Source organism: Kitasatospora sp. NPDC001175, assembly GCF_053598215.1.
Map to the genome: position 1 here is coordinate 28,114 of NZ_JBSFJU010000006.1, position 113,685 is coordinate 141,798.

Below are 113,685 nucleotides of genomic sequence, written 5' to 3' on the forward strand. Positions count from 1 at the left end.
TGGGATTGAACCAGTGACCCCCACCGTGTCAAGGTGGTGCTCTCCCGCTGAGCTAATCGCGCCTGGTGAGGCGGTACTGCGTCAGACCCCGAGGGATCCGAGTGCGCGATACTGGGATTGAACCAGTGACCCCCACCGTGTCAAGGTGGTGCTCTCCCGCTGAGCTAATCGCGCCCGGTAAGGCGATGCTACGCCAGGCCCCAAAAAGGGAAGCCGAAGGTGCGCGATACTGGGATTGAACCAGTGACCCCCACCGTGTCAAGGTGGTGCTCTCCCGCTGAGCTAATCGCGCGGGGAGGTCCCCTGGCGAACCAGGGGGACCTCTTGGAGGTGGAGACGGGATTTGAACCCGTGTACACGGCTTTGCAGGCCGTTGCCTCGCCTCTCGGCCACTCCACCAGGCAACTGAGGAGAACGATCCTACCTGTTCTCCATCGAGCGGACGACGAGATTCGAACTCGCGACCCTCACCTTGGCAAGGTGATGCTCTACCAACTGAGCCACGTCCGCCTGTCTCCCGGGCCCTTCACCGCTTTCCTGCGGCTCCGTGTCCCGGCGACGTGTTGAACTTTAGCGGAAACCTCGGCCAGCTCAAATTCCGCCTCCGGAAGCGTGCCGTCGGGGCGGAGGCAGATGGTGTTCCGTCAGCCCGGCGAGGCCCCGCCAGGGCGGAGCGTGCCGCGCTCGCCGACCACCTCCGGGATGACCTGCGGCGGAACGGAGGCCGGCGGTCGGCCGGACCTCCCGCGGACCGCGCCGACCGCCCCCGCCGACCTACACTTCAGCCACCGACCCAAAACCCGCCCCCGTGCCCGCACCCGGGCAGCACAGCATCCGATCCGCGCAGGAGAACCGTGTCCGGCCGCACCAGCTCCCTCGATCCCGCCGCCCCGATGGCCCGCTTCGGCGGCCGCCTGGCGACGGGACTGCGCGAGGTCACCTCGGACCCGGCCGCGCTCGACTCCAGCGGGTTCTGGGCCGTCGCGTACGACTTCGAGGGCCGGCTGACCTGCGCCCGCTTCGACGACGTCCGCCCCGACCCGGCTCCACCGCGCACCGAGGGCTGGCTCGGCCCGGGGGCCGACGGCTGGCACAGCTCCCTCGATCGGGACGCCTACACGGCCGGGGTGCGCCGCATCCGCGAACACATCGCGGCGGGCGAGGTGTACCAGGCCAACCTCTGCCGCGTGCTGTCCGCGCCGCTGCCCGACCCGGCCCGCAGCGACATCGACGCCCTCACCGGCCTGCTCGCCCACGGCAACCCCGCCCCGTACGCGGGGACGATCCGGCTCCCCGAACACGGCGTCGAGATCGCCACCGCCTCGCCGGAGCTCTATCTGCGCCGCACCGGCCACACGGTCTCCTCCGGGCCGATCAAGGGCACCGGCCGCACCGAGCACGATCTGCTGGAAAAGGACCACGCCGAGAACGTGATGATCGTGGACCTGGTCCGCAACGACCTCGGCCGGGTCTGCGCCACCGGCACCGTCACCGTCCCCGACCTCTGCGTGGTCGAGAAGCACCCGGGGCTGGTGCACCTGGTCTCCACCGTGGAAGGCACCCTCCGCGAGGACGCCGGCTGGCCCGAGCTGTTCGCCGCCACCTTCCCGCCCGGCTCGGTCACCGGCGCCCCCAAGTCCAGCGCACTGCGGATCATCGACGCCCTGGAGACCGCCGCCCGCGGCCCGTACTGCGGTGCGGTCGGCTGGGTCGACGCGGACCGGGACGAAGCCGAACTCGCCGTCGGCATCCGGACGTTCTGGCTCGACCGGAGCAGCGGCCACCCCGTCCTCAGGTTCGGTACCGGCGCCGGGATCACCTGGGGCTCCGACCCCGAGCGTGAATGGGACGAGACCGAACTCAAGGCGGCCCGCCTGGTCGGGATAGCGTCGGGCACCGGTACCTGCTGACCCCGCCGGCCCCGAGGAGCTGCCGTCATGCCGAGTCCGACCAGAATCTGGGTGAACGGCTCCCTGACCGAGAGCGGCGATGCCGTGATCTCCGTCCTGGACCACGGACTCACCGTCGGCGACGGCGTGTTCGAGACCGTCAAGGCGGTGGACGGCAGCCCCTTCGCACTCACCCGCCACCTGGAACGGCTCACCCGTTCCGCCCGCGGCCTCGGCCTGCCCGACCCCGATCATGACCAGGTCCGCGAGGCCGTGGCACAGGTCCTGCACGCCGACCCCGTGCCGTTCGCCCGGATCCGGATCACCTACACCGGCGGGATCTCCCCGCTCGGCTCCGAACGCGGCACCGGCCCCACCAGCCTGGTCGTCGCCCTCGGCGGCGCCACCCGGCGGCCCGACACCACGGCGGTCCGGACCGTGCCGTGGCGCCGCAACGAACACAGCGCCGTCGCAGGCCTGAAGACCACCTCCTACGCCGAGAACGTGGTCGCCCTCGCCGCCGCACACCGGGACGACGCCTCCGAGGCGGTCTTCGCCAACACCGCCGGAAACCTCTGCGAGGGGCTCCAACATCTTCGTCGTCCTGGACGGCCGGCTGCTCACCCCCGCGCTGAGCTCCGGCTGCCTCGCCGGGATCACCCGCCGACTGGTCATCGACTGGACCGGCGCCCAAGAGGCCGACCTCCCCTTCGACGTCCTCCGGCAGGCCGAGGAGGTCTTCCTCACCTCGACCACCCGCGACGTCCAGGCCGTCACCCGCGTCGACGACCGCCACCTCGCCCCCACCCCGGGCCCGATCACCCTCAAGGCCATGACGCAGTTCGCCGAACGCAGCGCCGACGACCTCGACCCGTGACCGGGCAGCGCCCCCGCCCCCGGTCAACGACGACACGGCAGGACCGTCGGCACCGCAGAACCCGGCGAGCGACCGCGCACTCCACACCGGGCCCGCCACGCAGCTCCACACGCCCCTCGGCGATTCCACCGCACACCCGGGGCAGGCCGGGCCGGCAGACGCCCGGGTAGAGAGCCACGGCAACGGGGAAGGGAGCCCCCATGACCACCACGCTGCGCCCCGAGCGCCCCGAGGAGCCCGTACCGGGCGGCGGCCGCAGCCGCCGCTGGCAGATCTGCGTCAACGGCCGCCCCGTCGGAGGCCTTCGCACCACCGCCCTGCCCTGGGGCACCCAGTGGTGGGGCGAGATCTCCGAGCTCGAGGTGACCGACGGCCGCGGGCGCGGGCGGGGTACCGTCGGCGCGCTCGCCGCCGAGGAGGTGCTGCGCGGCTGGGACTGCAGCAGGGTGGACGTGCGGATCCCCACCGAGGCGACCGCCGCGATCCGCCTCGCCCAAGCCCTCGGCTACACCGAGCGGATGCGCAACATGGCCAAACACCTCGACCGGGCCCCGGACCTGCCGGCCGCCGGCCTGACCACCCGGCCCATCGGCGAGGCCGAGTTCGACGACTGGCTCGCCCGGGCCAAGGCCGGCTATCTGCACGACCTCGGCGCCTCGGGCCTCACCGAGCAACAGGCGCGGGCCAAGTCGGACACCGACCACCAGCACCTGCTGCCGCAGGGACCGGCCACCCCGGACGTCGCCCTGCGCCGCCTGTACGACCCGGAGGGCACCCCGCTCGGAAGCCTCTGGGTGGCCCTGCGCCAGAGCGTCCTTGCGAACGGCGCCCCGCTGGCCTGGGTGATGACCGTCGAGGTGGACAGGGAGCAGCGCGGCCGGGGTTACGGCCGGGCCCTGATGCTGCTGGCCGAGCGCGAGTGCCTCGCCGCCGGAGTCCGCGATCTGGGCCTCAACGTTTTCAGCAGCAACACCGTCGCGACCGGTCTGTACGATTCGCTCGGTTACCGGGTGACCCACCGCGTCCTCGGCAAGTCACTGCTCTGACGGCCGGAGGGCCGCGAAAGGCGGCGGGCCCGGTCACCGAAGACGTGACCGGGCCCGGGGCGACGACGAAGCGGCGGGACTCAGGCCCGGCCGCGCTGCTCCTCGATGATGGCGACGATCCGCTCGAGCAGCCCGTCCTGGCTCTTCCCGCCGTCCAGACGCTGTCCGGCGATCACGTACGTCGGCGTGCCGGTGACGCCGATCGCCTTCCCCTCCGCCTGGTCGGCGTCCACGATCAAGGTGTGCCGGCCGTCGACCAGGGCGGTGTCGACCTCCTCGGCATCCAGCCCGACCTCGGCGGCGACCTGCACCAGCAGCTTCTCCCCGCCCTTGTCCAGCTCCTCGACCCGGGCCAGCAGCGCCGTCACGTACTGCCACCCATTGCCCTGGGCGAACGCCTCCTCGGCCGCCTGGGCCGCCGCGTACGCGTGCTTGTGCTTCTCCAGCGGGAAGTGCCGCAGCTCGATGGGCAGCGCGTCGCCGTACCGGTCACGCAGTGCCCGTACGTCGTCCAGGGCGGCGCGGCAGTCCGGGCACTGGAGCTCGCACCAGAACTCGAGGCGGGGGAGAGAACCTTCGATCATGGGCCCAGTCTGTCATCCGGCCCACCGTCCGCCCGATCCCCGGCAGGCGCCGCCCGACGGTGCTCAGCCGGTCGGTACGGTCTCCGCCGACCGCTGCCGCGCGCGGTACGCCGCCACGTGCAGCCGGTTGCCGCAAGTACGGCTGTCGCAGTAGCGGCGGGAGCGGTTGCGCGAGAGGTCCACGAAGACCCGGGCGCAGTCGGGGGCCTCGCAGCGGCGCAGCCGCTCGCGCTCCCCGGCCATCACGATGAAGGCCAGCGCCATGCCGAGTTCGGCCGCCAGGTGGTCACCGATCGCCGCGTGCGGGGCGAAGTAGTGGATGTGCCAGTCGTGCTGGTCGTGGTTGGTGAGCCGGGGCGTGGTCCCGGCGGCGGCCACCACCGCGTTCACCAGCTCGGCCGCCTCCTCGGTGGAACCGGCGGAGAACACCTCGCGCAGCCGCGACCGCAGGCGGTGCACGGCAGCCAGGTCGGCGGGCGAGAGCGAGTCGACCTCGCTGATGTCCTGGCGCACCACGAAGGCGCTGAGCGCGGCGACATCCGGGAGCTGCTCGCTGCCACACGCCTCGTGGGAGGTGTTGAGCAGCTCCACCAGAACGCTCAGCGAGCACTCGGTGTCATGGGTGATCAGCACGTGAGGACTCCTCGCGCGGCGGGCGGCCCCGGCCTCCCGCGTCGGTCATCACCCGTGACTCTACCGGGCGGGGCTGTCCGAACGGCGTAGGTCCGCGGCTGCCGGGGCGCCGCGGCCGGGTGCGGCGCGCCGCCCGCGAGGCTGCCGGATCGGATAGGGGCGGTGCCGTACGGACGGACCGGGACGGATGGTGTACGGACCGCGCTGGGTCGTGACGAAAGCGCCCGGCCTGGTGAGCGGTCATCCGCGCATGGATGACCGGCACCGGTGGCCGGGCGCCTCCGTCGTCGCCGATACAGGTCGGGCCGGCCGCTCCGTGGAGTGACCGGGACGAGCCCCGAGGCCGCTTGGTGGGCGGCGAACAGTGCGACCGTGCCCCCGAGTAGGACGGACGCTGTCGGGTAACGGCCCCACCGCCGAGGCGGTCAGCTCTCGGCGAGGATGTGGGACAGCTCTCGATCGAGATCGAAATGGCGGTGTTCGGTGCCGGGCGGCACGGCGGCGTCGGTCCGCTTGAGGAAGGACTCAAGCGCCCGGGCCGGGGCCTCCAGCAGGGCCTCTCCCTCCGGAGAACTCAGGGCGATGCAGACCACACCCTGTCCATGGCTGCGCGAGGGCCACACCCGGACGTCGCCGGTCCCGGTGGGTCGATGGAGCCCCTCCGCAAGAAGATCACGGGCGAACACCCACTCCACGGTCTCGTCGGCACCGGTGTGGAAGGTCGCATGCACGGCATAGGGGTCGGCAGTGTCGTAGCGCAGGCCCGCGGGGACGGGCAGTGACGACTCGCTCGACACGATGAGGCGCAGGTGCAGCTCACAGCTGACCGTGGTGTTCATAAGCGCCAGGGCCTTTCGCTCAGTGTGCGCTCGGGGAATCGCACGTCGGCGAACGGACCATCCCACCTGAAAGCCCGGTGTAAACCCGTCTGTCCCGATTCAGCTGCGAGTCGTACCCCTTCCGGCGCATTGCGGAAACGTGGTGGCTCTCCCGGCGGGCCCGGGCGCTTGGCAACGCCTGGTGGTTTTCGCCGGATGGCCGCCGCATGGTTGTGCGAAGCGACAATCCGGTCCGGCCGACGGCTCGGCCCGGCGGGCGGGACGGGGCTGAGTGCGGGGGCGGATCCGGAGGGTCGGGGGAGGGGGCAGAGGGGGCGCCCGGTCGGCTTGCCGCGGTGACCTGCTGATGACCGGGCCCCGGGGGTGACCCGGGCCGGGGCCGCCTCGGTCGGCCGGTCCGGCAGGGGCGGTGCGAGGGGGGTGGTTCGGAGCACCCGTCCGGATGCGGTAATGTTCTTTCTGTGCCCGGGCGATTAGCTCAGCGGGAGAGCACTTCGTTCACACCGAAGGGGTCACTGGTTCGATCCCAGTATCGCCCACCGGAATGCACCACAGATGTCGGGCCCCGACCAGGAAATGGTCGGGGCCCGACATCTTTTTGCATTCCCGCTGGCCTGCTTCTTGTTGAAGGGTGAGCTGATTCACTATCAGCATCCTTGTGGCCGGAGGGAACTGGGGGGCTGTCGGCGCGGGCCGTACGGAGCCGGATTGTGCAGCCGAAGCCAAGTGGTGCTAGAGTTCTTCTCGTTGCCACGGGCGATTAGCTCAGCGGGAGAGCACTTCGTTCACACCGAAGGGGTCACTGGTTCGATCCCAGTATCGCCCACCGTCAACACTCAGGCCCTGACCGGGAGTCCGGTCGGGGCCTGAGTCGTCTCCGGCGAATTCAGGCCGCGGCCTCGCAACGGTGGTTCGACGAGAGGCGGCGGCCGCAGCCGCAGCGGGCCGGGCGCAGCGGCCAGTGGAAGTCCACGCGTTCGGTGCTGCCCGAGCGGTCGAACCAGTTCTGCAGTCCCCGGGCCTGGGCCGCGTACCAGCTCCGTTGGCGCAGATGCAGTTCGGCGGCGGAGAGCGTGCCCAGCGGGCTGGCGTAGCGGGAGCCGAGGGCGCGGACGAGGTCGAGGGCGGCGGCCGCGTCGGCGGCGGCGTCGTGGGCGCCGGTCAGGGTGACGCCGTAGTGGGCGCAGAGATCGCTGAGGGTGCGGCGGCCCTTGCGGTAGCGGTCCACGTAGCGGTCCAGCACCCGGGGGTCGAGCACCAGCAGCTCGGCGTCGCCCAGGGAGTCGGCCAGTGAGATCTCGCGGTGGCGGCGCAGTTCGCGGTCGAGCAGCGTCAGGTCGTACGGGGCGTTCATCACCACCAGGGGGACGCCGGCCCTGGCCTGTTCGCCGAGCGCGCGGGCGATCTCGGCGACGACCGTGCGCGGAGGCCGGCCGTGGGCGCGGACCTGCGCGTCGGTTATCCCGTGTACCGCGCGGGCGCCGTCGGGGATCGGTATGCCCGGATCGGCGAGCCAGGACACCGTCCGGGCGGCTGTGCCGGGGGAGGACTGGAGCACCAGGGCGGCCGAGACGATGCGGTCGGTCTCGACGTCCACGCCGGTGGTCTCGGTGTCGAAAGAGCCCAGCGGCCCCTCGTACCAGCGCTGAGAATGCTGCATGACTGCCCCTCAGGTGCCACTGGGCGTGGCCCGGCGCGCCACCGAGGACCGGTGGCGCGCCGGGCGCGGCGGCGTTTCTGTCCTGGTGATACCGCAGTTGACGCACCCTCAACCGCCCGGCGGCAAGCCCGCGGGAAGGTTTCTCGGGATCCGTGGCCGAACGGACACGGAACGTGGTCGACCATCGGCGGGTGGACGGGTACGCGGTCGGGTGGCCGGGCTCGGTACCATCGACACGCGCAGCAGAGTGCTGCGGCACAGGGATGTCAGGAGAGACCGGTGACGGAAGTCCGGGTAATCATCAACCGCGAACCCGATCGGGAAGAGCGCGTGGTGACCACGGGCACTACGGCCGCCGATCTGTTCGCCGACGACCGCTCGATCATCGCCGCCCGGGTCGCGGGCCAGCTCAAGGACCTCGCGTACGTCGTCCAGGACGGCGAGGAGGTCGAGCCGGTCGCGATCTCCAGCAAGGACGGCCTCGACATCCTGCGGCACTCCACCGCACACGTGATGGCGCAGGCCGTGCAGGAGATCTTCCCCGAGGCCAAGCTGGGCATCGGCCCGCCGATCAAGGACGGCTTCTACTACGACTTCGACGTCGAGAAGCCCTTCCACCCCGATGACCTCAAGGTCATCGAGAAGAAGATGCAGGAGATCATCAAGCGCGGGCAGAGGTTCTCCCGCCGTGTGGTCACCGACGAGGCCGCCCGCGAGGAGCTGGCCGGTGAGCCGTACAAGCTGGAGCTGATCGGCCTCAAGGGCTCCGCCGCCACCGCCGGCGAGGGTGCCAGCGTCGAGGTCGGCGCCGGCGAGCTGAGCATCTACGACAACCTGGACGCCAAGACCGGAGATCGGTGCTGGGGCGACCTCTGCCGTGGCCCGCACCTGCCCACCACCCGGAACATCCCGGCGTTCAAGCTGATGCGCTCGGCCGCCGCGTACTGGCGCGGCAGCGAGAAGAACAACCAGTTGCAGCGCATCTACGGCACCGCGTGGCCGACGAAGGACGAGCTGAAGGCGCACCTCGACTTCCTCGAGGAGGCCGCCAAGCGCGACCACCGCAAGCTCGGCACCGAGCTCGATCTCTTCTCCATCCCGGAGGAGATCGGTTCGGGCCTGGCCGTCTTCCACCCCAAGGGCGGCATCATGCGCCGGGTCATGGAGGACTACTCGCGCAAGCGGCACGAGGAGGCGGGCTACGAGTTCGTCTACACCCCGCACGCCACCAAGGGCACCCTGTTCGAGCTCTCCGGCCACCTGGACTGGTACGCCGACGGCATGTACCCGCCCATGCAGCTCGACGGCGAGCACGACTACTACCTCAAGCCGATGAACTGCCCGATGCACAACCTGATCTACCGCTCGCGCGGTCGGTCGTACCGCGAACTGCCGCTGCGGCTCTTCGAGTTCGGTACGGTCTACCGGTACGAGAAGTCGGGTGTGGTGCACGGTCTGACCCGCGCCCGGGGCTTCACCCAGGACGACGCGCACATCTACTGCACCCACGAGCAGATGCACGACGAGCTGGACTCGCTGCTCACCTTCGTGCTGGACCTGCTGCGCGACTACGGTCTGACCGACTTCTACCTGGAGCTGTCGACTCGCGACCCGGAGAAGTACATCGGCGCCCTCGAGGACTGGGAGATCGCCACCGAGACCCTGCGGGCCGCGGCCGAGAAGCAGGGCCTCGAGCTGGTGCTCGACCCGGCCGGTGCGGCCTTCTACGGACCGAAGATCTCGGTCCAGGCCCGCGACGCCATCGGCCGCACCTGGCAGATGTCGACCATCCAGGTCGACTTCCAGCTGCCGAACCGCTTCGACCTCGAGTTCCAGGGCGCGGACGGCAACCGCCAGCGTCCGGTCATGATCCACCGTGCGCTGTTCGGCTCGATCGAGCGGTTCTTCGCGGTGTTGCTGGAGCACTACGCGGGTGCCATGCCGCCGTGGCTGGCCCCGGTCACCGTGGTCGGCATCCCGATCACCGACGAGCACGTGCCGTACCTGCGGGAGGTCGCGGCCGAGCTGAAGAAGCACGGCATCCGGGTCGAGGTGGACGCCTCGGACGACCGCATGCAGAAGAAGATCCGCAACGCTCAGAAGGCCAAGATCCCGTTCATGCTGATCGCGGGCAACGACGACGTCGAGGCCGGTGCCGTCTCCTTCCGCTACCGCAACGGTGAGCAGAAGAACGGGGTGCCGGTTGCCGAGGCCGTCGCCGAGATCGTCGACGCGGTGGAGCGCCGTATCCAGGTGTGACGTGGTCCCCGCGTGAGCGGGGGTTAGTACGGGGCAGGCTCTGATGAGTCTGCCCCGTACGGCTTTGCGGGGTTGCCCGGGAGAATATGCTGATCAGCATGACGAGTGAGCCGGAACTGCAGCAGGGCGTGGGTGAGCCGGACGGCTTCCGGCGCCTTTGGACCCCCCATCGGATGGCGTACATCCAGGGTGAGAACAAGCCCACCGGACCGGCTCCCGATGACGGTTGCCCGTTCTGCTCGATCCCGTCGCTGAGCGACGAGGACGGGCTGATCATCGCCCGGGGCAGCGCCGTGTTCGCGGTGCTCAACCTCTACCCGTACAACGGCGGGCACTTGATGGTCGTCCCGTACCGGCACGTGGCCGACTACACGGACCTGGACGAGGCGGAGACGGTCGAGCTCGCCGAGTTCACCAAGCGGGCGATGACGGCGCTGCGCGCGGCCTCCGGGGCGCACGGCTTCAACATCGGGATGAACCAGGGCGCCGCTGCCGGTGCCGGGATCGCCGCGCACCTGCACCAGCACGTGGTGCCGCGCTGGGGCGGGGACACCAACTTCATGCCCGTGGTGGGGCACACCAAGGTGCTGCCGCAGCTGCTGGCGGACACCCGCAAGATGCTCGCCGAGGTCTGGCCGCAGGGCTGAGCGGACCTGACGGGGCAAGGCCGAAGGGCTCGTACCGGGAGGTTCCGGTACGAGCCCTTCGGCGTGCGGCCGTGGTCAGCCGGCGTCGTAGACGTCGGCCTTGAAGGGGCGCACGCCCTGCATCTCGGACTTGAGGATGCCCGTCCGGTTGGTGAAGCGGGCGACGTTGACGTCGTGCTCCTCCAGGAAGTCGACGGTGGCGGCGAGTACCGCGTTGACCACCGGGGTGGCACTGTAGATCACGTCGTCGGACTTGAAGCGGCTGGTCCAGGTGCGGTCGGCCCAGGCGGCCCGGAGCGAGAACGGCTCCGGCAGGGCGATCTTGCCACCCAGCCAGGTGAGCAGGGTGGGCAGCTTCATGAACGGCGCCCGGACGGCCTGCCGGACCACCTCGTCGTTGTCCACCAGGGGCAGGACGACCGTCTTCTCCTCCCAGAACTTGCCGGTCTTGGCGACCGAGATCTCCTTGGGCTTGGGCTTGGCGCCGAAGAGCCCGTTGAGCGGGCCGAGGGCGTAGCCGGCCACCGAGACCCGCAGGGTGTTGCTGAGCACGGTGACGCCGATCACCGTGGTGGTCACCAACTGGCCGTTGTGCAGCACGAGCTGGGTGGCCAGCCGGTGCCGGGTGTCGGTGCCGAGGGTCTGCCGGTTGGCGATGGACTGGATGCCGAAGTCGCGCATCCGGTAGCCGTCCATCTCGGGGCCGCCCGGGCGGCCGATCTCGTCGGCGCCCTCCGGAATGTCCACCACGACCCACTGCTGGATGGCGACGTGCCTCATCCCGCCGTCGGAGATCTCGCTGCGGCCGAGGCCGCCGAGGCGGTCGGCGATGCGGCGGGTGAGATCCCACGGGTGGAAGGTCCGGAAGTCGACCTGGCCCTCGGCCGGACGCAGGTCCTCGACCATCTCCCAGACGCCCCAGCGCATTCCGGCGCCGAGGATGCCCCTGGAGCCGGCGTAGTGCTGGATGTTGGTGTCCTGCTCGGCGGTCAGCCGCTCCAGCTGGGCGCGGAGCGTGCTGGCCTTCTTGTCCAGGTCGTCGCGCGGGACGGCCTTGGGGACGGTCGCGGCTATCGCGCTGCCCTCGACCAGGGCTCCCCAGCGGGAGCGCAGGTCCTCGGTGCTGCGCAGGACGATCCGCTTGGCGACGAACCAGCCGACGACGGGCGCCACCATCATGAGCCGGAAGTACTGGGCGAGCAGCCCGCTCATCGGCGGCCGCAGCACGAAGAGCAGGGCCAGTCCACCGGCGACCAGCAGCGCGACGGTGCCGTAGAAGCCCTCACGGGCCGGGTTCTGCTTCTTCAGCCAGGCCCGGCTCTGGAAGGCGAGCAGCCAGATCAGCGCGCCCGGCAGGAAGAGCAGTCCGCTGACCAGGGTGACCAGGGTGAGCTTGCGGTCCCTGGCGCCTCGGAGATCCTCGGCGGCGAGGCAGTGCTCGACCACCATCCGGGTGTCGGTACCGAAGGACGGGACCAGCGGGTTGCGCTTGGCGGCCAGGGTCCGGTCGATCAGGGCGCGGCTGTAGGCCTCGCCGAGACTTGGCCGGAAAAGGGCGAACTTGCCCTCCTTGATCTTGGCGCCGAGCTTCTCCCCTAGGTCGCGGAAGTCGCTGTCGCGGTAGGCCGCCGAGGAGAGCAGCTGGGTGACTGCGGTCTGTGGTCCGACGTCCGTGCGGGGTATCTGCGCGCCCGGTGTCATGTCCAGCTTGGTCACGGTGGTGCCCCCTCCTCCCCTTGTCAGCCGCAGGGTACCGTGCCGCCGCCGTGCTGCGCGGATCATCGTCTGAACCGCTGTCACATCTCGCCAGGCGTGGCTCCTCTCGCTATGGTGCCCACTTCAGGCCCGCTTTGACCCCGCGGGTCCCGCTGGTCCCGGTGGTGGGAGGATCGGGGCATGGCCGATGCTGAGGTGGTTGCGGTGGATCCGGTGCTCGTCTTCGACGGGGACTGCGCGTTCTGCACGACCTGCAAGAACGCCGCCGAGCGTTATCTGCGGGCGAGCCTGGCGGCCGGGGGGTGGGAGGCGGTGCCGTTCCAGTTCGCGGATCTGGCGGCGTTGGACGAGCGGGCCGGTGGGCGGGGGCTGGTGACCTGGGAGCGGGCCGAGCGGGAGATCCTCTGGGTGACGCCCGGCGGGGAGGTCTACGGCGGGGCCCAGGCGGCCGCGCGGCTGCTGATGCGGTCGGGCGGGGTGTGGGCGTACCTGGGCGGGGCGCTGGCTCTGCCGCCGGTCCGTCCGCTGGCGGGGGTGGTCTATCGGCTGGTCGCGCGGAACCGGCACCGGATGCCCGGTGGGACGCCGGCCTGCGCGCTTCCGCAGCGCGGGTGAGCCTTTCGGGGCGGGAGGTTGACGGATGGGGGCGCGAGGGCGGAAGCGGATGCCGTTCGGCGGGGCCTGCTGCGCCCCGGTGCTTCTGCGGATCAGTGGGGTGCTGTGCCATCCGGTCCGCACGCCGTTGTGCGCCCCCGTCCGTTGATCCCCGCCGCCCCTTTACGCTGACCGCCGCCGGGTTTCACGAGCCGTTCTCGTACCGGGCGGCAAGGGCGGCGGGCATCGGGGCGTGCCGGACGTAGCTGCGCGAGAACTGGCCGGTGCCGTGCGAGATGGACCTCAACTCGACTGGATAGCGGGCGAGTTCGAGTTCGGGGACTTCGGCGCGGACCAGGCTGAGGCCGGGGCCGCCGGGTTCGGTGCCGAGCACGTGGCCGCGGCGGGCGGAGAGGTCGGTGAGGACGGCGCCCTGGTACTCGTCGGGCAGCAGGACCTGGATCTCGTCCACGGGTTCCAGCAGTCGGACGGTGGCGTGGGCGGCGGCCTCGCGCAGTGCGAGGGCGCCGGCGGTCTGGAAGGCGGCGTCAGAGGAGTCGACCGAGTGCGCCTTGCCGTCGGTGAGGGTCACCCGGACGTCGACCATGGGGTAGCCGGCCTTGACGCCGTGGGCGAGTTGGGCGCGTACGCCCTTCTCCACCGAGGGGATGAAGTTGCGCGGCACGGCGCCGCCGACGACCTTGTCGACGAACTCGAAGCCGCTGCCGGGCGCCAGGGGTTCGACGGTGAGGTCGCAGATGGCGAACTGGCCGTGGCCGCCGGACTGTTTGACGTGCCGTCCGTGGCCGCTGGCGGTGGTGGCGAAGGTCTCGCGCAGGGCGACCTGGTACCCGACGGTGTCGAGGTTGACGCCGTAGCGGGTGCGCAGGCGGTCCAGGACGACGGCCTGGTGGGCCTCGCCGGTGCACCAGAGCACGAGTTGGTGGGTTTCGGCGTTCTGCTCCACCCGCAGGGCCGGGTCCTGGGCGGTGAGCCGGGCGAGGCTCTGGGCGAGCCGGTCCTCGTCGCCCTTGCTGTGGGCCCGGATCGCGACAGGGAGCAGCGGTTCGGGCAACGGCCAGCGCTCGAGGACGAGTTGGCCGGCGGAGAGGGTGTCCCCGGTGCGCGCGGTGGCGAGTTTGGCGAGGCAGACCAGGTCGCCGGGGAGGGCGTAGGGGACCGGTCGCTGCTGCTTGCCGAAGGGGGAGGTGAGGGCGGTGACGCGTTCGTCGGGGTGGTCGGCCAGGTGCAGGGTGGTGTCGGGGCGCAGGGTGCCGGAGTAGACCCGGACCAGGCTGAGGCGGCCGACGTACGGGTCCTCGCCGGTGTGGACGACCTGGACGGTGACGGGGGCGTCGGGATCGGAGGACGGCAGGTCGTCCCGGCGTTCCTCGGGGGTGGGGAGGATCTCGGTGATCAGGTCGAGGAGTTCGGCGGCGCCGACGGCGGGGCCGGCCGGGTCGAGCGGGGGTGCGGCGGCGAGTACGGGGTGCACGGTGCCCTGGAGGACTTCGCGGCGCAGCGCCTCGGTGAGCGAGGCGGGGTCGAGGTCCTCGCCGGCCACGTAGCGCTCCAGCAGGGTGTCGTCCTCGCCGGCGATGGCCTCGACCAGGCGGCCGCGGGCCTCGTCGGCGCCGGGTACCTCGCCGCTCTCGCCGTAGCGGCGCCCGGTGAGGAGTTCGAGTGAGCCGTACGGGTGGCCGTCGCGCAGGATCGGCAGGTGGATGGGCAGGACGGTGTCGGGGTGGCCCTCGCCGAAGGCCTCCTGGCAGGCGACCAGGGCCTCCTCGAAGCTGCCCCGGCCCGCGGTGAGGTGGGTGAGGACGATCACGGTGGGCAGCCCGGTGGCGCGGCACTCGCGCCAGAGGGTGAGGGCGGGCAGCGGGATCGGGTCGGCGGCGGAGAGGACCAGGACGGCGGACTCGGCGGCGCGCAGTCCGGCCCGCAGGTCGCCGGCGAAGTCGGCGTAGCCGGGGGTGTCCAGCAGGTTGATCTTGGTGTCGCGCCAGCTGAGCGGGAGCAGCGCGAGCTGGACCGAGCGCTGCTGCTGGTGCTCGATCTCCTCGTAGTCGGCGGCGGTGGTGCCGTCGGGGACGGTGCCCGCCCGGGTGAGGGCGCCCGCGGTGAGGGCGAGGGATTCGGCGAGGGTGGTCTTCCCTGCGCCGCTGGGGCCGATCAGGGCCACGTTGCGCAGTTGCGCGGGCCGCTCGACGGTGGGTGCGGGCGCGTGAGGGGTTCCTCGGTCGGCCATGGCGTGCCTCCTTCGCGGGGGCGGCAGTTACGTCCCGTATGCGGGGAAGTGCCCTGAGTGGCGGCCGGTTTGGGCCGGGACCGGCTCGCGGGGTATGGGGCGGCCAAGCGGTACGAGCGGCCTGGATACCATTGTCGGGCCGGGTGGGTCGTTCCGCTCGGCCGCCGGTCGACCACTGGGGCCGAGGGCGGATAGGTGAGACCAGGGCGGTTTGGAAGGCCATGCTCAACAAGTACGCACGTGCCTTCTTCACACGTGTCCTGACGCCGTTCGCGGCGCTGCTGCTGCGCTGGGGGGTGAGCCCGGACGCGGTGACGCTGATCGGTACGGCCGGCTCGGTCGCCGGTGCGCTGGTGTTCTTCCCCCGGGGCGAGTTCTTCTGGGGCACCATCACGATCACGCTCTTCATCTTCTCCGACCTGGTGGACGGCAACATGGCCCGCCAGGCGGGCAGGTCGAGCAAGTGGGGCGCGTTCCTGGACTCGACGCTGGACCGGGTCGCCGATGCGGCGATCTTCGGCGGGCTGGCGCTCTGGTACGCGGGCAAGGGAGACAACGACCTGCTCTGCGCGATCTCGGTGCTCTGCCTGGCGAGCGGCCAGGTGGTCTCGTACACCAAGGCCCGGGCGGAGAGCCTGGGGCTGCCGTGCAACGTGTCGGGGCTGGTCGAGCGGGCCGAGCGGTTGGTGATAAGCCTGGTCGCGGCGGGTGTGGCCGGCCTGCACACCTTCGGGGTGCCGTATGTGGAGCCGCTGCTGCCGCTGGCGCTGTGGCTGGTCGCGCTGGGCAGCCTGGTGACGGTGCTGCAGCGGATGCTGACCGTGCGCCGGGAGGCGCTGGAGGCCGTCGAGTCGCGGGAGGTGCTGTGAGCGCCCCGGTGCCGAGCGCTCCGGCGCTCAGGGAACGGCTGGTGGACGGTGCCTACGCGCTGGGCTGGTCGGTGCTGAAGCACCTGCCGGAGCCGGTCGCGCGCGGCCTGTTCGACCAGCTGGCGGACTTCACCTGGCGCAAGCGCGGCAAGGGCGTGCGCCAGCTGGAACGCAACCTCTCCCGGGTGCACCCGGGGGCGGGCGAGGAGCGGCTGCGCGAGCTGTCCCGGGCGGGGATGCGCTCCTATCTGCGGTACTGGCTGGAGGCATTCCGGCTGCCCACCTGGAGCCGGGCGCGGATCTCGGAAGTCGTGCAGGCCAAGGGGCTGGAGAACCTGACCGGTCCGATGGAGGCCGGGCGCGGTGTGGTGGCGGCGCTGCCGCACATGGCCAACTGGGACCTGGCCGGGGCGTGGATCGTCGGCCAGGGGCACCCGTTCACCACGGTCGCCGAGCGGCTCAAGCCGGAGTCGCTGTTCGACCGCTTCGTCGCGTACCGCGAGAGCCTGGGCATGGAGGTGCTGCCGCTGACCGGCGGCGGGGGTTCGGTGATCGGCACGCTGGCCCGCCGGCTGCGGGCGGGAAGGCTGGTCTGCCTGGTCGGCGACCGCGACCTGTCGGACGCCGGCATCCCGGTGGAGTTCTTCGGCGAGCAGACCAAGGTCCCGGCGGGCCCGGCCGCGCTGGCCGTGCGGACGGGGGCGGCGCTGGTCCCGGCCACGCTCTGGTACGACGGTCCGGTGATGCGGGTCGAGATCCACCCCGAGCTGCCGGTGCCCGAGGAGGGCGACCAGCAGTCCAAGGTCCTGGCGATGACCCAGGCACTCGCCGACGTGTGGGCGGACGGGATCCGCGAGCACTCGGAGGACTGGCACATGCTGCAGAAGTTCTGGCTGGCCGACCTGGGCCCACGCCGTACCGCCTGAGGGGGCCGCGATGAAGATCGGAATCGTCTGCCCGTACGACTGGGACGTCCCCGGCGGGGTGCAGTTCCACATCCGCGACCTCGCGGAGCACCTGATCGGCCTCGGCCACCAGGTCTCCGTACTCGCGCCGGCCGAGGACGAGTCGGCGCTGCCGCCGTACGTGGTCTCGGCCGGTCGGGCCGTCGCGGTGCCCTACAACGGCTCGGTGGCCCGGCTCAGCTTCGGCATCCTCTCCGCCGCCCGGGTGAGGCGCTGGCTGAACGAGGGCCGGTTCGACATCCTGCACGTCCACGAGCCCTCCTCTCCCAGCCTGTCGATGCTGGCAGCCTGGTCCGCCTCGGGGCCGATGGTGGGCACCTTCCACACCTCCAACCCGCGGTCCCGCGCGATGATCGCGGCCTCGCCGATCCTCCAGCCGGGCCTGGAGAAGATGAGCGCCCGGATCGCGGTCAGCGAGTACGCCCGGCGCACTCTGGTGGAACACCTCGGTGGCGACGCGGTGGTGATCCCCAACGGCGTGGACGTGCGGTTCTTCGCCGAGGCCGAGCCCGACCCGCGTTGGCAGGGCGGGGCGGCCGACGGCAAGCCCGGCACGATCGGCTTCATCGGCCGGATCAACGAGCCCCGCAAGGGCCTGCCGAGCCTGCTCGCCGCACTGCCCAAGATCCTCGCCGAGCGCCCGGGCGTCCGGCTGCTGGTGGCCGGCAAGGGCGACGAGGAGGAGGCGGTGGCTGGCCTGGCGCCTGAGGTGCGGCGGCAGGTGGAGTTCCTCGGCATGGTCAGCGACCGGGAGAAGGCCCGGTTGCTGCGCAGCGTCGACCTGTACGTGGCGCCGAACACCGGCGGCGAGAGCTTCGGCATCATTCTGGTCGAGGCGATGTCGGCGGGCGCCCCGGTGCTGGCCAGCGACCTGGACGCGTTCCGGCAGGTGCTGGACGGCGGTGACGCCGGCGAGCTGTTCCCGGTCGAGGACCCGGCGGCCCTCGCCGACGCCGCGCTGCGGCTGCTGGGCGACCCGGACCGGCTGGCCGGACTGCGCCGGGCGGCCTCCCGACATGTGCGGCGGTTCGACTGGTCGACCGTCGGCGCGGAGATCCTCTCGGTGTACGAGACGGTCACCGACGGCATGCCGCCGGTGGCCGAGGACGAGCGGACCGGGTGGCGCGGCCGGCTGAAGCTGACCAGGGACTGACCGGCCGGCCGGGGGAACCTGGATCGACGGGCCAACTAGGGTTGGCCTGACGGTGCGTCGACCAACCCCGGGGGCCCGAGATGCCGCAGATATCCATCGACTACTCCGAGGGCGTCGCCTTCGACCGGCCGGCGTTCGTCCGCGATCTGCACTCGCGGGTCGCCGCGCTGATCTCCTCGCCCGTGGACGACTGCAAGACGGTCTTCCGCAAGGCCGAGGACTTCCACGTCGGCCACGGCGGGCTGCCGCGGGCCGCGACGGTGTACCTGGAGATCAAGCTCCTCTCGGGTCGCAGTCGTGAGCTGAGGACCGAGTTGGCCGAGGAACTGCTGAGCCTGCTGGAGCGTTCGGTGCGGCCGGCCTCCGGGGTGCGGGCGCACCTCGCGGTGAACGTGCTGGAGATGGACCGGGACTTCTACCGGAAGAGTGCCCTGTAGCGTTCTGCTCCGTGACTACGTGGATCTGGGCCGCCGCGGCTCTCGTGCTGTTCGCCGTCTACCTGAGCTGGACGGCGGGCCGGCTCGACCGCCTCCACGCCCGGATCGACGCGGCCCGGGCCTCGCTGGACGCGCAGCTCGTCCGGCGGGCCTCCGTCGCGCTTGAGCTGGCCACCTCCTCGCTGCTCGACCCGGCCGCCTCGATCCTGCTGTACGAGGCCTCGCACGCCGCCCGGCAGGCCGAGGACGAGCACCGGGAGGTGGCGGAGAGCGAGCTGAGCCTGGCGCTGCGCGCGGTGTTCGCCGACCCGGAACAGGTGGCGGCGCTGCTGGCGGTTCCGGGTGGTGAAGAAGTTGTGAGGGACCTCACAGCGGCGGTGCGCCGGGTGCCGATGGCGCGGCGGTTCCACAACGACGCGGTCCGGGCTGCGCGGGCGGTGCGCGAGCACCGTCTGGTGCGCTATTTCCGGCTGGCCGGTCGGGCGCCCTTCCCGCTCGCCTTCGAGATGGACGACGAACCCCCCGCGGCGCTCACGCCCCAGGGTGCTCCCGCGTGAGCGCGTTACAGCCTGTTTGTCGTATCCCGACTTGCAGGCTTGGACTAGGTGGCGCATGGGCAAGCGGTGGTTCGGGCCTACGATAGGGCGATAGCACTGGTTCATCTTCGAGTGAGGTCTCACGTGTCCACCACCCCCATCACCGCAGACCAGCCGCAGATCGGCACCGCCCGCGTGAAGCGCGGCATGGCCGAGCAGCTCAAGGGCGGTGTGATCATGGATGTGGTCAACGCCGAGCAGGCGAAGATCGCCGAGGACGCCGGTGCGGTCGCCGTCATGGCGCTGGAGCGCGTTCCCGCCGACATCCGCAAGGACGGCGGCGTGGCCCGGATGTCCGACCCGAACATGATCGAGGAGATCATCAACGCGGTCTCCATCCCGGTCATGGCCAAGTCCCGGATCGGCCACTTCGTCGAGGCCCAGGTCCTGCAGTCGCTCGGTGTCGACTACATCGACGAGTCCGAGGTGCTGACCCCGGCCGACGAGGTCAACCACTCCGACAAGTGGGCCTTCACCACCCCCTTCGTCTGCGGCGCCACCAACCTGGGCGAGGCTCTGCGCCGCATCGCCGAGGGTGCGGCCATGATCCGCTCCAAGGGTGAGGCCGGCACCGGCAACGTGGTCGAGGCCGTCCGCCACCTGCGCCAGATCAAGAACGAGATCGGCCACCTGCGTGCCCTGGACCACAACGAGCTGTACGCCGCCGCCAAGGAGCTGCGCGCCCCGTACGAGCTGGTCAAGGAGGTCGCCGAGCTCGGCAAGCTCCCGGTCGTGCTGTTCTCCGCCGGCGGCGTGGCCACCCCGGCCGACGCCGCGCTGATGCGCCAGCTGGGCGCCGAGGGCGTCTTCGTCGGCTCGGGCATCTTCAAGTCGGGTGACCCGGCCAAGCGTGCCGCCGCCATCGTCAAGGCCACCACCTTCTTCGACGACCCGAAGATCATCGCCGACGCCTCCCGCAACCTGGGCGAGGCCATGGTCGGCATCAACTGCGACACCCTGCCGGAGACCGAGCGCTACGCCAACCGCGGCTGGTGATTCGGTAGCGCTTCCGGGCCCGCCGCGCAGCAGTGGGGCGCGGCGGGCCGCCGAGCGCGCCCGCAGCACAGACTCCAGCGAACACGATCCAAGAGGTAGCAACCGTGTCCAGCACTCCCGTCATCGGCGTTCTCGCGCTGCAGGGCGACGTCCGTGAGCACCTGGTGGCACTGGCCGCCGCCGACGCGATAGCCCGCCCGGTGCGGCGCGCCGAGGAACTGGCCGAGGTGGACGCGCTGGTGATCCCCGGCGGCGAGTCCACCACCATGTCCAAGCTGGCCCTGCAGTTCGACGTGATGGGCCCGCTGCGCGAGCGGGTGGCCGCCGGGATGCCGGTCTACGGCACCTGCGCGGGCATGATCATGCTCGCCGACAAGATCCTCGACGGCCGGGAGGACCAGGAGACCGTCGGCGGCATCGACATGACCGTCCGCCGCAACGCCTTCGGCCGGCAGAACGAGTCCTTCGAGTCCGGGATCGACTTCAAGGGGCTGGACGGCGGACCGGTGCACGGCGTGTTCATCCGCGCCCCCTGGGTCGAGGCGGTCGGCACGGCCGTCGAGGTGCTGGCGGAGCTGCCGGCTGCCGACGGTCCCGAGAGCCGCATCGTGGCGGTCCGCCAGGGCAACCTGCTCGCCACCTCGTTCCACCCCGAGCTGACCGGCGACCACCGGGTGCACGAGTACTTCGTACGCATGGTCGAGGCCGTCTGAGCGGGCCGCGGCGTAATTCGTCGCTTGATTCCTCGCTCGCCTCCGGGCGCTCTGGTCCGGTGTCGACACTCCTCCCTCCGGCGCTCCTCCGTCGCTTGTCGCTCGTCGCTTTCGACACCGGCGCGCCCTTTGGCTCGCGCGGTGTGCTCCTCGCTCGCCTCCGGGCGCTCTGGTCCGGTGTCGACACTCCTCCCTCCGGCGCTCGTCCGTCGCTTGTCGCCCGTCGCTCCCGATACGGGCGCGCACTTCGGCTCGCGAGGGAGACTGATGCGATGCCAGGTGTCGGTTCGGACACCGGTAAGATCTCCTGTGTTCATTTCCCTTTGGCGACGTAAAGGAGCTGGCGATGTCCGGCCACTCTAAGTGGGCTACCACCAAGCACAAGAAGGCCGTGATCGACGCCAAGCGCGGCAAGCTCTTCGCCAAGATGATCAAGAACATCGAGGTGGCGGCGCGCACCGGCGGTTCCGACCTGGGCGGTAACCCGACGCTGTACGACGCCGTGCAGAAGGCCAAGAAGGCGTCGGTCCCGAACGACAACATCGACCGCGCGATCAAGCGCGGTGGCGGTCTGGAGGCCGGCGGCGCCGACTACCAGACGATCATGTACGAGGGCTACGGCCCGAACGGTGTCGCGGTGCTCATCGAGTGCCTCACCGACAACCGCAACCGCGCCGCCTCGGACGTGCGCGTGGCCATGACGCGCAACGGCGGCTCGATGGCCGACCCGGGCTCGGTCTCGTACATGTTCTCCCGCAAGGGCGTCGTGATCGTCCCCAAGGCCGACGGCGTGGACGAGGACAAGCTCTTCGAGGTCGTCCTCGACCAGGACCCGGAAGAGATCAACGACCTCGGTGAGTCCTTCGAGATCATCTCCGAGGCCTCCAACATGGTTGCCGTCCGCACCGCGCTGGTCGACGCGGGCATCGACTACGACTCGGCCGAGGCCAACTTCGTCCCCAGCGTGCAGGTCCAGCTGGACGCCGACGGCGCCCGCAAGATCTTCAAGCTGATCGACGCCCTCGAGGACAGCGACGACGTGCAGAACGTCTTCGCCAACTTCGACGTCTCCGACGAGGTCATGGCCGAGGTCGACGCCTGATCCCGGATCCGTCCGCTCCGCCCGGCAGCCCGCACGGCTGCCGGGCGGAGGTGTGTTCGGGGCCGGGGTTGTCACAGCCGACCGGTAGCCTTCGCAGGTCGGAACGGAAGGCGGGGCTCGGCGGTGAAGGTACTGGGTGTGGACCCTGGGCTGACCAGGTGCGGTGTCGGCGTGGTCGACGGCGCGCCCGGTCGCCCGCTGCGGATGCTCGGGGTCGGCGTGGTGCGGACCCCGGCCGAGGCGGAGATCGGGCAGCGGCTGCTGCTGATAGAGCAGGGCCTGGAGCGGTGGCTGGACGAGCACCGCCCCGACCTGGTCGCCGTCGAGCGGGTCTTCGCCCAGCACAACGTCCGCACCGTGATGGGCACCGCCCAGGCCAGCGCCGTCGCGATGCTCTGCGCCACCCGGCGCGGCATACCCGTCACCCTCCACACCCCCAGCGAGGTCAAGGCCGCCGTCACCGGCTCGGGCCGGGCCGACAAGGCCCAGGTCACCACCATGGTCACCCGCCTGCTTCGGCTCGACGCCCCGCCCAAGCCCGCCGACGCCGCCGACGCGCTGGCCCTCGCCATCTGCCACATCTGGCGCGGCGGCGCCACCGACCGGATCGCCGCCGCCCTCGCCAAAGCACCGACCGCCCGTAGGGAGCACCTCCGATGATCGCCTTCGTCCAGGGTCCGGTCGCCGCCATCGCGGCCGGCACCGCCGTTGTCGAAGTGGGCGGCGTCGGCATGGCCGTCCAGTGCACCCCCGGCACCCTGGCCGGCCTGCGGCCGGGGGAGCACACCAGGCTCGCCACCTCGCTGGTCGTCCGGGAGGACTCGCTCACCCTCTACGGCTTCGCGGACGACGACGAGCGCGCCACCTTCGAGATCCTGCAGGCCGCCCCGGGCGTCGGGCCGCGCCTGGCCCAGGCCATGCTCGGGGTGCACACCCCCGACGCGCTTCGCCTGGCGGTCGCGAACGGCGACGAGAAGGCCCTGATCGCCGTCCCCGGTATCGGCAAGGCCAAGGCCGCCAAGCTGCTGCTTGAGTACAAGGACAAGCTGGGTGCCCCGCACGGCAGCGTCCCGGCGCAGAAGCCGATCGCCGCCGGTCCCGCTCCGTGGGGCGAGCAGCTGCACGCCGCCCTGGTCGGCCTCGGCTACGCCCCGCGCGAGGCGGACGACGCGGTCGCGGCCGTCACCCCCGAGGCCGAGGCGCAGGCCACCACCGATGTGGGCGCCCTGCTCAAGGCCGCCCTGCGCACCCTCAACCGCGCCCGATGAACGACCGCCCGACCAACCGTCACCAGGCGAACCACCACCCGACGAGCCGGCAGGAGCCCGCCGCGATGAGTCCGTACGACTTCGACCACGCCGACCGCATCGTCACAGCGGCCGCCGACGGCGAGGACCAGGCGGTCGAGGCGGCGCTGCGCCCCAAACTGCTGGACGAGTTCATCGGACAGGAGCGGGTGCGCGAGCAGCTCTCGCTGGTGCTGCAGGCCGCCCGCAAGCGCGGCAGCGCGCCGGACCACGTGCTGCTGAGCGGCCCGCCCGGGCTGGGCAAGACCACCCTGTCCATGATCATCGCGGCCGAGCTGAACGCCCCGATCCGGATCACCTCGGGCCCGGCCATCCAGCACGCCGGCGACCTGGCCGCCATCCTCTCCTCGCTCACCGAGGGCGAGGTGCTCTTCCTCGACGAGATCCACCGGATGTCCCGGCCCGCCGAGGAGATGCTCTACATGGCGATGGAGGACTTCCGGGTCGACGTCATCGTCGGCAAGGGCCCCGGCGCCACCGCCATCCCGCTGGAGCTGCCCCCCTTCACCCTGGTCGGCGCCACCACCCGGGCCGGACTGCTGCCGCCGCCGCTGCGCGACCGCTTCGGCTTCACCGGCCACATGGAGTTCTACGCCCCCGCCGAACTGCAGCGCGTGGTGCACCGCTCCGCGACCCTGCTCGACGTGGAGATAGACCCGGCCGGTGCGGCCGAGATCGCCGGCCGTTCCCGGGGCACCCCGCGCATCGCCAACCGGCTGCTGCGCCGGGTCCGCGACTACGCCCAGGTCAGGCATGACGGCGTGATCACCCAGGAGATCGCCGCGCAGGCCCTCCAGGTGTACGAGGTCGACGCCCGTGGTCTGGACCGGCTCGACCGCGCGGTGCTGGACGCCCTGCTGCGCCTGTTCGGCGGCGGCCCGGTCGGCCTGTCCACCCTGGCGGTCGCGGTGGGGGAGGAGGCCGAGACGGTCGAGGAGGTCGCCGAGCCGTTCCTGGTCCGCGAGGGCCTGCTGGCCCGTACCCCGCGCGGCCGGATCGCCACCGCCGCCGCCTGGACCCACCTCGGGCTCACCCCGCCGCAGACGCAGCCGCGCGGCCCGGTGCCCGCGCAGGGCGAGCTGTTCGACGGGGCGAGGGACGCGGGGTGAGTGACGGCCGCGAGGGGTGCCGACGGTGACAGGGGCCGGGTACCGCTCAGGCAACGGGCCCGGTGGCCGCCCGGCGCGGTGCCCGCGCGAGGCGAACCGTTCGGGGACACGAACGACGCGTGATGAGAACGGCCGGTCGGAGGGTCGCCACTTTCGGCGGCACTCTGCGATGCTTGGCGTTGTCCGATCAGTGCGGGTCGCCTAGACTCCGCCGGACCGCCCCTCTCACCTGACGGGCCGACGACCACCACTGGCCGCCCAGGCGGGCGGCCCGTAAGGATTCTGGCTGCTGTGTCTACACTCCTTCTTCCCCTCGTCATGATCGCCGTGCTGTTCATGCTCTTCCGCTCGAACAAGAAGCGGCAGGAGCAGGCCACGCAGATGCGTTCGGCGATGGAGCCCGGCTCGGGAGTCCGCACCATCGGTGGCATGTACGCCCTGGTGAAGTCGGTCAACGAGGAGACCGTCGAGCTGGAGATCGCGCCCGGTGTGGTGACCCACTTCATCAAGAGCGCCATCGCCGCCGTCCTCGATCCGCAGGAGTACGACGCGATCATCAACGGTCGCCCCGCCGAGGACGAGCCGGCCGACGAGGTGGCCGACGAGGAGGAGGCCGCCGACGCGAAGCCGCTCAGCCTCGAGAAGGACGCGCCCGAGGACGTCAAGGACAAGGGCAGCGCCGACGGCGAGGCTCCCGCAGCCAAGTAACACGACCGGGCGACACCCCCGGCCGTAGCGGCACGAGCCGCGAGCCCACACCAGGACCTCAGGGCCGCCGCCTCCCCGTCCCGGTCCCGCCGCAATCCGGACCGGGCCGGTGGGGGCGGCGGCATGGACAGGGAGAAACGAGCAAGGTGGCAACACCAAAGTCGCGCCCGCGCGACGGCTATCCGGGACGGGCGCTGGCCCTGATCCTGGCGATTGCCGTCGGACTGGTCGCCGTCATGTTCTGGAAGGGTCACACGACCCCGCGACTGGGGATCGACCTCGCCGGTGGCACGAGCATCACGCTGACCGCCAAGTCCGACGACAAGGCCGCGATCAACAAGGCCAACATGGACACCGCGGTCACGATCATCAACAAGCGTGTCAACGGGATGGGCGTCTCCGAGACGGAGGTGCAGACCCAGGGCAATGACACGATCATCGTCAACATCCCCAACGGCGGTGACCGGCAGGCCGCGATCGACCAGGTCGGCACCACGGCCAAGCTCTACTTCCGCCCGGTGCTGGCCTACGCCCCCACCGGTGTGAAGGCCCCGGCCCCCTCGTCCACCCCGAGCGCGAGCGGCAGCCCGTCGCCGTCCGCCAAGCCGTCCGCCGGCGCCTCGGCCGGCACCGGTTCCGCCTCGCCGTCAGCGAGTGCCAGCAAGGCCGGCCGGGCCCTCACCGACGCCCTGAAGGCCGACCCGTCGGCCTCGGCGGGCGCCACCCCGTCGGGTTCCGCGAGCGCCGGTGCGACGGCGAGCCAGAGTGCCGCGCCGTCCGCCGCCCCGAACCCCCCGTCCCCGGCGGACATGACCGCGGCCCTCACCCAGGGCACCGTGCCGCCCGAGCTGCAGCAGCAGTTCACCGCGCTGGACTGCTCGGACCCGACCCAGCAGAAGGACTACCAGACCGACCCGACCAAGTCCGCGGTCGCCTGCAGCTTCGACAAGGAGCAGGGCGTCTGGAACAAGTTCGCGCTCGGCCCGGTGGCGGTGAACGGCCAGGACGTCTCCAAGGCGCAGGCCACCTTCGACACCCAGCAGGGTGCCGGCTGGCAGGTCCAGCTCTCCTTCAACGACAAGGGCTCCAGCGCCTTCGCCGGCACCACCGGCAAGCTGGCCACCCAGCCCTCCCCGGCCAACCAGTTCGCCATCGTGCTGGACGGCAAGGTCGTCTCCCACCCGTACGTCAGCCAGTCGATCACCGGCGGCAACGCGGTGATCTCCGGCAGCTTCACCCAGGACCAGGCCAAGAGCCTGGCCAACGTGCTGAGCTACGGCGCGCTGCCGCTCACCTTCGACAAGAGCGACGTCACCACCGTCTCGCCGCAGCTCGGCGGTGACCAGCTGCAGGCCGGTCTGATCGCCGGTGCGATCGGTATGGCACTGGTGGTCCTCTACTCGCTGGTCTACTACCGGGGCCTGGGCCTGGTCTCGATCGCCGGTCTGGTGGTCTCGGCGGCGCTCACCTACTCGATCATGTCGCTGCTCGGCGCCGGCATCGGCTTCGCGCTGAACCTGCCCGCCGTCTGCGGTGCCATCGTCGCGATCGGTATCACCGCGGACTCGTTCATCGTGTACTTCGAGCGCATCCGCGACGAGGTCCGCGAGGGCGCCCTGCTGCGTCCGGCCGTCCAGCGCGCCTGGCCGCGCGCCCGCCGCACCATCCTGGTCTCGGACTTCGTGTCCTTCCTGTGTGCCGCGGTGCTGTACATCGTCTCGGTCGGCAAGGTGCGGGGCTTCGCCTTCACCCTCGGTCTGACCACCCTGCTCGACGTCGTGGTGATCTTCCTCTTCACCAAGCCGCTGATCACCATCCTGGCCCGCCGCAAGTTCTTCGCGGACGGCCACCCGTGGTCCGGTCTGGACCCGAAGCGCCTGGGTGCCCGCTCGCCGATCCGGGGCAGCCGCCGCCGCTCCGCCGCCACCGCTGCCGTGAAGGAGGCCTGACGCGATGCCACGCTTCGGCAATCTCGGCCACCGTCTCTACCAGGGCGAGGTCAGCTTCGACTTCGTCGGCCGGCGCAAGCTCTGGTACAGCCTCTCCGGCGTGATCGTGGTGCTCGCGGCGATCGGCCTGGCGATGGGTCTGCACCTGGGTATCGAGTTCAAGGGCGGGTCCGTCTACACGGTCACCAAGCCGGGACTGACGGTCGCTCAGGCGCAGGACGCCGCCAACGGGATCACCCATGACTCGACCGCGGTGGTTCAGCACACCGGCACCGGTGAGGTCAGGATCCAGGTGAGCTCCGCGGAGAAGGTGCCCGCGAGTACCTTCATCGAGGGCCTCTCCAAGGACCTGAACGTCCAGACCAAGGACATCAACGCCCAGGTGATCGGCCCGAGTTGGGGCCATGAGATCTCCCAGAAGGCCCTGCTGGGCCTGGTGATCTTCATGGTGCTGGTGACGGTCTACCTGGCCGTCGCCTTCGAGTGGCGGATGGCCGTGGCCGCGCTGGTCGCGCTGATCCACGACCTCCTGATCACCATCGGTGTCTACGCCCTGGTGGGCTTCGAGGTCACCCCGGGCACCGTGATCGGCTTCCTGACCATCCTCGGTTACTCGCTCTACGACACGGTCGTCGTCTTCGACACCGTGAAGGAGAACACCCGGGGCATCACCAAGCAGAACAAGCAGACCTTCAGCGAGGCCGCCAACCACGGCCTCAACCAGACCCTGGTGCGCTCCATCAACACCACCGTGGTCGCCCTGCTGCCGGTCTCCGCACTGCTGTTCATCGGTGGCGGCCTGCTCGGTGCCGGCACCCTGAACGACATCTCGCTCGCCCTGTTCATCGGTCTCGCGGCCGGTGCCTACTCCTCCATCTGCGTGGCCACCCCGCTGTACGCGCAGCTCAAGGAGCAGACCCCCCAGATGCGGGCGCTGGCCAAGAAGGTACTCGGTCGCCGCGCCGCCGACGCCAAGCTGGCCGCCGAGGCCCCCGTGGACGCTGCGGGGGAGGCTGTCGAGGACGAGATCCCGGCAGGTATGGTCGGACAGCGCAGCGAGCCGGTGAGCCGGTCCCGAAGCAAGGGCCGTCCGTCCGGCAACCGCTGAATCCACGCCGTACCCGCAGTAGAGGAACCCCCGTGACCGTTTCCGATCCCGCCCTCGCCGAGCTGTTGAACAGCAGGATCCGGGACGTCCCCGACTACCCGAAGCCGGGTGTGCTGTTCAAGGACATCGCTCCGCTGCTCGCCGACGCGGAGGCCTTCGCGGCCCTCGTCGACGCGCTGGCGAGCCGGGCGAAGGCACACGGCGCCACCAAGGTGGTCGGTCTGGAGGCACGGGGGTTCGTCCTGGCGGCCCCGGCGGCGTACGCGGCCGGGCTCGGCTTCGTGCCGATCCGCAAGAAGGGCAAGCTGCCCGGCGAGGTGTACGGCCGCTCCTACGAGCTGGAGTACGGCTCGGCGACCCTGGAGGTCCAGTGCGACGCCTTCGAGCCGGGCGAGAAGGTGCTGGTGGTGGACGACGTGCTGGCCACCGGCGGCACGCTGAGCGCCTCGCTGGACCTGGTCCGGCAGGCCGGTGCCGAGCCGGCCGGTGTGGTCGTGCTGATGGAGCTGGGCTTCCTGCCCGGCCGTGACCGGCTCACCGAGCACCTGGGCGGCGCTCCGCTGGAGACGCTGGTCCTGGTCTGAGCAAGACCGCGCGGGGCGGCGACCACACCGTGGTCGCCGCCCCGCGCGTGTTCGCTCGGGCCGCTCGCACGCCGGGCGGTCGAACGCCGCAGTTCCGGGCTGGGTACCATGAAGATTCACCCCTTCCCGGTCGCGCGAAGGGGAAGGCAACGCGCCCCGAGGAGTGCCCTTGCCCGACGAGGCCCAGCCCACGGCCGAGGCCGCCGCCCCCGAGAACCGGCCCGCGCCTTCGGGGGCCACCCCGGTGCGTCCGGCGCCGCCCGCCATCTCGCGGCTCTCGTCCTCCGGTGGCATGCGAGCGCGCCTGGCCCGCCTCGGCGGCCAGCGCGGCACGATGCTGAACCCGGTGCTGGAGCCGCTGTTCCGCACCATCAGGGACAACGACCCGAAGGCCGACCCGGCCCTGCTGCGCGACATCGAGCGCGCCTACGTGGTCGCGGAGAAGTGGCACCGCGGACAGAAGCGCAAGAGCGGCGACCCGTACATCACCCACCCGCTCGCCGTCGCCACCATCCTGGCCGAGCTGGGCATGGACGCCCCCACCCTGATGGCCGGGCTGCTGCACGACACCGTCGAGGACACCGACTACGGCCTGGAGACGCTGCGCCGCGACTTCGGCGACTCGGTCGCACTGCTGGTGGACGGCGTCACCAAGCTGGACCGGGTCAAGTTCGGCGAGGCCGCGCAGGCCGAGACCGTGCGCAAGATGGTCGTGGCGATGGCCAAGGACCCGCGGGTCCTGGTGATCAAGCTGGCCGACCGCCTGCACAACATGCGCACCATGCGCTACCTCAAGCGGGAGAAGCAGGAGAAGAAGGCCCGCGAGACCCTGGAGATCTACGCCCCGCTGGCGCACCGGCTGGGCATGAACACCATCAAGTGGGAGCTGGAGGACCTCGCCTTCGCGATCCTCTACCCCAAGATGTACGACGAGATCGTGCGTCTGGTGGCCGAGCGCGCGCCCAAGCGGGACGAGTACCTGGCCACCGTGATCGACCAGGTCCAGGGCGACCTGAAGGGCGCCCGGATCACCGCTCAGGTGACCGGCCGGCCGAAGCACTACTACTCGGTCTACCAGAAGATGATCGTGCGGGGCCGCGACTTCGCCGAGATCTACGACCTGGTGGGCATCCGGGTCCTGGTCGACACCGTCCGCGACTGCTACGCGGCGCTGGGCACCATCCACGCGCGGTGGAACCCGGTGCCGGGGCGGTTCAAGGACTACATCGCCATGCCGAAGTTCAACATGTACCAGTCGCTGCACACCACGGTGATCGGTCCCGGCGGCAAGCCGGTCGAGCTTCAGATCCGCACCTTCGACATGCACCGCCGCGCCGAGTACGGCATCGCCGCGCACTGGAAGTACAAGCAGCGCGCGGTGGCCGGCGCCTCCAAGATCCGTACCGACACGCCGACCCAGGTCCGCAAGGAGGACAAGGCCGGGGCGGTCAACGAGATGGCCTGGCTGCGGCAGCTGCTGGACTGGCAGAAGGAGACGGAGGACCCGGGCGAGTTCCTGGAGTCGCTGCGCTTCGACCTCTCCAACAACGAGGTCTTCGTCTTCACCCCGAAGGGCGACGTCATAGCGCTGCCCGCGGGCGCCACCCCGGTGGACTTCGCCTTCGCGGTGCACACCGAGGTCGGCTGCCGCTGCATAGGGGCGAGGGTCAACGGCCGGCTGGTGCCGCTCGAGTCGACACTGGAGAACGGCGACACCGTCGAGGTGTTCACCTCCAAGGCGGAGAACGCGGGCCCGTCCCGGGACTGGCTGAGCTTCGTCAAGTCCCCGCGCGCCCGGAACAAGATCAAGGCGTGGTTCTCAAAGGAACGCCGCGAGGAGGCGATCGAGCAGGGCAAGGACGCCATCGCCCGGGCGATGCGCAAGCAGGGCCTGCCGATCCAGCGCATCCTCACCGGCGACTCGCTGGTCACCCTGGCACACGAGATGCGCTACCCCGACATCTCCTCGCTCTACGCGGCGATCGGCGAGGGCCATGTCGCGGCGCAGAACATCGTGCAGAAGCTGGTGCAGGCGCTCGGCGGCGAGGAGGAAGCCACCGACGACCTGGCCGAGACCGCCACCCCGACCCGTCAGGGCCGTGCGGCGCGGCGCCGGGCCAAGGGCGACCCGGGCGTGATCGTCAAGGGTGTCGACGACGTCTGGGTCAAGCTCTCCCGCTGCTGCACCCCGGTGCCGGGCGACCCGATCGTCGGCTTCGTCACCCGCGGCAACGGCGTCTCGGTGCACCGCTCGGACTGCGTCAACGTGGAGTCGCTGGCCCAGCAGCCGGAGCGGATGATCGAGGTCGAGTGGGCCGCCACCCAGTCCTCGGTGTTCCTGGTGGCGATCCAGGTCGAGGCGCTGGACCGCTCCCGGCTGCTCTCGGACGTCACCCGGGTCCTCTCGGACCAGCACGTCAACATCCTCTCGGCGGCGGTGCAGACCTCCCGGGACCGGGTGGCGATGAGCCGCTTCACCTTCGAGATGGGCGACCCCAAGCACCTCGGGCACGTGCTCAAGGCGGTCCGCGGGGTCGAGGGCGTGTACGACGTGTACCGGGTCACCTCCGGACGGAAGTGATCCGGCCGCCGAAGCCGCTCTGATGTGCGCGGGGCCTCCTGCCGGTACAGGCTGGGAAGAGTCAACCCAGTGGTGGGAGGCCCCATGAACCTCAAGCTGACGACTGTGACCGCACTTGCCTGTGCGGCGTTGACGGCAGGCGCGCTGGGAGGCGGTGGCACGGCCCTGGCGGCCGACTCGCCCTCGCCCTCACCGTCCGCCGCCTTAGCGTCCAACGGTGTCGCGAAGCTGTCCGGGCCGAACGTCGTGCTGTCGGCGATCAAGGCGCTCAAGGACGGCCACTCGTCCCACGTCAACGGCCGGATCGACGACGGCGTCAACCTGGTCACCTTCGACCTGTCGATGGACGTCGGCGGCAACTGCAACGGTTCCGTGAGCGAGAGCTTCCTCGGCAACTTCCAGGTCACCAGGGTGGGCAACGACCTCTGGGTCAAGCCCGACCAGGCGTTCTGGCAGAACCACGGCGGACAGGCGGTGGCCAAGCTGGTGGGCGACCGCTACCTGAAGACCACCGCCGACAACGTGCAGTTCCTGGAACTCGCCTCGATCTGCGACCTGTCCCAGCTGGCCGACTCGCTGTCGCCCACCGGGGTCGACCTGACCACGGGCCCCCAGGGCTCCAGCAACGGCGTCCCGGCGGTGTCCGTACTGGGCACCAAGGGCGAGGAGCACGGCACCCTCTGGGTGGCCACCCAGGGCCGGCCCTACCCGCTCCACTTCCAGCGGACCGGCGGCATCGGCAGCGAGATGCTCAACTTCAAGGAGTTCTCCGTGCCGGTGAAGAAGACCACCCCGGCGCCTTCGCAGAGCATCGACCTCAACCGGCTCACCCAGATCTTCGGGTCGACTCCCTCCGGCACGGCGACCACTTGATCCGGCCGGCGCCTACCCGGCCCGGCCCATCTCCCTGAGCAGCCCGACCTGCCTGGCGGCGAGTTCGGTGGTGCGGCGCATGTGACGGGCGAGGAAGGCGAGTTCGGCGTCGCTGTACCCGACCAGCAGCGTCTGCCAACCCTCGCCCAGGCGGGCCCAGAGCTCGCCGAGCCGCCGGGTCGCCTCGGGCACCGGCTCGACCAGTACCCGCCGCCGGTCGGAGCTGTCGCGGCGGCGGGTCACGTACCCCGCCTTCTCCAGGCGGTCGACCAGACGGGTCGCCGAGCCACTGGTGAGTCCGGTGAGCTCGGCGATCCGCCCGGTGGTGAGCGGACCGCTCTCCAGGGTCAGCAGATTGAGGCACTGCACATCGGTGGGGTACAGGCCGAGATGGTCCGCGATCGCCTGGTTGAACAGGGCGTACGCGGCCATGTAGCGGCGGGACTCCTGCTCCAGTTCGGTCGGCCGCACCGGTCACCTCCGAAAAAATATCTGCGCGACGCAGAGATTGCGTCATACAGTTCCTGCATGACGAATGAATCCTATGTCGCCGTCGCGGGTGCGACCGGCGCCCAGGGCGGAGCGGCCGCCCTCGCCCTGCTGGAACGGGGCTTTCGCGTGCGGGCGTTCACCCGTCTGCCGCAGTCGTCCGTCGCCGCGCGGCTGCGTGCCGCCGGGGCGGAGGTGGTGTTCGCCGACTTCGACCGGCGGGAGTCGCTGGACGCGGCGCTGAGCGGGGTGGACGCGCTCTTCGCGATGTCCACGCCCTTCGGCACCGACACCGGGACGGAGGTGCGGCAGGGAACGGCACTGCTGGACGCCGCCGCGGCGGCGGGGGTCGGCCGGATCGTGTTCAGCTCGGCCGCCCACGCGGACCGGGGGACCGGCATCCCGCACTTCGACAGCAAGTACCGGATCGAGCGGCACCTGGCCGGGCTCGGCGTGCCATGGACGGTGCTCGGGCCGGCGGCCTTCATGGAGAACTACACCGGGGAGTGGACGCTGAGCGGCCTGCGGGAGGGGAGGTTCGTGCTGCCGCTGCCCGCGGACCGTCCGCTGGCGCTGATCTCCGCGCGGGACATCGGGGTCTTCGCGGCCGAGGTCCTCGCCAGGCCCGAGGAGTTCGCCGGGCGGCGGGTCGACATCGCCTCCGACCGGCTCACCTGTCCCGGGATCGCAGAGGTGCTCAGCGGGGTGTGCGGGCGGCCGATCGGCTTCGAGACCAAGCCGCTCGCCGAGATCGAGGCGTACTCGGCCGATCTGGCCGCGATGTTCCGCTACTTCACCGAGGTCGGCCTGGACGTCGACGTGGAAGGGCTGCGCCGGGACCATCCCGAGGTGGGCTGGCAGCGCTTCGCGGACTGGGCCGCCGAACAGCAGTGGCGCCTGTAGGCGGGGCGGGGACAGGGGCGCCGGGGGCCGCGTGGACGGCCGCGCGCGGGCTGCCGGACGAGGACCGGCGCCCCTGTCGCAGCGGTACTCAGCCGCTGAACTCCTGCAGGCTCTTCTGGGCCTGGTCCAGCAGGGCCCGACGGCCGGCCAGCTCGGACTCCAGCTTGGCGACCTTGCTCGCGTTGCCGGCGGCACGGGCCTTGTCCAGGTCGGCCTGGAGCTTGTCCACGGCGGCCTGGAGGAGACCGGTCATACCGGCGGCGCGGGCCTTGGCCTCCGGGTTGGAGCGCTTCCACTCGGCGTCCTCGGCCTCGCGGATGGCCCGCTCGACCGCGTTCAGGCGGCCGTCCAGCTTCGGCCGGGCGTCGCGCGGCACGTGGCCGATAGCCTCCCAGCGCTCGCTGATGTCGCGCAGCGCGGCCTTGGCGGCCTTGAGGTCGGTGACCGGCAGGATCGCCTCGGCCTCGACCAGCAGGGCCTCCTTCAACTTCTGGTTCTCGCCCTGCTCGGCGTCCCGCTCACTGAAGGCGGCGGCACGGGCCTGGAAGAAGACGTCCTGCGCGCCCCGGAACCGGGCCCACAGCTCTTCCTCGGCGTCCCGCTGGGCCCGCCCGGCGGCCTTCCAGCGCGCCATCAGGTCGCGGTAGGCGGCGGCCGTGTCGCCCCAGTCGGTGGAGTCGGACAGCGCCTCGGCCTCGGCGACCAGCCGCTCCTTGGCCGCGCGGGCGCTCTCGCGCTCCGCGTCCAGGGTCGCGAAGTGTGCCTTGCGGTGCTTGGAGAACACCGAGCGGGCGTGCGAGAAGCGGTGCCACAGCTCGTCGTCGCTCTTGCGGTCCAGACGGGGCAGGCTCTTCCAGGTGTCCACCAGGGCGCGCAGCCGGTCGCCGGCCTCCCGCCACTGGGTGGACTCGGCGAGCCGCTCGGCCTCGGCGACCAGGTTCTCCTTGGCCGTACGGGCGTCCTCCTGGGCCTTGGTGCGAGCCGCCTTGCGCTCCGCCTGCCGGGACTCGATCTCGCCGCTGAGCGTGTCGAGCCGCTGGGCGAGCGAGGCCAGGTCGCCGACCGCGTGCGCCTCGACGACCTGCTGGCGCAGGTGCTCCAGCGCGGTCTGGGCGTCCTTGGCGGCCAGGTCGGTCTTGCGGACGCGGTGCTCCAGCAGGCCGATCTCGGCTTCCAGGCCCTGGTACTTGCGCTCGAAGTAGGCGAGGGCCTCCTCGGGGGAGCCCGCCTGCCAGGAGCCGACGAGGTGTTCACCCTCGGCCGTCCTGACGTAGACGTTCCCCTGCTCGTCGACACGGCCCCACGGGTCGCTGCTCACAGCGCCTCCTCCACATGACGTCGCGCCCACCCGAGTGTGGTGCGCGTACGTCGTCCACAGTTGATGTGCGGCGGACCGATGGAGTCCGCCGTCCGAGCCGTCGAGTTGTTCGCGCCGAGGGTGACGGCTGACGGTCAGGGCACCCTATACAACAGCAACATAGGCGACCAGCGCCGGTGCTGTCCGCATCCGGGCCGGGCGATTTCTGGCGGCGCTGCCTCCCGAGCCGCCCGCGCGGGAGCGGGAGGCAGCGCCGCAGAGTATCAACTCTTGGTGGCGGTAACCGAGTTCAGCACCACGTTGGCGTTCGGGGCGCCGTCGCCAGGGCCGTTGGCGTCGTTCTCGCCGCCGCCGGCGATGTTGTTCAGTACGTCCAGGCCGCCGGTGATCTTGCCGAACGGGGTGTAGTTGGGCGGCAGCTGGGTGTCCTTGTAGACCAGGAAGAACTGGCTGCCGTTGGTGCCCGGTCCGGCGTTGGCCATCGCCACGGTGCCCGCCGGGTAGGTCGCGCCGGTCAGGTTCTCGTCCGCGAACTGGTAGCCGGGGCCGCCGGATCCGGTGCCCGTCGGGTCGCCGCACTGCAGCACGTAGATGCCCGAGGTGGTGAGCCGGTGGCACTTGGTGTGGTCGAAGTACTGCTCGCCGGCGAGGAAGACGAAGGAGTTGACCGTGTGCGGCGCCTTCGCGGCGTCCAGCTCCAAGGTCACCTTGCCGCAGCTGGTGTCCAGCGTGGCGGTGTACTTGGCGCCGGAGTCGACGGACATGGCCGGCTCGGCCTTCCACTGCTTGCCGTTCGGCTTGCCGGGCGCCGGGGCGGTGCAGCCCTTGACCGGGGTGGGGGCCGCGGTCGGGGTCGGTGCGGCCTGCGGTGCGGCGTTCTTGGACGCGCTCTTGTCGAACATGCCGCCCGCCCAGGCGCCGGCGCCGGCGATCACCACGACGGCCGCGACGGCTGCGCTCACGACGGCGTTGCGGCGCTTGGCCTTGCGCCGGGCCTCGACCCGGCGCTCCATCTGCCGCTCGTACTTCTCGCGGGCGAGCTGCCGCCGCCGCTGTTCGCTGCTGACCACCGGCCGTGTCTCCTGATGTCGTGCCTGCTTGTTGTGCGGGATCATCCCACCCGCTGGCGGCCAAGTGTAAAGACCTCGTGCGTAAGTGCGGGATCAACCGGAGGTTCCGGCGGCCGCGAGTCAGCGGGGCCCGGGGCGGACTCACCGCCATCTGGTTCGCAACCGGTGCCGTACCGCCGGTAGGCTGCGGTGAGACCAGCGGTGACGAATCAGGGAAGGCACCGCCACCCGAGAGCATGAGGACGTCACGTGTTCGTCGCCGGATTTCCAGCCGGAGCCTGGGGTACCAACTGCTACCTGGTCGCCCCGGCCGCCGGTGAGGAGTGCGTGATCGTCGATCCCGGCCACGAGGCGGCCCGGGGCGTCGAGGACCTGATCCGCGAGCACCGGCTGAAGCCGGTGGCCGTGCTGCTCACCCACGGGCACATCGACCACATCGCGTCGGTGGTGCCGGTCTGCGGTGCCCGGAACGTGCCGGCCTGGATCCACCCCGAGGACCGCTACATGATGGCCGACCCGGAACGGGCGCTCGGCCGCTCGCTCGGGCAGCAGCTGATGGGCTCGATCACGGTCGGCGAGCCGGACGACGTACGGGAGTTGAAGGACGGCAGTGTCCTGGAACTGGCGGGCCTGGAGCTCACCGTCGACCACGCGCCCGGCCATACCGGGGGGTCGGTGACCTTCAGGACGCCCGCGGCCGGAGAGGTTCCTCCGGTGCTGTTCTCGGGCGATCTGCTCTTCGCCGGCTCCATCGGGCGCACGGACCTCCCGGGTGGTGACAGCAAGGCGATCATGGAATCGCTGGCCCGGGTGTGCCTGCCCCTCGACGACGCCACCGTGGTCCTCTCCGGCCACGGCTCCCAGACGACCATCGGCCGTGAGCGCGCCACCAACCCCTACCTCAGGCAGGTAGCCGGAGCGGCGGACGCTCCAGCTTTCCCGCGACGAGGAATGTGACGGAAGAGAAGTTGAGTACCTTCACCGCCCCCAAGGGCACCTACGACCTGCTGCCGCCCAGCTCCGCGACCTTCCTGGCGATCCGCGAGCGCCTCTCCGCGCCGCTGCGCCGGGCCGGGTACGGCTACATCGAGACGCCGGTCTTCGAGGACGTCAAGCTCTTCTCGCGCGGTGTCGGCGAGTCCACCGACATCGTCACCAAGGAGATGTTCTCCCTCACCAAGCGCGGCAGCGAGGACCTCGCGCTGCGCCCCGAGGGCACCGCCTCCGTGCTGCGCGCCGCGCTCCAGGCCAACCTGCACAAGCTCGGCAACCTGCCGGTGAAGCTCTGGTACTCGGGCTCGTTCTACCGCTACGAGCGCCCGCAGAAGGGCCGCTACCGCCAGTTCGCCCAGGTCGGCGCAGAGGCGCTCGGGGCCGAGGACCCGGCGCTGGACGCCGAGCTGATCATCCTGGCCGACGACGCCTTCCGCTCGCTGGGCCTGCGCAACTACAAGCTGCTGATCAACAGCCTGGGCGACAAGCAGTGCCGCCCGGTCTACCGCGCCGCGCTGCAGGAGTTCCTGCGCACCCTCGTCCTGGACGAGGAGACCCGCCGCCGCTGCGAGATCAACCCGCTGCGCGTGCTGGACGACAAGCGCGAGAACATCCAGGTGCAGCTGGCCGACGCCCCGCGCCTGCGCGACTACCTGTGCGAGGACTGCAAGGCGTACGACGAGAAGGTCCGCGAGTTGCTGACCGCCGCGGGTGTCGCCTTCGAGGACGCCCCGAGGCTGGTCCGCGGCCTGGACTACTACACCCGGACCACCTTCGAGTTCGTGCACAACGGTCTCGGCGCCCAGTCCGCGATCGGCGGCGGCGGCCGCTACGACGGCCTGTCCGAGATGCTCGGCGGCCCCGCGCTGCCGTCGGTCGGCTGGGGCCTCGGGGTGGACCGCACCTACCTCGCGTTGGAGGCCGAGGGCATCACCCTCGACCTGCCCGGCGCCACCTCGGTCTACGCCGTGGCGCTCGGCGAGGAGGCCAAGAACGTGCTCTTCGCCAAGGTGATCGAGCTGCGCCGGGCCGGCGTCGCCACCGACCTCGCCTTCGGCGTCAAGGGGATCAAGAACGCCATGAAGTCCGCCGACCGTTCCGGCGCCCGCTTCGCCCTGGTCGCCGGGGACCGAGATCTCGCCGAAGGGGTCGTCCAGCTCAAGGACATGACCACCGGCGAGCAGACCCCCGTCGCCCTCGAAGCACTCGTATCCACCCTGAAGGAGAAGCAGCTGTGATCCGCACGCACGACGCGGGCACGCTCCGCGCGGAGCACGCCGGAGAGTCCGTCACCCTGGCCGGCTGGGTCGCCCGCCGCCGGGACCACGGCGGTGTCGCGTTCATCGACCTGCGCGACGCCTCCGGCACCGTGCAGATCGTGGTCCGCGACCTGGAGTCGGTGCACGGCCTGCGCGCCGAGTACTGCGTCAAGGTGGTCGGCGAGGTGCGCGTCCGCCCGGAGGGCAACGAGAACCCGGAGATCCCGACCGGCAAGGTCGAGGTCGTGGTCAGCGAGATCGAGGTGCTCTCCGAGGCGGCCCCGCTGCCGTTCCCGGTCGCCGAGTACGAGCCGGGCACGGTCAACGAGGAGGTCCGGCTGCGCTACCGCTACCTGGACCTGCGCCGGGAGGGTCCGGCCAAGGGCCTGCGACTGCGCTCCAAGGTCAACAACATCATCCGCCGGGTGATGGAGGAGAACGACTTCCTCGACATCGAGACGCCGTACCTCACCCGCTCCACCCCCGAGGGCGCCCGCGACTTCCTGGTCCCGGTCCGCCTGCAGCCCGGTTCCTGGTACGCGCTGCCGCAGTCGCCCCAGCTGTTCAAGCAGCTGCTGATGGTGGCCGGCATGGAGCGCTACTACCAGATCGCCCGCTGCTTCCGCGACGAGGACTTCCGCGCCGACCGGCAGCCGGAGTTCACCCAGCTGGACATCGAGGCCTCCTTCGTCGACCAGGAGGACATCCTGGCCCTCGGCGAGAAGATCATCGGTGCCATCTGGCGCGAGGTGCACGGCTACGAGATCCCGAACCCGCTGCCCCGGATGAGCTACGCGGACGCCATGTCCCGCTACGGCTCCGACAAGCCGGACGTCCGCTTCGGCCAGGAACTCACCGACCTCACCGAGTACTTCAAGGGCACCGGGTTCCGGGTGTTCCAGGCGCCCTACGTCGGTGCGGTGGTCATGCCCGGCGGTGCCTCGCAGCCGCGCAAGCAGCTGGACGCCTGGCAGGACTGGGCCAAGGCGCGCGGCGCCCGGGGCCTGGCGTACGTCCTGGTCGACGCCGAGACCGGTGAGCTGCGCGGCCCGGTCGCCAAGAACCTCTCCGAGGAGCACCTGGCAGGCCTCGCCGCCGCCGCGGGTGCCAAGCCGGGCGACGCGGTCTTCTTCGCGGCCGGCCGGAAGACCGCCTCGCAGGAGCTGCTCGGCGCCGCCCGACTGGAGATCGGACGCCGCTGCAACCTGATCGACGAGTCGAAGTGGGCCTTCCTCTGGGTGGTCGACTTCCCGATGTTCGAGCCGATCGAGGACGACAAGGGCGAGTTCCAGGGCTGGCACGCGGTGCACCACCCGTTCACCGCACCGACCGCCGAGTCGCTGGCCACCTTCGACACCGACCCGGGCAGTGCGCTCTCCAACGCCTACGACCTGGTGCTCAACGGCTCGGAGCTGGGCGGCGGTTCGATCCGCATCCACCAGCGCGACGTGCAGAAGCGGGCGTTCGACGCGATCGGGCTCTCCGAGGAGGAGGCCACCTCGCAGTTCGGCTTCCTGCTGGACGCCTTCAACTACGGCCCGCCGCCGCACGGTGGCGTCGCCTTCGGCCTGGACCGGATCGTCACCCTGCTCGGCGGGTACGACACCATCCGGGACGTGATCGCCTTCCCGAAGACCTCCACCGGTGGTGACCCGCTGACCGGCGCGCCGACCCCGATCACCGCGGCCCAGCGCCGGGAGGCCGGTGTCGACGCGCAGCCCAAGGCCGCGGCCGAGGCCAAGGCCAAGGCCGAGGTCTCGAACGAGGGCTGACGAACGGTCCGGTCGGATCAGTAGCATCACCTTCACGGCCCCGGTCCGGTGTCCCCGACACCTGGCCGGGGCCGGTCCACAACGTCCCACAACGGGGTGTGACTAGCGGAGGACTAGGCATGACCGTACGTATCAGAGTTGAGCGCCCTTCGGACGCTCCGGCGACCAGACGCGTGCACATGGCCGCCTTCCCCGGGCCGGACGAGGCCGATCTGGTGGACGCGCTGCGCCGGGACCCGTCCTGGCTTGACCAGCTCTCCGTGGTCGCCGTGACCGACCTGGCGGAGCGCGAACTGGTCGTCGCGCACGCGCTGTTGACCCGGCTCCGGATCGGCCAGGACGAGGGGCTGGCGCTCGCCCCGGTGGCGGTCGCGCCCGAGTGGCAGGGCAAGGGCGTGGGCCGGCTGGTGGTGCAGGCCGCCCTGGACGCGGCGGACGCGGCCGGGGAGCGGTTGGTGGTGGTACTCGGCGACCCCAACTACTACCGGCACTTCGGCTTCACCCCGGCCTCCCGGCACGAGGTCACCGGGCCGTTCCCGGTCCGCGACGAGTACTTCCAGGCACTGCCGCTCAGTTCCTACGACGGGCGCCCGCGCGGCCTGTGCCGCTACCCGACGCCGTTCGAGGCGAGCTGAACCACCGCCTCGCGGGCGGGAGGTGCGCCCTCCTGCCGGGCGCGAGCTTCCCGCGTCCTACCGGTTCGCCCCCACCGCGATGGTCTCCCGGCAGCTGCGGATGAAGGCGTCCATCGCGGGGGTCGCCGGCCGGTCGCGCAGCCAGTACAGGCCGACCTGGCTGGGGCTCAGGCCTCGCACCGGGCGGAACGCCACATCCGGGCGCTGGGCGAGGCGCCGCATCGACTCGGGGGTGAAACCGAGGCCCTGCCCGCAGGCTATCGCCGCCAGCCACTCGTCGGCGTTGTGCGCCACGGCGCCGATCGTGACCGGTCTGCCGCCGCGCTCCTCCACGCCGAGCCAGTAGTCCCGCCAGGCACCCGACTCCTGCGGTATCGCCACGAAGGGCTCGTCCAGCAGATCGGCGAGGTCCACCGACTCGCGGGCGGTCAGCGGGTGTTCGACCGAGAGCGCCACCCAGCGCTCCTCGGTGCCCAGCACGGCGGTCGCGAACTCCCGTGCCAGCGACGCCGGACCGTGCCAGAGCACCAGATCCGTCTCGCCGGAGGCCAGCCCCGAGGTGGGGTCCACCCAGTTGTTCTGGCGCATCCGGACCTGCCAACCTGGCATCCGGCGGCCGAACTCCGCGATGGTGGGCAGGCCGACCAGGTTGATGGTGCTGCCCGAGAAGCCCACCCGTAGCGTGCCGCCGGCCGTGTCCGCTGCCTGCCGGGTGGCCCGCAGCGCGTCCTCCCAGCTCTCCAGCATCTGCGCCGCGTGGGTGGCCAGCGCGTGCCCGGCCGCGGTGGGCGTCACCCCCTCCCGGGAGCGCCGCAGCAGGGTGACCCCGAGCTCGCTCTCCAGCCTGCGGATCTGCTTGGTCAGGGTGGGCTGGGAGACGAACAACCGGCCTGCCGCGGCGGTGAGCTGGCCCTCCTCGCAGACCGTGGTGAAGTAGCGCAGCAGCCGGGTGTCTATGTCCATTCCCCAAGGTTATGGAAGGGGCTATTGGACCCGGGCGCCGGGGCAGGGCAGAGTTGATCAGCCGCGAGGCGGACCGGTACCGGCAGTGCAGGGGGCTGCCGGTGCCGTCGCCGATCGCTGCCTCGTACCGACGGAGCGTCGACCGGCCCGGGAACCCGGCGGCCGAGGCCGCCCGGACGCCTGGCGGGGGCACCGTCCGATCCGGCGCCGTCACCTGCGGCGGCGGGGGATCGCCCGTAGCGTGGATGCTCATCGGCATCCGGCGAGCGGAGGGCACAGTGGCGGCGGCACCCGATCGGCTTCCCCAGAAGGTGTACGAGCAGGAACTCCTGCGGCTGCAGGGTGAGTTGGTGAAGCTCCAGGAGTGGGTCCGGGCCGAGAGCGCCCGGCTGGTGGTGGTCTTCGAGGGTCGGGACGCGGCGGGCAAGGGCGGCGCGATCAAGCGGGTGACGGAGTACCTGAACCCGCGCGTGGCCCGGATCGCGGCCCTCCCGGTGCCGACCGAGCGCCAGCGCGGCCAGTGGTACTTCCAGCGGTACGTCGAACAGCTGCCCGCGGCGGGCGAGATCGTGCTGTTCGACCGCAGCTGGTACAACCGGGCAGGCGTGGAGCGGGTGATGGGCTTCTGCACCGACGAGGAGTACCAGCAGTTCCTGCACCAGTGCCCGACCTTCGAGCGGATGCTGATCGAGGCGGGCATCCTGCTCCGCAAGTACTGGTTCTCGGTCAGCCTGGAGGAGCAGGAGCGGCGCTTCCGCTCCCGCCTGGAGGACCCGATGCGGCGGTGGAAGCTCTCACCGATGGACACCGAGTCGATCACCCGCTGGGAGGACTACTCGCGGGCCAAGGACGAGATGTTCGCCCACACCGACCTGCCCGGCTCGCCGTGGAACGTGGTGGAGAGCGACGACAAGCGGCGGTCCAGGATCAACATGATCGCCCACCTGCTCTCCAGCATCCCGTACCGGGAGATCGAGAAGCCGCCGGTCGAGCTGCCGCCCAGGCCGCCGTCCAAGGGCTACCGGCGCCCGCCGCGTGATCTGCAGAGGTACGTGCCGGACCACGCGGCGCGGCTGGAGCAGGCCGACGGGGCGGACGGGCGGACGGCGCGGTAGCCGTCAGGTCGGCTGGCCGGCCGCGGCGCCGGTGGCCAGGTCCGGGCCCCAGCGCTCCAGTGCCTTGGCCAGGTCGAGCGGGCCCGAACGCAGCCCGGAGTCCTCGCTCGGCCAGTCCTCGCGCGGGACGCGCCACATCAGCTCGAACTCGTTGCCGTCCGGGTCCTTGGCGTAGAAGGACTTGGACACCAGGTGGTCGGTCGCGCCGACCAGCGCGCCGAGTCCGTCCAGCCTGGCGCCGAGCTCGGCCAGCTCGCCGAGCGTGCCGACCTCCCAGGCCAGGTGGTAGAGCCCGACCCGACCCTGTTCGGGGCCGGGGGCGTTCGCACCGATCGCGAACAGGCCCAGGTCGTGGTCGTTGAGGCTGCCGGGGGCGCTGAGGAAGGCGGCCCGGCCGGGGATCAGGTGATCGAGCCGGAACCCGAAGACGTCGGTGTAGAACGCGACCGAGCGGTCGACGTCGCGGATCCAGAGCACCGCGTGGTTGAGGCGGCGGACGGGCATGGTGGGCTCCCGGGGGTACTGAGGTCTGGCGCAGCCAGCGTACGCCGATCAGGTTCAAATTCGAACCAAATGCTTCGGTCTGAACTGTCACCCCGCTCGCATAGGCTTCACGCGTGGAAGAACCGGACCTCTTCACCGCAGCCGCCGAGGAACGCCAGACCAAGGAGCCCGGCCGGGCCCCGCTCGCCGTTCGGATGCGCCCGCGCACCCTCGACGAGGTCGCGGGTCAGCGCCAGCTGCTCAAGCCCGGATCGCCACTGCGCCGCCTGGTCTCCGGCGCCAAGGGCCCTGCTACCACCAGCTCGGTGATCCTCTGGGGCCCGCCCGGCACCGGCAAGACCACCCTCGCCCATGTCATCAGCCAGGCAGTCGAGGGCCGCTTCGTCGAGCTCTCCGCGATCACCGCCGGGGTCAAGGAGGTCCGCGCGGTCATCGACGGTGCCCGCCGGGCCGTCGGTATGACCGGCCGGGAGACCGTGCTCTTCCTGGACGAGATCCACCGGTTCTCCAAGGCCCAGCAGGACTCCCTGCTGCCCGCCGTGGAGAACCGCTGGGTCACCCTGATCGCCGCCACCACCGAGAATCCGTACTTCTCGGTGATCTCCCCACTGCTCTCCCGTTCCCTGCTGCTCACCCTGGAGTCGCTCACGGACGAGGACGTCCGGGCCCTGCTGCGCCGCGCGGTGGCGGACGAGCGCGGGCTGGCGGGCAGCGTGGAGCTGAGCGCCGAGGCCGAGGACCACCTGGTCCGGCTGGCCCAGGGAGACGCCCGCCGGGCGCTGACCACGCTGGAGGCGGCGGCCGGTGCGGCACTGGAGAAGGGCGAGGCCACGCTCACCCTCGCCACCACCGAGACCGCGGTCAACCAGGCCGCAGTCCGCTACGACCGGGACGGCGACCAGCACTACGACGTCGCCAGCGCCCTGATCAAGTCGATCCGGGGCAGCGACGTGGACGCCACCCTGCACTACCTGGCGCGGATGATCGAGGCCGGTGAGGACCCGCGCTTCATCGCCCGCCGCCTGATGATCTCCGCCAGCGAGGACATCGGCCTGGCCGACCCGACCGCACTGCCCACCGCCGTGGCGGCCGCCCAGGCGGTCGCGCTGATCGGCTTCCCCGAGGCGCGGATCATCCTCTCCCAGGCCGCCATCGCACTCGCCCTGGCGCCCAAGTCCAACGCCGCGTACCTGGCGATCGACGCCGCGCTGGCCGACGTGCGGCAGGGGCTGGCCGGTGCCGTGCCGCCGCACCTGCGGGACGCGCACTACGGCGGCGCCAGCAAGCTCGGCCACGGCCAGGGCTACCAGTACCCGCACGACCTGCCCGGCGGGATCGCGGCGCAGCAGTACGCGCCGGACTCCGTCCACGGCAAGGAGTACTACCACCCGACCAGGCACGGCGGGGAGGCCCGCTACGCGGACACCGTCGAGTGGACGAGGGCCAGGCTGAAGGGCGAGTGACGCCGCCCGGCCGCCTCCCGCGGCTCCCCTCCGGGGGCGCCGTGGTCCGGCGGGCCGGCCCTGCCCTCCCGGCGGCGCCGAGGGTGGTCAGTGGGCGTGAGTGATCGACGGTATACTCGCCCTGAGTGCCATGTCCCGGGCCTGGCGGTGGGGTGCAGACCCGACCGACCGGCCGCACCAGCGGGACAACGGCCGATTACCCCTTCGGGGGTAGTGCAAGGAGCGTTGCGCACCGGTTTCGGTGTCGCGGGCAGCCCACCACCCCATGGGCGGTGGGCCGTACGTGTGCAAGCACAGATGTGCCCGGCCTCGGAGAGCGGCTGACCATCCCCGGATGGTTTTCTCCGGGTCGCGAGGAGCAACCTCCGTCAACACCTGGTGAAGCCGTATTCGAAAAGCAAGAGAGGTAATGGTTCATGGCGAACCAGAAGCGCCCCAAGGTCAAGATTGCCCGTGCGCTGGGCGTTCCGCTGACCCCGAAGTCCGTCAAGTACTTCGAGGCCCGCCCGTACCCGCCCGGCCAGCACGGCCGTGGCCGCAAGCAGAACTCTGACTACAAGGTCCGTCTGACCGAGAAGCAGCGTCTGCGCGCGCAGTACGACCTCAGCGAGAAGCAGCTGGCCCGCGCCTTCGAGCGTGCCAAGAAGGTCCAGGGCAAGACCGGTGAGGCGCTCATCGCCGAGCTGGAGACCCGTCTGGACGCCCTGGTCCTGCGTTCGGGCATCGCCCGCACCATCTACCAGGCCCGCCAGATGGTCGTGCACGGCCACATCGAGGTCAACGGCAGCAAGGTCAACAAGCCGTCGTTCCAGATGAAGCCGGGCTACGTCGTCACCGTCCGCGAGCGCAGCAAGGCCAAGACCCCGTTCGAGATCGCCCGTGAGGGTGGCAACGCGGGCGAGGGCCAGACCCCGAAGTACCTCGAGGTCAACCTGAAGGCCCTGGCCTTCCGCCTGGACCGTCTCCCGCAGCGTCGTGAGGTCCCGGTCGTCTGCGACGAGCAGCTGGTCGTCGAGTACTACTCGCGCTGACCCGCGAGCAGTGCCCCTGCGGCACCGAACCCCCGCAGCCTTCGGGCTGCGGGGGTTCACCCCTTTCCGGGGCCTCTCTGCTACTCGCCCGCTCGCCTCCGGGCGCTCCCCGCGGCGGAGCCGCTGATCGACGGAGCCGGTGCCGACACCCGCCCGCCTTGCCCGCCTTCGGCCGGGGGTGCCTCCTCCGCTCGCTTGTCGTTCGTCGCTTTCGGCACCGGCGCGCCCTTCGGCTCGGGCTGCTCTCGCCGGCGTCAGCGGATGGGGACCGGGGACGGGCGCACCGGCGGCCTGGGGCCGGGCATGCCTCCTTCGCCGGCCGGACCGGGCAGCTCGCCGCCGGGTGCGCGGAGCACCGCTGAGTCCAGGTCGAGCGCGGTGCCCAGGTCGAACGCCTCGGTGAACTCCTGCTCGGTGAGCCCCGCTCTGGCCCGCGCCTCGCACTCCCGGTGCGGGCCGTCGCGGTCGGCCGGTTCGGTGTTCTCGGATGGTTCTCCATGCGCTGCCCCCGGTTCTGGACGATCGTCGAAGGCGACAACGACGCGGCCGACACCCGGCTCACGGCGAACTCACCGGTAGGGCGGGCGGCGCTTTCGGGTGGAAGCCGCGCGCGTGCCGGCCCCGGCCGTGAGGGGCGGGGCGCGCGGCTGCCGTGCCCGCGAAGCGGCACCCCTGTGCGCAAGATCGGTTGCGGAGGGGAATCCGGTCGGGAAACCGCACGTGGTCACGGTAGGGTTCCCCTCTGAGGAAGTTGCAAGGCGAGGGAGCGCGCAAGGTGTCCGTGGGAGAGCTGGCCGGCCTGCTGGTGGCCGTGTTCTGGGCGGTCCTGGTCACCCTGCTCGCGGTGGTGCTGGTCCGGCTCTCCCGGGTGCTGAAGGAGGCCACCGTCCTGGTCTCCGCGGTGACCGAGCAGGCCGTACCGCTGCTGGTGGACGCGGGCGCGGCCGTCCGCAGCGCCAACGAGCAGTTGGAGCGGGTGGACGAGATCACCGCCAACGTGCAGGACGCCGCCGCCAACGCGAACGCGCTCTCCTCCACCGTCGCCGCCACCATCGGGGGCCCGCTGGTCAAGGTCGCCGCGTTCAGCTACGGCGTCCGCAAGGCGGTGAACCGCCGGCAGGCCGGACTGACGGTCCCGCAGCAGCCGGGTGAGCGCGAGGAACTGGCCCGGCTGATCCGGGCGGAGGTCCGGGCGGCCACCGCGCCGCGAGGCGGCCTGCTCTCCCGTGTCCGGCGAGCCGTGAGGGGCTGACGATGGTCCGACGAATCTTCTGGATGGCCGTCGGCGCCGGTGCCACCGTGTGGGCCATGAAGAAGGCCGACGAGGCCACCCGTAGGCTCACCCCCGACAGCCTGTCGGGCACCGCGGTCCGCGGTGCCCTGCACCTGGGCGACCTGGCCAAGGGTTTCGCTGCCGAGGTCCGCAGCGGGATGACCGAGCGCGAGGAGCAGCTCAGGGCCGACCTGGGCCTGGACGGCACCGCCGTGGTCGAGCCGCAGCGCCGTCGCCTCGCGGGCGGCCGGGCACTGCGGGCCGAGCCCCAGTACCGAGCTATCTCGGCGGCGCCGGGTTCCCCGGCCGCCGCCCTGCCCCCGTCCCGCGGTCTTCGTACCACCGCCCAAGGCACCACCCCCCAAGCCATAGCTGCAACGCCCCGTCGGCTCGACGAGCTGCCGGGCGGAACACCCAACCGGAAGGACCACTGATGGAGTCGGCAGAGATCCGCCGCCGCTGGCTGCGATTCTTCGAGGAGCGCGGGCACACTGTCGTTCCGTCGGCGTCCCTGGTCGCCGACGACCCCACCCTGCTGCTGGTCAACGCCGGCATGGTGCCCTTCAAGCCGTACTTCCTGGGCGAGGTCAAGCCCAGCTTCACCCGTGCCACCAGCGTGCAGAAGTGCGTCCGCACCCTGGACATCGAGGAGGTCGGCAAGACCACCCGGCACGGCTCCTTCTTCCAGATGTGCGGCAACTTCTCCTTCGGTGACTACTTCAAGGAAGGAGCCATCAAGTTCGCCTGGGAGCTGCTCACCACTCCCGTCGCGGACGGCGGCTACGGCCTGGAGAAGGAGAAGCTCTGGATCACCGTCTACCAGGACGACGACGAGGCCGAGCAGATCTGGCGCGAGGTGATCGGTGTCCCGGCCGAGCGCATCCAGCGCCTGGGCATGAAGGACAACTTCTGGTCGATGGGCGTCCCCGGCCCGTGCGGCCCGTGCTCGGAGATCAACTACGACCGCGGCCCCGCCTACGGCGAGGAGGGCGGCCCGGCCGTCAACGGCGAGCGCTACCTGGAGATCTGGAACCTGGTCTTCATGCAGTACGAGCGCGGCCACGGTGACGGCAAGGACGGCTTCGAGATCCTCGGCGACCTGCCGAGCAAGAACATCGACACCGGTCTCGGTCTGGAGCGCCTGGCCGCGATCCTGCAGGGCGTCGACAACCTCTTCGAGATCGACACCAGCCGGATGATCCTGGACCGGGCCGCCGAGCTCACCGGCCACACCTACGGCGCCGACCACAAGTCGGACGTCTCGCTGCGCGTGGTCACCGACCACATCCGCACCGCGCTGATGCTGGTCGGCGACGGCGTCACCCCCGGCAACGAGGGCCGCGGCTACGTGCTGCGCCGCATCCTGCGCCGCGCCATCCGCAACATGCGCCTGCTGGGCGCCACCGATCCGGTGGCCAAGGAGCTCACCGACATCGCGATCAAGGCGATGGCCCCGCAGTACCCGGAGCTGGAGACCGACCGCAAGCGCATCGAGACGGTCGTCACCGGCGAGGAGGCCGCCTTCCTGCAGACCCTGCGCGCCGGCACCAACCTGCTGGACGCCGCCGTCACCGAGACCAGGCAGGCCGGTGGCGCGGTGCTCTCCGGCGAGCAGGCGTTCAAGCTGCACGACACCTACGGCTTCCCGATCGACCTCACCCTGGAGATGGCCGAGGAGCAGGGCCTCCAGGTGGACGAGGCCGGCTTCCGCCGGCTGATGCAGGAGCAGCGGGACCGCGCCAAGGCCGACGCCAAGGCCAAGAAGATGGGCCACGCCGACGTCGCCGCGTACCGCGAGGTCGCCGACCGGGCCGGCGCGTCCGTGTTCACCGGCTACGCCGCCACCGAGGGCGAGGCCACCGTGGTCGGCCTGCTGGTGGACGGCGTTCCCTCGCCGGCCGCCACCGAGGGCGACGAGGTGGAGATCATCCTCGACCGCACCCCGTTCTACGCCGAGGGCGGCGGCCAGCTGGCCGACCACGGCCGGCTCCGCCTGGAGTCGGGCGCGGTGGTCGAGATCCGCGACGTCCAGCAGCCGGTGCCCGGCGTGATCGTGCACTCCGGCGGGGTGCTGTTCGGCGAGGTGGTGCTCGGTGCCTCCGCGTACGCCACCATCGACGTGGAGCGCCGCCGGGCCGTCTCCCGCGCGCACTCGGCCACCCACCTGACCCACCAGGCGCTGCGCGACGCGCTCGGCCCGACGGCCGCCCAGGCCGGTTCGGAGAACGCCCCGGGCCGCTTCCGCTTCGACTTCGGCTCGCCCGCCGCCGTCCCCGGCAGCGTGCTGACCGACGTCGAGCAGCGGATCAACGAGGTGCTGAGCCGCGAACTGGACGTCACCGCCGAGGTCATGACGATGGACCAGGCCCGCAGGGCCGGCGCCATCGCCATGTTCGGCGAGAAGTACGGCGACGAGGTCCGCGTGGTCACCATCGGCGACTTCTCCAAGGAGCTGTGCGGTGGCACCCACGTCGGCAACACCGCCCAGCTGGGCCTGGTGAAGCTGCTCGGCGAGTCCTCGATCGGCTCCGGCGTGCGCCGCGTCGAGGCGCTGGTCGGCGTGGACGCGTACCGCTTCCTGGCCCGCGAGCACACCGTGGTCTCCCAGCTGACCGAGCTGGTCAAGGGCCGCCCGGAGGAGCTGCCGGAGAAGATCTCGGGCATGCTCGCCAAGCTCAAGGACGCCGAGAAGGAGATCGAGCGCTTCCGCGCCGAGAAGGTCCTCGCGGCAGCCGCCGGTCTCGCCGACTCGGCCGAGGACGTCCGGGGCATCGCCCTGGTCGCGGCCAGGGTCGCCGACGGCACCGGCGCGGACGAGCTGCGCAAGCTGGTCCTGGACGTCCGGGGCCGGCTGGGCTCCCGCCCGGCCGTGGTCGCCGCCTTCACCGTGGCGAACGACCGCCCGCTCACCGTGATCGCCACCAACGAGGACGCCCGCTCGCGCGGCATCAAGGCCGGCGAGCTGGTCCGCACCGCCGCCAAGACCCTCGGCGGCGGCGGTGGCGGCAAGGACGACGTCGCCCAGGGCGGTGGCAGCAACCCGGCCGCCGTGGACGAGGCGATCGCCGCCGTCCGCGCCCTGGTCGTGGAGCGCGCGAGCTGATGTTCGGCGAGGAGAAGGTCTTCCGTCGGGGCCGCCGGATCGCCGTGGACGTCGGCGACGCCCGGATCGGGGTCGCGTCCTGCGATCCCGACGGGCTGCTCGCCACGCCCGTGGAGACGGTCCCCGCCGGGGGCCGCTCCCAGGCGCGGCTCAAGGAGATCGTCGAGGAGTACGACGCGATCGAGGTCGTGGTCGGCCTGCCCCGCTCATTGAGCGGCAAGGAAGGCCCGGCCGCGGCCAAGGTCCGGGCGTACGCCGGACGGCTGGCCGCGCTGATCGCCCCGGTGACGGTCCGTCTGGTGGACGAGCGGATGACCACGGTCACCGCCGCCCAGGGCCTGCGGGCCTCCGGGCGGAGCTCCAAGAAGGGCCGCTCGGTGATCGACCAGGCAGCGGCCGTGGTGATCCTGCAGAGCGCCCTGGAGACCGAACGGGTGAGTGGCCGCGCGCCCGGCGAGTGCGTCGAGCCGATGAACTGACCGGTCTGGTCTAGCTTCCCTGAGGGGGCCCGTGCGGACGCGTCCGCACGGGCCCCCTCGTGGTGTCGTCCACCGACCACGACCAGGAAGCCGCCATGACCGACCCGTACGCCACCCCAGGCCTGACCCCCGGACACCTCGGCGCACCCGTGACCGAGCCGGAGGGCCTGCCGCCGGGTGAGCCGTACGGGTACAGACCGCCGGACCCCCGGCGGCGGCGCACCGCCGCGGCCTGCTGCCTGAGCGTCCTGGCGTTGCTGGCGGTGGCGGGCGTGGTGGTGGTCGCCGGGCTGCTGCTCTGGCCGAAGGGGCAGCCCAAGGCGGCCGACTACGTGGGGAACGGCACGGGGGCGGTGACGGTGTCGGTGCCCAAGGGCGCCAGCCTCACCCAGATCGGTAAGAGTCTTGTGAAAGCTGATGTGGTGGCCAGTGTCGAAGCCTTCACGGATGTGGCGGCCAACAGCCCGGCAGGGACCCGGATCCAGCCCGGCACGTACGCGCTGAAGCGGAAGATGTCCGCGGCCGCCGCGTTGGGTGTGCTGCTCGACCCGGCCAACGCCAACGCGCTCACCATCCCCGAGGGCTGGCGGGCCACCCGGGTCTACGCCGCGATCGACCAGCGGCTGAAGCTGCTGCCCGGCACCACCCAGAAGACCGCCCAGCAGCAGCTCGGGAACCTGGAACTGCCGCAGTTCACCAACGGGAGGATCGAGGGCTTCCTGTTCCCCGCCACCTACCCCGTCACCGACGGCACCACCGCGACCGACCTGCTCAAGCAGATGGTGGAGCAGAGCCTGCGGGTGTACCAGGAGGAGAACGTCGAGGCGGCGGCGACGGTCAACCGCCAGTCCCCGTACCAGCTGGTGACCGTCGCCAGTCTGCTGGAGGGCGAGGCGGACAACCCCGAGGACATGGCGAAGGTCGCCAGGGTCATCTACAACCGCCTGGCGAAGAACATGCCGCTGCAGCTCGACTCGACCATCAACTACGCGCTGGGCCGCTCCACGATCACCACGACCGGTGCCGACACCAGGCTGGAATCCCCGTTCAACACCTATCTGCACGCCGGTCTGCCGCCCACCCCGATCGCCAACCCCGGGCAGGACGCACTGCGCGCGGCCGCCCACCCGGCAGACGGCGACTGGCTCTACTTCGTGACCGTGAAACCCGGCGACACCCGCTTCACCGACAGCCTTGACCAGCAGCAGAAGAACGTCGCCGAATTCAACGCCAACCAGGCCGGGAGAGGTTCCTCGCCGAGCGCCGCTGCTCACTGACGCCGCCTCGCCCCGGGTGGACGGTTTGCTGCGGTACGGTAACGTCTTCCCCCGGGCGTTGCGCTAGCACGCCGGTTCGAGGAGTCACCGGGACCAACTCCCGGGCGGCCGGCCAGTGGGCGCGGTCGGCTCTGTCCTGTCGGTTGGCATAAGGGGTTCGATGACTGATCTGGGCGGGGGCTACCAGCCCCAGGGCGCGCAGCCGTGGCACCCAGGCGACCCTGGATACGGCGGCCAGGAGCAGCAGCAGATGCCGCAGCAGCACCAGCAGACCGGGGCCTGGCAGCAGGTGCCCCAACAGCAGCAGGGCCAGCAGTTCGACCAGGCCCAGTTCGTCCAGCAGGGTTTCCCGCAGCAGCAGGGCTGGCAGCAGGACCAGTACGGGCAGCAGGTCCCGCAGGCGCAGCAGCAGGGCGGCCAGACGCTCGGCGGCCAGCAGTTCAACGTCCAGCAGCAGATGATGCAACAGGCACAGCAGCAGGGCCAGTTCGTGCAGGGCGGCGGGCAGTACGACCAGTTCGGCTACCCGCAGCAGCAGATGCCGCAGCAGATGGCCCAGCAGGTCCAGCAGCAGGCGGTACCGCAGCAGTTCATGCCGCAGGGGCAGCCCGGGCAGCCGGGGCAAATGGGGCAGACCGGGCAACTCGGGCAGCCAGGGCAGCAGTTCCCGCAGCAGCAGATGCCGCAGCCGGGACAGCCCGTCCGCCAGCCGCAGGCTCCCCAGGCCCCGCAGTCTCCGCGCGTACCGCGGCCCGCGGGCCCGGGTCCGGACGGGATCGACTGGGAGGCCGAGGCCGCCGCGCTCGACGCCCCGGCGGCCGAGCCGGCCGTCGAGGAGTGGGTGGACGACGAGCTCCACGACGGGCATCCCGAGGACGCCGATGCGGTCGAGGAGGACCGTCCGTCCCTCTTCGGCGGTGACGAGGAGCCGGAGACCCGGGAGTCCGATCGCAAGCGCAAGGAGAAGGGCAAGAAGGAGGGCCGCCGCAACCGCGGTGCCTGCCTGATCGTCGCGGTCTGCCTGCTCGGTGCCACCGCCGGTGCGGGCTGGTGGGGTTACGGCTTCTACCAGACGCACTTCGGTCCGCCGCCGGACTACAGCGGCGACGGCAGCGGCTCGGTGAACGTGGAGATCAAGACCGGCGACTCCGGTCAGGCGATGGGCCAGGCACTCAAGGACGCCGACGTGGTCAAGAGCATCGGGGCGTTCGTCAACGCGGTCGGCAAGAACCCCAAGGGTGCCTCGATCCAGCCCGGTACCTACACCCTCGCCCACCAGATGTCGGCTGCGGCCGCGGTGGCCAAGATGGTCGATTCCAACGGCGGCAACGCGCTCACCATCCCCGAGGGCAAGAAGGCCGTCGACATCTACGCGAAGATCGACGCCAAGCTGAAGCTCCCCAACGGCACCACGGCAGGCGTCGCCAAGGACAAGGTCAACGAGCTCGGCCTGCCGGACTACGCCCACGGCAACATCGAGGGCTTCCTCTACCCGACCAAGTACTCGGTCACCGACGGCATGAAGCCCGAGGACCTGCTCAAGCAGATGGTCTCGACGGCTGTCGACCACTTCAAGCAGCTCAACCTGGACGCCGGAGCGCAGCAGGCCGGTGTGAAGGACGGCTACCAGGTGCTCATCGAGGCCAGCATCGTGCAGGCCGAGGGCAACAACTCGGCGGACTTCGGCAAGATGGCCCGAGTCGTCGCCAACCGGCTGAAGAGCAACACCTACCTGGGCATGGACACCACGCTCCAGTACCAGCTCGGCCGTACGACGATGTCGGACAAGGAGATCGGCGACAAGTCGCTGGCGTACAACACCTACGTCAACCACGGCCTGCCGCCCGGTCCGATCAGCAACCCGGGCGACGACGCCATCAAGGCGGCGCTGAACCCGACCCCGGGCGACTGGGCGTACTGGATCGCGATGTCCCCGACCGAGACCCGCTTCGCGACCACCTTCGACGAGCACAAGAAGAACGTCCAGGAGTACTGCACGGCCCGTGGCAAGGGCTTCGACCCCGTGCGCGGTATGTGCAAGAGCTGACACGGACGGCCCCGAGGGCGAGGTCGGCACCCGCGAGGCGCTGATGCCGTACCCGCCGACCTGACATGACGGTCGGCGGGTACGGATATTCGCCGGTGGCAGCGCGGCATGGAGTCGGTCTTGTTCAAGAAGCCCGAGTCGGCGCTCAGTTGCAGGGCCTCCAGGGCCTCTCCCTGGTTGCTGGTCGCGAGCCGACGGGCGAGGCTGCCATCGGCGGCCGCCGGCGTAGAGAACGACGGGTCGTCGCGGCCGCGGCGGTCGCGCGGACGAAGCGTGACATAGTTGCTCCTTGCGAGGTTGTCGGTACTGGCCTGGCGGAAGTGCCGCCCGGAGCCTGGCTCCCTCTCCACCTGCTGTCTTTGCCGAAACCTGGGGATTGTCCGGTTCTCCGTTCGGAGTTGGCCGGATCAGGCACGGAATGGGGAACCCACGTGAGGACCTACCACCGGGCCGCCGTGCTCGGTTCGCCGATCGCGCACTCGCTGTCGCCCGTGCTGCATCGGGCCGGGTACGCGGCGCTCGGGCTGGACGACTGGCGGTACGACCGGTTCGAGGTGGGTGAGGACGGGCTGGCCGCCTTCGTGGGGGAGTTGGGGCCGGAGTGGGCCGGGCTGTCGCTGACCATGCCGTTGAAGCGGGCGGTCATCCCGCTGCTGGACGAGGTGAGCGCGACGGCGCTGTCCGTGGACGCGGTGAACACCGTGGTGTTCCACCCGGAGGGGCGGCGCAGCGGGGACAACACCGATGTGCCGGGCCTGGTGAACGCGCTGCGCGAGCGGGGGATCGAGCGGGTGGAGAGCGCCGCCGTGCTCGGCGCGGGCGCCACCGCGTCCTCCGCGCTGGCGGCGCTGGCCCAGGTGTGCGACGGCGAGGTGACGGCGTACGTGCGCAGCGCCGAGCGGGCCGCCGAGATGCGCTCGCTCGGCGAGCGGCTCGGGTTGAGCGTGCGGACCGCCGACTGGGAGCACGGGGCACAGGCGCTGGCGGCGCCGCTGACCGTCTCCACGACCCCGGCCGGGGCGACCGACCACTTCGCCGATGCGATCCCCGAGCGGCCCGGAGCGCTGTTCGACGTGCTGTACCACCCGTGGCCGACCAGGCTGGTCGCGGCCTGTGCGGAGCGGGGTTCGACGGTGCTGGGCGGTCTTGACCTGCTGGTACACCAGGCGGTGCTCCAGTTCGAGCAGTTCACCGGTGTCTCCGAGGGCCCGCTGGCCGCGATGCGTGCGGCCGGGGAGGCGGCGCTCGCCGGGAACTGAGCCGGATGACGGTGGGCGGCCGACGCCGGCGGCGGGGTGTCCGCAGCGGTGTCCGCTCTCCGGACTGTGGCCCTTTGTGCGGGGACGACGTGAAAGGATCAGTCCTGTAGGACGGGCCCACTTCGGCCCGTCGGATGGAACACCCGGCCGGGCCGTAGCCGCGAACTGCGGACCGGGCCGCTGACGAAGGAGGTCCGTTGGGTACGTTGCGCTGGCTGACGGCGGGGGAGTCGCACGGCCCCGCACTGGTCGCGACGCTGGAGGGCCTGCCGGCCGGTGTGCCGGTGACCACCGGGATGGTGGCCGACGCGTTGGCCCGTCGGCGGCTCGGCTATGGCCGTGGGGCCCGGATGAAGTTCGAGCAGGACGAGGTCACCTTCCTCGGCGGCGTCCGGCACGGGCTGACCATGGGCAGCCCGGTTGCGATCATGGTGGGCAACACCGAGTGGCCCAAGTGGGAGCAGGTGATGTCGGCCGACCCGGTCGACCCCGAGGTGCTGGCGGGTCTGGCCCGCAACGAGGCGCTCACCCGTCCCCGTCCGGGCCACGCCGACCTGGCCGGGATGCAGAAGTACTCGATCGACGAGGCCCGCCCGATCCTGGAGCGCGCCTCCGCCCGGGAGACGGCCGCCCGGGTCGCGCTCGGCACCGTCGCCCGCTCCTACCTCAAGGAGACCTGCGGCATCGAGATCGTCTCGCACGTGGTCGAGCTGGCCTCGGCCAAGGCCCCGGCCGGGGTGCTGCCGAAGCCCTCCGACGAGGCGAAGCTGGACGCCGACCCGGTGCGCTGCCTGGACCCGGAGGCCTCCGCCGCGATGGTCGCCGAGATCGACCAGGCGCACAAGGACGGCGACACCCTGGGCGGTGTGGTCGAGGTGCTGGCGTACGGCGTGCCGGTGGGGCTCGGCTCGCACGTGCACTGGGACCGCCGGCTGGACGCCCGGCTGGCGGCCGCGCTGATGGGCATCCAGGCGATCAAGGGCGTCGAGGTCGGGGACGGTTTCGAGCTGGCCCGGATCCCCGGTTCCGAGGCGCACGACGAGATCGTCCCGACCCCCGAGGGCGTCCGGCGTACCTCCGGCCGCTCCGGTGGTACCGAGGGCGGTCTGTCCACCGGCGAGCTGCTGCGGGTGCGCGCCGCGATGAAGCCGATCGCCACCGTCCCGCGCGCGCTGCGGACCCTGGACGTCCGTACCGGCGAGCCGGCCAAGGCGCACCACCAGCGTTCGGACGTCTGCGCCGTCCCGGCCGCCGGGATCGTCGCGGAGGCGATGGTCGCGCTGGTGCTCGCCGACGCGGTGAACGAGAAGTTCGGCGGGGACAACGTCACCGAGACCCGCCGCAACGTGCAGGGTTACCTCGACCACCTGATCGTCCGATGACCGGTCCGGTAGTCGTGCTGGTCGGCCCGCCCGGGTCCGGCAAGAGCACGGTCGGCCGCCTGCTCGCCGAGCGGCTCGGTGTCGCCTTCCGCGACACCGACGCCGACATCGAGCAGCTGGCGGGCAAGCCGATCCCGGAGATCTTCATCGACGAGGGCGAGCCGCACTTCCGCGAGCTGGAGGTGCGGGCCGTCCGCGCGGCGGCCGAGACCCACGACGGTGTGCTCGCCCTCGGTGGCGGCGCGGTCATGGCCGAGTCCACCCGTGAGCTGCTGGCGCCGCTCCCGGTGGTCCTCCTGGAGGTCGCCCTCGGTGACGCCGTGAAGCGGGTCGGCCTGGACGCGCCGCGCCCGCTGCTCGCCGTCAACCCGCGCGCCCGCTGGCGCGAGCTGATGGAAGCCCGCCGTCCGCTGTACCTGGAGGTGGCCACCGCCGTGGTGGACACCGAGGGGCGCACACCGGAGCAGGTCGCCGACGCCGTACTCGAAGCACTGGAGCTGAAGAACCCATGACGGACACCGTCACCATCCACGTCGGTGGCAGCGCCGGCCACGACCCGTACGACGTGCTGATCGGCCGCCAACTGCTCGGTGAGCTCGGCAAGTCGATCGGAACCAAGGCGAAGCGGGTGGCGGTCATCCACCCGGAGGCGCTGACCGCGACCGCCGACGTGATCCGTGAGGACCTGCTGGGCGAGGGCTACGAGGCGATCGTCCTCCAGGTGCCCAACGCCGAGGACGCCAAGAGCGTCGAGGTCGCCGCGTACTGCTGGTCGGTGCTCGGCCAGACGGGGTTCACCCGCAGCGATGTGATCGTCGGACTGGGCGGTGGTGCCACCACCGACCTGGCGGGCTTCGTCGCGGCCACCTGGCTGCGCGGGGTGCGCTGGATCTCCATGCCCACCACGCTGCTCGGCATGGTGGACGCGGCGGTCGGCGGCAAGACCGGCATCAACATCGCCGAGGGCAAGAACATGGTCGGGGCCTTCCACCCGCCCATCGGCGTGCTGGCCGACCTGGCGACCCTGGAGACCGTCCCCAAGCACGACTACGTCTCCGGCCTGGCCGAGGTGATCAAGGCCGGCTTCATCGCGGACCCGGTCATCCTGGACCTGATCGAGGCCGACCCCGAGGGCGCCACCACCCCGGCCGGGCCGCACACCCTGGAGCTGATCCGGCGGGCCATCCAGGTCAAGGCCGACGTCGTCTCCGGCGACCTCAAGGAGGCCGGCCGCAGGGAGATCCTCAACTACGGCCACACGCTGGGCCACGCCATCGAGCGCAATGAGCGCTACAAGTGGCGGCACGGTGCGGCGATCTCCATCGGCATGGTCTTCGCCGCCGAACTCGGCCGCCTGGCCGGGCGGTTGGACGACGCCACGGCCGACCGCCACCGCACGGTGCTGGCCTCGGTCGGCCTGCCGTTGACCTACCGCGCGGACGCCTGGCCGAAGCTGCTGGACGCCATGAGGATCGACAAGAAGTCGCGCGGTGACCTGCTGCGCTTCGTCGTCCTGGACGGCCTCGGCAAGACCTCCATCCTGGAGGGTCCTGACCCGTCCCTGCTGGTCGCCGCCTACACGGAGGTGTCGCGATGACCCGCGTCATCGTGCTCAACGGCCCCAACCTCGGCCGCCTCGGCAGCAGGGAGCCGGACGTGTACGGCGCGACCTCGTACTCCGGGCTGGTCGAGCGCTGCACGGCGCTCGGCAAGGAGTTCGGCTTCGAGGTCGAGGTGCGGGAGACCAACTCCGAGCAGGTGATGGTCGAATGGCTGCACCAGGCCGCGGACGAGGGCACGCCCGTCGTGATCAACCCGGGTGCGTTCACGCACTATTCGTACGCGATGCGCGACGCCGCCGCCCAGCGGACCGCACCGATGATCGAGGTGCACATCTCCAACCCGTACGCGCGCGAGGAGTTCCGGCACACCTCGGTGATCGCCGCGGTCGCCTCCGGCACCATCGCGGGCTTCGGCCTGGGCTCGTACGAGCTGGCGCTGCGCGCCATCGCCGAGCAGCTCACCACCCGCTGACACCTGGTCAACGGTGGCCCACCGGCCGCTGATCCGCGGCTGACCTGCGGTTGATCAGCAGCTCACCGGCCCGGCGGCGGACTGTGCCCGCCGCCGGGCCGACGTGTAGTGTCGCCGCTTGGGAGGTGCCAGTGACGCAGTACGCAGGGGGAGGACAGGTGCCGCCGCGACCGGTGGCACCGCCGAACGTCCGCCCGGAGGGGCCGACGGGCGGGCATCGGTCGTACCCGCAGGCCGGAGCTCCGCAGCAGCCTTCCGCGTACCCGCAGCCCTACCTGCCGCCGCACCCGCAGCCGCAGCCCGCGGCACAGCCGTACGCCTCGCGGTCGACGGTGCCGCTGACCGTGGTGCCGTCGGGCGGGGCGACCGGGCACTTCACGCTGCCGCACGGTGCCCCCGTGCAGCTTCCCCCGCCACCGCCGCTGCACGCCGCCACCGGGCCGATCGCCGTGCTGCTGATCGGGCCCGCCGGTGCGGGCAAGACCACCGTGGCCCGGCAGTGGGCGGAGCGCCGGCCGACCCCGACCGCGCACATCAGCCTGGACGACGTGCGGGAGTGGGTGCAGTCCGGCTTCGCCAACCCGCAGTCCGGCTGGAACAACGCCTCCGAGGCCCAGTACCGGCTGGCCCGCCGCACCTGCGGGTTCGCCTGCCGCAACTACCTGGCCAACGGCATCTCCTGCATCATCGACGACGCCGTCTTCCCGGACCGGCCGGCCATCGGCCTGGGCGGCTGGCGGCGGCACATCGGGCCGGGGATGATCCCGGTCGTGCTGCTGCCCGGACTGGACTCGGTGCTGGCGCGCAACGCCCGGCGCAGCGGCAACCGGCGGCTGAGCGACGACGAGGTGGCCCGGATCCACGGTCGGATGGCCGGCTGGTACAACTCCGGCCTGCCGATCATCGACAACTCGCAGCTCGACGTCAGCGAGACGGCGGCCGCACTGGACCGGGTGATCGTCAACCATCTCAACCCGCGCTGACCGGCCGCTTCCGGGGCCGGCCGTTCCGGGGCCGGCGGGGCGTTCCCGCTGTCGGTGGGGGCTGCGATGATTGGAAGGTCGCAACGGACCTATCGGGGGAGCCGCGCCCGTGCCGGAAGGCCACATCATCCACCGTCTCGCCATCGAGAACACCAGGGTCTTCGGGCAGCGCCCGGCCCGGGTGTCCAGCCCGCAGGGCCGGTTCGCCGACGGTGCGAAGCTGATCGACGGGCAGGTCCTGACGGAGGCCCAGGCGCACGGGAAGCACCTGTTCCTCGGCTTCGAGGAGGGCGCCTGGCTGCACATCCACCTCGGTCTGTACGGCGGTTTCACCTTCGGCACCGGCCCGGCCCCCGACCCCGTCGGCCTGGTCCGGCTGCGGATGGAGAACGACGACGCGTACGCGGACCTGCGCGGCCCCAACACCTGCGAGCTGCGCACCCCTGCCGAGAAGGCGGCCGTCCACCGGCGGCTCGGCCCCGATCCGCTGCGGCCGGACGCCGATCCGGACGCCGCCTGGCGGCGGATCTCCGGCAGCGGTACGACGATAGCCGCGCTGCTGATGGACCAGAAGGTGCTGGCCGGGGTCGGCAACGTCTACCGCGCCGAGGTGCTGTTCCGGCTCGGGATCGCCCCGCACCGGCCCGGGCGCGAGCTGTCGCGCGCCGAGTGGGACGCGATCTGGGCGGATCTGGTCGCCCTGATGCGGGAGGGCGTCGGCGCGGGCCGGATCGACACCGTCCGGCCGGAGCACACGCCCGAGGCGATGGGGCGCCCGCCCCGGGTGGACGACCACGGCGGGGAGGTCTACGTCTACCGCCGGGCCGCGATGCCCTGCCTGGTCTGCGGCACTGAGGTGCGCACCGAGACGCACGCCGCGCGCAACCTCTTCTGGTGTCCCACCTGCCAGCAGCGCTAGCCCGGCAGGGGCTGGCCTCCGGCGCGCGCTGGTCCCGCGTGCCCCCGAAGGCCAGCCCCCGAAGGGCCGCCCGCAGGGCTTCTCAGCGGTCGCTGATGACGCGCTGAAGCAGGACGCCCAGCTGCTCGCGCTCGGCCGGGCCGAGCGGGGCGACGAGTTCGGCGTTGGCCTGCTCGCCGAGGGTCTCCGTGCGGCGCAGCAGTTCGCGTCCGGCGGCGGAGAGGGTGATCAGGTTCCGCCGGGCGTCCTTCGGGTCCCGGGTGCGGGTGACGAGTTCGCGGGCCTGCAGTTCGTTGAGGACGGTGACCACGTCCTTGGGGTCGATCTTCACCGTCCGCGCCAACTCGGCCTGGGCGACCGGCTCGTACTCGGCGACCGCACACAGCACGGCGTGGTGCGGCAGCCGCAGCTCGGCCTCGGCGAGGTGCTCGGCCACCAGGCGGTGACCGAGGGCGGCGGCGCGGCCGAGCAGCCAGCTCGGCAGGGTCTGCAGGCGGCTGAGTGCGGGGTCGTTCATGTCAGGAATCCTATCGACAAAACGTTGGACATCCCCATGGATTTACCCCTATCGTTGGTCTCGCCAATGAAGCGTTGGTGTCCCCAATGAAAGGTGCGTCCATGCGCAAGGTCAACATGCACGGTTACGACGGCCCCTCGGCGCTCCGCCCGGGCGAGGCGCCCGAGCCGGTGGCAGGCCCCGGCGAGCTGCTGCTGCGCGCCGAGGCGGCCGGTCTCACCCTGCCGGTCCTCAAGGTGCTGAACGGCTTCGGCGAAGTCCCGCTGCCGCACTGCCCGGGCGGAGACGTGGTCGGCCGGGTGGTGGCCGTCGGCGAGGGGGTTGCGGAGTACCGGGTGGGCGACCGGGTCGGCGGGCTGGCCTTCCAGGACGTGTACGCCGAGCTGGTCACGGTCCAGCCGGCCCTGGTCACACCGGTTCCCGAGGAGGTCGGCGCGGCCGACGCCCTCGCGGTCGTCCGCAGCGGCCTGGTCGCGCTCGCCGCGCTGCGCGCCGGACGGCTGGAGCGGGGCGAGTCGGTGCTGATCACCGCCGCCGCGGGCGGGGTCGGCCACCTCGCCGTCCAGCTGGCCCGGGCGCTCGGCGCGGGGCGGGTGGTCGCGGCGGTCGGTTCGGCGGCGAAGGCGGACTTCGTCCGCTCGCTGGGCGCCGACGAGGTGGTCCGCTACCAGGACGCCGACTGGGGTGCGCCGGTCGACCTGGTGGTCGAGAGCGTCGGCGGCGAGGTGCTCCGGCGGACGGCCGAGGCCCTGGTGCCGTTCGGCCGGTTGGTCGTCAACAGCGGTGCGGGCGGCACGCTGGACGCAGGCGCACTGCTGCGCGGTATGCACACCGCCGTTGGACTGTCGATGCGTGAACTCTCCCGACTGCGGCCCGAGTTGATCGAGGACTACCGCAAGGAGCTGTGGACGCTTCTCGCGGACGGGGCGCTGCGGCCGGTCTCCGTCTCCTTCCCGCTGGAGCGGGCGGCTGAGGCGGCCCGGGCGCTGGCCGATCGGGCCAACCTGGGCAAGGTGCTGCTGGACCTGTCCTGATGCGCGCCGCGCCCTCCGCCGGGGGCCGGGCAGGACCCCACGGACCCTTGACAGGTCCAACTCACCGCCTGAAGGATGCCCGATGGCTCGCTCGCGGTGACGGGCCGTCAGCGTCCGTCGGCGGCCCCGGCGGTGAGAATCGAGGTCGAGGGCATTGTCAGCGCACTCCGCACTCCGAATACCCCGCCGAGCCGCCCGGCTGCTGCTCGCCGCGCTGCTCGCCCTGGTCGGCATCCTGACGGCCGGTGTTCCGGCCCGCGCCGACTTCGGCACCGACTACCACGACCCGTTCAGCGTCACCCAGCCGCTGAAGCGGCCCACCACCAAGTCCTGCGCGGTCGAGGTGATGCACGACCGGCAGTTCCGCAACGGGTACGGCAACCCGCCGGACACCCCGTACGTCGGACAGCTCACCCCGCCCGCCGACTGCGCGGGCCCCTGGTCGAAGGTGGTGCTCGACCTGCACGGGCAGGTCGCCGGGCGGCAGTTCGACCGGCTCTTCACCGTCCGGGTCGGCGGTGTCGAGGTGATGATGTCCTCCACCCCCGAGCCCTCCCAGGACGGCATCGAGTGGCGGGTCGAGCACGATCTCACCCGTTACGCACCGCTGCTGACCACCCCGCAGCCCTTCGAGTTCGACCTGGCCAACGTCACCGACTCCACCTACACCGGGGTCTTCACCCTCTCGGCCACCGTCACCTACTACACCGCGAACGCCGCCTGGCCGGCCAGCGAGCAGGCCGACCGGCTGCTCACCGCCGGCGGTTTCAGCCTCACCCAGGCCGCGCCGACCGCTGCCGGGGACCTGGTCTTCCCGGCCAACCTGGAGCGCTTGACCGCCGAGGTGTACGCCAGGGGCGGCGGCGCCTGCGAGGAGTTCGCGTACGCCGCCGCGCCGGACGACTTCGTGGCCAGGAACCCGGGTCTCGGCTACTGCGGCAAGGGACCGTTCCGTGAGCTGCGGATCGCGGTGGACGGCCGGGTCGCCGGGACGGTCTGGCCGTACCCGGTGATCTACACCGGCGGATGGGAGCCGCTGCTCTGGCGGCCGATCCCGGGCATCTTCGCCTTCGACCTGCCCGCCTACCAGGTGGACCTCACCCCGTACGTCGGGCTGCTGCTGGACGGCCGCCCGCACTCGGTCTCGATCACGGTCAACCAGGCCGAGAAGCAGAGCAACGACGCCTGGACCGGTCAGGTCAACCTGTTCGCCACGGTGGACCATGGCAGCACCCGTACCAGCGGCGCACTGACCGACTACCGGGTCGCCCCCGAGGCCGCCGTCGCCACCTCGCTGGACGACCAGGGCGGCGGCAGCGGCGCCTGGCAGGTCACCGCGACCCGCCACGACCTCGCCCGGGGCTGGGTGCAGACCTCACACGGCCGGGTCACCACCGAGGTCCGCGACGACCTGAGCTTCCGGTCCGGGCAGCGGCTGGCCGACCAGGGCAACGATCTGGTGCTGCACAACAACGCGGACCTGACCCGCACCACGTCCAACTGGGGCGGCGGCCCGCACCGGGTCCGCACCGCGTACGAGGCCGAGCCGCTGGACGTGACCTACCGCAGCACCTCGGACTCCGTAGGGAACTCCGACCAGCGCGCCGCCATGCAACTCGGCTACCACCGGGTCGACACCACGGCCACCGGCGCCCACACCACCTCCCGCGCGAGCGTCGACCACACCCTGAGCCCGAGCGCCCACCGGCACAGCGGCGACTCCACCGTCCGGACCGCCGAATCCACCGAGAGCTACCGGGCGAGCGGCCCCGACGGCCCGTACGAGCGCACCGTCACCACCCGTGACGGCTGGCCGGTGAACGGCGGCTGAGCGGCCGCCACCCGGCACCGAGCCGCGGCCCCGGAAGACCTGCGACGGTCGACCGGGGCCGCCGTGCCGGTCGGCCCGTCACCGCCGTGCCGGTCGGGCAGCGACGCCGCGCCGGTCGGGCCGTCACCGCCGTGCCGGTCGGGCAGCGACGCCGTGCCGGTCGGGCCGTCACCGCCGTGCCGGTCGGGCAGCGACGCCGTGCCGGTCGGGCCGTCACGGCTGCAGGGCTGCCAGGCAGAACCGCACCAGGCCGGCGTCGACCTCCTTGATGATCTCCGACATCTCCGACCAGGGCGGCTGGAACTCGGTGCCCCACTCGATGGTGTAAGCGAAGACCTTGCCCTTGGACGGGTCGACGAGGTGCCGGGAGTAGGCGTAGTCGTCGCTGGTCCCGCTGGTCGGGTAGAGGTCGTAGCCGGCCTTCGGCGTGTACGCGGTGCCGCGGACGCCCTGCAACCCCTGGCAGAACCGCTGGGCGAGCAGCACCGAGGTGTCGAAGTCGTCCTTGGCGATGAACTCCCCGTACCTGTCGGCCGCGAGCCCGCGCTGCCCGTCGAAGGCGGGGTTCCGGAAGGTCATGGTCTGGTCGGTGGACTGGTCCTGGTCGTCGCCCCAGACGTAGAGCATGTCCTCGGAGTAGCTGTGCACATCGACGAACCACCGGGTGCGGGGGTAGGAGTCCAGCAGGCGGCGGACGTTGCGGGTCTCGGGTTCGGAGAAGGCGGCCGGCCCGTGGAACACCTGGTAGTCGCACGGGTCTTCGGAGACCTGGACCCCCGAGTGCGGGGCGAAGGCGGTGGTGAAGTCGAACAGGAAGTCGTAGTTGCGGTTGATGTCGACGCCGACGCAGGAAGGGCCGTGCGAGTAGGCGGGGTTGCGGTTCTTTCGCCACATCGGGTCCACGGTCTGGCTGTAGTGCCGCCCGTCCGGGTTGACCAGCGGGAAGACGACCAGGTCCATGCCCTCCAGCACGGTCCGCACCTGTGCCGAGCTGAAGCTCGTGGCGCCGTACCCCAGGCCGGTACCGGTGTGGTACGCCTCCAGCAGGTCGGCGGCGAGGTGGACCAGGATCTCGCAGCTGCCCCATTCTCGGGCGTGCACGCCGCCGATCAGCACGGCGCAGTCCCTGGTGCCGGTCGGGGCGGCGCCGATCCGCAGGGCGTGGCAGGTGTTCCCCTCGACCGACGGTTCCAGGAGGGTGACCAGCTGGCAGAGTGAGGGATAGGCGGTGGACAGGCTGACCACCGCGGAGTCGACCTCGGTGGTGTTCAGGTACGACATCTGGGCCTCCTCGGGTCAGTCGTGCGCCTTGAGGCCCAGCCCGCGCGGGATCTGCTCGCCGACCGCGTACCGGTTGCCCCGGCCGACCTCCGCCTGGCGGGCGCGTCCGGTGGCGGTGGCGTCCTCGATCACCTGGACCGTGACACCCTCGCGTTCGAGGTCCTCGGCCTCGGCGGGGGAGACGTACGCCTCGATGCTGATGCTCCGGTCGGCACCGCGGTGGGGACGTCCGCCGACGTCGGGCCGCTTCTCGCGGAGGAGGGTGTGCAGGACGGTCGGATCCGTCGCGGTCACGCGGACCCGGAGAATTCTGTCGCGATCGGACATGGCGACCTCTTCCGGGCGCCGTCGCGGAGTCCGGCTCCGCTGCCGACGACGCCGCGTGTGGGTGACTCCGTATGTTTACGCTGTATCTTCAGCGTGCTCTTCCGTCGTAGAACGAGTCAAGGGGCGCGTCGGGCATCCGACTCAGCAGGCTGTCCAGCCCGGCCAGCAGCTCCTCCTGGTCGTCGTAGTCCGCCAGCAGCGGGACCAGCGCCCGCAGCCTCGGGTACCGGTCGGCGGGCAGGCGGTGCAGGCCCAGGCGCAGCATCGGGTCCGGCTCGTCGGGGTCGTCGATCACCTGGCGCTTGTCGACCAGCAGGCAGCCCAGGTTCCAGGCCACGAACCTCCGGTAGATCATCAGCGAGGTGGCGTGGTCGAAACCGGCCCGGCCGAGCACGGCGAGGAGATGCTCGGTGAGCTGCAGCACCGGGGCGGGGCGGCGGGCCATCGGGACGCTCAGCGGGCGGGTGGCCACCAGCGGCAGGATCTCGGGGTGGACGTGCGCCACCGAGGCGAAGGCGCCGGCGATCCGGCGTAGCTCCGCCCGCCAGGCCCGACCGCCTCCGGCCGCCGCGGTGGCCTCGGCCGAGCTCCGCAGTTGGGTGATCACCTCGGCGAAGTAGGCCTCCACCAGGCCGTCCAGCAGGGCTTCCTTGCCCGGCGTGTAGCGGTAGATGGCCATCGACTCCACGCCCAGATCGGCGGCCAGCCGGCGCATGGTGAGCGCGCCCAGCCCCTCCCGGTCGACCAGCGAGACGGCCGCGGCGAGCACCAGGGGCCGGCTCAGCCGTCCGCGCTTCTCGGGAGTGCCCCGGTCGGGCTCCGCTGCTGCCATCTCCGCCTCCCTCGCCGTGCCCGCGGGGATCGGTCCGTCAGCTGACAACAGAAGGATACAAGCTACGCACGGGCCGTCGGGAGGATCGGGCACACCGCAGCTCAGTCCCGGTGGCCCAGCACCCCGTGTGCCAGCACCTCGGCGACGGCGGGGTCGACCAGCCGGTAGCGGATGATCCGCCCGTCGCGCTCGCCGCTGACCAGCCCGGCGGCGCGCAGCAGGCGCAGCGCCTGGGAGACCGCCGGGTCGCGCATGCCGGTGGCGACGGCGAGGTCGGTGACGGCGAGCGGTCCCGTCTCGTGGAGGGCGAGCAGCAGCGAGAGCCGTCCGGGGTCGGCGAGCAGGGCGAAGCGTTCGGCCCAGGACCGGACGTGCTCGGTGTCGCCGATCGCGGCGATCGCCTCGCAGACCCGGTGCCCGTCGATGGTCCTGCGGTCGGCACGGTCGGCGGGGACGAGATGCATGCCAGGCATTCTCGCAGCAGCGGTACCTGTGATACCCGACACCTGCACAGCTGTGCAGGCTTGCAGTGGTGCCGTACGGCCCCCTACCGTTGTGCCCGCCGTGGTGCTCGGGAAGACCGGTGACGGACTCTCAGGAGTCCCAGACCGGAGCGGCCCTCGCCACTGTGATCGGGAAGTACCGGCATCATCCCCGCCCCCGCCAGGGACGGGCGGCCACTGGACGAGAACGCGTCCGGGAAGGCCGGGTGCGGGTGCGTTCGACCCGTCAGCCAGGAGACCGGCCACGGCATCTCACGAACGGATCCACGAGGTGCTGGAGCGTGACCCGCAGATGACCCTGCCCAGAACCGAAGCCGCTCCGGCGGCGGCCCCCGCCCTGCCCGCCTTCCGCTGGAAGCGCGAGGACACCGTGCGGACCGCCGGCCTGATGGCGGTGATCCTGGCCATGCACGTGCTGGCCTTCGGAGTCCTGATCCTCCTGGTGGCGCCGGAGAAGTACCAGGTCGGAACCCAGGTCTACGGGATCGGCCTCGGCGTGACCGCGTACACCCTGGGGATGCGGCACGCCTTCGACGCCGACCACATCGCCGTCATCGACAACACCACCCGCAAGCTGATGGCCGACGGCAAGCGCCCGGTCTCGGTGGGCTTCTGGTTCGCGCTCGGCCACTCCTCGATGGTGGTCATCATGGCGGCGCTGGTGGCCGGCGGTGCCGCGTTGGCCGGGACACTGATGGACGACCAGTCCACGACCCACCAGGTGCTCGGCATGATAGGCACCACCGCCTCAGGGGTGTTCCTCTACCTGATCGCCGCGCTCAACCTGGCCGCGCTGGTGGGGATCGCGAAGGTGTTCCGGGCGATGCGCGCGGGCCAGTACGACGAGCGCGAGCTGGAGGCGCACCTCAACTCGCGCGGTCTGATGAACCGGATCCTCTCCCGGGCCACCCGCTCGATCACCCGGCCCGGCCAGATGTTCCCCGTCGGCATGGTGCTCGGTCTCGGCTTCGACACCGCGACCGAGGTCACCCTGATGGTGATGGCGGGTTCGGGCGCGGCGGCCGGTCTGCCCTGGTACGCCATCGTCTGCCTGCCCCTGCTGTTCGCGGCCGGAATGAGCCTGTTCGACACCCTCGACGGCACCTTCATGAACTTCGCGTACCAGTGGGCGTTCTCCAACCCGGTCCGCAAGGTGTACTACAACTTGACCATCACCGGTCTCTCCATTGCGGTCGCCTTCATCATCGGGACCATCGAACTGGTCGGTGTCCTGCACGAGAAGCTGGACCTCACCGACCCGGTGACCGGCTGGATCGCCGGACTGAGTCTGGACAACGTCGGTTTTGTGATCGTCGGCCTGTTCTTCGTGGTCTGGGTCGCGGCGATCGGCTACTGGCGCTTCGCCAAGGTCGAGCAGCGCTGGTCGTGAACCTGGCCCGGGTCGACCCGCGCCGCGCCGATCCCCGGTCAACGTACAACTCGCCCGGTTTCCAGGTAGGTTGGGGGTCTGCCGTGACCGGGGATCGGGGGATTCGTGCTGCCGGAGACCGAGGCGAAGCCGCACGACTGGCGGATCGAGGGCCGGGAGTACGCCCGGCACGAGGAGCGCCGCGGCCGCCGCTTCGCGTACCAGTCGCTGATGCCGGCCCGCACCGCGCTGGTGGTGGTCGACATGGTGCCGTTCTTCGTGGCCGGGAACCCGTACTGCCGTGGCATCGTGCCCAACATCGCGCGCCTCGCCGAGGGACTCCGGACAGCCGGCGGCACGGTCGCCTGGGTCGTGCCCGCGGCGGACGGGCGGCTGCCGGCGGTTGAGGAGTTCTACGGCCTGCGGGCGGCCGGACTCCTCCGCGGTGCCGCCGGTGGCGGGCCGCTCGCCGGGCGCCTGTGGCCGGAGTTCACCGTCCACCCGGCCGACCTGCTGGTGGAGAAGTCCGCCGCAGGCGCGTTCTTCCCGGGCCGCTGCGATCTCCCCGGGCTGCTGCAGCGGCGCGGGATCGACACCGTCCTGATCACGGGCTCCGTCACCAACGTCTGCTGCGAGTCCTCGGCCCGTGAGGCGGCCACCCTCGGCTACCGGGTCGTCATGGTCGCCGACGCGAACGCGGCCCGCTGCGACCAGGACCACAACGCCACGCTGCACACCGTCTACCGCTCGTTCGGTGACGTCAGGTCCACGTCGGAAGCGCTCGACATGATCGAGAGCGCGGGTCCGCTCGCGCTGGTGCCGAACGAGCAATCAGACAACGCTATTTGACGTGCAGTCAGAGTTGAGTGCTCCTTGCGGGCCCCGCCGGCGGCTAGTCCCGCTCACCCTCGGCGGCCGCGAGCACCTCGCCCCGCGACGCCCGGTCCGCGTCCGCCGGACTCGCCGGGCGCGCAACCTCCGTCGAACCGAGCCCGGAGCGCAGGCGGGCGGCGGCGAACACGGCCAGCCCGGCCAGCGCGGCCAGGCAGGCGCACAGCGGCCAGAGCAGGCCGGGCGCCGACTGGTAGAGCGCTCCGCCGAGCGGGGGCGCCAGCACGGTGCCGCTGGTGGAGGCCCCGGCGTACAGGCTCTGGAAGCGGCCCTGGAACTCCGGCGGCGCACTGTCCGCGACGAAGGCGGTCGCCGGGGTCTTGTAGAGGATCTCGCCCGCCGTGACCAGCAGCATCATCACCACCGCGGTGCCGGTCGACGCCCCCGCGGCCAGCGCCGCGAAGCCCGTGCCCACCAGCAGCAGGCCGGTGCCGACGATCCGCAGCGGCGCCCGGTCGCGCAGTGCAACGGTGACCACCAGCTCCAGCAGCAGGATCACGCCGCCGTTGATCGCCAGCAGCGCGCCGTACACGCCGGTACCGATCCCGTGGTCGGCGAGGAACACCGGCAGGGTCGAGTACTGCTGCCGGTAGACGGTGTCCACCACCACGATCGCGGGCAGCAGTACCAGCACCGCCGGCCGCTGCCGCAGTGCCGCCCACATCCCACCCCCGGTGGCGGCCCGCCGGATCCCCGGCCGGTCGACGGCCACCACCCGTGCGACGTACCCGGCGAAAAGCAGTGTCCCGAGGCCATCCGCGCGGAACAGCCACTCGTACGACCAGTGCGCCGCCACCAGCGCGCCGAGCGGCGGCCCGACGGTGAACCCGGCGTTGGCCGCGAACCGCATCACCGCGAAGCCCTGCCGCCGCATCCCCGCCGGTACGGCCACCGCCACCAGCGCCGAGTTGGCCGCGCGCACCGTCCCGGCCGCGTACTGGCAGACCGGCAGCACCAGCAGCAACGCGGCCGTCGGCAGTACCGGCAGGGCGACCAGTCCGGCCCCGGAGACCGCGGACCCGGCCAGCAGCGTACGGCGGTGGCCGAAGCGGTCCCCGAACCAGCCACCGGTGAAGTTGCCCGACACCAGGCCGATGCCGCCGACCCCCGCGATGGTCCCGGCCGCGGCCGTGCTGAGACCGCGCGGCCCGGTCAGGTAGACGAAGAGGTAGACGAAGGTGAAGGCCATCACCATGTTGACGAAGGCCCCCGCCGCCAGCAGCCAGACCACCTTCGGCACCGCCCGCAGCACCCCGCCGTCCCGCCCGCTGTCCCCGGTGCCGCCGCGCACGGTCGCCCCCCATAGTCAGTTCCTTCTGGAAACTGACTATGGCAGCCTGGTGGAGCTAAGGTCAACGGTGTTCCCGACCGCACCCGAGGAGGCCAGATGGTCCGGCGCGGCGGCCCGGACGACGCCAACTGCGCGATCGCCCAGGCCCTCGACGTGCTGGGGGACAGCTGGACGCTGCTGATCGTCCGCGACGCGGCCCGTGGACTGGCCCGCTTCGAGCAGTTCCAGCAGGAACTCGGGCTCTCCCGGAAGGTGCTCGCCGAACGCCTGCGCCTGCTGGTCGACTCCGGTGTGCTCTCCCGTGAGCCGTACCAGGAACGGCCGCTGCGCCACGAGTACCGGCTGACCGCGCGCGGGCGGGCACTGCTGCCGGTACTGGTCGCCCTCCAGGACTGGGGCGACGGCTGGTTGCTGGGCGACGGCACGCCCACGGCCACCACCAACGACGCCTCCCGGGAGGCGGAGCGCGTACACGGCCTGCTCGGCACCCGGATCCCCGAGCTGCTGCTCCCGGGCGCCGACGGCGAGCCGCACGACCCCGTCGCCGCCGCCCCCGCCACCGTCATCTACTGCTTCCCCGGAGCCTTCGCCCGGCCCGAGTCCTACCCGCCCGGCTGGTCCGCGGTACCCGGCGCGCCCGGCTGCACCCTGGAGTCGGTGACCTACCGGGACCGGCTCGCCGAGTTCACCGCAGCGGGCGCCGCCGTGCACGGCGTCTCCACGCAGCGACCGGACGAGCAGCGCGCATTCGCCGCGGCCGAACGCCTCGGCTTCCCGCTGCTCTCCGACCTCGCCTTCGGCTTCACCGGTGCACTGCGCCTGCCCACGGTCCGGGCCGCCGGGACCACCCGGCTGAAGCGGCTCACCCTGGTGGCCGACCGGGACCGCGTCATCCGCGAGGTGCTCTACCCGATCACCGACATCACCGCCAGCGTGACGGCGGCGCTCGCCGCGGTCCGGGCGCTGCGACGCGCCGGGACCACTCGATCCGGTCATGCCGTCCGCCCGTCGGCCCGCTGAACGGGCGGGGTCCGGTCCGGCTCCGTAGGCTCGGTCCATGTCTGATGCGTACGCGGTCCGACGGGAGCGGCTGAGGGAGCACTGCAGCGCCTCGGGGTTCGACGCGGCGCTGATCACCCGCTCGGCGAACGTCCGTTACCTCACCGGGTGCCCGCCCTGCGGTGCGAGCCTGCTGCTCACGCGCGAGCGGGTGCTGCTCGCGCTGCCCGACGACCTGCCGCCGGACGACACCGGCCAGCACGCGCTCGGCGAGGACATCCCACGGCTGGCGGTCCCGAGGGAGACCGACACCGCCCTGGCCGCCGCCGAGGCGGCGGGCCGTCTGCGGGTGCGGGACGTGGGGGTGGAGGAGCACGACCTCACGGTCAGCCGCCACCGCTGCGTCACCGAACTGCTGTCGGACGCCCGGCTGACCGACCTCTCCCGGGCCGTCGAGCGGCTGCGGGTGGTCAAGGACGAGCACGAGCTCGCCGATCTGCGGATCGCCGCCGAGATCGCCGACCAGGCGCTGGGCGAACTGCTGGAGTCCATCCTGGTCGGCCGCACCGAGCGGCACCTGGCGATGGAACTGGAACGCCGCATGATCGACCACGGTGCCGACCGCGCCGCCTTCCCGGTCTCCGTCGGCACCGGCACCCACTCCGGCATGGAGGGCCACCAGCCCACCGACCGCCGGGTCGAGGAGGGCGACTTCCTCACCGTGGTCCTCGGCGCGCAGTACCGGGGGTACGGGGTCTCCACCGCCCGCACCTTCGTGATCGGCGCCGCTCCCGCGCCCTGGCAGGTGGAACTCCACCGGCTGGTCTTCCGCGCCCAGCGGGCCGGCCGGGAGGCGCTCGGTCCGGGGGTGCCGCAGAACGTACCCGACCAGGCGGCCCGCGAGATCCTGCAGGGGGCTGGCCACACCGAGCACTCGCCCCGCCCGGTCGGACACGGCATCGGCCTGGAGATCCGGGAGGCGCCGCGCCTCGGCCCCACCGACATGGGTAAACTGGACAACCGCGTACCGGTAACCGTCGGCCCAGGAGTTCACATCCCGGGCAAGGGCGGGGTCCGGATCGAGGACACGCTCGTCGTACGCCCCCTCGAAGAGGGCGGGCCCGAGCTGCTCACCATCACAACCAAGGAGCTCCTCGCCCTGTAGGCCACGGCTTCGCCGCGGTGGCCGCGGGACGCGCGCCCACCTTGGTTCCTTGACAGCTATATCAGGAGTAAGTGCGCCCGTGGCTTCCACGAACGATCTCAAGAACGGCATGGTCCTCAACCTGGACGGCAAGCTGTGGTCCGTCGTCGAGTTCCAGCACGTGAAGCCCGGCAAGGGCCCGGCCTTCGTGCGTACCAAGCTCAAGGAGGTCCTGAGCGGCAAGGTCGTCGACAAGACCTTCAACGCCGGCGTCAAGGTCGAGACCGCCAACGTCGACAAGCGCACCATGCAGTTCTCGTACAAGGACGGCGAGAACTTCGTGTTCATGGACATGGACACCTACGACCAGCTCCCGATCGAGCCGGACGTGGTCGGCGACGCCGCCAAGTACCTGCTCGAGGGCTTCGACGCCCTGGTCGCGCAGCACGAGGGCAAGCCGCTGTACGTCGAGCTCCCGGCCGCGGTCGAGCTGGTCATCGCCGAGACCGAGCCGGGCGTCCAGGGCGACCGCTCCACCGGTGGCACCAAGCCGGCGACCCTGGAGACCGGTGCCGAGATCCAGGTCCCGCTCTTCGTCACCACCGGCGAGAAGGTCAAGGTCGACACCCGCGACGGCAGCTACCTCGGTCGGGTCAAGTAATCGTGTCATCTGCCCGTACCAAGGCCCGGACGAGGGCCTTTCAGATCCTCTTCGAGGCAGACCACCGCGGTGTCGACCCGCAGCAGGTGCTCGCCGACTGGGTCGGCCGCGCCCGCGAGCCGAAGCCGGACGAGGGTACCCCGCAGGTCGGTGAGTACACCATGGAGCTCATCGAGGGGTACGTCCGGCACGCCCGCCGGATCGACGAGCTGATCTCCCAGTACGCGGTGGGCTGGACGCTCGACCGCATGCCGATCGTGGACCGCAACGTGCTTCGGCTCGGCACGTACGAGCTGATCTGGGAGGACGGCGTCCCGGACGCGGTCGTCCTGGACGAGGCGGTCGAGATCGCCAAGGAGTTCTCCACGGACGACTCCCCGGCGTTCGTCAACGGTCTGCTCGCACGGTTCATGGAGCTCAAGCCGACGATCCGTCGCGACTGACCTCCGCCGCCCGCGCGAGCGGGAGTGCTGCGCCGGTGATCCGCTGCAGCCGGCCATCGTTTCTCCGCTCTGCCGAAGGCCCGCCGGATTCCGTGTCCGGCGGGCCTTCGCATGCCCCGGATGGTGGCGTATGTTGGCTACCGACCGGTAACTTTGCAATGGCGAAGGGCGAATCACGCATGACCACCGCGATCCGAAGCGAGTTCGACCGGGGCATCGCCCTGACCCAGCGCCCGGGCGAGCCGGGCCACTACGACGGCGAGCTCGACGCGGGCTGGCAGATCGGCGGCGGCATCAACGGCGGCCTGCAGCTCGCCCTCGCCGGACACGCGCTCTCGCTCCGGCACGGCGCGGACGGCTCGCACGCCGATCCGATCTCGATCAGCGGCTACTACCTTTCCGCCGCCACGCCCGGCCCGGTCGACGTCCGGACCGAACTGGTCCGCCGCGGCCGCAGCCTCTCCACCGGCACCGCCTCGCTCAGCCAGGACGGCAGAGAACGGCTCAGAGTCCTCGCCAGCTACGGCGACCTGTCGGACGCGGAGGGCGCGGTGCACACCAGCGCCACCCCGCCGCAGCTGCCGCCGCCCGAGCGGTGCGTCAGCGTCGCCGACGCCCCCAGGGAAATGATCTCGCAGGCCGCGTTGCTGGAGCGGTTCGACCTGCGGCTCGACCCGGCGACGGTCGGCTGGGCGGTGGGGCAGCCCTCCGGGAACGGCCGGATCCAGGGCTGGTTCAAGCTGGCCGACGGCCGGGAGCCCGATCCGCTGATGCTGCTGCTGGTCGCCGACGCGCTGCCGCCGGTCACCTTCGACCTCGGCATGCCGGGCTGGGCGCCGACCGTCGAGCTGACGGTCCACCTGCGGGCCAGGCCGGTGCCGGGCTGGCTGCGGGTCGTCCACTCCAGCCGCAACCTGGCCGGCGGCTACTTCGAGGAGGACGCCGAGGTCTGGGACGAGTCCGGCCGCCTGGTCGCCCAGTCCCGCCAGCTCGCCCGCGCGCCGCGGCCGCAGTAGCGCCGGGGGCGCCGCGCCCCCCGCCACAGCGACTCACGGGTGGTTACTGAGCTGTGACACGCCGTACGTGTGCGACTCGCGGGGATGGGGAGAAAGAGGAGCAAACGGCAGACCGCTGCCACTCCCCGGCCAAGGAGCACCAGATGTCGCGGAACAGCCACACTCCCCGGATCTTCCGCTGCACGGTCGGTGTGCCCGGCCAAGGCCGGATCCAGCAGCAGTCCCGCCGCCGCGCCGAGCAGGCCTTCGTCACCGGCATCCTCACCAGCCACGTCGACTTCGAGCACGCCCGCCCCTGGGGGGTGACCGACGCCGCGGACTTCGACAGCTATCTGCTGGACACCGCCGTGCTGCTGGGTGAGGCGCAGCAGGCTTACGGCAGCGTCCGGGCCAGGATGTTCCACCCCGGCGACTTCGCCGACTTCTGCCTGCTGCACCACCTCGACCCGGCCGCGCCCGCTGCCCGCGAGCGGTATCTGCTCAACCCCGCGCTCCGTACCCAGCTGCTGCCGTACCAGGGCGAGGAGCTCTCCGGCGACTTCATCCCGCGACTGGTCCGGGCCCGGGAGAGCGGGCTGACCATGTGCCACGTCGACCTGCTGCTCGGCGGAGGGCTGCTCGCCGGTGCGGGTGGTGGCCAGGGGGCCGCGAGGGAGGTGCCGGACGCCAGGGTCCGGTCGGCCTTCCAACGGGGCGGCGAGCTTTTCCGGCGGATGCTGGTCGGCGCGGGCTGCGGTGCGTACGAGTTCCGCTGCGCCGTCGAGGCGCCCGGCGGGCGGCTCACGGCGGACGCCCGGATCCTGCACTGGGAGGACGGCGCGGTCCGGCTCAACGACGAGGATCTCGATCTGGTCTGCGCGGTGTTCTGCGCCGGCCTGGCGCTCGAACTGCCGGGGGTGGCGGTGCTGCGCGGTTCGCAGGGCGGGGCGGGCAGCTGCGGCGAGTACCGGCAGGTGGCGTGGGCCTGGCAGAGCACGGGGTTCGACTGGGCCCCGGCGAGCCTGAACCTGGGGGAGATCGCGGCCCGGCCGGGATTCGGCCTCGGCTCGGTCTGCTGAGCCACGCGCGGGCCCGGGGTCGGGCCGGTCGGGCGGTTCCGACGCGGGCGGTGCCGGTTGTGCGTGCGGTTCGGTTGCGCGTGCCTCTCCGCGCGCCCCCGGCCGAAGAGGCGCAACGGCGGTGCCACCCCGATCGGTTGACCGGGGCAACACCGCCGTGACGTTTCTGCAGGGCCGGCTCAGCCGGCGTCCTCCTCGCGGACCGCGCGGCGCGCGTCCGGGTTGAGGACACCCCAGCTGATCAGCTGCTCGGTGAGGATCGACGGCGACTGGTCGTAGATCACGGCCAGGGTGCGCAGGTCGTCCTGGCGGATCGAGAGCACCTTGCCGTTGTAGTCACCGCGCTGGCTCTGGATGGTGGCGGCATAGCGCTGCAGCGGGCCGGCCTTCTCGGACGGCACCTGGGTCAGTCTCTCCAGGTCGAGCACCAGGCGCGGCGGCGGCTCGGCCGCGCCGCCCGGGGTGCCGCCGGGGAGCAGCTCCTGCACCGGGACGCCGTAGAACTCGGCCAGCTCGGCGAGGCGCTGCACCGTCACCGCACGGTCGCCGCGCTCGTAGGAGCCGACCACGACCGCCTTCCAGCGCCCCTGGGACTTCTCCTCGACGCCGTGCAGGGAGAGCCCCTGCTGTGTGCGGATCGCCCGGAGCTTGGCTCCGAGCTGCTTCGCGTAGTCGCTGGACATTGGTCTCCCCGGACGAGATTTCGCGTTGAGTGGTGAGCCACGAGGATCGCGGGTGGGTGACCGCTCACCCGACCACTCCACCGATGGGTGTGGACCGTCTCGTAACTCACTGTGAGGTTACGTAGAGTGAGGTAGTTGCGTCAAGCCGAATGGGGCAGTCGTGCGAATAGCCAGGAAGGCCGATGTCAACCGTATGCGTCCGACCGTGTCGGCCTGCGGTGACGGGCGCCGGGTGGCGGTGAGTCGGGCGCGGGAGAACGGACTGTTAGGATGGCTGGAAGCCCTGGGCGGGACCCGGGGCATCCCCAGACGTCCTTTAAAGCCCGTCCCGTGAGGCGGGGAAGGAGGTCGGCTTCGGCATGACCACACGCATTGACGCATCGCGTCCACCGCACCAGGTGCTGGACGCCAATGACATCGCCCGGGTGATCACCCGGATCGCCCACGAGATCGTGGAGCGCGCCAAGGGCGCGGAGGACGTCGTCCTGCTCGGCATCCACACCCGAGGGGTCCACCTGGCCCGGCGCCTGGCCGCCAAGCTGGCCCAGATCACCGGCCGTGAGATCCCGCTCGGCACCCTCGACATCACCATGTACCGGGACGACCTCCGGCTGAAGCCGGCCCGCGCCGCCGAGCACACCGAGGTCCCGGCCGACGGCATCGAGGGCAGGCTGGTCGTCCTGGTCGACGACGTGCTCTTCTCCGGCCGCACCATCCGCGCCGCCCTCGACGCGCTGAACGACCTCGGCCGCCCGCGCGCGGTGCAGCTCGCCGTCCTGGTCGACCGAGGCCACCGCGAACTGCCGATCCGCGCCGACTACGTGGGCAAGAACCTGCCGACCTCGCTGCGTGAAGCCGTCCAGGTGCGGCTGGCCGAGGTGGACGGCCGGGACGCCGTACTGGTCGGCGACCGCGACTACTCCGCACGCTCCACCCAGGCCCTCGCCGGGGAGTGAACGGGTGATGCGCGACACCCGCAGCCCCGTTCCCCGCGCCGCCGTACCGCCCATGCACCAACTCCCCGGAGGCCGCTCAGTGAGCAGCTATCTCATTCGCAACGCCAAGATCCTCGGGGGCGCCCCGCAGGACGTCCTGATCGCGGACGGCGTCATCCGGCAGATCGGCACCGACCTGGCCGCCGAGGCCGACATCGACATCGACGCGCACGGCCTGGTCCTGCTGCCCGGTCTGGTGGACCTGCACACGCACCTGCGCCAGCCCGGCAAGGAGGAGGCCGAGACCGTCCTCACCGGCACCCGGGCCGCCGCGATGGGCGGCTACACCGCCGTGCACGCGATGGCCAACACCAGCCCGGTCGCCGACAGCGCCGCCGTGGTCGAGCAGGTCTGGGAGCTGGGCCGGGCCAGCGGCTACTGCGACGTGCAGCCGGTCGGCGCCGTCACCGTCGGGCTGGAGGGCAAGGAACTGGCCGAGCTGGCGGGCATGCACGCCTCCGCCGCCGGGGTGCGGGTCTTCTCCGACGACGGCAAGTGCGTGGACGACGCCGCGCTGATGCGCAAGGCCCTGGAGTACGTCAGGACCATCGACGGCGTGGTCGCCCAGCACGCCCAGGAGCCCAAGCTCACCGAGGGCGCCCAGATGAACGAGGGCACCGTCTCCGCCGAGCTCGGGCTGCCCGGCTGGCCGGCCGTCGCCGAGGAGGCGATCATCGCCCGCGACGTGCTGCTCGCCGCGCACACCGGCGCCCGGCTGCACGTCTGCCACCTGTCCACCGCCGGCTCGGTGGAGATCGTCCGCTGGGCCAAGGCCCAGGGCTGGGACGTCACCGCCGAGGTGACGCCGCACCACCTGCTGCTCACCGACGAGCTGGTCCGCTCCGGCGACCCGGTGTACAAGGTCAACCCGCCGCTGCGCACCGAGGCCGATGTGCACGCGCTGCGCGCCGCGCTCGCCGACGGCACCATCGACGCGGTGGCCACCGACCACGCGCCGCACCCCTCGGCCGACAAGGACTGCGCCTGGGCGGTGGCCGCGATGGGCATGGTGGGCCTGGAGACCGCGCTGTCGGTGGTGCAGCAGACCATGGTCGACACCGGCCTGCTGAACTGGGAGGGCGTCGCGGACCGGATGTCGCACCGCCCGGCCCGGGTCGGCCGCCTGGCCGGCCACGGCCGCCCGATCTCGGTCGGCGAGCCGGCCAACCTGGTGCTCTTCGATCCCGCGTACCGTGGGACCGTGAACGCGGAGAGCTTCGCCACGCGCAGCCGCAACACCCCCTACCGGGGCCTCGAGCTGCCGGGACGGGTGCACGCGACCTTCCTGCGGGGCGTCGCCACGGTGCTGGCCGGCGAGCTGGCCGAACAGGCCGACCTGATCGAGCAGGGTGACCCGGCATGATCGCTCTGGCCACCGAGCAGGCCAAGGTCACCAACTGGCCCGGCTACATCGGCTGGACGGTCGGTCTGCTGATCCTGATCGCGCTGGTCTACTGGCTGATGCGGCAGGGCTGGAACTGGCGCCGTACCCTCCAGTCCGACCTGCCGCCGCTGCCTGCCGTCCCGGCGGATCCCGGCCCGGCGGTCCTGGAGACCGAGGGCCGCTACCACGGCACCACCACCGCCGGGAACTGGCTGGACCGGGTGGTCGCGCACGGTCTCGGCACCCGAAGCCTGGCCCGACTCACCCTGACCGAACAGGGGTTGCTGGTCCGCCGCCCCGGCGACGCGGACCTGTGGATCCCGGCCGGGCAGCTGACCGGAGCCCGCACCGACTCCGGGATCGCGGGCAAGGTCGTCCCGGCCGGCCTGCTGGTGGTCACCTGGAAGCTCCAGGACACCGCGCTGGACTCCGGCTTCCGGGCCGACCGAAGCGACGAGCACGCCTCCTGGACCGAGGCGATCGACGCTCTTGTGACACGTACGAAGACGAAGAAGACGGAAGAGGCCGCCCAATGACCGCAGCTGCCCCCACCACCATGCGCCAACGGCGGGAGCGCGTGCCTGCCCTCCTCGTCCTGGAGGACGGCCGGACCTTCCACGGCCAGGCCTACGGCGCGGTCGGCGAGACCTTCGGCGAGGCGGTCTTCAACACCGGCATGTCCGGCTACCAGGAGACCCTGACCGACCCGTCGTACCACCGCCAGGTGGTCGTGATGACCGCCCCGCAGATCGGCAACACCGGCTGGAACGACGAGGACGACGAGTCCAAGCGGATCTGGGTCGCCGGCTACGTGGTCCGCGACCCCGCCCGGATCCCCTCCAACTGGCGCTCGCGGCGCTCGCTGGACGAGGAGCTCGCCGCCCAGGGCGTCGTCGGCATCAGCGGCATCGACACCCGGGCGCTCACCCGCCACCTGCGCGAGCGCGGCGCGATGCGGGTCGGCATCTTCTCCGGCGCCGCACTGGCCGACCACGCCGAGCTGCTGGCCAAGGTGCAGGCCTCGCCCGAGATGAAGGGCGCCGACCTGTGCGCCGAGGTCGCCACCACCGAGAAGTACGTGGTCCCGGCGATCGGCGAGAAGAAGTTCACCGTCGCCGCCCTGGACCTGGGCATCAAGGCGATGACCCCGCACCGGATGGCCGAGCGCGGCATCGAGGTGCACGTCTTCCCGGCCAACTCCACCCTGGAGGAGCTGTACTCCGTCGACCCGGACGGCGTGTTCTTCTCCAACGGCCCGGGCGACCCGGCCACCGCCGACCACCAGGTCGCCGTGGCGCAGGGCGTGCTGGAGCGCAGGACCCCGTTCTTCGGGATCTGCTTCGGCAACCAGATCCTCGGCCGCGCGCTGGGCTTCGGCACCTACAAGCTCAAGTACGGCCACCGGGGCATCAACCAGCCCGTCCAGGACCGCACCACCGGCAAGGTCGAGGTCACCGCGCACAACCACGGCTTCGCCGTGCAGGCACCGCTGGACCGGGTGAGCGAGACCCCGTACGGCCGGGCCGAGGTCTCCCACGTCTGCCTGAACGACGACGTGGTCGAGGGCCTGCAGTGCCTGGACGTGCCCGCCTTCAGCGTCCAGTACCACCCCGAAGCGGCCGCCGGCCCGCACGACGCCGCGTACCTGTTCGACCGCTTCACAAGCCTGATGGCCGGTGCCCCGGCCCGCACCACCGCAGGGAGCTGACCGTGCCGAAGCGCACTGACATCAAGTCCGTCCTGGTCATCGGGTCCGGCCCGATCGTCATCGGCCAGGCGGCGGAGTTCGACTACTCCGGCACCCAGGCCTGCCGGGTGCTCAAGGCCGAGGGCCTTCGGGTCGTGCTGGTGAACTCCAACCCGGCCACGATCATGACCGACCCGGAGATCGCCGACGCCACCTACGTCGAGCCGATCACCCCCGAGTTCGTCGAGAAGATCATCGCCAAGGAGCGCCCCGACGCGCTGCTGCCGACCCTGGGCGGGCAGACCGCGCTCAACACCGCGATCTCGCTGCACAAGGCGGGCACGCTGGAGAAGTACGGCGTCGAGCTGATCGGTGCCGACGTCGAGGCGATCAACAAGGGCGAGGACCGCGACCTGTTCAAGGGCGTGGTGGACGCCGTCAACGCCAAGATCGGCTACGGCGAGTCCGCCCGCTCGGTGATCTGCCACTCCATGGAGGACGTCCTGGGGGGCGTCGAGACGCTCGGCGGCTACCCCGTCGTCGTCCGTCCCTCCTTCACCATGGGCGGCGCCGGCTCCGGCTTCGCCCACGACGAGGAGGACCTGCGCCGGATCGCCGGCCAGGGCCTGGCCCTGTCGCCGACCACCGAGGTGCTCCTGGAGGAGTCCATCCTCGGCTGGAAGGAGTACGAGCTGGAGCTGATGCGCGACAAGAACGACAACGTCGTGGTCGTCTGCTCCATCGAGAACTTCGACCCGATGGGCGTGCACACCGGTGACTCGATCACCGTCGCCCCGGCGATGACGCTGACCGACCGCGAGTACCAGATCCTGCGCGACATCGGCATCGCCGTCATCCGCGAGGTCGGTGTGGACACCGGCGGCTGCAACATCCAGTTCGCGGTCAACCCGACCGACGGCCGGGTCATCGTCATCGAGATGAACCCGCGCGTCTCGCGCTCGTCCGCGCTCGCCTCCAAGGCCACCGGCTTCCCGATCGCCAAGATCGCCGCCAAGCTGGCCGTCGGCTACACCCTGGACGAGATCCCCAACGACATCACCGAGGAGACCCCGGCCTCCTTCGAGCCGACCCTCGACTACGTCGTGGTCAAGGTCCCGCGCTTCGCCTTCGAGAAGTTCCCGAGTGCGGACGCCACCCTGACCACCACCATGAAGTCGGTCGGCGAGGCCATGGCGCTGGGCCGCAACTTCCCCGAGGCGCTCAACAAGGCGCTGCGCTCGCTGGAGAAGAAGGGCAGCCAGTTCTCCTGGGTCGGCCCGGTCGGCGACAAGAACGCCCTGCTGACGAAGGCGGTCGTCCCCACTGACGGCCGGATCAACACCGTCATGGAGGCCATCCGGGCCGGCGCCACCCCCGAGGAGGTCTTCGAGGCCACGAAGATCGACCCGTGGTTCGTCGACCAGTTGTTCCTCCTGGACGAGATCGCCGGCGAGCTCGCCGAGGCCGAGAAGCTCACCCCCGAGCTGCTCCGCCACGCCAAGCGGCACGGCTTCTCCGACCAGCAGATCGGTGAGATCCGCGGCCTGAAGACCGACGTGGTCCGCGAGCTGCGGCACGCGCTCGGCATCCGCCCGGTCTTCAAGACCGTGGACACCTGCGCCGCCGAGTTCGCCGCGAAGACCCCGTACTTCTACTCGTCCTACGACGAGGAGACCGAGGTCGCCCCGCGCAGCAAGCCCGCCGTCATCATCCTCGGCTCCGGTCCGAACCGGATCGGCCAGGGCATCGAGTTCGACTACTCCTGCGTGCACGCCTCCTTCGCGCTCGCCGAGGCCGGGTACGAGACCGTCATGGTCAACTGCAACCCGGAGACCGTCTCCACCGATTACGACACCTCCGACCGGCTCTACTTCGAGCCGCTCACCCTGGAGGACGTGCTGGAGATCGTCCACGCCGAGCAGCAGGCCGGCCCGGTGGCCGGTGTGATCGTCCAGCTCGGCGGCCAGACCCCGCTGGGCCTGGCCCAGGCGCTCAAGGACAACGGCGTCCCGATCGTCGGCACCCAGCCCGAGGCCATCGACCTGGCCGAGGAGCGCGGCGCCTTCGGCCGGGTGCTGAAGGAGGCCGGCCTGCCGGCCCCCAAGCACGGCACCGCCTTCTCCTTCGACGAGGCCAAGGCGATCGCCGACGAGATCGGCTACCCGGTGCTGGCCCGCCCCTCCTACGTGCTCGGCGGGCGCGGCATGGAGATCGTCTACGACGAGGCGTCGCTGGCCTCCTACCTGGAGCGGCACGCCGGTCTGATCTCCGAGCACCCGGTGCTGATCGACCGCTTCCTGGACGACGCGGTCGAGATCGACGTGGACGCCCTCTACGACGGCACCGAGCTGTACCTCGGCGGCGTCATGGAGCACATCGAGGAGGCCGGCATCCACTCCGGCGACTCGGCCTGCGCGCTGCCGCCGATCACCCTCGGCGGCTGGGACATCAAGCGGCTGCGCACCTCCACCGAGGCCATCGCGCGCGGTGTCGGGGTCCGCGGTCTGATCAACATCCAGTTCGCGATGGCCGGGGACATCCTGTACGTCCTGGAGGCCAACCCGCGCGCCTCCCGGACCGTGCCGTTCACCTCCAAGGCCACCGCCGTCCCGCTGGCCAAGGCCGCCGCCCGGGTCTCGCTGGGCGCGACCATCGCCGAGCTGCGCGCCGAGGGCCTGCTCCCGGCCGAAGGCGACGGTGGCACGCTGCCCGCCGACTGCCCGATCGCGGTCAAGGAGGCCGTGATGCCGTGGAGCCGCTTCCGCGACATCCACGGGCGCGGCGTGGACACCGTGCTCGGCCCGGAGATGCGCTCCACCGGCGAGGTCATGGGCGTGGACAAGGTCTTCGGCACCGCCTACGCCAAGGCCCAGTCCGGCGCGTACGGCGCGCTGCCGACCAAGGGCAAGGTCTTCGTCTCGGTCGCCAACCGCGACAAGCGCAACCTGGTCTTCCCGGCCCGCGCGCTGGTCGACCAGGGCTTCGAGGTGCTGGCCACCACCGGCACCGCCGAGGTGCTGCAGCGCGCCGGCATCCCCTCCACCCTGGTGCGCAAGCACAGCGAGGGCGAGGGCCCGGACGGCGAGAAGACCATCGTCCAGCTGATCCACGAGGGCCAGGTCGACCTGATCATCAACACCCCGTACGGCACCGGCGGCCGGATGGACGGGTACGAGATCCGCACCGCCGCCGTCTCGCGCGGTGTGCCGTGCCTGACCACCGTCCAGGCGATGGGCGCGGCCGTGCAGGGCATCGACATGCTGCTGCGCGGTGAGGTCGGAGTGATGTCGCTGCAGGAGCACGCGGCGCTGATCAACTCCGGCCGCAAGTAGTCCGATCCACTGTGGGGGGCGCCCGTCGGGCGGCGCCCCCCACACCCATGCTCGCCCGCCGCCACCCCCGACCGCCGGGCTCCGCCCGGCCCTTGGACCCGAAGGGCTCAACTCGCCGTGTACAAGCTCCTGTTCAACCTTCTCTTCAAGAAGATGGACCCGGAGAAGGCCCACCACCTGGCCTTCTTCTGGATCCGGCTGGCCGCCTCGGTGCCCGGGCTGCGCTCGCTGATCCGGCTGGTGCTCGCCCCGCGGGACCCGCGGCTGCGGACCGCCGCGCTCGGGCTCGACCTGCCGGGACCGTTCGGGCTCGGGGCCGGGTTCGACAAGAACGGCATCGGCATCGACGGACTGTCCATGCTGGGCTTCGACTTCGTCGAGATCGGCACCGTCACCGGTGAGCCGCAGCCAGGCAACCCGGAGCCGCGCCTGTTCCGCCTGGTCGAGGACCGCGCGCTGATCAACCGGATGGGCTTCAACAACCAGGGCTCCGCCCGGGTCGCCGCCCGCCTCGCGGCCCGCCCGCACACCAGCTCCACCCCGGTCATCGGCGTCAACATCGGCAAGACCAAGGTGGTCGACGAGGCCGATGCCACCGCGGACTACCTCAAGAGCACCGAGCGGCTCGCCAAGTACGCCGACTACCTGGTGGTCAACGTCAGCTCGCCGAACACCCCGGGACTGCGCAACCTGCAGGCCGTCAAGGTGCTCGGGCCGCTGCTGTGGGACGTGCGGAAGAAGGCGGACGAGGTCACCACGCGCCATGTGCCGCTGCTGGTGAAGATCGCCCCCGACCTGGCCGACGAGGATATCGACGAGATCGCCGACATGGCCATGCACCTGGAGCTGGACGGGATCATCTGCACCAACACCACCATCGGCCGGGACGGGCTGCAGGAGCCGGCCTCGCGGATCGAGGAGATCGGCGCCGGCGGGCTGTCCGGGGCCCCGCTCAAGGAGCGCTCGCTGGAGGTGCTGCAGCGGCTCCGGGCGCGCACCGAGGGGCGGCTGGCGCTGATCTCCGTGGGCGGGATCGAGACGGCCGAGGACGCCTGGCAGCGGATCGTCCACGGGGCCGACCTGGTCCAGGGGTACAGCGCGTTCATCTACGAGGGACCGTTCTGGATGCGGCGGATGCACAAGGGCCTGTCGGCCCGGCTGCGGGCGAGCGGGTACCGGACCATCGCCGACGCCGTGGGTACCGCGAAGGCGAGCTGACGGCCCCGCCGGAGCACCCCGGGGCGGCGGCGGGGCGGCTCCCCGACGGCGCGCGGCTCCGCGCGCCGTCGGTGCACCCCGCCGCACGGTGCCCGAATGCACGGGTGTTCGGACGAAGTGACAGGTTGCGGGGTGGTTTGGGAGAGTTCAGAGCGTCAACGTGCGCACAGGCCAGCCGAAAGGTGAACCACAGATGGCCAACCCCGTTCAGACACGAGCCGAGGTGCTCTCCCGGAGCGTCGAGGGCGGCTACCACCGCCTGTTGCTGAGTGCTCCCGAGGCGGCGCCACGGGTGAGACCCGGCCACTTCGCGACGCTGGCCTGCGCCGACTCCGGAAGGCTGCTGCGGCGGGCCCTCGCCATCCACCGGGCCGATCCCGAGGCCGGCACGATCGAGCTGGTCATCGCCGAACGCGGCGATGGCACGCGGGAGTTGGCCGCCACCCCGGTCGGCGGACGGCTGGACCTGATCGCCCCGCTCGGGACGCCCTTCCCGCTCCCGGACGGTCCCGTCTCCGCGCTGCTGGTGGCCGGCGGCTACGGCAGCGTGCCGCTGCTCCCGCTCGGCGAGGAGATCCGGCGCCGCGGCGGCCAGGTCGGCTTCATCCTGGGCGCGGCCGGCGCCGACCGGCTCTACGGGGTCGAACAGGCCCGGGCGATCACCCGGGACGTCCTGGTGGTCACCGAGGACGGCTCGGCCGGACTGACCGGCCGGGTCACCGACCCGCTGGCCCAGGCGATCAGGGCGATCGGCGCCACCGAAGTGCACGCCTGCGGCCCGATGCCCATGCTGCGTGCCGTCACCACCATCGCCCTCGGCCTCGGCGCCCGCTGCCACACCGCCGTGGAGGAGGCGATGGCCTGCGGCGTCGGCATCTGCATGACCTGCGTGCTGCCCGTGCTCGGCGCGGACGGGGTGAGCCGCTTCGTCCGCTCCTGCACCGAGGGGCCGGTCTTCGACGGCGCCAAGGTCCGCTGGGACGACATCGGAACCGTACCGCCGGACCTGGAGGGCGCCGCCGCGATGGGAGCCGCACGGTGAGCCGGGGCACGGAGCCGGTGGACCCGGGGGACGTCGACCTGACCGCGCGGTTCGGCCCGCTGACGCTGCCCAACCCGCTCACCGCCGCCTCCGGCTGCGCCGGGTACGGGCGGGAGGTGGCCAGGTTCTTCCCGCTGGACGCGCTGGGCTCGGTCACCACCAAGACCATCATGGCCGCCCCGCGGTCCGGGCTGGCCACCCCGAGGATGGCCGAGACCCCGTCCGGGATGCTCAACTCGATCGGACTGCCGGGTGCGGGCGTCGACGCCTTCGTCCGGCACGAGCTGCCCTGGCTCGCCGAGCGCGGCGCCCGGGTGCTGGTCTCGATCGCGGGGCAGCGGCTGGAGGAGTTCGCCGAGGTCGCCGAGAAGCTGGGCGGCCGGCCCGGGGTGATCGGCCTGGAGCTCAACATCTCCTGCCCCAACACCGCCGACCGCGGCCTGCTGTTCGCCGCCAACCCGGCCACCAGCTACGACGTCGTCCGCGCGGTGCGCGAGGTGGCCGCGGCCGAACTGCCGGTCTACGCCAAGCTCTCGCCGGACGTCGCCTCGATCACCGAGGTCGCCGCCGCCTGTGTCCAGGCCGGTGCGGACGGCCTGTCGATGATCAACACGGTCCTCGGCATGACCATCGACCTGGACACCCTGCGGCCCGCCCTGGCGGCCGGCGCCGGCGGCCTGTCCGGACCGGCCGTCCGCCCGATCGCCGTGCGCTGCGTCCACCAGGTGCACGCCGCGATGCTGGCCGGCCGGATCCCGCCCGTCCCGATCATCGGCATGGGTGGGATCCGCACCGGCCGGGACGCCCTGGAGTTCGCCCTCGCCGGGGCGAGCCACCTGGCCGTCGGCACGGCCCTGTTCAACGACCCAACCGCCCCCGTGCGGATCCTCGACGAGCTCCGCCGCGAGCTGGCCCGACGAGGCTTCGCCAAGTTCACCGACGCGGTGGGATACGCCCACCGCCCCGTCCCCACTGAAAGGCTCCCATGACCCTCGCCCCCTTCGGCGCTCGCCTGCGCCACGCCCTCGACACCCGCGGTCAGCTCTGCGTCGGCATCGACCCGCACGCCTCCCTGCTGAGCGCCTGGGGGCTCGACGACGACATCGCCGGGCTGGAGAGCTTCAGCCGCACCGTGGTCGAGGCGCTGGCCGGACAGGTGGCCGTGCTCAAGCCGCAGGCCGCCTTCTTCGAGCGCTTCGGCAGCCGCGGCATCGCCGTGCTGGAGCGCACCGTGGCCGAGGCCCGCGAGGCGGGTGCGCTGGTGCTCATGGACGCCAAGCGCGGCGACATCGGCTCCACCATGGCCGCGTACGCCGAGACCTTCCTCTCGCCCGCCAGCCCGCTGTTCTCGGACGCCGTGACGGTCAGCCCGTACCTGGGCTTCGGCTCGCTGCAGCCCGCGCTCGACCTGGCCCGGGCCAACGGCGCCGGCGTCTTCGCGCTGGCGCTCACCTCCAACCCCGAGGGCCACGAGGTGCAGCGCGCGGTCGCCGCCGACGGCGAGAGCGTCGCCCAGGGCGTGCTGCGCCGCCTGGCGGCCGAGAACGCGGGTGCCGAGCCGATGGGCTCCTTCGGTGCCGTGGTCGGTGCCACCCTGGCCGAGGCCGGGGTCGACCTGGACATCAACGGCCCGCTGCTCGCCCCCGGGGTCGGCGCCCAGGGTGCGACCGCCGCCGACCTGCCCCGGGTGTTCGGCGGCGCGGTGCGCCACGTGGTGCCCAGCGTGAGCCGCGACATCCTCAAGCACGGGCCCTCGGTGACCGCTCTGCGCGACGCTTCCGCGCGCTTTGTCGAGGAAATCAGTGCCGTACTGGAAAAGTGAGCAGCATCACATCTGTTCGCAAAACCTGCTTTCTGGCGGTTGATTTGTCCGAAAAAGTCCTGGTCGGCCTCGGCTGACCAGGACTTTTCGTGTTCTTTTCCTGACGCGCGGGCTCAAGTTGGGTAGTGTCCGGCGATAGGTCACCAAAGGGCTTCGCCAAGCGTTGCTCTTGCAGGTCAGAGCCATTAGGTTCCACTGCAACCGGTGTCCTTGGCACCAACAGTCATAGCTCATCCCTTCCTTACACATCCCGAGGTGAACGGCGTGGCTCTTCCGCCCCTTACCCCCGAACAGCGCGCCGCCGCGCTCGCCAAGGCCGCCGAAGCTCGCCGGCAGCGTGCCGAGGTCAAGAACAAGCTGAAGCACTCCAATGCCTCGCTGCGTGACGTGATCAAGGCGGGCAAGTCCGACGACGAGGTCATCGGCAAGATGAAGGTCTCCGCCCTGCTCGAAAGCCTCCCGGGCGTCGGCAAGGTGCGGGCCAAGCAGATCATGGAGCGTCTCGGGATCAGCGAGAGTCGCCGGGTGCGCGGTCTCGGCTCGAACCAGATCGCCTCGCTGGAGCGGGAGTTCGGTAACACCGCCTCCTGAGTCCGGCTGCCGGTTCGCAGCGTCCGGGCCCCCGTGGTCCCCGGAACGTCCGCGATCCGGGATAATCGGTGCATGAGTGAACGTCCGCGGCTGACCGTGCTCTCCGGCCCTTCGGGGGTCGGCAAGAGCACGGTCGTCGCTCATATGAGGCAGCAGCACCCCGAGGTCTGGCTCTCGGTGTCGGCGACCACCCGGCACCCGAGGCCCGGCGAGCAGGACGGGGTCCAGTACCACTTCGTCGACAACGACGAGTTCGACAAGCTGGTCGCCAACGGCGAGCTGCTGGAGTGGGCCGTCTTCGCCGGCAACCGCTACGGCACGCCCCGCCAGGCCGTCCAGGAGCGGCTCGACCGCGGTGAGCCGGTGCTGCTGGAGATCGACCTGCAGGGCGCCCGCCAGGTGCGCGAGTCGATGCCCGAGGCGCAGCTGGTCTTCCTGGCCCCGCCGAGCTGGGAGGAGCTGGTGCGCCGGCTCACCGGCCGGGGCACCGAGCCGCAGCACGTGATCGACGAGCGGCTGGCCGCGGCCAAGGTGGAACTGGCCGCCGAGACCGAGTTCGACGTCACGCTGGTCAACACGTCCGTCGAGCAGGTGGCGACCGAGCTGCTAGCCTTGCTCGGTGTAGTCTGACCAGATCGCTGCCGTAGTGGCAGCAATGCTGATCTGATCGGCGTTTTCGTTTCTTAGCCACCGTTTCGGAAGGTTTTCGCGTGTCCTCTTCCATGACCGCGCCCGAGGGCATCATCAACCCGCCGATCGACGAGCTGCTTGAGGCCACCGACTCCAAGTACAGCCTGGTGATCTACGCGGCCAAGCGTGCCCGTCAGATCAACGCCTACTACTCGCAGCTGGGCGAGGGCCTGCTGGAGTACGTCGGCCCGCTGGTGGACACCCACGTGCACGAGAAGCCGCTGTCGATCGCGCTGCGCGAGATCAACGCGGGCATGCTGACTGCCGAGGCCATCGAGGCTGCCTGAGCCCGTCGTCGAAGGGGCCCGTCGGACTTCACCGTCCGGCGGGCCCCTTCGCTGTGCGACAGACCACGGTGCCGGTGGGAACTGATGCGCCGTAGGGTGGGCGTAACCCGTCCGGAGGAGAGAGACCCCATCATGAACGCTCGCCCGGAGCAGCCCGACGCCCGCCGCGTCGTCCTCGGTGTCAGCGGCGGCATCGCCGCGTACAAGGCCTGTGAGCTGCTGCGGCGGTTCACCGAGTCCGGGCACCAGGTGACCGTGGTGCCGACCGCGGCCGCGCTGCACTTCGTCGGCGAGGCCACCTGGGCCGCGCTCTCCGGCCGCCCGGCCGCCACCGAGACCTGGGAGCGGGTGCACGAGGTCCCGCACGTGCGGATCGGTCAGCAGGCGGACCTGGTCGTGGTCGCCCCGGCCACTGCCGACCTGCTCGCCAAGGCCGCCCACGGCCTGGCCGACGACCTGCTCACCAACACCCTGCTCACCGCGCGCTGCCCGGTGGTGCTGGCCCCCGCCATGCACACCGAGATGTGGGAGAACCAGGCCACCCAGGAGAACGTCGCCACGCTGCGCCGCCGGGGCGTGATCGTGCTGGAGCCCGCCGTCGGGCGGCTCACCGGCGTGGACACCGGCAAGGGCCGGCTGCCGGAGCCCGAGCAGCTCTTCGAGGCCTGCCGCCGCCTTCTCGCCCGTGGCGGCCTGGAGCGGGACCTGGCCGGCCGCCATGTGGTGATCTCGGCGGGCGGTACCCGGGAGCCGCTCGACCCGGTCCGCTTCCTCGGCAACCACTCCTCCGGCAAGCAGGGCTACGCGCTGGCCGCCACGGCCGCTGCCCGGGGTGCCCGGGTCACCCTGCTGTCGGCCAACGCCACCCTTCCCGACCCGGCCGGGGTGGACGTGGTGCACGTCTCCACCGCGCTCCAGCTGCGCGAGGCCGCGCTGAAGGCGGTCCTGGACGCGGACGCGGTGGTGATGGCCGCCGCGGTGGCCGATTTCCGCCCGGCGGAGTACGCCACCGGCAAGATCAAGAAGGTGGACGGGGTGGACCAGCCGCCGATCACCCTGGTCCGCAATCCGGACATCCTCGCCGAGCTGTCCGCCGACCGCGCCAGGCCCGGCCAGCTGGTGGTCGGCTTCGCCGCGGAGACCGACGACGTCCTGGCCAACGGCCGCGCCAAGCTGGCCCGCAAGGGCTGCGACCTGCTGGTGGTCAACGAGGTGGGCGGCGGCAAGGCGTTCGGGCAGGACACCAACGCCGCGGTGCTGCTCGGCGCGGACGGCGCGGAGGTGGCCGTTCCCGACGGGCCCAAGGAGGCGCTCGCGGACCGGATCTGGGACGAGGTCGTGGCCCGGCTCGGGTGAACTTCCGCCGGATTCCGGGCGGAGCCAGGCGGGTTGTGAGCGGAGTTTGGTCGAGTGGCCGAAGATGAGTGATGAGTCTCAAGATTCCGATGTGACTGACGCCGACCGGTAGCTGACCGTTACACTCCAGGAATCAAGTCTTTCCGGATGCCTCCGGATCCCCGGAGGCGTTCAGTCAGCAGCCGCTGCAACCCCAGGGAGCGCTGTGTCTCGCCGCCTGTTCACCTCGGAGTCCGTGACCGAGGGACACCCCGACAAGATCGCTGACCAGATCAGCGACACCATCCTGGACGCTCTCCTCAAGGAAGACCCGACTTCCCGGGTCGCCGTGGAGACGCTGATCACCACCGGCCTGGTCCACGTCGCCGGTGAGGTCACCACCAAGGCGTACGCGCCGATCGCTCAGCTGGTCCGGGAGAAGATCCTGGAGATCGGATACGACAGCTCCAAGAAGGGCTTCGACGGCGCCTCCTGCGGTGTCTCGGTCTCGATCGGCGCGCAGTCCCCGGACATCGCCCAGGGTGTCGACACCGCGCACGAGCACCGCGTGGAGGGCGAGGACGACGAGCTGGACCGCCAGGGTGCCGGCGACCAGGGCCTGATGTTCGGCTACGCGTGCGACGACACGCCCGAGCTGATGCCGCTGCCGATCACCCTCGCGCACCGCCTCTCGCGCCGCCTGACCGAGGTCCGCAAGAACGGCACCATCCCGTACCTGCGTCCGGACGGCAAGACCCAGGTCACCATCGAGTACGACGGCGACAAGGCCGTGCGCCTCGACACCGTGGTGGTCTCCACCCAGCACGCGTCCGACATCGACCTGGACTCGCTGCTCACCCCGGACATCCGCGAGTTCGTCGTGGAGCCGGAGCTGAAGGCGCTCGCCGACCAGGGCATCAAGCTGACCACCGACGGCTACCGCCTGCTGGTCAACCCGACCGGCCGCTTCGAGATCGGCGGCCCGATGGGTGACGCCGGCCTGACCGGCCGCAAGATCATCATCGACACGTACGGCGGCATGGCCCGCCACGGCGGCGGCGCCTTCTCCGGCAAGGACCCGTCCAAGGTGGACCGCTCGGCCGCGTACGCGATGCGCTGGGTCGCCAAGAACATCGTCGCGGCCGGGCTGGCCCGCCGCGCCGAGGTGCAGGTCGCGTACGCGATCGGCAAGGCCGAGCCGGTGGGTCTGTTCGTGGAGACCTTCGGCACCGAGACCGTTCCGGTGCTGAAGATCCAGGAGGCCGTCACCAAGGTCTTCGACCTCCGCCCGGCGGCGATCATCCGCGACCTGGACCTGCTGCGGCCGATCTACTCGCTCACCGCGGCCTACGGCCACTTCGGCCGGGAGCTTCCGGAGTTCACCTGGGAGCGCACCGACCGCGCCGAGGCGCTGAAGAAGGCCGTCAGCGCCTGATCCGTCACCACCGCGTGCCCCGGGCGGCGGTCACCCCTCTCGCGGGGTGGCCGCCGCCCTGGTCTTTCCGGCGGAGCTTCCCCGGGCAGCGGACAAGGCCCGTCGGGGCCCCGGATCCACCGTCGGAAGGTGCCGTCGCCATGGCAGCGGCCCGGGCGTTTTGCCACGTTGTCGGTGGTGGGGGCTATGTTGGGCAGGCCCGGGGTGGTGGGTGTGTGGAGGGCGGATGAGCAGGACAGACGGTGCCGGTGAGCAGCTGGCGTTCATCCGGGAGACGGTCCGCAGGGCCAAACCCCGGACGTGGCGCGGCGCCCAGCTGGCGGATGACCTGCCGGTGGCGCGCGTACTGGTCGACAAGGGCCTGCTCCACCTCGACCAGTACTTCGACTACGCCGTCCCCGCCACCATGGCCGAGGAGGCGCAGCCCGGCGTACGCGTCCGGGTCCGCTTCGGCGCCCGGATCGTCGCGCCTGGCCGGCGCGAGGGCGGCGAGCTGCACAGCGGCTTCATCGTCGAGCGCCGGGCCGACTCCGACTACGCGGGCCCGCTCGCCCCGCTCGCCCAGGTGCTCTCCCCGGAGCAGGTGCTCACGCCCGCCCTGCTGCGGCTGTGCCGCACCGTCGCCGACCGGTACGCGGGCTCGCTCGCCGATGTGCTCCAGCTGGCGATCCCGCCCCGGCACGCGGGCGCCGAGTCCGAGCCCTCGCCGAAGCTGCTCCCGCCGCCGACCCGTCCCGAACCCGGCAGCTGGTCCCGCTATCCGCAGGGCGCGGACTACCTCGCGGCGCTGGCCCAGGGGCGTTCGCCGCGCGCGGTGTGGACGGCGCTGCCCGGGCCGAGCTGGCCGGAGGAGATCGCCCGGGCCGTCGCCGCGACCCTGGCCGGCGGCCGGGGAGCGCTGGTGGTCCTGCCGGACGGCCGGGCGGTGGCCCGGGTCGACCGCGCCCTGTCCGAGTTGCTCGGCGAGGGCCGGCACGCCGTGCTGGCCGCCGACCTCGGGCCGAAGGAGCGCTACCGGCGCTGGCTCGCGGTCAGCCGGGGCGCGGTGCGGGCCGCGATCGGGACACGGGCCGCGGTCTTCGCCCCGGTCCGGGACTTGGGCCTGGTGGTGGTCTGGTCGGACGGCGACAGCAGCCACAGCGATCCGCGCTCCCCGCACCCGCACGTCCGCGAGGTCGCGCTGCTGCGGGCCACCGAGGAGAACGCGGGCGTCCTGCTCGGCGGGCTGTCGATGACGGTCGAGGCGGCGCAGCTGCTGCGGACGGGCTGGGCGCGCCCGCTGGCCGCCGGACGGGAGACGGTCCGCGCCGTCGCCCCCCGGGTCCGGACGGTCACCGACCAGGACCAGGCGCGGGACGCGGCCGCGCAGGCCGCCCGGCTGCCCTGGCTGGCCTGGGAGGTCGCCCACGAGGCGCTGAAGCACGGCCCGGTGCTGATCCAGGTGCCCCGGCGCGGCTATGTGCCGAGGCTGACTTGCGGCCGGTGCCGTACGCCCGCGCGGTGCCGGCACTGCGGCGGACCGCTGGAGGCGGGGTCCGCGGGGGCGCCGCTGGACTGCGGCTGGTGCGGGCAGCCGGAGGCGGAGTGGCACTGCGCCGAGTGCGGTTCGTTCCGGCTGCGGGCGCAGGTGGTCGGGGCACGGCGGACGGCCGAGGAGCTGGGCAAGGCCTTCCCCCGGGTGCCGGTGCGCACCTCGGGACGCGACGCGGTGCTGGCCACGGTGTCCGGGGAGCCGGCGCTGGTGATCTCCACACCGGGCGCCGAGCCGGTCGCCGAGGGCGCCGGGTACGCGGCCGCGCTGCTGCTGGACGGCTGGACACTGCTGAACCGCCCCGACCTGCGGGCCGGGGAGGAGGCACTGCGGATGTGGACCGCCGCTGCCTCGCTGGTCAGGCCCGCCGAGCAGGGCGGCACGGTGGTGGTGGTCGCCGAGGCCACCGCGCGTCCGGTGCAGGCGCTGGTGCGGTGGGACCCGGCCGGTCACGCCGGGCTGGAGCTGGATGAACGGGCGCAGCTGCACTTCCCCCCGGTCTCCCGGATGGCCTCGGTGACGGGCGCGCCGAACGCGGTCGCGGACCTGCTGGCACTGGTCCGGCTCCCCGAGGGCACGGATGTGCTCGGGCCGATCGAGGTACCCGGCGGGCGGGGGGAGGAGCTGGAGCGCGCGCTGCTGCGGGTCGCACCCGGGCAGGGGGCGGCGCTGGCGAGCGCACTGAAGGCGGCGCAGATCGCCCGGGTGGCCCTGCGGACGTCGGATCCGGTCAAGGTGCGGATCGACCCGCTCGACATCGGCTGAGTCGGCCAGGGGGAGGGACGGGTGCTCGGGGGTGCGGGGAGGCGCGCGAGGCGACCGGCGCCGCGTTGTGCCGAGCCGCCGGTCGGTGGGCTGCACCGTCTCCGGGCCGGGAGGGGCGAGATGCCCCCCCGGGGGGGGAGAGGTGCGGCGCAGCGTTCCTCCGATTCGCGCGGTTCCCCGCACCCCCATGTGCTTGCCCGACTGCCCGGGCGAAGCCCGCCCGGGTTTCAGCCAGGTCCGGTCGGGTCCGGCCAGGTTCGGCCGGGTTTCAGCCGCGGATGGGGATGCTCGGGCGCTCCAGGCCGCCCTGGCGGGCGGCGGGGACGGTGCGGGTGAGCGGCTGGCCGCCCGCGGTTAGCTCCTCGCCGCGGTCCGGGCGGGCGGCCCCGGGCACGCCCGGGGCCGGTACGGCGGCTGCGAGCAGCTCGCTGCTCGGGCGCCGCATGCCGTACCGCCGGTGCACAGCCTGCTTGGTGACGCCCAGCGCGGAGCCGACCGAGTCCCAGGAGAAGCCCAGCGCCCGGTCGAACTCGACGGCGGCCGCGACCAGCGTCTCGACGCTCTCCCGCAGTTCCTGGGCGAGCCGCACGGTGGGGGCGGGCGCCCGCCCGTACACCACGAATCCGGCCGAGGTGCTGGGCCGGCGCGGCCGGTAGACGTTGCCCAGCTGGGCGGTGAGGGTGCGCAGCGCGTCCACCTGCCGCCGCACCCGCTCGATGTCCCGCACCAGCAGGTGCAGGCTGGCCCGCGCCCGCGCGTCGTGGTTGATCTGCTCGGCCATGGCCTTGGTGCCACCTCTCCGTACGGTGAATCCGGTCGGGACGCGTTCGCGTCCCGGTCAATCCCACTTGACCAACGCAGGACAGGCGCCGGGGTCACGCGCGCCGGCGAGACGGGATATGCCAGAAGCTGGGCCGAACGGGCGTCCCGGATTGCATAGACTGCCCTGTGGCCTTCGCCGGCCGCCCGAACCAGCCCCCGCCGAACCGCGCCGAACCCGTACCGACAGGAGCCCCCAGCCATGGCGATCCAGCCGATCCGGATCTTCGGCGACCCCGTGCTGCGCACCGTCGCGCGACCGGTGACCACCTTCGACAAGGAGCTGCGCGGGCTGGTCAGGGATCTCACCGACACCATGCTGGACGCCCCCGGCGCCGGCCTGGCGGCGCCTCAACTCGGCGTCTCGCTGCGGGTGTTCGCCTACAACGTGGACGGTGTGGTGGGCCATCTGATCAACCCCGACCTCAGCCTCAGCGACGAGGAGCAGGACGGCCCCGAGGGCTGCCTGTCGCTGCCGGGGCTGCGCTACGACACCAAGCGCGCGTACGGGGTGGTCGCCAAGGGCTTCAACATGCACGGCGACCCGGTGACCATCGAGGGTACCCAGCTGCTGGCCCGCTGCATCCAGCACGAGACCGACCACCTGGACGGGATCGTCTTCATCGACCGCCTGGACCGCGAGCAGCGCAAGGCCGCGCTCAAGGCGATCCGCGAGGCGGACTGGGGCGACGGGCCGGCGCCGACCGTCAAGATCTCCCCGCACAGCACCTTCGGTTCCGCCCGCTGATCCCCGTACGTCCCCAGAAAGGCACCCATGCGCCTCGTCTTCGCCGGCACCCCCGAGGTCGCCGTTCCCGCCCTGGACGCACTGCTGGCCTCCGACCGGCACGAGGTCGTCGCGGTGGTCACCCGCCCCGACGCCCCTGCCGGGCGCGGCCGCCGACTGGTCGCCAGCCCGGTCGCCCAGCGTGCCGAGGAGGCCGGGATCGAGGTCCTCAAGCCGGCCAAGCCGAGCGACCCGGACTTCCAGGCCAGGCTCACCGAGATCGCCCCGGACTGCTGCCCGGTGGTCGCCTACGGCGCGCTGCTGCGCCCCGGCACGCTGGAGATCCCCCGGCACGGCTGGGTCAACCTGCACTTCTCACTGCTCCCCGCCTGGCGCGGTGCCGCTCCGGTGCAGCACGCGCTGCTGGCGGGCGACGAGGTGACCGGCGCCTCCACCTTCCGGATCGAGCAGGGCCTGGACTCCGGCCCGGTGTTCGGCGTGCTCACCGAGGAGGTCCGCCCGACCGACACCAGCGGGGTGCTGCTGGACCGGCTGGCACACGCGGGCGCCCGGCTGCTGGTCGCCACCATGGACGGCATCGAGGACGGCACCCTGCAGGCCGTGCCGCAGCCCGCCGAGGGGGTCACCCTCGCGCCCAAGATCACTGTTGAGGACGCCAGGATCGACTGGTCGCTCCCCGCCCTGCGGGTCGACCGGGTGGTGCGCGGCTGCGCCCCCGCGCCCGGCGCCTGGACCACCTTCCGGGGCGAGCGGCTCAAGCTCTCCGGCCCGGTCAGGCTGCTCCCGGCGGCCACGGAGCTGGCGCCCGGCGAGTTGGCGGTCGCGAAGAACAGCGTCCGGGTCGGCACCGGCAGCCATGAGATCGAGCTGGGCGAGGTCCAGCCGCAGGGCAAGAAGCCGATGCGCGCGGCAGACTGGGCCCGAGGGGTCCGGATCGAGTCCGGCGAGCGGCTCGAGGGCTGACCGCCGGCGGTCCGGTCGCGCGGTCCGACCATCAGTCGAGTGGAGAGCCGATGATCTGCGCTCTGATGATCCGGCAGTCTGTCGGATGACAGTCAGCAGGTCCGATGAGTGGTAATCGAATAGCCGGTTTTCCGGTGGTCCGATTGTCCGCCCTGTGGTTGTCCGGTCGTCCGTCCAATGAAAGTCGGTCAAGCGGACAACCTACTTCGCGGTCAACTCCGCAGCCGATTCGGCAACCGACTCCGTAACCGACTCCGCAGCAGACGAACTCACACGAGTTCAGACCGACCCAGCAGATAACCAACGCAGCACTTTCGAGGCACAAAGTGAGCACCCCCAGCGCCAAGCGCGCCCCCCGCCCGCACCGCCGTCCCAAGAAGGACCCGGCCAGGATCGTCGCGTTCCGCGCCCTGCGCGCCGTGGACGAGCGCGACGCGTACGCCAACCTGATCCTCCCCTCCCTGCTGCGCGAGGCCGAGCAGAAGGGCATGGACCGCCGGGACGCCGCACTCGCCACCGAACTGGTCTACGGCACCCTGCGCCTCCAGGGCACCTATGACGCGATCATCGCGGCCTGCATCGACCGCCCGCTGCGCGAGGTGGACCCGCCGGTACTGGACGTGCTCTCGCTCGGTGCCCACCAGCTGCTCACCACCCGGATCCCCACCCACGCGGCGGTCTCCGCCACCGTCGAGCTGGCCCGGGCGGTGCTCGGCGAGGGACGCGCCAAGTTCGTCAACGCCGTGCTGCGCAGGATCAGCGCGCACGACCTGGACACCTGGGTGGAACAGGTCGCCCCGCCGTACGAGGAGGACGCCGAGGACCACCTCGCGGTGGTCCACTCGCACCCGCGCTGGGTGGTCTCCGCGCTCTGGGACTCGCTCGGGCGCTGGCAGCCCGGGGCCTGCGGCCGGACCGCGATCGAGGAGCTGTTGCACGCCGACAACGAGCGCCCCGAGGTGACCCTGGTCGCTCGCCCGGGCCGGGTGACGGTGGCCGAACTGCGCGAGACGCTGCCGCAGGCACAGGCCGGACGGTGGTCGCCGTACGCCGTCACGCTCGCCGAGGGCGGCGAGCCCGGGGGCATCGACGCGATCCGGGAGAACCGGGCCGGAGTCCAGGACGAGGGCAGCCAACTGGTCGCGCTCGCGTTGGCCAACGCCCCGGTGGAGGGCGCCGACCGGCTCTGGCTCGACGGCTGTGCGGGGCCCGGCGGCAAGGCCGCGCTGCTCGGCGCCCTCGCCGCCGAGCGCGGCGCGGCGCTGGTCGCCTCGGAGCGGCAGCCGCACCGGGCCCGGCTGGTCGCCCGTGCGCTGGACGGCAACCCCGGCCCGTACACGGTGATCACCGCTGACGGCACCCGCCCGGCCTGGCGGGAGGGTTCCTTCGACCGGGTGCTGGTGGATGTGCCGTGCTCCGGGCTCGGTGCGCTGCGGCGCCGGCCGGAGGCGCGGTGGCGCCGGCGGCAGGACGACATCCCGGGCTTCGGGCCGCTCCAGCGCGAGCTGCTGCGTTCGGCGATCCGGGCCGCCAGGGTCGGGGGAGTGATCGGGTACGCGACCTGCTCGCCGCACCTCGCCGAGACCCGGGCGGTGGTCGACGACGTACTGCGGTCGGAGACCGGGGTGGAGTGGATCGACGCCCGTCCGCTGCTGGCCGGGGTGCCGGCGCTGGGGGAGGGGCCGGACGTTCAGCTCTGGCCGCATCTGCACGGGACCGACGCGATGTACCTGGCGCTGCTGCGGCGCACCGCGTAGGACCCTTCGGCGAAGGGGTACCCGCTCGGGGTCGCTCCCTGCCGGCCCGGCGGCCGCGACCGTCGAGGGGTCGCGAACTGCCGGGCGGTCGTGGGTGGTTGGAGAGTCGAACGGCCGAGCGTACGGGCAGCCGTCGACCCGTGGCACCTCGGGTCGCGGTGGCTCGGTCCCTTCCGACGAACGGCATCGTGGTCGGGAGCACGGTCAGGGACTGCACGTTGGCGTCGAGCGGCATCGACGCCATCCTCTGCGGCGCGGAGTGCCGCAGACCGGGTGGACCGCGCCGTCGAGGTCACGCCCGTTGCTTCCGGGGCGGTGCGGGCGGTGCCGTGGTGTCCGCTCCGCGAACGGTGGCGGGGCGGGCGTGTTCGTCACGTCCGGTCCGGCGGCCCGCGTCCGATCCGCTTCCGGTGGCGGGACGGATCGGGAGGTCGCTCGCGATGAATGCGTCCAGCCGCTCCTCGGCGGGCAGCCGCTCGGCCAGTTCCCAGGCGAGCATGCGGTGCAGGCCGTCGAGGTGGATGAGGCCCTCCCTGATCCGCAGGTCCGAGTAGTCGGAGTGCGGCACCGGGCGGGTGCTGAGGTAGACCGGGGTGAACGGTGCGTGCCGCAGCAGCCGGAGCTTGGCCGCGCACACCGGGTTGGCCTCGGCCCACTCCGCCCCGCCCGACCGGATGCGCTCCGCGGCCTGCGCCACCGTCAGCCCGGACCGGGGGACGAGTTCGAGCCTGCCGCCCTCGCTGAGGTGCCAGGGCAGGATGACGCCGAGCACCTCCGCCCGCGAGAGCCGTACCCGCCACCAGGTGCCGAGCAGTTGTTCGGCACGCTCGAGGTTCTGCTCCCCGTCCTGATTGCTGTTCGCCTCGTGCGCCCCTTCGAGCGGGTGGTCCTGGAGGAAGGTCTCCCGCACTTCGGCGAACGGGGCCGGGCCGGCGATGTCCACGGTGGTGCCTTTCAGGCGGTGCTGGCGTACTTGGTGAAGTATCGCTCAGCGAACAGCTCCGGCCACCAACGGCCGTCCAGGTGGAGCTCCCGGGCCCGGGCGAGCACCCGACGCCAGAAGGGGCTTGACCGGGCGCCAGCGCGCAGCCACCTGGCAGGGCGCGCGCAACAGCGGGCGGTGGGTGAGGCGTTCACCGTGGCCGCCGGCAGCTCCAGCTGCAGGACCGGTGGCGTGCCGTGGGTGACCGGATCGGTGCGGGCGGCTATCGAGTGCGCGCGGACCCTCGTCGTTCACGCCTCGCAGAGCGCGGTGAGGATGCGCTGCAGCAGGCGGTCGAAGACGGCGTCCGGAGCGGTGGGCGCGGGGCCTTCGGCGAGGACCTGGGTGAGCCGGGGGTACTGGCCGGTCGCGGCGACGCCTTGGAGGTAGCTCACCATGTCGGTGATCCAGCGGGGGGAGCGGCCGGTCGTCGAGTGTTCCCAGTCGGCGAACTGGCAGAGGAAGCCGTTGAGTTGGGCCATCGCCTCCATCTTGCCGGAGCCGGTCAGCTCGGTCGCGGCCATGACGCCGAGGAAGTACTCGGTGTAGCGCAGGCCGTTCGGTCCCAGCGAGGGGCGGGCGGCGATCAGCCGGGGCGCCCAGCTGTGGCGGCGCAGGACGGCGAGCTGCATGGTGGCCAGCGCCGTGAGATCGGCCCGCCAGTCACCGGAGGGTTCGGCGGGGAGCTCGTACTCGCCGGCGATCTGGTCGACCATCAGGTCGAACAGGTGCTCCTTCTTCGGGACGTAGTTGTAGAGCGACATCGTCCCGGCGCCGAGTTCGGCGGCGACCTTGCGCATGGAGACCGCGTCCAGTCCCTCGGAGTCCGCGATTCGGACCGCGGCTTCCGCGATCGAGGACCGGCTGTGTGCGGGACGCGGTCCCCGGCCGCTGTGCTCCGGTTGGAGCCAGATCAACTCGGGGGCTTCGGACTGGCGGGACGGCATTGCGAATGATCACCTCGCAGCCAGTTTACTTAAGTACACCGTACGTAGTAACGTCCTGGGCATGTTCTACGTACGCTGTACCTAGAAAGGCGACAGTATGACCGAGACAGCCATCGCCGTCGCAGGTCTGCGCAAGCGCTTCGGCAAGTCCGAAGCCCTGCGCGGCCTCGACCTGACCGTCCCGGCCGGCACCGTGTGCGGCCTGCTCGGCCCCAATGGTGCGGGGAAGACCACCGCCGTACGGGTGCTCGCCACCCTCGCGGCACCCGACGCGGGCACCGCCCGGGTCAACGGCTATGACGTGGTGCGCCAGAGCGCCCAGGTCCGCCGCTCGATCGGGCTGGCCGGGCAGTACGCGGCCGTCGACGAAGGCATCACCGGGCGGGACAACCTCCACCTGGTCGGGCGCTTCCACGGCCTCGGCGGCCGGGGCGCCCGCCGCCGCGCCGGCGAACTGCTCGAACGCTTCGGCCTCAGCGAGGTCGCCGACCGCCTGGTCCGCACCTACTCCGGCGGCCAGCGCCGCCGCCTCGACCTGGTCGCCAGCCTGGTCACCGCCCCGCCCGTGCTCTTCCTGGACGAGCCCAGCACCGGCCTCGACCCGCGCAGCCGGCAGGAGATCTGGGAAACGGTGCGGGGGTTGGCGGACAGCGGCACCACCGTGCTGCTCACCACGCAGTACCTGGAGGAGGCGGACCGGCTGGCCGACGCCGTCGCCGTGATCGATCGCGGGGTGGTCATCGAGTCCGGTACGCCTGCCCGGCTCAAGGCCGCGATCGGCACCCGGATCGAGGTCACCGTTGCCGATGCCGCCCAACTCGACCGTGCGAAAACGGTGTTGACCGTCCTTGCGGCCGGGGAGCCGGTGGCCGACCCGGCCGAACTGCGGGTCGCGGTCACCTCCGCGGCCGGCCGTGACATCGCGCTGCCGCAACTGGTCCGCGAGCTCGACGCCGCTGGAGTGGCCACCCGGGACGTGGCCCTGCGCACGCCCTCGCTGGACGACGTCTTCCTCGCACTCACCGCCGCACCCCGGAAGGCCGCCCGATGACGATCACCGCCCTCGCCCCGGTGTCCGCCGCCTCGCCGCGCCGGTCCCGGCCGGTCGCCGACACCCTGACCTCCGCCGCCCGGGTCCTGCTGGCCTACCGCCACTCGCCGGGCCTGATCCTCGCCTCGCTCGCGGTTCCCGTCGTGATGGTGCTGGTCTTCGGGTACGTCTTCGGCAGTGCGATGACCGTGCCCGGTAGCGGGAACTACCGCGAGTTCCTGATCCCCGGCCTGTTCGTGATGGTCGCCGTCAACGGGCTGATGCCGACCATGGTCGGCGCTGCCCGGGACGTCGGCCGGGGCATCGCCGACCGGCTGCGCTCGATGCCGGTCTCCCGCGGCGCGCTGCTGCTCGGTCAGGCGCTCGCCGACCTGCTGGTGGGCCTCGTCGTCCTGGTCCCGCTCGCCCTGGTCGGCCTCGCCGTCGGCTGGCGGATCCGCGACGGCATCACGTCGGCGCTCGGCGCGTACGGGTTGCTGGTGCTGTTCCGGTTCGTGATGACCTGGGTCGGCATGTACCTGGGGCTGGCCGTCGGGAAGGAGGAGGTCGCCGGCCAACTCTCGGTGCTCACCTTCCCGTTGGCGATGGTGACCAACGCCTTCGTACCCACCGGAGGGATGCCGGGCTGGCTGCGCGCCGTCGCCGAGTGGAACCCGGTCAGCGCCGTCGTGGCTGCCTGCCGCGAGCTGTTCCACAACCCGGGAGCGGCCGGCGAGGCCTGGCCTATGCAGCATCCGGTCACCGCGACGCTGCTCTGGTCGGGGCTGCTGCTGGCGGTGTTCGCTCCGCTGGCTGTGCGCAAATTCGCTTCACACGGGCGGTAGTCGGTCCGTTCGGGTCGGGTGCTGGACAAGCGGGCCGGTGCGGGCCGAAGGTGACGGAATGGAGTTCACCCACCTCGGCCGCACCGGCCTCACCGTCTCCCGCCTCTGCCTGGGCACCATGAACTTCGGCCCGCACACCGAGGAGGGCGAGGCGCACACCATCATGGACACCGCCCACGACCTGGGCATCAACCTCTTCGACACGTCCAACACCTACGGCGGGCGCGAGCACAGGGGCCGTACCGAGACCATCATCGGCAACTGGTTCGCCAAGGGCGGCGGCCGCCGGGAGCGGACCGTGCTCGCCACCAAGCTCTACGGCGAGACGGGGCAGTGGCCCAACGAGGGCAAGCTCTCCGCCCTCAACATCCGCCGCGCGGTGGACGCCAGCCTCCGGCGGCTGCAGACCGACCACATCGACCTCTACCAGATGCACCACATCGACCGGGCCACGCCCTGGGACGAGATCTGGCAGGCAATGGAGGTCCTGGTCAGCCAGGGTAAGATCATCTACGTAGGCTCCAGCAACTTCGCCGGCTGGCACATCGCCCAGGCCCAGGAGACCGCCAGGACACGCCACTTCCTCGGCCTGAGCAGCGAGCAGTCCATCTACAACCTGATGGAGCGCAACGTCGAGCTGGAGGTCGTCCCGGCCGTCGAGCACTACGGTCTCGGCCTGATCCCCTGGTCGCCGCTGCACGGCGGACTGCTCGGCGGGATCCTGCGCAAGGAGCGCGAGGGCGTCCGGCGGCTGGACGAGGTCGCCGAGGGCCGACTGGTGGGCCGGCGCGAACAGCTCGCCGCGTACGAGGACCTCGCCGCCGAACTCGGTCACGAACCGGGCGACATCGCGCTCGCCTGGCTGCTCTCCCGCCCCGCCGTCACCGCTCCCATCGTCGGTCCGCGCACCCTGGAGCAGCTGTACGCCGCCGTCCGGGCGCTGGGGCTGACGCTGGACCAGAAGACGCTGGACCGCCTGGACGAGATCTTCCCCGGCCGCCGCACCGCCCCCGAGGACTACGCCTGGTAGGCGGTGGGACCGGAGCATCCGGCGTGCGCCTGCCGTCCGGCAGCGGGGCGGCGGGCGCACGTCCTTGCCGCAGGGCGGTTGGCCGATGCCCGCGTCCGTGTCTGCGAGGGCGCTGGTCAGGTCCGTGCCTACGGGGCGGCGGGCAGTTCGTGCGCCACAATCTGATCCGTGAAGTCGATCATCCACCAGGTGCCGTACCACTCCCAGTGGGAGTCCGCCGACCTCGTCCCCGACATCCTCGACGGGACGGTGCTCGCCGCCGACGACCCGCTCTGGGCACGTTCGGGCGCGGCGAGCCCGGAGGAGTACGAGTACTGGTCCTGGCGGCTGTGCGGGATGGCCTGTCTGAGGATGGCGCTCGAGTTCTGGTGGGGTGTCAGCCCCGCGCCGGTCGCCCTGGCCGAGGAGTGCCTGGCGGCGGGCGCGTACGTCCGGCACCCGGACGGCAGGCTCGACGGGCTGATCCACGTCCCCTTCGCGGCGTACGTGCACGAGCGGTGGGGCCTGGCGGCTGAGGCCCGGTCGCCGCTGCCCGCCGAGGAGTTGCCGGCTCTGCTGGAGGCCGGCCGGCTGGCCATGCTCTCCGTGCATCCATCCATTCGCACCCTCGATCCGCAACCACCGCACACCGGTGGGCACTTGGTGCTGGCGGTCGGCGCCGGCCCGGAGGAGCTCCTCATCCACAACCCCTCCGGCTTCCCCGACGGTTCGCAGAGTTTCGCCCGGGTGCCGTGGGGCGACCTCGGACGCTTCTATGCGGGGCGGGGGATTGTGCTCGGCCCGTACCCGGCTTGATTTTTCGGTGCGGCCGGAGGCTGGGCGGTGGTGGCGGCGACGGACTCAGCGGTCGGCTGGGCGTGTCCGTGGGACATGCGCCGCCGCGGAGTCGGATGGAGGACGGCGGAGGACAGGGAGCCGGGAACGGCCCCGCCCGTCCCTGCCGCAGCGGCGGGGACGGGCGGGGCTACCAGTGCCGGGACGCGTCAGGACGTGCGCCGGAACTTGGACTCAGGCCGCATCAGTTCGGGCTTCAGCAGTGCCTTCTCCGGCTGCGCCAGCGTCAGCACCGGAAGTGCCGTCAGCGGGGACCACGGGTTGTTGTCGCAGTCCAGCGTCGGTGAAGGACCGCCCGTGTCACAGGAGGTCTCGAAGACTCTGCCGTCCGTGGTGAACGTCTTGATGAAGACGTCGTTGCCCATGTTCGCTACCGCGACGCCACAGGCGAGGCCTGTGGGGAAGCCCGGATGGCCGGTCAGATCGACCCAGTTGACCGGGTTGAAGCCGACCGGCGGGAGCGGCTCGATGGTCTGGCGACCGATGAGAACGTGGCCGTCAAAGAGCACGGTGGTGTACTGCGAGTTGCCCATGATGTTGGCGTCGATGTTGATGCAGGGGCCGACCGGACCGGTCGCGCCCGTTGCTCCGGTTGCTCCGGTTGCTCCGGTTGCTCCGGTTGCTCCGGTTGCTCCGGTCGCGCCCGTGGGACCGGTGGGGCCGGTGGGGCCGGTGGCGCCGGTGGCGCCCGTCGCACCCGTCTCACCCGTCGCTCCGGTGGCGCCGGTTGCTCCGGTGGCGCCCGTGGGGCCGGTCGGTCCGGTGGGGCCGGTTGCTCCGGTCGCGCCCGTGGCGCCGGTTGCTCCGGTCGCGCCCGTGGCGCCGGTTGCTCCGGTTGCTCCGGTGGCGCCGGTTGCTCCGGTCGCGCCCGTCTCACCCGTCTCACCCTGGGGGCCGGTGGGGCCGGTCGGTCCGGTGGGGCCGGTTGCGCCCGTCGCGCCGGTGGCCCCGGTCGCGCCCTTGGGGCCGGTGGGGCCGGTGGGCCCGGTCGGGCCGGTGCGGCCCTCCTTCTTGCAGTCGTGATCGTGATCCTTGCCGCCACCACCACCGAGGGTCTGGCCGTCGCGCAGGCGAGGTCGCTCCTCGTCGTCGCAGCACTTGTTGCCGTCATCGCCCTTGGCGTGGTCGTCGTCGCAGCACTCGTCGTCGCCACGGCCCATGACCTGCTGGCCGTTGGCCGACACGTTCCGCTCGTGACAGTGCCGATCAGGCTTTCCGTCGTGCAGGGCGAGCGCCGAGGCGGTGCCGCCGGTGGCGGTGATGGCGGCGAGGAGGAGGGCGGCGCTTCCGACCAGGGCTCTGCGGCGGTTGGACGCGATCCCGAGCGGACCGAGCGGTCTGCGTGAAGTCATTCGGTGATTCCTCATCTATGGGGAGCCGGGGCAGCTGGCACCGGACCTCTGGTATGACTAGCCATAGTCAAGCCGCGCGGGACCCGTACGCTCCGCAGCTTCCCGTCGAGCCGCGCGGGAACCATGCGTTTGGACCTCATCGCCCCGCCAAACGGGCCATTCCAAGACGGAATCAGTTGGATAATTCGACATCCGACAAACGGAATTGATTGTTCGTCGGACTATTTATCCGAGCCTGGAACGGTCCGTGTTGAGCAACGGGTGCCGAATTCCGTCGAACTACGATCGGGAGCCTCCCCCGTGCCCGATTCCGGAGACCGCAGATCGAGAGGCGCCCCGTGGTAAAGCACAATTCTTCCAAGTCGAGGCGGTCCATCTGCCTCTGCATGATCGTCAAGGACGAGGCGAAGGTCATCGAGCGCTGCCTCGCCTCCGTACGCGGCCTGATCGACACCTGGGTGATCTCGGACACCGGGTCGACCGACGGCACCCAGGAGCTGATCCGCCGGGCGCTCGACGGGATCCCCGGCGAGCTGCTCCAGGAGCCCTGGGTGAACTTCGGGCGGAACCGCACGCTGAACATCGAGCACGCCCGGGGCAAGGCCGACTACCTGCTGCTCATCGACGCCGACATGGTGGTACGGCAGGACGGCCCGATGCCCGCGTTGACCGCCGACTCGTACATGCTGCGGCACGCCTCCGACATGGAGTACCGGATCAAGCGACTGGTCAGGGGCGACATGACCTGGCGCTACGAGGGCGCGACGCACGAGTACCTGACCACCGACCAGCAGGACCGGGTGCTCAACCTCGACGCACTGGTGATCGAGCACTTCGCCGACGGCGGCTCCCGCTCGGACAAGTTCGAGCGCGACGCCAGGCTGCTGAGCGAGGACCTGCGGCGCGACCCGGACAACCCGCGTACGGTCTTCTACCTCGCCCAGACCATGCGGGACATGGGCCGGACCAAGGAGGCCGTCGAGCTCTACCAGCGGCGGGCCGGCATGGGCGGCTGGGTCGAGGAGATCTACTACGCGCTGCTCCAGGTCGGGGTGCTGAAGGCCGACGCGGGCGACTGGCCCGGGGCGATGGACGCCCTGCTGCACTCCTGGGAGACCCGGCCCGAACGCATGGAAGCCTGCTACGAACTGTCGTCGCGGCTACGCCAGATGGGCCGCTACCAGGCCGCACACGCCTTCGCCAGGGCCGGCGTCGACCGCCGGATGCCCGACGACTGGCTGTTCACCCAGCCCTGGGTGTACGGCTGGGGCATGCTGTTCGAGTACTCCATCACCGCGTACTGGGTCGGTGACCGGCGGGCATCGATGGAGGCGTGCGACCGGCTGCTCGCGATGCCCGAGCTGCCGAGGCAGTACCGCGAACAGACCGTCCGCAACCGGGAGTTCGCGGTCGCCAGGTGAGCGCATCGGCCGCATAGTGGGTAGGCCCCGACAGTCGCCACCGGTGCCCCGGAGGGTCCGCCGTGCTGCTCCAACGCCTCGCCGCCACCTCGCGCGCCACCGCCGCCGAAACCGGCCGCAACGCCAAGATCACGCTGCTCGCCGACTGCCTGCGCGACCTCGGCCCGGAGGACATCCCGGCCGCGGCCGCGCTGCTCTCCGGCGAGTCCCGGCGGATGCGGATCGGCGTCGGGTACGCCGCACTGCGGGAACTCCCGCCCCCGGCCCGGGCCGCCACGCTCGGCGTCCGCGAGACGGAGGAGGCGCTCACCGCCGTGGCGGCCGTCCACGGCAAAGGGGCCCGGACCGAGCGGGCCCGGCTCCTCGCGGAGCTCTTCGGGCGGGCCACCGCGGAGGAGCAGGAGTTCCTGCGGGCGGTGCTGGTGGGGGAGTTGCGGCAGGGCGCGCTGGACGCGGTGCTCGGCGACGCCGTGGCCAAGGCCGCCGCCGTGCCCGCGACCGCCGTACGCCGCGCGCTGATGTTCCGGGGCTCCGCCCGCGCGGTCGCCGCGGCCGCGCTCTCCGGTGGCGCCCCCGCACTGCGCGCCTTCGGCCTGCGGGTCGGCCGTCCGGTACGGCCGATGCTGGCCGCCTCCGCGCCCGACGTCGCCGAGGCGCTGCAGCGGATCAGCCCCGCAGCGCTGGAGTGGAAGCTGGACGGGATCAGGGTCCAGGTGCACCGCGATGGCGACCGGATCTCGGTCTTCACCCGAAGCCTCGACGACATCACCGCACGGGTACCCGAAGTGGTCGAGGCCGCAGGCTCGTTGGCGGTCGGCTCGGCCGTCCTGGACGGCGAGGCCATCGCGCTCGACCCCGACGAGCGCCCCCGCCCGTTCCAGGTGACCGCCGCCCGTACCGCCTCCCGGCAGGACCCGGCCAGGCTGCGCACCGAAGTCCCGCTCCGGGTCTTCTTCTTCGACCTGCTCCACCTGGACGGCCAGGACCTGATCGACCTCCCGGCCGAGCGGCGCTGGGCCGAACTCGTGCGTGTGGTACCCGGACACCTGCGGGTCCCGCGCACGGTGACCGGGGAGAGCGGGCCGGCGGCCGCGTTCTTCCGCGACGCGCTGGCGCACGGCCACGAGGGCGTGGTGGTCAAGGACCCCGCCGCGCCGTACGCGGCCGGACGGCGCGGTGCCGGCTGGATCAAGGTCAAGCCCCGGTACACGCTGGACCTGGTCGTGACGGCCGCCGAGTGGGGCAGCGGCCGACGCCGGGGCTTCCTCAGCAACCTCCACCTCGCCGCCCGCAACGACGGCGAGGCCGGCCTCGGACCGTGGGTCATGCTGGGCAAGACCTTCAAGGGTCTCACCGACGAGCTGCTCGCCTGGCAGACCGAGCAGTTCCTGGCCCGCGAGGTCTCCCGGGACTCGTACACCGTGTACATCCGCCCCGAACTCGTCGTGGAGATCGCCTTCGACGGCCTGCAGCGCAGCCCCCGCTACCCGGCAGGTCTCGCGCTGCGCTTCGCCAGGGTGCTGGGCTACCGTGCGGACAAGCCGGCTGCGGAGGCGGACACCATCGGCACCGTCCGCGGCCTTGCGACGGACGGGCCGTAGCTCCTCGCGCGGCCCCCGCGCCCGAGCGGGTGAGGGCGGTCAGCTGCTGTTGGGCAGCCCGATCGGGTTGAGCTGGGGGAGTTCGGCGCGGCAGGCGGTGGAGATGGGCTTGAGGGCGGCGGCCAGTTCGTCCAGCTCGGCGCGGTGGAAGCCGGACCAGACGCGGGCGGCGGCCAGATCGGTGGCGGCCTCGAGCGCCTGGTGGCGGTGGCGGCCGTCGGGGGAGATGGTGCCGTCCGGGTTGAGCCAGCCTCGTTCGACCAGGCGGGCGGTGGCGGCGTCCCACTCCTCGTCGGTCCAGCCCCGGAACGGCTGCATGACCTCACGGCGGACGTCCAGCGCACAGCGCACCACCAGCGCCTCGCAGCCGTCGAGTCCCTCGGTGACCAGGGCCGCGACGTGACCGTCGCCCCGGTGCTCGCGCAGCACGGTGGTGGCGTGCCAGAGCCGGGCCAGCCGGCCCTCGGGGCGGGGCAGCGCGGCGTTCGCGGCGGCCAGCACGCGCCCGCAACAGTCCAGGCCGCCCACCGCGCGCTCCAGCAGTTCCACCGAACGATCGATCAGATCCGGCTTCACGGTGGCCAGGACCCGCTCGAGTGCGGCCGATGCCCCCGCCACCCGGGCCTCCAGCGCGGCCTCGGGGGTGGCGCGCTGCCAGACGTCCGGGAGTGCCCGCTCGACCATCCCCGGAGCGAAGTTGAAGAAGGCGGCGATCACCGGGGCGGCCTCCACCGGCCCCAGCGGCGCGGACCGCCCGGCGAAGTAGCCGCGCCAACCGCCGTGCAGCCCCGCCGTCTCGTAGGCCGCGCGCCCCTCGGGCGAGAAGTAGGTGAGAGCGTGCACGGGTTCGAACAGCCACCACAGGGCGCGTGCGGGATGCACCGGCTCGGCCATCGGGACACCTTTCTCGGAGCGGGCCGCGGTGGGGAGTTGCCGCCGGCGGCCCACGGGCAGGTCTTGCGGACGGGCTACCGTGAAAGCGGCCACAGCGTACGAGACACCGGCGCTGAACCGGTGTGATGCGGGTCACGCGCCGATCTCCCGGTACGTCCTGTACAGGCCACAGGAGGGATGATGGACCTCAAGGTGGCCTCCCGCCGCCCGCACCGAATCGTGAAGGTACCCGGAAATGGCGCAGATCAACCCCAGCATCCTGTCCGCCGACTTCGCCCGTCTCGCCCAGGAGGCAGAGGCGGTCCGAGGCGCGGACTGGCTCCATGTGGACGTCATGGACAACCACTTCGTCCCCAACCTCACGCTCGGCGTGCCGGTGGTGGAGGCGCTGGCCCGGGCCACCGACATCCCGCTCGACTGCCACCTGATGATCGAGCAGGCCGACCGCTGGGCCCCCCAGTACGTGGAGGCGGGCGCCGGTTCGGTGACCTTCCACGCCGAAGCCGCCGCCGCCCCCGTCCGCCTCGCCCGCGAGATCCGGGCCAAGGGCGCCCGGGCCTCGATGGCCCTCAAGCCGGCCACCCCGATCGAGCCCTACGAGGACCTGCTGCCCGAGCTCGACATGGTGCTGATCATGACGGTCGAGCCGGGCTTCGGCGGCCAGGCGTTCCTGGACATCATGCTCCCCAAGATCCGCCGCACCCGTGAGCTGATCGACAAGCACGGCTTGGACCTCTGGCTCCAGGTCGACGGCGGCGTCTCCGCCACCACCATCGAGCGCTGCGCCGAGGCCGGCGCCGACGTCTTCGTGGCCGGCTCGGCGGTGTACGGCGCGGCCGACCCGGCCGAGGCCGTCCGCGCCCTGCGCACCCAGGCGGAGGCAGCCACCGCCACCGCACCGTGGGCCTGCGCGCACTGATGCCGACCGCTCGTACGGGCCCCGCCGGCCGCGCGCCGGCGGGGTCTTGCGCGTCGGGCGAGCCGGCGGAGCCGGAACGGGACGGGGCGTACGGAGTCGGGACGGTCTGTGCGCACGGAGTTGGGACGGTCTGGGCCGGGTGGCACCCAAACCGCAGCCGCACGCGCGAGCGCGGCATCGCCGGGGTCACCCGGCGCCGCAGGCGGGGCTGACCCGGCAGGCGAAGCGGGCCCCTTGCACGGCCGACCTGATCGGCGGTGACTTCACCGCCCCAGGCCTGGGATGCGGCTGGTTGGTGACATGACCGAACTGGTCACCGGGGAAGGGAAGTTGTATCTGGCGACGTACATCGACCTGGCCACCAAGGTGGTCGGCCGGGCCCTGGCCGACCATCACCGGGCCGAGTTGCCCATCGTCGCGCTGCGGCTGGCCGCCGGACGTGAGGGCCTCAGGCGGGCTGCATCATGCACACCGATCGCGGCAGCGAGGGTGGACCTCCACTGAATTCCGCTCTGTGGTAAAGGAGTTGGGTGTGCGGCGGCCGATGGCCGCGTCGGGTCCCGTTACGACGACGCCGCAGGGAAAGCTGGTTCGCCCTGTTCAAAGCCTAGATCGGCACGGCGATGTGACCCACTCGGGCCCAGGCCCGAGCCGACGTCTTCCGCTTCATCGAAATCACGTACAACCGCACCCGCCTCCGCAGGCACCCCGAGCTCGGGTGCCTCGCACCGCTCGAAACCCGGGCCCGGCTGCAGCGCGACCTCACCCCCGCAGTATGGAAACCCGCTGTCCAAGATCAGGGGGAACTTCAGATGTCCTTTGACGGGTGATCTCGGCCGATTGCCAGGCGAATCTGACCGCCTGGACCCTCAGTGCGGACAGTGGCCACGTCCGGCCCCGGCCCAGGGCGGCGTCGTGCTGGCGAAGTGTCCGATTTGATGCCGGTTCAGGTATCACGCTCGCAGTGGGCGCCCGGATACCGGCGTAGCGGGCTCTGGTGCGGATCAAGCCCGGCGGGTGGCTGCGGCCGGTGTTGTGGGTCCTCGGAATTGCCTGGGAGGGGTTACTGCTTTCGTTGGGCGTAGTGGCGGGCAGCCTTGGCGCGGTTGCCGCAGCTGGCCATGTCGCACCAGCGGCGGCGGCCGTTCTGGGAGGTGTCGAAGAAGGTCAGGATGCAGGAGTCGTGGACGCATTCGCGGATGCGGGAGGGGCCGCGGGCCAGCAGACGCAGGTAGTCGTCGGCGGCGAGCCAGGCCGGGAGCCAGACCGGGTCGGTGACCTCGGGTTCCTCCTGTGGCTGGCCGTCGGCGTCGAGGGTGCGGCAGATCCTGCCGTGAGCGAGGACCGCGTTGAGTGCAGTGGTGTCCTGCGGGTCGGCGCGCAGCGCGAGCAGCGCGGCGCGGGCCTGGAGCAGCGCGTCGAGAGTCTCGGGGGTGTCGGGGGCGCGGCCGGTGAGGTTGTTGGATGCCAGCCAGACGGCGAGGCCGTGCGGCTGGCGGAAGAGCTGCTCGTCGTGCCAGCGGGTGTTGAGGAGGTCGAGGGAGAGGGGTTCGCCGCGCAGCGGGCGGGGGTCCTGGTCCTGGTCCTGCTCCTGGTCTGCGAGCGCGTCCATGCGGCGAGTCTAACTGTTCAGGGGTCTGGTAGCGGTTGTGACGCTCTGGCTCTAACCGTTATGGTCATGTTGAACGGTTAGAGCTTGCCTGTCTCTCGGAACGGAGTCCGCCCATGCCCGCCTCGCTGCGCACCGGCCACATCGGGATCAACGTCACCGACCTGGACCGCTCGGTCGCCTTCTACCGAGACGTCCTCGGGCTGGAGGTGATGGGCGGCAGCGAGCCCGGTACGCCCCCGGAGCGCCGCCGGGCCCGGCTCGGCAAGAAGGGCGAGTTGGTGCTCACGATCTGGCAGCAGGCATCCGGGGCCCACCCGGTCGACCGGGCCGGACTGCACCACCTCTCCTTCGAGGTGGACTCCGTCGAGGAGATCCGGGAGGCGGAGTGGGCACTCAAGGAGCGCGGCTCGACCTTCCACCACGACGGGATCGTGCTGCACGGACCCGGCCAGGACTCCGGCGGCATCTTCTTCACCGACCCGGACGGCACCCGGCTGGAGATCTACACCGCGAGTGGCGTCGCCGCAGAAGGGGAGGCTCCCTTCGTCGACGCGCCCACCTGCGGATTCTTCTAAACGGCGGCAGGGGTGACGATGACCGGCTACCACGCGGGCGAGCTCGCCGCCCAGGCCCGGGTCGGGGAGACCGAGCGGGCGGAGCACCTCGGGCGCAGCATCCGAAGTACCGTCCCGGCCGTGGCCGCGTCGTTCCTGGCGGAGCGGCAGCTGCTGGTCGTCGGTGCCGCCGACGAGGCCGGGCGGATGTGGGCGACGGTGCTGACGGGCGAGCCCGGCTTCGTCTCCGTCCCCGACGAGCGCACGGTCGCCGTGGACGCGTCCCCGAGACCGGACGACCCGCTGGCCGGTGTACTGCGGGGGAGTGCGCCGGCCCGCGTCGGCACCATCGCGCTGGAGCCCGCGACGCGACGCCGCATGCGGGTCAACGGCGTGGCGGAGGCCGGGCCGTCGGGTCTCCTGCTCCACACCGAGCAGGTCTTCTCCAACTGTCCCAAGTACATTCAGAAGCGGCGGCCGGTCCGGCGTATCCAGAGTACGGAGGCCGGACCGGCGCGCTGGAGCTCCGCGCTGTCGGCGGCGCAGCAGGTGCTCGTCGCGACTGCCGACACCTTCTTCCTCGCCACGGCCGATGCGGAGGGTCATGTGGACGCCTCGCACCGAGGCGGCCTGTGCGGCTTCGTCGAGGTCCTCTCGGAGACCCGGTTGCGGTGGCGCGAGTACGCGGGCAACGGCGCCTACATGACGCTGGGCAACCTGGAACTGAACCCGCGTGCGGGTATCGTCCTGCCGGACTGGGAGAACGGTGACACGCTCCTCCTCACGGGCGAGGCCGGGACGAACTGGCAGGAGCGGTCGGTGGAGTTCGAGTTGACGGCCGCGGTCCAGCTGCCGGGTGCCCTGTCCATGCGCTGGACCGAGCCGGAGTTCTCGCCAGCCAATCCCCCTCTCGGATGAGTGGCCGGAAACGACGACCAACACGAACGGCAGTGCGCGCGCGGCGCAGGAGACCTTCGGCCCCGACCACTCCGCCGCGGAGGCCGCCCGGGAGCGCATCGTCCACCGGCTCCCGGAGGTGGGCTGCCTGACCGGCGGGGCCGCGGCGA

105 protein-coding genes, 6 tRNA genes, 1 pseudogene and 1 riboswitch are annotated in these 113,685 nt (G+C 71.7%); of the genes and pseudogenes, 84 read left to right on the forward strand and 28 right to left on the reverse strand.

The window, feature by feature from the left end:
* Positions 1–102: 102 nt before the first annotated feature.
* From ACWDAK_RS06470 to ACWDAK_RS06485, 4 genes are all read right to left on the reverse strand, one after another.
* Positions 103–174, reverse strand: a tRNA-Val gene (locus tag ACWDAK_RS06470).
* A gap of 46 nt (positions 175–220) precedes the next feature.
* A tRNA-Val gene (locus ACWDAK_RS06475) sits at positions 221–292 on the reverse strand.
* A gap of 33 nt (positions 293–325) precedes the next feature.
* Positions 326–399 (reverse strand) — tRNA-Cys (locus ACWDAK_RS06480).
* 38 nt (positions 400–437) lie between these two features.
* Positions 438–510, reverse strand: a tRNA-Gly gene (locus ACWDAK_RS06485).
* A 344-nt stretch (positions 511–854) separates the two neighbouring features.
* Here ACWDAK_RS06485 and ACWDAK_RS06490 point away from each other — a divergent pair.
* The 3 genes and pseudogenes from ACWDAK_RS06490 (at position 855) to ACWDAK_RS06500 (ending at position 3,812) form a co-directional block, all read left to right on the forward strand.
* Positions 855–1,910, forward strand: coding sequence for a chorismate-binding protein (locus ACWDAK_RS06490; RefSeq protein ID WP_427395333.1), 1,056 nt, complete (start codon positions 855–857; stop codon positions 1,908–1,910).
* Between the two features lie 27 nt (positions 1,911–1,937).
* A pseudogene (locus tag ACWDAK_RS06495) lies at positions 1,938–2,766 on the forward strand (aminotransferase class IV).
* 200 nt (positions 2,767–2,966) lie between these two features.
* Positions 2,967–3,812 carry a GNAT family N-acetyltransferase gene (locus ACWDAK_RS06500; RefSeq protein WP_344637149.1) on the forward strand — a complete coding sequence of 282 codons (846 nt, stop codon included), beginning with the start codon at positions 2,967–2,969 and terminating at the stop codon, positions 3,810–3,812.
* Positions 3,813–3,892: 80 nt separating this feature from the next.
* Here ACWDAK_RS06500 and ACWDAK_RS06505 read toward each other — a convergent pair whose 3' ends face one another.
* The 3 genes from ACWDAK_RS06505 to ACWDAK_RS06515 all read right to left on the reverse strand — a co-directional run bounded on the left by ACWDAK_RS06505 (position 3,893) and on the right by ACWDAK_RS06515 (position 5,868).
* Positions 3,893–4,396 (reverse strand): DsbA family protein, encoded by a 504-nt coding sequence (locus ACWDAK_RS06505; RefSeq protein ID WP_427395334.1) that lies wholly within the window; start codon positions 4,394–4,396, stop codon positions 3,893–3,895.
* Between the two features lie 63 nt (positions 4,397–4,459).
* On the reverse strand, positions 4,460–5,029 hold the full coding sequence (locus tag ACWDAK_RS06510; protein WP_344637151.1) for a CGNR zinc finger domain-containing protein: 570 nt from the start codon (positions 5,027–5,029) through the stop codon (positions 4,460–4,462).
* A 425-nt stretch (positions 5,030–5,454) separates the two neighbouring features.
* Entirely contained in the window at positions 5,455–5,868 is a 414-nt protein-coding gene (locus ACWDAK_RS06515) for an SsgA family sporulation/cell division regulator (protein ID WP_030056266.1), read from the reverse strand.
* Between the two features lie 467 nt (positions 5,869–6,335).
* Between ACWDAK_RS06515 and ACWDAK_RS06520 the strand changes: the two genes are divergently transcribed.
* Positions 6,336–6,407 (forward strand) — tRNA-Val (locus ACWDAK_RS06520).
* A 215-nt stretch (positions 6,408–6,622) separates the two neighbouring features.
* A tRNA-Val gene (locus tag ACWDAK_RS06525) sits at positions 6,623–6,694 on the forward strand.
* Between the two features lie 60 nt (positions 6,695–6,754).
* Here ACWDAK_RS06525 and ACWDAK_RS06530 read toward each other — a convergent pair.
* Positions 6,755–7,528, reverse strand: coding sequence for an exonuclease domain-containing protein (locus tag ACWDAK_RS06530; RefSeq protein WP_427395335.1), 774 nt, complete (start codon positions 7,526–7,528; stop codon positions 6,755–6,757).
* Positions 7,529–7,807: 279 nt separating this feature from the next.
* Here ACWDAK_RS06530 and thrS point away from each other — a divergent pair, with 279 nt between their 5' ends.
* Positions 7,808–9,787, forward strand: coding sequence for a threonine--tRNA ligase (gene thrS / locus ACWDAK_RS06535; protein WP_344637153.1), 1,980 nt, complete (start codon positions 7,808–7,810; stop codon positions 9,785–9,787).
* An 86-nt stretch (positions 9,788–9,873) separates the two neighbouring features.
* Positions 9,874–10,434: an HIT family protein gene (locus tag ACWDAK_RS06540; RefSeq protein ID WP_344637154.1), complete on the forward strand. Its 561-nt coding sequence runs from the start codon at positions 9,874–9,876 to the stop codon at positions 10,432–10,434.
* 75 nt (positions 10,435–10,509) lie between these two features.
* Here ACWDAK_RS06540 and ACWDAK_RS06545 read toward each other — a convergent pair whose 3' ends face one another.
* Positions 10,510–12,150, reverse strand: coding sequence for a hypothetical protein (locus ACWDAK_RS06545; protein ID WP_427395336.1), 1,641 nt, complete (start codon positions 12,148–12,150; stop codon positions 10,510–10,512).
* Positions 12,151–12,330: 180 nt separating this feature from the next.
* Between ACWDAK_RS06545 and ACWDAK_RS06550 the strand changes: the two genes are divergently transcribed.
* Positions 12,331–12,765 carry a thiol-disulfide oxidoreductase DCC family protein gene (locus ACWDAK_RS06550; RefSeq protein ID WP_344637156.1) on the forward strand — a complete coding sequence of 145 codons (435 nt, stop codon included), beginning with the start codon at positions 12,331–12,333 and terminating at the stop codon, positions 12,763–12,765.
* A gap of 184 nt (positions 12,766–12,949) precedes the next feature.
* Here ACWDAK_RS06550 and ACWDAK_RS06555 read toward each other — a convergent pair whose 3' ends face one another.
* The gene (locus ACWDAK_RS06555; protein ID WP_344637157.1) at positions 12,950–14,995 is read right to left on the reverse strand and encodes an elongation factor G-like protein EF-G2; all 2,046 of its coding nucleotides are present in this window, start codon (positions 14,993–14,995) and stop codon (positions 12,950–12,952) included.
* Positions 14,996–15,216: 221 nt separating this feature from the next.
* On the opposite strand from ACWDAK_RS06555, the gene pgsA reads away from it, so the two are divergent.
* From pgsA to ACWDAK_RS06640, 17 genes are all read left to right on the forward strand, one after another.
* Positions 15,217–15,864: a phosphatidylinositol phosphate synthase gene (gene pgsA, locus ACWDAK_RS06560; protein WP_344637158.1), complete on the forward strand. Its 648-nt coding sequence runs from the start codon at positions 15,217–15,219 to the stop codon at positions 15,862–15,864.
* Positions 15,861–16,790: a phosphatidylinositol mannoside acyltransferase gene (locus tag ACWDAK_RS06565; protein ID WP_344637159.1), complete on the forward strand. Its 930-nt coding sequence runs from the start codon at positions 15,861–15,863 to the stop codon at positions 16,788–16,790. Before pgsA ends, ACWDAK_RS06565 begins: the two co-directional genes overlap by 4 nt.
* 10 nt (positions 16,791–16,800) lie before the next feature.
* The gene (locus tag ACWDAK_RS06570) at positions 16,801–17,982 is read left to right on the forward strand and encodes a glycosyltransferase family 4 protein (RefSeq protein WP_427395337.1); all 1,182 of its coding nucleotides are present in this window, start codon (positions 16,801–16,803) and stop codon (positions 17,980–17,982) included.
* A gap of 80 nt (positions 17,983–18,062) precedes the next feature.
* Complete coding sequence (locus ACWDAK_RS06575) at positions 18,063–18,419, forward strand: isomerase (protein WP_344637161.1); 357 nt, start codon at positions 18,063–18,065, stop codon at positions 18,417–18,419.
* An 11-nt stretch (positions 18,420–18,430) separates the two neighbouring features.
* A complete protein-coding gene (locus tag ACWDAK_RS06580) occupies positions 18,431–18,976 on the forward strand; it encodes a hypothetical protein (protein WP_344637162.1) in 546 nt (181 codons plus the stop codon).
* Between the two features lie 123 nt (positions 18,977–19,099).
* Positions 19,100–20,011, forward strand: coding sequence for a pyridoxal 5'-phosphate synthase lyase subunit PdxS (gene pdxS, locus ACWDAK_RS06585; protein WP_344637163.1), 912 nt, complete (start codon positions 19,100–19,102; stop codon positions 20,009–20,011).
* Positions 20,012–20,115: 104 nt separating this feature from the next.
* The gene (pdxT, locus tag ACWDAK_RS06590) at positions 20,116–20,724 is read left to right on the forward strand and encodes a pyridoxal 5'-phosphate synthase glutaminase subunit PdxT (RefSeq protein WP_344637164.1); all 609 of its coding nucleotides are present in this window, start codon (positions 20,116–20,118) and stop codon (positions 20,722–20,724) included.
* Between the two features lie 346 nt (positions 20,725–21,070).
* Positions 21,071–21,826: a YebC/PmpR family DNA-binding transcriptional regulator gene (locus ACWDAK_RS06595; RefSeq protein WP_344637165.1), complete on the forward strand. Its 756-nt coding sequence runs from the start codon at positions 21,071–21,073 to the stop codon at positions 21,824–21,826.
* A gap of 123 nt (positions 21,827–21,949) precedes the next feature.
* Positions 21,950–22,486: a crossover junction endodeoxyribonuclease RuvC gene (gene ruvC / locus ACWDAK_RS06600; protein ID WP_344637166.1), complete on the forward strand. Its 537-nt coding sequence runs from the start codon at positions 21,950–21,952 to the stop codon at positions 22,484–22,486.
* Positions 22,483–23,094: a Holliday junction branch migration protein RuvA gene (ruvA, locus tag ACWDAK_RS06605; protein ID WP_344637167.1), complete on the forward strand. Its 612-nt coding sequence runs from the start codon at positions 22,483–22,485 to the stop codon at positions 23,092–23,094. The genes ruvC and ruvA overlap by 4 nt, the downstream gene beginning before the upstream one ends.
* A 65-nt stretch (positions 23,095–23,159) precedes the next feature.
* Positions 23,160–24,242 (forward strand): Holliday junction branch migration DNA helicase RuvB, encoded by a 1,083-nt coding sequence (gene ruvB, locus ACWDAK_RS06610; RefSeq protein WP_344637168.1) that lies wholly within the window; start codon positions 23,160–23,162, stop codon positions 24,240–24,242.
* A 291-nt stretch (positions 24,243–24,533) separates the two neighbouring features.
* Positions 24,534–24,950 carry a preprotein translocase subunit YajC gene (gene yajC / locus ACWDAK_RS06615; RefSeq protein ID WP_344637169.1) on the forward strand — a complete coding sequence of 139 codons (417 nt, stop codon included), beginning with the start codon at positions 24,534–24,536 and terminating at the stop codon, positions 24,948–24,950.
* A gap of 146 nt (positions 24,951–25,096) precedes the next feature.
* Positions 25,097–26,899: a protein translocase subunit SecD gene (secD, locus tag ACWDAK_RS06620; RefSeq protein ID WP_425557635.1), complete on the forward strand. Its 1,803-nt coding sequence runs from the start codon at positions 25,097–25,099 to the stop codon at positions 26,897–26,899.
* A 4-nt stretch (positions 26,900–26,903) separates the two neighbouring features.
* Positions 26,904–28,007: a protein translocase subunit SecF gene (gene secF, locus ACWDAK_RS06625; RefSeq protein ID WP_344637170.1), complete on the forward strand. Its 1,104-nt coding sequence runs from the start codon at positions 26,904–26,906 to the stop codon at positions 28,005–28,007.
* A gap of 32 nt (positions 28,008–28,039) precedes the next feature.
* On the forward strand, positions 28,040–28,591 hold the full coding sequence (locus tag ACWDAK_RS06630; RefSeq protein ID WP_344637171.1) for an adenine phosphoribosyltransferase: 552 nt from the start codon (positions 28,040–28,042) through the stop codon (positions 28,589–28,591).
* A gap of 169 nt (positions 28,592–28,760) precedes the next feature.
* Positions 28,761–31,172 carry a RelA/SpoT family protein gene (locus tag ACWDAK_RS06635; protein WP_344637172.1) on the forward strand — a complete coding sequence of 804 codons (2,412 nt, stop codon included), beginning with the start codon at positions 28,761–28,763 and terminating at the stop codon, positions 31,170–31,172.
* Between the two features lie 84 nt (positions 31,173–31,256).
* The gene (locus tag ACWDAK_RS06640; RefSeq protein ID WP_427394545.1) at positions 31,257–32,045 is read left to right on the forward strand and encodes a hypothetical protein; all 789 of its coding nucleotides are present in this window, start codon (positions 31,257–31,259) and stop codon (positions 32,043–32,045) included.
* Positions 32,046–32,057: 12 nt separating this feature from the next.
* Here the strand turns inward: ACWDAK_RS06640 and ACWDAK_RS06645 are convergent, their stop codons facing one another.
* Positions 32,058–32,477, reverse strand: coding sequence for a MarR family winged helix-turn-helix transcriptional regulator (locus tag ACWDAK_RS06645; protein ID WP_427394547.1), 420 nt, complete (start codon positions 32,475–32,477; stop codon positions 32,058–32,060).
* 96 nt (positions 32,478–32,573) lie between these two features.
* Between ACWDAK_RS06645 and ACWDAK_RS06650 the strand changes: the two genes are divergently transcribed.
* Positions 32,574–33,437 carry an NmrA/HSCARG family protein gene (locus ACWDAK_RS06650; protein WP_344637174.1) on the forward strand — a complete coding sequence of 288 codons (864 nt, stop codon included), beginning with the start codon at positions 32,574–32,576 and terminating at the stop codon, positions 33,435–33,437.
* A gap of 88 nt (positions 33,438–33,525) precedes the next feature.
* Here ACWDAK_RS06650 and ACWDAK_RS06655 read toward each other — a convergent pair whose 3' ends face one another.
* Together ACWDAK_RS06655 and ACWDAK_RS06660 are read right to left on the reverse strand one after the other, a co-directional pair.
* Positions 33,526–34,755: a DUF349 domain-containing protein gene (locus tag ACWDAK_RS06655; protein WP_344637175.1), complete on the reverse strand. Its 1,230-nt coding sequence runs from the start codon at positions 34,753–34,755 to the stop codon at positions 33,526–33,528.
* Between the two features lie 263 nt (positions 34,756–35,018).
* Positions 35,019–35,825 carry a peptidylprolyl isomerase gene (locus tag ACWDAK_RS06660; RefSeq protein WP_427394544.1) on the reverse strand — a complete coding sequence of 269 codons (807 nt, stop codon included), beginning with the start codon at positions 35,823–35,825 and terminating at the stop codon, positions 35,019–35,021.
* A gap of 249 nt (positions 35,826–36,074) precedes the next feature.
* On the opposite strand from ACWDAK_RS06660, the gene ACWDAK_RS06665 reads away from it, so the two are divergent.
* The 4 genes from ACWDAK_RS06665 (at position 36,075) to ACWDAK_RS06680 (ending at position 40,484) form a co-directional block, all read left to right on the forward strand.
* Positions 36,075–36,782: an MBL fold metallo-hydrolase gene (locus tag ACWDAK_RS06665; protein ID WP_344637177.1), complete on the forward strand. Its 708-nt coding sequence runs from the start codon at positions 36,075–36,077 to the stop codon at positions 36,780–36,782.
* A gap of 11 nt (positions 36,783–36,793) precedes the next feature.
* Entirely contained in the window at positions 36,794–38,056 is a 1,263-nt protein-coding gene (gene hisS, locus ACWDAK_RS06670; protein WP_344637178.1) for a histidine--tRNA ligase, read from the forward strand.
* Positions 38,053–39,849, forward strand: coding sequence for an aspartate--tRNA ligase (gene aspS / locus ACWDAK_RS06675; protein ID WP_344637179.1), 1,797 nt, complete (start codon positions 38,053–38,055; stop codon positions 39,847–39,849). Before hisS ends, aspS begins: the two co-directional genes overlap by 4 nt.
* A 119-nt stretch (positions 39,850–39,968) precedes the next feature.
* Positions 39,969–40,484, forward strand: coding sequence for a GNAT family N-acetyltransferase (locus ACWDAK_RS06680; protein WP_344637180.1), 516 nt, complete (start codon positions 39,969–39,971; stop codon positions 40,482–40,484).
* Positions 40,485–40,541: 57 nt separating this feature from the next.
* Here ACWDAK_RS06680 and ACWDAK_RS06685 read toward each other — a convergent pair whose 3' ends face one another.
* Positions 40,542–41,447 (reverse strand): LysR family transcriptional regulator, encoded by a 906-nt coding sequence (locus ACWDAK_RS06685; RefSeq protein ID WP_344637181.1) that lies wholly within the window; start codon positions 41,445–41,447, stop codon positions 40,542–40,544.
* 245 nt (positions 41,448–41,692) lie between these two features.
* Between ACWDAK_RS06685 and ppk2 the strand changes: the two genes are divergently transcribed.
* Complete coding sequence (ppk2, locus tag ACWDAK_RS06690; protein WP_344637182.1) at positions 41,693–42,562, forward strand: polyphosphate kinase 2; 870 nt, start codon at positions 41,693–41,695, stop codon at positions 42,560–42,562.
* 3 nt (positions 42,563–42,565) lie between these two features.
* Here the strand turns inward: ppk2 and ACWDAK_RS06695 are convergent, their stop codons facing one another.
* A complete protein-coding gene (locus tag ACWDAK_RS06695) occupies positions 42,566–43,066 on the reverse strand; it encodes a VOC family protein (RefSeq protein WP_427394543.1) in 501 nt (166 codons plus the stop codon).
* A gap of 113 nt (positions 43,067–43,179) precedes the next feature.
* On the opposite strand from ACWDAK_RS06695, the gene ACWDAK_RS06700 reads away from it, so the two are divergent.
* From ACWDAK_RS06700 to ACWDAK_RS06770, 15 genes are all read left to right on the forward strand, one after another.
* Positions 43,180–44,529, forward strand: coding sequence for a replication-associated recombination protein A (locus tag ACWDAK_RS06700; RefSeq protein ID WP_427394542.1), 1,350 nt, complete (start codon positions 43,180–43,182; stop codon positions 44,527–44,529).
* A gap of 416 nt (positions 44,530–44,945) precedes the next feature.
* Positions 44,946–45,560 (forward strand): 30S ribosomal protein S4, encoded by a 615-nt coding sequence (gene rpsD, locus ACWDAK_RS06705; RefSeq protein ID WP_344637185.1) that lies wholly within the window; start codon positions 44,946–44,948, stop codon positions 45,558–45,560.
* A 775-nt stretch (positions 45,561–46,335) separates the two neighbouring features.
* Complete coding sequence (locus ACWDAK_RS06710; RefSeq protein ID WP_344637186.1) at positions 46,336–46,812, forward strand: DUF948 domain-containing protein; 477 nt, start codon at positions 46,336–46,338, stop codon at positions 46,810–46,812.
* A 2-nt stretch (positions 46,813–46,814) separates the two neighbouring features.
* Entirely contained in the window at positions 46,815–47,267 is a 453-nt protein-coding gene (locus ACWDAK_RS06715; RefSeq protein WP_344637187.1) for a DUF6167 family protein, read from the forward strand.
* Positions 47,267–49,936: an alanine--tRNA ligase gene (alaS, locus tag ACWDAK_RS06720; RefSeq protein WP_427394541.1), complete on the forward strand. Its 2,670-nt coding sequence runs from the start codon at positions 47,267–47,269 to the stop codon at positions 49,934–49,936. Before ACWDAK_RS06715 ends, alaS begins: the two co-directional genes overlap by 1 nt.
* Complete coding sequence (ruvX, locus tag ACWDAK_RS06725) at positions 49,936–50,415, forward strand: Holliday junction resolvase RuvX (RefSeq protein ID WP_344637189.1); 480 nt, start codon at positions 49,936–49,938, stop codon at positions 50,413–50,415. The genes alaS and ruvX overlap by 1 nt, the downstream gene beginning before the upstream one ends.
* A gap of 95 nt (positions 50,416–50,510) precedes the next feature.
* The gene (gene mltG, locus ACWDAK_RS06730) at positions 50,511–51,692 is read left to right on the forward strand and encodes an endolytic transglycosylase MltG (protein WP_344637190.1); all 1,182 of its coding nucleotides are present in this window, start codon (positions 50,511–50,513) and stop codon (positions 51,690–51,692) included.
* Positions 51,693–51,852: 160 nt separating this feature from the next.
* On the forward strand, positions 51,853–53,739 hold the full coding sequence (gene mltG / locus ACWDAK_RS06735) for an endolytic transglycosylase MltG (RefSeq protein ID WP_344637191.1): 1,887 nt from the start codon (positions 51,853–51,855) through the stop codon (positions 53,737–53,739).
* Between the two features lie 431 nt (positions 53,740–54,170).
* Positions 54,171–54,998 (forward strand): shikimate dehydrogenase, encoded by an 828-nt coding sequence (locus ACWDAK_RS06740; protein WP_344637192.1) that lies wholly within the window; start codon positions 54,171–54,173, stop codon positions 54,996–54,998.
* A gap of 197 nt (positions 54,999–55,195) precedes the next feature.
* Complete coding sequence (aroC, locus tag ACWDAK_RS06745) at positions 55,196–56,380, forward strand: chorismate synthase (RefSeq protein ID WP_344637193.1); 1,185 nt, start codon at positions 55,196–55,198, stop codon at positions 56,378–56,380.
* The gene (locus ACWDAK_RS06750; RefSeq protein WP_344637194.1) at positions 56,377–56,892 is read left to right on the forward strand and encodes a shikimate kinase; all 516 of its coding nucleotides are present in this window, start codon (positions 56,377–56,379) and stop codon (positions 56,890–56,892) included. The genes aroC and ACWDAK_RS06750 overlap by 4 nt, the downstream gene beginning before the upstream one ends.
* Complete coding sequence (aroB, locus tag ACWDAK_RS06755) at positions 56,889–57,977, forward strand: 3-dehydroquinate synthase (RefSeq protein ID WP_344637195.1); 1,089 nt, start codon at positions 56,889–56,891, stop codon at positions 57,975–57,977. Before ACWDAK_RS06750 ends, aroB begins: the two co-directional genes overlap by 4 nt.
* Positions 57,974–58,414, forward strand: a complete 441-nt coding sequence (aroQ, locus tag ACWDAK_RS06760) for a type II 3-dehydroquinate dehydratase (RefSeq protein WP_344637196.1) — start codon at positions 57,974–57,976, stop codon at positions 58,412–58,414. The genes aroB and aroQ overlap by 4 nt, the downstream gene beginning before the upstream one ends.
* Positions 58,415–58,572: 158 nt before the next feature.
* Positions 58,573–59,397: an AAA family ATPase gene (locus ACWDAK_RS06765; RefSeq protein WP_344637197.1), complete on the forward strand. Its 825-nt coding sequence runs from the start codon at positions 58,573–58,575 to the stop codon at positions 59,395–59,397.
* 109 nt (positions 59,398–59,506) lie between these two features.
* A complete protein-coding gene (locus tag ACWDAK_RS06770) occupies positions 59,507–60,316 on the forward strand; it encodes an Fpg/Nei family DNA glycosylase (RefSeq protein WP_427394540.1) in 810 nt (269 codons plus the stop codon).
* 82 nt (positions 60,317–60,398) lie between these two features.
* On the opposite strand, the gene ACWDAK_RS06775 is transcribed toward ACWDAK_RS06770, so the two are convergent.
* Complete coding sequence (locus tag ACWDAK_RS06775) at positions 60,399–60,833, reverse strand: MarR family winged helix-turn-helix transcriptional regulator (RefSeq protein WP_344637199.1); 435 nt, start codon at positions 60,831–60,833, stop codon at positions 60,399–60,401.
* A 101-nt stretch (positions 60,834–60,934) separates the two neighbouring features.
* Here ACWDAK_RS06775 and ACWDAK_RS06780 point away from each other — a divergent pair, with 101 nt between their 5' ends.
* Together ACWDAK_RS06780 and ACWDAK_RS06785 are read left to right on the forward strand one after the other, a co-directional pair.
* Entirely contained in the window at positions 60,935–61,867 is a 933-nt protein-coding gene (locus ACWDAK_RS06780; protein WP_344637200.1) for a quinone oxidoreductase family protein, read from the forward strand.
* 154 nt (positions 61,868–62,021) lie between these two features.
* Positions 62,022–63,698: a peptide-N4-asparagine amidase gene (locus ACWDAK_RS06785; protein ID WP_427394539.1), complete on the forward strand. Its 1,677-nt coding sequence runs from the start codon at positions 62,022–62,024 to the stop codon at positions 63,696–63,698.
* Between the two features lie 213 nt (positions 63,699–63,911).
* Here ACWDAK_RS06785 and ACWDAK_RS06790 read toward each other — a convergent pair whose 3' ends face one another.
* From ACWDAK_RS06790 to ACWDAK_RS06805, 4 genes are all read right to left on the reverse strand, one after another.
* On the reverse strand, positions 63,912–64,979 hold the full coding sequence (locus ACWDAK_RS06790) for a M14 family metallopeptidase (protein WP_427394538.1): 1,068 nt from the start codon (positions 64,977–64,979) through the stop codon (positions 63,912–63,914).
* A gap of 15 nt (positions 64,980–64,994) precedes the next feature.
* Positions 64,995–65,306, reverse strand: coding sequence for a hypothetical protein (locus tag ACWDAK_RS06795; protein ID WP_427394537.1), 312 nt, complete (start codon positions 65,304–65,306; stop codon positions 64,995–64,997).
* A gap of 88 nt (positions 65,307–65,394) precedes the next feature.
* A complete protein-coding gene (locus tag ACWDAK_RS06800) occupies positions 65,395–66,138 on the reverse strand; it encodes a TetR/AcrR family transcriptional regulator (RefSeq protein ID WP_344637204.1) in 744 nt (247 codons plus the stop codon).
* 101 nt (positions 66,139–66,239) lie between these two features.
* Positions 66,240–66,602 (reverse strand): ArsR/SmtB family transcription factor, encoded by a 363-nt coding sequence (locus ACWDAK_RS06805; RefSeq protein WP_344637205.1) that lies wholly within the window; start codon positions 66,600–66,602, stop codon positions 66,240–66,242.
* An 84-nt stretch (positions 66,603–66,686) separates the two neighbouring features.
* Positions 66,687–66,902: riboswitch (cobalamin riboswitch) on the forward strand.
* 31 nt (positions 66,903–66,933) lie between these two features.
* Here ACWDAK_RS06805 and ACWDAK_RS06810 point away from each other — a divergent pair.
* Both ACWDAK_RS06810 and ACWDAK_RS06815 read left to right on the forward strand, forming a co-directional pair.
* Positions 66,934–68,031 (forward strand): Nickel transporter NicT, encoded by a 1,098-nt coding sequence (locus tag ACWDAK_RS06810; protein ID WP_344637288.1) that lies wholly within the window; start codon positions 66,934–66,936, stop codon positions 68,029–68,031.
* A gap of 105 nt (positions 68,032–68,136) precedes the next feature.
* Positions 68,137–68,859: an isochorismatase family protein gene (locus tag ACWDAK_RS06815; protein ID WP_427394536.1), complete on the forward strand. Its 723-nt coding sequence runs from the start codon at positions 68,137–68,139 to the stop codon at positions 68,857–68,859.
* 43 nt (positions 68,860–68,902) lie between these two features.
* Here the strand turns inward: ACWDAK_RS06815 and ACWDAK_RS06820 are convergent, their stop codons facing one another.
* Positions 68,903–70,192, reverse strand: a complete 1,290-nt coding sequence (locus ACWDAK_RS06820; RefSeq protein WP_427394535.1) for an MFS transporter — start codon at positions 70,190–70,192, stop codon at positions 68,903–68,905.
* 96 nt (positions 70,193–70,288) lie between these two features.
* On the opposite strand from ACWDAK_RS06820, the gene ACWDAK_RS06825 reads away from it, so the two are divergent.
* The 6 genes from ACWDAK_RS06825 (at position 70,289) to ACWDAK_RS06850 (ending at position 75,513) form a co-directional block, all read left to right on the forward strand.
* Entirely contained in the window at positions 70,289–71,212 is a 924-nt protein-coding gene (locus tag ACWDAK_RS06825) for a winged helix-turn-helix transcriptional regulator (protein ID WP_344637208.1), read from the forward strand.
* Positions 71,213–71,249: 37 nt separating this feature from the next.
* On the forward strand, positions 71,250–72,356 hold the full coding sequence (locus tag ACWDAK_RS06830; protein WP_427394534.1) for a M24 family metallopeptidase: 1,107 nt from the start codon (positions 71,250–71,252) through the stop codon (positions 72,354–72,356).
* 79 nt (positions 72,357–72,435) lie between these two features.
* Positions 72,436–72,996, forward strand: coding sequence for an elongation factor P (gene efp, locus ACWDAK_RS06835; protein WP_344637210.1), 561 nt, complete (start codon positions 72,436–72,438; stop codon positions 72,994–72,996).
* Positions 72,997–72,998: 2 nt separating this feature from the next.
* Positions 72,999–73,439 carry a transcription antitermination factor NusB gene (gene nusB, locus ACWDAK_RS06840; protein ID WP_344637211.1) on the forward strand — a complete coding sequence of 147 codons (441 nt, stop codon included), beginning with the start codon at positions 72,999–73,001 and terminating at the stop codon, positions 73,437–73,439.
* Positions 73,440–73,618: 179 nt separating this feature from the next.
* The gene (locus ACWDAK_RS06845; protein WP_344637212.1) at positions 73,619–74,455 is read left to right on the forward strand and encodes a thioesterase family protein; all 837 of its coding nucleotides are present in this window, start codon (positions 73,619–73,621) and stop codon (positions 74,453–74,455) included.
* A 143-nt stretch (positions 74,456–74,598) separates the two neighbouring features.
* On the forward strand, positions 74,599–75,513 hold the full coding sequence (locus ACWDAK_RS06850; RefSeq protein ID WP_427394533.1) for a hypothetical protein: 915 nt from the start codon (positions 74,599–74,601) through the stop codon (positions 75,511–75,513).
* A 179-nt stretch (positions 75,514–75,692) separates the two neighbouring features.
* Here the strand turns inward: ACWDAK_RS06850 and bldD are convergent, their stop codons facing one another.
* Positions 75,693–76,196, reverse strand: a complete 504-nt coding sequence (gene bldD, locus ACWDAK_RS06855) for a transcriptional regulator BldD (protein WP_014134541.1) — start codon at positions 76,194–76,196, stop codon at positions 75,693–75,695.
* Positions 76,197–76,555: 359 nt separating this feature from the next.
* Between bldD and pyrR the strand changes: the two genes are divergently transcribed.
* The 15 genes from pyrR (at position 76,556) to ACWDAK_RS06930 (ending at position 94,310) form a co-directional block, all read left to right on the forward strand.
* Positions 76,556–77,152, forward strand: coding sequence for a bifunctional pyr operon transcriptional regulator/uracil phosphoribosyltransferase PyrR (pyrR, locus tag ACWDAK_RS06860; protein ID WP_344637214.1), 597 nt, complete (start codon positions 76,556–76,558; stop codon positions 77,150–77,152).
* Between the two features lie 79 nt (positions 77,153–77,231).
* The gene (locus tag ACWDAK_RS06865) at positions 77,232–78,554 is read left to right on the forward strand and encodes a dihydroorotase (protein WP_427394532.1); all 1,323 of its coding nucleotides are present in this window, start codon (positions 77,232–77,234) and stop codon (positions 78,552–78,554) included.
* On the forward strand, positions 78,551–79,111 hold the full coding sequence (locus ACWDAK_RS06870) for a PH-like domain-containing protein (protein ID WP_344637216.1): 561 nt from the start codon (positions 78,551–78,553) through the stop codon (positions 79,109–79,111). Before ACWDAK_RS06865 ends, ACWDAK_RS06870 begins: the two co-directional genes overlap by 4 nt.
* Positions 79,108–80,283, forward strand: a complete 1,176-nt coding sequence (gene carA / locus ACWDAK_RS06875) for a glutamine-hydrolyzing carbamoyl-phosphate synthase small subunit (RefSeq protein ID WP_344637217.1) — start codon at positions 79,108–79,110, stop codon at positions 80,281–80,283. The genes ACWDAK_RS06870 and carA overlap by 4 nt, the downstream gene beginning before the upstream one ends.
* A 2-nt stretch (positions 80,284–80,285) precedes the next feature.
* The gene (gene carB / locus ACWDAK_RS06880) at positions 80,286–83,594 is read left to right on the forward strand and encodes a carbamoyl-phosphate synthase large subunit (RefSeq protein ID WP_344637218.1); all 3,309 of its coding nucleotides are present in this window, start codon (positions 80,286–80,288) and stop codon (positions 83,592–83,594) included.
* Positions 83,595–83,711: 117 nt separating this feature from the next.
* A complete protein-coding gene (locus tag ACWDAK_RS06885) occupies positions 83,712–84,812 on the forward strand; it encodes a quinone-dependent dihydroorotate dehydrogenase (protein ID WP_344637219.1) in 1,101 nt (366 codons plus the stop codon).
* Positions 84,813–85,005: 193 nt separating this feature from the next.
* Positions 85,006–85,854 carry a dihydroorotate dehydrogenase electron transfer subunit gene (locus tag ACWDAK_RS06890; RefSeq protein ID WP_344637220.1) on the forward strand — a complete coding sequence of 283 codons (849 nt, stop codon included), beginning with the start codon at positions 85,006–85,008 and terminating at the stop codon, positions 85,852–85,854.
* Entirely contained in the window at positions 85,851–86,843 is a 993-nt protein-coding gene (locus ACWDAK_RS06895) for a dihydroorotate dehydrogenase (protein ID WP_427394531.1), read from the forward strand. The genes ACWDAK_RS06890 and ACWDAK_RS06895 overlap by 4 nt, the downstream gene beginning before the upstream one ends.
* The gene (gene pyrF, locus ACWDAK_RS06900; protein ID WP_427394530.1) at positions 86,840–87,676 is read left to right on the forward strand and encodes an orotidine-5'-phosphate decarboxylase; all 837 of its coding nucleotides are present in this window, start codon (positions 86,840–86,842) and stop codon (positions 87,674–87,676) included. Before ACWDAK_RS06895 ends, pyrF begins: the two co-directional genes overlap by 4 nt.
* Positions 87,677–87,940: 264 nt before the next feature.
* A complete protein-coding gene (mihF, locus tag ACWDAK_RS06905) occupies positions 87,941–88,267 on the forward strand; it encodes an integration host factor, actinobacterial type (protein WP_344637223.1) in 327 nt (108 codons plus the stop codon).
* A gap of 72 nt (positions 88,268–88,339) precedes the next feature.
* Entirely contained in the window at positions 88,340–88,897 is a 558-nt protein-coding gene (gene gmk / locus ACWDAK_RS06910; protein ID WP_344637224.1) for a guanylate kinase, read from the forward strand.
* 80 nt (positions 88,898–88,977) lie between these two features.
* The gene (rpoZ, locus tag ACWDAK_RS06915; RefSeq protein ID WP_030240625.1) at positions 88,978–89,244 is read left to right on the forward strand and encodes a DNA-directed RNA polymerase subunit omega; all 267 of its coding nucleotides are present in this window, start codon (positions 88,978–88,980) and stop codon (positions 89,242–89,244) included.
* A gap of 132 nt (positions 89,245–89,376) precedes the next feature.
* A complete protein-coding gene (gene coaBC / locus ACWDAK_RS06920) occupies positions 89,377–90,600 on the forward strand; it encodes a bifunctional phosphopantothenoylcysteine decarboxylase/phosphopantothenate--cysteine ligase CoaBC (protein ID WP_344637225.1) in 1,224 nt (407 codons plus the stop codon).
* Positions 90,601–90,805: 205 nt separating this feature from the next.
* Positions 90,806–92,014 (forward strand): methionine adenosyltransferase, encoded by a 1,209-nt coding sequence (metK, locus tag ACWDAK_RS06925; RefSeq protein WP_344637226.1) that lies wholly within the window; start codon positions 90,806–90,808, stop codon positions 92,012–92,014.
* A gap of 226 nt (positions 92,015–92,240) precedes the next feature.
* Positions 92,241–94,310 (forward strand): primosomal protein N', encoded by a 2,070-nt coding sequence (locus tag ACWDAK_RS06930; protein WP_427394529.1) that lies wholly within the window; start codon positions 92,241–92,243, stop codon positions 94,308–94,310.
* 268 nt (positions 94,311–94,578) lie between these two features.
* Here ACWDAK_RS06930 and ACWDAK_RS06935 read toward each other — a convergent pair whose 3' ends face one another.
* The gene (locus ACWDAK_RS06935) at positions 94,579–95,091 is read right to left on the reverse strand and encodes a hypothetical protein (RefSeq protein ID WP_344637228.1); all 513 of its coding nucleotides are present in this window, start codon (positions 95,089–95,091) and stop codon (positions 94,579–94,581) included.
* Between the two features lie 240 nt (positions 95,092–95,331).
* Here ACWDAK_RS06935 and def point away from each other — a divergent pair, with 240 nt between their 5' ends.
* The 3 genes from def to ACWDAK_RS06950 all read left to right on the forward strand — a co-directional run bounded on the left by def (position 95,332) and on the right by ACWDAK_RS06950 (position 98,597).
* Complete coding sequence (def, locus tag ACWDAK_RS06940; protein WP_344637229.1) at positions 95,332–95,877, forward strand: peptide deformylase; 546 nt, start codon at positions 95,332–95,334, stop codon at positions 95,875–95,877.
* A gap of 27 nt (positions 95,878–95,904) precedes the next feature.
* Positions 95,905–96,840, forward strand: coding sequence for a methionyl-tRNA formyltransferase (gene fmt / locus ACWDAK_RS06945; RefSeq protein WP_427394528.1), 936 nt, complete (start codon positions 95,905–95,907; stop codon positions 96,838–96,840).
* Positions 96,841–97,166: 326 nt separating this feature from the next.
* Positions 97,167–98,597 carry an RsmB/NOP family class I SAM-dependent RNA methyltransferase gene (locus tag ACWDAK_RS06950; RefSeq protein WP_344637231.1) on the forward strand — a complete coding sequence of 477 codons (1,431 nt, stop codon included), beginning with the start codon at positions 97,167–97,169 and terminating at the stop codon, positions 98,595–98,597.
* Positions 98,598–98,889: 292 nt separating this feature from the next.
* On the opposite strand, the gene ACWDAK_RS06955 is transcribed toward ACWDAK_RS06950, so the two are convergent.
* Both ACWDAK_RS06955 and ACWDAK_RS06960 read right to left on the reverse strand, forming a co-directional pair.
* The gene (locus tag ACWDAK_RS06955; protein ID WP_344637232.1) at positions 98,890–99,540 is read right to left on the reverse strand and encodes a DUF6309 family protein; all 651 of its coding nucleotides are present in this window, start codon (positions 99,538–99,540) and stop codon (positions 98,890–98,892) included.
* Between the two features lie 290 nt (positions 99,541–99,830).
* Positions 99,831–100,526, reverse strand: coding sequence for a TetR/AcrR family transcriptional regulator (locus ACWDAK_RS06960; protein ID WP_344637233.1), 696 nt, complete (start codon positions 100,524–100,526; stop codon positions 99,831–99,833).
* 97 nt (positions 100,527–100,623) lie between these two features.
* On the opposite strand from ACWDAK_RS06960, the gene ACWDAK_RS06965 reads away from it, so the two are divergent.
* From ACWDAK_RS06965 to ACWDAK_RS06980, 4 genes are all read left to right on the forward strand, one after another.
* Complete coding sequence (locus ACWDAK_RS06965; protein WP_344637234.1) at positions 100,624–101,577, forward strand: ATP-binding cassette domain-containing protein; 954 nt, start codon at positions 100,624–100,626, stop codon at positions 101,575–101,577.
* Positions 101,574–102,401, forward strand: a complete 828-nt coding sequence (locus ACWDAK_RS06970) for an ABC transporter permease (protein ID WP_427394527.1) — start codon at positions 101,574–101,576, stop codon at positions 102,399–102,401. The genes ACWDAK_RS06965 and ACWDAK_RS06970 overlap by 4 nt, the downstream gene beginning before the upstream one ends.
* A gap of 58 nt (positions 102,402–102,459) precedes the next feature.
* On the forward strand, positions 102,460–103,431 hold the full coding sequence (locus ACWDAK_RS06975; protein ID WP_427394526.1) for an aldo/keto reductase: 972 nt from the start codon (positions 102,460–102,462) through the stop codon (positions 103,429–103,431).
* A 168-nt stretch (positions 103,432–103,599) separates the two neighbouring features.
* Complete coding sequence (locus tag ACWDAK_RS06980) at positions 103,600–104,226, forward strand: C39 family peptidase (protein ID WP_344637237.1); 627 nt, start codon at positions 103,600–103,602, stop codon at positions 104,224–104,226.
* Positions 104,227–104,414: 188 nt separating this feature from the next.
* On the opposite strand, the gene ACWDAK_RS06985 is transcribed toward ACWDAK_RS06980, so the two are convergent.
* Entirely contained in the window at positions 104,415–105,617 is a 1,203-nt protein-coding gene (locus ACWDAK_RS06985; protein WP_427394525.1) for a hypothetical protein, read from the reverse strand.
* Positions 105,618–106,003: 386 nt separating this feature from the next.
* On the opposite strand from ACWDAK_RS06985, the gene ACWDAK_RS06990 reads away from it, so the two are divergent.
* Complete coding sequence (locus ACWDAK_RS06990) at positions 106,004–107,038, forward strand: glycosyltransferase (RefSeq protein ID WP_344637239.1); 1,035 nt, start codon at positions 106,004–106,006, stop codon at positions 107,036–107,038.
* Between the two features lie 62 nt (positions 107,039–107,100).
* Positions 107,101–108,639 carry an ATP-dependent DNA ligase gene (locus tag ACWDAK_RS06995; RefSeq protein WP_427394524.1) on the forward strand — a complete coding sequence of 513 codons (1,539 nt, stop codon included), beginning with the start codon at positions 107,101–107,103 and terminating at the stop codon, positions 108,637–108,639.
* A 39-nt stretch (positions 108,640–108,678) separates the two neighbouring features.
* On the opposite strand, the gene ACWDAK_RS07000 is transcribed toward ACWDAK_RS06995, so the two are convergent.
* On the reverse strand, positions 108,679–109,533 hold the full coding sequence (locus ACWDAK_RS07000) for an SCO6745 family protein (protein WP_344637241.1): 855 nt from the start codon (positions 109,531–109,533) through the stop codon (positions 108,679–108,681).
* Positions 109,534–109,768: 235 nt separating this feature from the next.
* On the opposite strand from ACWDAK_RS07000, the gene rpe reads away from it, so the two are divergent.
* Both rpe and ACWDAK_RS07010 read left to right on the forward strand, forming a co-directional pair.
* Positions 109,769–110,452: a ribulose-phosphate 3-epimerase gene (rpe, locus tag ACWDAK_RS07005; RefSeq protein WP_344637242.1), complete on the forward strand. Its 684-nt coding sequence runs from the start codon at positions 109,769–109,771 to the stop codon at positions 110,450–110,452.
* 300 nt (positions 110,453–110,752) lie between these two features.
* On the forward strand, positions 110,753–110,956 hold the full coding sequence (locus ACWDAK_RS07010; RefSeq protein ID WP_427394523.1) for a hypothetical protein: 204 nt from the start codon (positions 110,753–110,755) through the stop codon (positions 110,954–110,956).
* 559 nt (positions 110,957–111,515) lie between these two features.
* Here ACWDAK_RS07010 and ACWDAK_RS07015 read toward each other — a convergent pair.
* A complete protein-coding gene (locus ACWDAK_RS07015) occupies positions 111,516–112,064 on the reverse strand; it encodes a CGNR zinc finger domain-containing protein (RefSeq protein WP_344637244.1) in 549 nt (182 codons plus the stop codon).
* A gap of 113 nt (positions 112,065–112,177) precedes the next feature.
* Here ACWDAK_RS07015 and ACWDAK_RS07020 point away from each other — a divergent pair, with 113 nt between their 5' ends.
* Positions 112,178–112,639, forward strand: a complete 462-nt coding sequence (locus ACWDAK_RS07020; protein WP_344637245.1) for a VOC family protein — start codon at positions 112,178–112,180, stop codon at positions 112,637–112,639.
* 18 nt (positions 112,640–112,657) lie between these two features.
* Complete coding sequence (locus ACWDAK_RS07025) at positions 112,658–113,536, forward strand: pyridoxamine 5'-phosphate oxidase family protein (protein ID WP_344637246.1); 879 nt, start codon at positions 112,658–112,660, stop codon at positions 113,534–113,536.
* The last annotated feature ends 149 nt before the right edge of the window (positions 113,537–113,685 follow it).

Bases quoted from the DNA above. Each gene is read 5' to 3' on its own strand.
- ACWDAK_RS06500 (WP_344637149.1), top strand. From the start codon at position 2,967: ATGACCACCACGCTGCGCCCCGAGCGCCCCGAGGAGCCCGTACCGGGC.
- ACWDAK_RS06505 (WP_427395334.1), bottom strand. From the start codon at position 4,396: ATGATCGAAGGTTCTCTCCCCCGCCTCGAGTTCTGGTGCGAGCTCCAG.
- ACWDAK_RS06515 (WP_030056266.1), bottom strand. From the start codon at position 5,868: ATGAACACCACGGTCAGCTGTGAGCTGCACCTGCGCCTCATCGTGTCG.
- ACWDAK_RS06530 (WP_427395335.1), bottom strand. From the start codon at position 7,528: ATGCAGCATTCTCAGCGCTGGTACGAGGGGCCGCTGGGCTCTTTCGAC.
- ACWDAK_RS06540 (WP_344637154.1), top strand. From the start codon at position 9,874: ATGCTGATCAGCATGACGAGTGAGCCGGAACTGCAGCAGGGCGTGGGT.
- ACWDAK_RS06550 (WP_344637156.1), top strand. From the start codon at position 12,331: ATGGCCGATGCTGAGGTGGTTGCGGTGGATCCGGTGCTCGTCTTCGAC.
- ACWDAK_RS06555 (WP_344637157.1), bottom strand. From the start codon at position 14,995: ATGGCCGACCGAGGAACCCCTCACGCGCCCGCACCCACCGTCGAGCGG.
- pgsA (WP_344637158.1), top strand. From the start codon at position 15,217: ATGCTCAACAAGTACGCACGTGCCTTCTTCACACGTGTCCTGACGCCG.
- ACWDAK_RS06570 (WP_427395337.1), top strand. From the start codon at position 16,801: ATGAAGATCGGAATCGTCTGCCCGTACGACTGGGACGTCCCCGGCGGG.
- ACWDAK_RS06575 (WP_344637161.1), top strand. From the start codon at position 18,063: ATGCCGCAGATATCCATCGACTACTCCGAGGGCGTCGCCTTCGACCGG.
- ACWDAK_RS06595 (WP_344637165.1), top strand. From the start codon at position 21,071: ATGTCCGGCCACTCTAAGTGGGCTACCACCAAGCACAAGAAGGCCGTG.
- ruvA (WP_344637167.1), top strand. From the start codon at position 22,483: ATGATCGCCTTCGTCCAGGGTCCGGTCGCCGCCATCGCGGCCGGCACC.
- ruvB (WP_344637168.1), top strand. From the start codon at position 23,160: ATGAGTCCGTACGACTTCGACCACGCCGACCGCATCGTCACAGCGGCC.
- secF (WP_344637170.1), top strand. From the start codon at position 26,904: ATGCCACGCTTCGGCAATCTCGGCCACCGTCTCTACCAGGGCGAGGTC.
- ACWDAK_RS06640 (WP_427394545.1), top strand. From the start codon at position 31,257: ATGAACCTCAAGCTGACGACTGTGACCGCACTTGCCTGTGCGGCGTTG.
- ACWDAK_RS06645 (WP_427394547.1), bottom strand. From the start codon at position 32,477: ATGGCCGCGTACGCCCTGTTCAACCAGGCGATCGCGGACCATCTCGGC.
- ACWDAK_RS06650 (WP_344637174.1), top strand. From the start codon at position 32,574: ATGACGAATGAATCCTATGTCGCCGTCGCGGGTGCGACCGGCGCCCAG.
- ACWDAK_RS06680 (WP_344637180.1), top strand. From the start codon at position 39,969: ATGACCGTACGTATCAGAGTTGAGCGCCCTTCGGACGCTCCGGCGACC.
- ACWDAK_RS06685 (WP_344637181.1), bottom strand. From the start codon at position 41,447: ATGGACATAGACACCCGGCTGCTGCGCTACTTCACCACGGTCTGCGAG.
- ppk2 (WP_344637182.1), top strand. From the start codon at position 41,693: ATGCTCATCGGCATCCGGCGAGCGGAGGGCACAGTGGCGGCGGCACCC.
- ACWDAK_RS06695 (WP_427394543.1), bottom strand. From the start codon at position 43,066: ATGCCCGTCCGCCGCCTCAACCACGCGGTGCTCTGGATCCGCGACGTC.
- rpsD (WP_344637185.1), top strand. From the start codon at position 44,946: ATGGCGAACCAGAAGCGCCCCAAGGTCAAGATTGCCCGTGCGCTGGGC.
- ACWDAK_RS06715 (WP_344637187.1), top strand. From the start codon at position 46,815: ATGGTCCGACGAATCTTCTGGATGGCCGTCGGCGCCGGTGCCACCGTG.
- alaS (WP_427394541.1), top strand. From the start codon at position 47,267: ATGGAGTCGGCAGAGATCCGCCGCCGCTGGCTGCGATTCTTCGAGGAG.
- ruvX (WP_344637189.1), top strand. From the start codon at position 49,936: ATGTTCGGCGAGGAGAAGGTCTTCCGTCGGGGCCGCCGGATCGCCGTG.
- mltG (WP_344637190.1), top strand. From the start codon at position 50,511: ATGACCGACCCGTACGCCACCCCAGGCCTGACCCCCGGACACCTCGGC.
- mltG (WP_344637191.1), top strand. From the start codon at position 51,853: ATGACTGATCTGGGCGGGGGCTACCAGCCCCAGGGCGCGCAGCCGTGG.
- ACWDAK_RS06750 (WP_344637194.1), top strand. From the start codon at position 56,377: ATGACCGGTCCGGTAGTCGTGCTGGTCGGCCCGCCCGGGTCCGGCAAG.
- aroB (WP_344637195.1), top strand. From the start codon at position 56,889: ATGACGGACACCGTCACCATCCACGTCGGTGGCAGCGCCGGCCACGAC.
- aroQ (WP_344637196.1), top strand. From the start codon at position 57,974: ATGACCCGCGTCATCGTGCTCAACGGCCCCAACCTCGGCCGCCTCGGC.
- ACWDAK_RS06775 (WP_344637199.1), bottom strand. From the start codon at position 60,833: ATGAACGACCCCGCACTCAGCCGCCTGCAGACCCTGCCGAGCTGGCTG.
- ACWDAK_RS06780 (WP_344637200.1), top strand. From the start codon at position 60,935: ATGCGCAAGGTCAACATGCACGGTTACGACGGCCCCTCGGCGCTCCGC.
- ACWDAK_RS06790 (WP_427394538.1), bottom strand. From the start codon at position 64,979: ATGTCGTACCTGAACACCACCGAGGTCGACTCCGCGGTGGTCAGCCTG.
- ACWDAK_RS06795 (WP_427394537.1), bottom strand. From the start codon at position 65,306: ATGTCCGATCGCGACAGAATTCTCCGGGTCCGCGTGACCGCGACGGAT.
- ACWDAK_RS06800 (WP_344637204.1), bottom strand. From the start codon at position 66,138: ATGGCAGCAGCGGAGCCCGACCGGGGCACTCCCGAGAAGCGCGGACGG.
- ACWDAK_RS06805 (WP_344637205.1), bottom strand. From the start codon at position 66,602: ATGCATCTCGTCCCCGCCGACCGTGCCGACCGCAGGACCATCGACGGG.
- ACWDAK_RS06810 (WP_344637288.1), top strand. From the start codon at position 66,934: ATGACCCTGCCCAGAACCGAAGCCGCTCCGGCGGCGGCCCCCGCCCTG.
- ACWDAK_RS06825 (WP_344637208.1), top strand. From the start codon at position 70,289: ATGGTCCGGCGCGGCGGCCCGGACGACGCCAACTGCGCGATCGCCCAG.
- ACWDAK_RS06830 (WP_427394534.1), top strand. From the start codon at position 71,250: ATGTCTGATGCGTACGCGGTCCGACGGGAGCGGCTGAGGGAGCACTGC.
- ACWDAK_RS06845 (WP_344637212.1), top strand. From the start codon at position 73,619: ATGACCACCGCGATCCGAAGCGAGTTCGACCGGGGCATCGCCCTGACC.
- ACWDAK_RS06850 (WP_427394533.1), top strand. From the start codon at position 74,599: ATGTCGCGGAACAGCCACACTCCCCGGATCTTCCGCTGCACGGTCGGT.
- bldD (WP_014134541.1), bottom strand. From the start codon at position 76,196: ATGTCCAGCGACTACGCGAAGCAGCTCGGAGCCAAGCTCCGGGCGATC.
- pyrR (WP_344637214.1), top strand. From the start codon at position 76,556: ATGACCACACGCATTGACGCATCGCGTCCACCGCACCAGGTGCTGGAC.
- ACWDAK_RS06870 (WP_344637216.1), top strand. From the start codon at position 78,551: ATGATCGCTCTGGCCACCGAGCAGGCCAAGGTCACCAACTGGCCCGGC.
- carA (WP_344637217.1), top strand. From the start codon at position 79,108: ATGACCGCAGCTGCCCCCACCACCATGCGCCAACGGCGGGAGCGCGTG.
- ACWDAK_RS06890 (WP_344637220.1), top strand. From the start codon at position 85,006: ATGGCCAACCCCGTTCAGACACGAGCCGAGGTGCTCTCCCGGAGCGTC.
- pyrF (WP_427394530.1), top strand. From the start codon at position 86,840: ATGACCCTCGCCCCCTTCGGCGCTCGCCTGCGCCACGCCCTCGACACC.
- gmk (WP_344637224.1), top strand. From the start codon at position 88,340: ATGAGTGAACGTCCGCGGCTGACCGTGCTCTCCGGCCCTTCGGGGGTC.
- coaBC (WP_344637225.1), top strand. From the start codon at position 89,377: ATGAACGCTCGCCCGGAGCAGCCCGACGCCCGCCGCGTCGTCCTCGGT.
- ACWDAK_RS06930 (WP_427394529.1), top strand. From the start codon at position 92,241: ATGAGCAGGACAGACGGTGCCGGTGAGCAGCTGGCGTTCATCCGGGAG.
- ACWDAK_RS06935 (WP_344637228.1), bottom strand. From the start codon at position 95,091: ATGGCCGAGCAGATCAACCACGACGCGCGGGCGCGGGCCAGCCTGCAC.
- def (WP_344637229.1), top strand. From the start codon at position 95,332: ATGGCGATCCAGCCGATCCGGATCTTCGGCGACCCCGTGCTGCGCACC.
- fmt (WP_427394528.1), top strand. From the start codon at position 95,905: ATGCGCCTCGTCTTCGCCGGCACCCCCGAGGTCGCCGTTCCCGCCCTG.
- ACWDAK_RS06960 (WP_344637233.1), bottom strand. From the start codon at position 100,526: ATGCCGTCCCGCCAGTCCGAAGCCCCCGAGTTGATCTGGCTCCAACCG.
- ACWDAK_RS06965 (WP_344637234.1), top strand. From the start codon at position 100,624: ATGACCGAGACAGCCATCGCCGTCGCAGGTCTGCGCAAGCGCTTCGGC.
- ACWDAK_RS06970 (WP_427394527.1), top strand. From the start codon at position 101,574: ATGACGATCACCGCCCTCGCCCCGGTGTCCGCCGCCTCGCCGCGCCGG.
- ACWDAK_RS06975 (WP_427394526.1), top strand. From the start codon at position 102,460: ATGGAGTTCACCCACCTCGGCCGCACCGGCCTCACCGTCTCCCGCCTC.
- ACWDAK_RS06985 (WP_427394525.1), bottom strand. From the start codon at position 105,617: ATGACTTCACGCAGACCGCTCGGTCCGCTCGGGATCGCGTCCAACCGC.
- ACWDAK_RS06990 (WP_344637239.1), top strand. From the start codon at position 106,004: ATGATCGTCAAGGACGAGGCGAAGGTCATCGAGCGCTGCCTCGCCTCC.
- ACWDAK_RS07000 (WP_344637241.1), bottom strand. From the start codon at position 109,533: ATGGCCGAGCCGGTGCATCCCGCACGCGCCCTGTGGTGGCTGTTCGAA.
- rpe (WP_344637242.1), top strand. From the start codon at position 109,769: ATGGCGCAGATCAACCCCAGCATCCTGTCCGCCGACTTCGCCCGTCTC.
- ACWDAK_RS07010 (WP_427394523.1), top strand. From the start codon at position 110,753: ATGACCGAACTGGTCACCGGGGAAGGGAAGTTGTATCTGGCGACGTAC.
- ACWDAK_RS07015 (WP_344637244.1), bottom strand. From the start codon at position 112,064: ATGGACGCGCTCGCAGACCAGGAGCAGGACCAGGACCAGGACCCCCGC.
- ACWDAK_RS07020 (WP_344637245.1), top strand. From the start codon at position 112,178: ATGCCCGCCTCGCTGCGCACCGGCCACATCGGGATCAACGTCACCGAC.
- ACWDAK_RS07025 (WP_344637246.1), top strand. From the start codon at position 112,658: ATGACCGGCTACCACGCGGGCGAGCTCGCCGCCCAGGCCCGGGTCGGG.